The organism is Arthrobacter sp. NPDC058127 (genome assembly GCF_042884555.1).
Taxonomy (GTDB): domain Bacteria; phylum Actinomycetota; class Actinomycetes; order Actinomycetales; family Micrococcaceae; genus Arthrobacter.
Genome location: NZ_JBHVTT010000001.1, coordinates 1 through 111,636, shown reverse-complemented (window position 1 = coordinate 111,636; position 111,636 = coordinate 1). Strand labels below are relative to the sequence as shown.

Here is a 111,636-nt window from a genome sequence, read left to right as displayed (position 1 = left end):
GGCCACGGTCGTCGACAACTTCAACAACTCCCACACCGATGTCCAGGTCTGCTGGACCGTGGCCGGCCAGGGTGGTCCGGAGTACGCGAAGTTCCAAACAGCTATCCAGGCAGGCAAGGGAGCCCCTGACGTGATCATGCTCGAGGCTGACCAGCTGACGGGTTTTGAACTGCAGAACGCACTTGTCGACCTGAGCAAGTATGGCGCAGGAGACGTCAAGAAAAACTTCAGTGCCGGTTCCTGGAAAGACGTCTCGCAGGGCGATTCGGTCTACGCGATTCCGGTCGACGGCGGGCCCATGGCCATGATCTACCGCAAGGACGTGCTGGACAAGTACGGTATCAAGCCGCCGACGACATGGGCCGAGTACGAAACGGCCGCGCAGAAGGTCAAAGACGCCGGCGGCCCCGCATTCGGGGATCTTGGCAGCAATGTCCCTGCCGCCCTGACCGCCCTCATGGCCCAAAAGGGCGCCGTTCCCTTCACTTATGACCTGGCAGACCAGAAGAATATCTCCATCCACCTCGACAGCCAGCCGGCCAAGGACGTCCTGAACTACTGGGCAGGGCTCGTGAAGAAGGGCCTGGTTGCCACCCAGGACCAGTTCACCACCGACTACATCTCAGGAATGATCGGCGGCAAGTACGCCACGTACATCTCCGCTGCATGGGCTCCCGGCTACCTCACCGGGTCAGGGGTGGGCAAGGGCAACGAGAAGGGAACATTCGCTGCGGCGCCGCTCCCCCAATGGGATCCAAGCAACCCTGTCTCCGTTAACTGGGGAGGATCCACCTTTGCCGTCACCTCACAGGCCGGTGACCAGAAGCTCGCCGCCGAAGTCGCCAAGGGCCTCTACGCCGACGACGCCTCTCTGACGGATGGCTGGAAGACCCAGACAATCTTCCCGCTCAACCAGAATGTGCTGAAGTCGGACGCATTCACCAACAACGCCGTGGACTTCTTTGGCGGACAGACCGCAAACAAGGACATCTACATCCCGGCCGAAAATGCCTACAAGGGCTTCAATTACAGCCCGTTCAGCGTCTACTACTACGCGCAGCTGCAGGCCGAGACGGTCAAGATCAACGCCGGCAAAGTCAGCGGGGACGAAGCAGCCACCGAGCTGCAGGGCATCATGGTGAACTACGCGAAGAGCCAAGGGTTCACGGTCAACTGACAGGCCCTCCCGTTCCGCCGGCCCCGGGCGGGCGGAACGGGACGGAATCGATCAATAGAAAGTTGCAGGACAGCTCATGGCAGTTCACGGGTCAACGGTGACGTCGTTGCCACGCACTTCCACGCCGGACAAGGTGAATCCCCCGCCTCCGCCCGAACGCAGAATCCGCTCCCGCAGCGACAGAATGAATGCACGGCGGGCCAGGACCGGGTGGCTCTTCATCGCACCGTTCGGCGTAGTTTTCGTGGCGTTCCTTCTGGCTCCGCTTGCTTACGCCCTCTACCTCAGCCTGTTCACCAAGGGCCTGGCGACAGGTACGCGGTTCAGCGGTTTGGAGAACTATCTCCACGCTTTCTCGGATCCGCAGTTCCTCAAGGGCGTCTGGTTCGTGGTGCGCTTCTCCTTGGTCCTCATTCCGGTCCAGATGGCCGTCTCCCTGGCGGCCGCCCTCGTGCTCGACCACCTCACCACACGGCTCGCCAGGTTCTCCCGGCTCATGATCTTCCTGCCGTACGCAGTGCCCGCGGTGATCGGCGCCCTGATGTGGGGGTTTCTCTACAGTCCGACATTCGGTCCCCTGGAGCAGTTGTTCTCCCTGTTTCACGCGTCGGCGCCCTTCCTGCTCAGTCAGGACAACGTCTTCTATGGCTTGCTCAACGTTGTGACGTGGCAGTGGGCCGGCTATTACATGATCATCATTTACGCGGCATTGCAGGGAATTGATCCGACGCTCTACGAGGCCGCCAAGATTGACGGCGCCTCCGAAAGGCAAGTTGCTTTTCGCATCAAAATACCCCTGGTTTCTTCGGCACTGGTGCTCATTCTTATCTTTGCGCTGATCGGGACGCTGCAGTTCTTCTCCGAGCCGCAAATCCTCGGGCCGGTAGCCAATGGCAGCATCACTCCGGATTTCACCCCGAACATCTACGCGTTCAATTTGGCCTTCGGATACGCCCAGTTCAACTACGCCTCGGCCATATCCTTCTCCCTCGGCATCGTCGTCTTCATCGCGGTGTATGTCTTCATGTTCGCTACCCGTAAGAAAGGGAGCAACCTCTCATGAGCGCACTAACAACAAATCTCCCGGCCGCAACCCGGCTGTCGCGGCCCCGTCGCCGCAACGTGGTGGCTCATGTCTTTCTGGGCGTCCTGGTCCTGTATTTCCTGGCTCCCATTTGGTGGCTGTTCGTCGCCAGCACGAAAGACGCCCAAGGACTTTTCGCCGGCTCTTCCGGCGCTATGTGGTTCGACAAGAATTTCAACCTCATCGCGAACATCCAGGACCTTTTCGCCTACAACGGCGGGGAATACGTACAGTGGCTGGGCAATTCGCTACTCTACGCTGTCAGCGGCGGCTTGGGAGCGACCGCAATCTCGGTCCTGGCCGGTTACGGCTTCGCCAAGTACAAGTTCCGGGGACGGAACCTTACGTTCGCATTACTGCTCGGTGCCGTGATGGTCCCCATGACGGCGCTGGTCATCCCTACATTCATCCTGATGTCCAACCTCAAACTGACCGATACCGTGTGGGCGGTCATCCTGCCGTCGCTGCTTAGCCCCTTCGGTGTCTACCTGATGCGGGTATACACCGCAGAAGCGGTGCCTGATGAGTTGCTCGACGCGGCCAGAGTGGACGGAGCCGGTGAACTGCGCACGTTTTTCCAAGTCTCCTTGCCCCTGCTTCGGCCGGCGCTGGTGACTGTCCTGCTGCTTTCCGTCGTGGGGACGTGGAACAACTACTTCCTGCCCTTGGCCATGTTGTCCACTGAGAGGCTCTATCCGCTCACCGTGGGCATCGGGCTCTGGGAGCAGCTGGCTTCGTCCAACAACGGGGGTGGCCACTCACTCTGGAGCCTGATCGTGGTCGGTTCGTTCATTTCCATCATTCCCCTCGTGGTGGCATTCCTCACCCTGCAGAAGTACTGGCAGGGCGGCCTGTCACTCGGCAGCCTCAAATAGGCCCTCAAAGCACCCTTTCTCTCCCCGCTCCTCTCACTGAAAGCAGACAATGGTTTCCGCACGCCTTACCATCGACCCACAATTCGCAGTGGGCACCGTCAATCCCCGCCTCTTCGGTTCGTTTGTTGAACACCTTGGACGCTGTGTCTACGACGGCATCTACGAACCCGGACACCCCAGCGCCGACGCCGACGGCTTCCGCACCGATGTGATCGAGCTCGTCAAAGAACTCGGTGTCTCCACCATCCGCTACCCCGGCGGCAACTTCGTCTCCGGGTTCCGCTGGGAGGACAGCGTTGGACCCAAGGAACAGCGTCCTCGCCGCCTCGACCTCGCTTGGCACTCCACCGAAACCAACGAGATCGGCATGCACGAGTTCAGCACGTGGCTGGAGAAGGTGGGCAGCGAACTCATGCTAGCCGTCAACCTCGGCACCCGCGGCACGCTGGAAGCCTTGGAGCTGTTGGAGTACTCCAACATCCGCTCCGGGACGGAGCTGTCAGACCGCCGGGCCGCCCATGGCCGGGCGGAGCCTTTCGGCATCAAAATGTGGTGCCTCGGCAACGAAATGGACGGCCCGTGGCAGTTGGGCCATCGCTCCGCTGACGACTACGGCAAAATCGCATCGCAGACCGCGAAGGCAATGCGCCAGCTGGACCCTTCCGTTGAACTCGTGGTCTGTGGCTCATCCAGCGCCCACATGCCCACCTTCGGAGAGTGGGAGCGCATAGTACTGACCCACTCCTACGACGACGTCGATTACATTTCCTGCCACGCCTACTACGAAGAGAAGAACGGAGACCTGGATTCGTTCCTTGCCTCCGCGACCGACATGGACCACTTCATTGAATCCGTGGTGGCGACGGCGGACCACGTCAAGGCTGTCAATGGAAGCACTAAGACCATCAACATTTCCTTCGACGAATGGAATGTGTGGTATCTCGAACGGTTCCATAACGTGGACAAAATCGAAGGGATGGACAACTGGCCCAAGGCGCCACGGCTGCTTGAGGACACGTATTCCGTGGCCGACGCCGTCGTCTTCGGCAACCTGCTGATTTCACTGCTCAAGCACGCCGATCGTGTCACGTCCGCTTCCCTGGCGCAGCTTGTCAACGTGATCGCTCCCATCATGACCGAACCCGGCGGCCCGGCGTGGAAACAGACCACATTTTTCCCGTTCGCGTTGACATCCAAACTGGCCAAGGGAGTCGCCTTGGATGTGAGGCTGGAAGCGGATACGTACAGCACGGACGCCTACGGCACCGTCCCGCTCATCGACGCCGTCGCGACCTACGACGCGGACGCGGCTACGACGTCGGTCTTCCTGGTCAACCGATCACGGAGCGAGGAGGCAACCGTAACCATAGATCTTGTGGCCCTTGACAGCGCGATCGTTGTGGACGCGCAGACGCTCTCGGACGCGGACGTATACGCCAAGAACACGCTCGACGATCCGAACCGCGTAGGACTGCACCCGAACAAGACTGCCGTGGTGCGCAACGGCGTCGTCGAAATCACCCTGCCTCCCGTCTCTTGGACGGCGCTGCACCTCGGCTGACTTTGTTCAATTGGACAGAAGCCAAGCGACATCCCGGTCCGAAGACCGGGATGTCGCTTCTATTTGCATCACCGCGGACCGATCCTCTTTTGCCGGTCTCCGCCCGGTGGGACGATTTTGATATGAGCGAAAACGAAGACCAAAAGTTTGTATCCCCGGCTGCCGGCACTAACCTTCCCAGGGAAAAGGGCACCTTCGTTGACGAATACGAACACCCGACCACTCACCAGATGCGCATCATCGGCCAGCGACGGACCGAAGCGGAAGCCAAGCTTGAGCGGCAACAGCGTGAGGCGCGGGAGAAATTCCACGAATAAATCGAAGAAGCCCGGGCTAACGGCCATCGCCGATAGCCCGGGCTTCTCCTGTGTCACGCGAACCGTAAGCGGCCCCCGAGATCTACTCAGTCGATGACGCGGACATCGTAGCCGTCGCCACGCGTGATGAGTTGCCTGCCGTGGATCCCGTCGAAGCGCAGCCACATAACCGAAGAATCTGCCGTGGCATCTTCCACTTCAGCGATGCGGACACGCGTGCCGTCTCGGAACAGTTCGATGGTGTGCCCCACCAGCGGTGGCCAGTGGTTGATTTCCCCAAGCATGTGTTCAGCGACAAAGTTCACGGGTGATTCCGAAAGGAACCTGGCCGGAGAGTTCGGCCGTATAGTGACCAGGCTGATGACGCGTGATGAGTATCCCGCAGGTCCTTGATCGCATGGCGGTTTCCTGAAGGTCCTTCACCGCGGCCTCGAGCCGACCGTCGAGGGCGTGCCGGCTCTTCACTTGGATTTCGATGCATTCGGTGGCGTTGAACATTGGAGGGCCTTTCTATATGTGCTCAGTTCTTTCGACGATGCTGACTCGGCTGGGTTATGCCAGTGACCATCGGGCCTTGGTCGATTCGAGCGCTCCTGTGGTCACGCAGCGAATATGGTCCACTGTGCCTCGTGCACCGAGCCTGCTTCCAGCCGGGCCAGGTCCTGGCCGCTGTTGAAGGCATCCGGTGGGCAGGTCATGGGTTCCACGGCGAGCCCGAGCCGGTTAGGCAAGGGGGTGGGCTTGTCCGCGGTGTGGACCTGTAGCCAGGGGCTGTTCCGGTCCCACGACATGCCGACACCCGTTCCAGAGGGGTCGCGGACTACCATGCGGGCGGTCCCGTCGTCGTCGAACGCGATGTCCGTAAAGGCGTGATCGATTTCCGTCGCGCCGATGGTGCGCGGTGTGCGGAAGTCGAATTCGTGGCCGGCCACGGCGCGTGTGCCCAGGGGTAGCAGCCTGTCCGCGGTGACCTCCATGAAGGATTCGGCGGGAAGTTCGAGAGTCCAGTCGTCCAGCGGGGCGGGTCCTGCCAGCAAATAGGGGTGCGGGCACACACCGTAAGGCGCTGTCCGTTCACCGAGGTTTCGGGCCGTCACCGTGGTGTGCAGTCCGTCGCCATCCAGCCGATAGTCCACTTGCAGCGAGAGCCGGAATGGGTACCCGGCGCTGGCCGCAAGTTCGTAGCCCAGGCTGAGTGTATCGGCGCTGCCGGCTTGAAGGGTCCAGAGCTGGTCGAAGACGAGTCCGTGCAGTGCGGTCCGCCTCGCGGGCTCGTTGAGCGGAAGATGCAGGACGGCGCTGTCGTGGCGGTAGCTTCCATCCGCGATCCGGTTGGGCCAGGGCGCGGCAATGATTCCCCGGTAGTCCGGGATCGGTTCGCCGGAAGGGAACGGGACCACCAGGTCCCGACCCCGGAAAGTCAGCTGCCGCAGGGCACCGCTTCGCTGGACGATCGAGGCGGCGTAGTCCCCTGAGACCAGCCGGAATTCCTCGCCGTTCACAGTCCACCGGCGAGTTTGTAGTAGGCGGCGTTCCAGGCCAGTTCCTTCTTGAACTGCTTGATGGTGGTGCCTTCGTCGATGGTGAGCAGTTCGGTCCGGGCGATTTCGGCGAAGTCTTCAAACACGTCCATGCCCACTTGCGTGGAAAGGACGGTGTGGTGCGCGGCGCCTGCGGTGAGCCACGCGGCGGCGGAGGTGGCGAAGTCGGGCTTGGGCTCCCAGAGCGCACGGGCGACTGGCAGGTTCGGCAGCGGTTCGTCGAGGGCGACGACGTCGACGGCGTTCGCCACGAGGCGGAAGCGGTCGCGCATGTCCGAGAGCGCGACGACGACGCCCGGCCCGGCGTCGGTGTCGAAGACCATGCGGACGGGGTCTTCCTTGCCGCCGATGCCCAGCGGGTGGATTTCCACCCGCGGCTTGGTGGCAGTCAGGGAGGGGCAGACTTCGAGCATGTGCGCGCCGAGGATCTTCTCCTGTCCCGGGGTCAGGTGGTAGGTGTAGTCCTCCATGAGGGAAGCGCCGCCGGGCAGGCCGGCGCCCATGACCTTGGCGGCCCGGACCAGGATCGCGGTCTTCCAGTCGCCCTCGGCGCCGAAGCCGTAGCCGTCGGCCATCAGCCGCTGCACGGCCATCCCGGGAAGCTGGCGCAGCGCGCCCAGGTCCTCGAACGACGTCGTGAACGCGGCGGAGCCGTTCGCCTCCAGGAAGGACCGGAGACCGAGCTCGATGCGGGCGCTGTAGCGCAGCGACTCGTGCCGGGCACCGCCGGCTCGCAGTTCCGGTGTCACCTCGTAGAGGCGCTCGTATTCGGCGACGAGGGCGTCGACATCGGACTCCGGCGCGCCGTGGACGGCGTCGGCGAGTTCGTTGACGGACCAGGTGTTGACCGAGACGCCGAAGCGGAGCTCGGCTTCGGTCTTGTCCCCTTCGGTGACGGCGACGTTGCGCATGTTGTCACCGAAGCGGGTCAGCTTCAGGGTGCGCACGGCGGCCCAGCCGGCGGAAGCGCGCTGCCAGGCGCCCACCTGGCGGGTGACCTCGGGGTTGGAGACGTGCCCGACGACGGTCTTCCGCGGCACGCCGAGGCGGGACTGGATGTACCCGAATTCGCGGTCGCCGTGCGCTGCCTGGTTCAGGTTCATGAAGTCGAAGTCGATGTCGGCCCAGGGCAGGGCCACGTTCGCCTGGGTGTGCAGGTGCAGGAGGGGTTTGCGGAGCAGGTCCAGTCCCTGGATCCACATCTTGGCCGGGCTGAAGGTGTGCATCCAAGCGGTCACGCCGATCACGGAATCGTCCGCGTTCGCCTCGAGCGCGGTGCGGCGGATCGCGTCAGCATCCGTCAGCACGGGCTTCCCGACCAGCTTGACCGGAACAGCGGAAGACGCGTTCAGGGCGGCGGCGATCTCCTGGGACTGCGCAGCGACCTGCTTGAGGACGTCCTCGCCATAGAGGTGCTGGCTGCCGGTGAGGAACCAGACTTCGTAGTGTTCTAGGGAGGTGTTGTGGGCTATGGGCATGGGTTTCTCCTTGAAAGTTTGGGGGCGGGGCGCGTTAGCGGCCGTAGACGTTCTGGTAGCGGCTGTAGAGGGACTCGATCTGGCCGGCGTCGATGGGCAGCGGCTCGCCGAGCTGCCGGGAAATGTGGACCGTGCGGGCCACTTCCTCGCACATCACGGCGGCCTTGACGGCGGAGCGGGCGTCCTTGCCGATGGTGAACGGGCCGTGGTTCTGCATCAGGACGGCTGGTGAATGGGAGGCGCGGAGCGTGTCCACGATGCCGCGGCCGATCGAGTCGTCCCCGATCAGCGCGAACGGGCCCACCGGGATGGTGCCGCCGAATTCGTCGCCCATCATGGTCAGCACGCACGGGATCGGTTCCCCGCGCGCGGCCCAGGCCGTCGCGTAGGTGGAATGCGTGTGCACCACGCCGCCGACGTCGGGCATGTGCCGGTACACGTAGGCGTGCGCGGCAGTGTCTGACGACGGCGAGAGGTCCGGATTGCCCCACGCGACCGTGCCGCCGCTCCCGGTGTTGATACCGCAAACCGGTGTGCCGTCCAGGTCCGTGACCACCATGAGCTCCGGGGTCAGCGCATCGTAGGACACCCCTGACGGTTTGATAACCATCAAGTCATACCCCGGGACGCGGGCCGAGACATTGCCTGCAGTCCAGACGACAAGCTCGTAGCGGGTGAGTTCGGCGTGCAGCGCGCACACTTCGGCCCGGATCCGGGCAATTGTCTCCAGCAGGGCGCTCATGCCGAGGCCCCCGCGGGGATCGCGGCAAGCAGCGACGCGCTGTTCCGCTGGATCTTCTTGAGCCTGTGCATGACCTCGTTGGCTCCCCTGCCGAAGTAGTCGTGCAGGGTCCGGTATTCGAGGAACAGCTCCTCGTAGGCGGCTACGTTTTCAGGGATCGGCGTGTAGACGGCGCCCGGCTCGGATCCCATTGCGGCCGCGGCCTCCCGGATGTCCGGGTACTCCCCCGCGGCGACGGCGGCGTGGATCGCCGAACCCAACGCGGGACCCTGGGTGGAGCCGATCGTGGAAAGCGGCAGCCCCGTGATGTCGGCGTAGATCTGCATCAGGAGCTTGTTCTTCAGGAGCCCCCCGGCAACGATGAACTCCTTCACCGGCACTCCGGAGTCGCGGAAGGCGTCCACGATGGTGCGGGTGCCGAAGGCCGTGGCCTCCAGCAGGGCCCGGTAGATGTCCTCCGGGCGCGTTGCGAGGGTCTGGCCCACGATCACTCCGGACAGTTCGTGGTCCACCAGGACGGACCGGTTCCCCGAGTGCCAGTCCAGGGCGATGAGTCCGTGTTCACCGATCTCCTGGGTGGAGGCGAGTTCGGTGAGGTATTCGTGGATGCCCAGCCCTGCTGCTTCGGCGGCTGCATGGTATTCGGGCGGGACTCCGTACTTGGTGAACCAGCCGAAGATGTCGCCCACCCCGGACTGGCCGGCTTCGTAACCCCAAAGACCGTCCACGATCCCGCCGTCGACCACTCCGCACATGCCCGGCACCTCGCGAAGGACGTCGGCGTTCATGACGTGGCACGTGGAGGTGCCCATGATCGCGACGAGCTGTCCCGGCTGCACGGCCCGCGCCGCAGGCGCGGTGACGTGGGCGTCCACATTCCCGACCGCGACGGCGATGCCCTCGCGCAGGCCGGTCCAGGCGGCGGCTTCGGCCGTCAGGTAACCGGCCGCATCACCCAGGCGGCCGATGGTGTGTTCGAGCTTGCTGGACACGAAGTCCGTGAACGCCGGGTTCAGGGCCCCGAGGAATTCCCCGGACGGGTAGGCGCCGTCCTGGTAGATGCCCTTGTACCCCGCGGTGCACGCATTCCGCACATAGTTTCCGCACAGCTGCCAGACGATCCAGTCAGCGGCTTCCACCCAGTGGTCGATCGCCGCATACGCTTCCGGGTCCTCCTCCAGGAGTTGGAGGCCTTTGGCGAACTCCCACTCAGATGAAATGAGCCCGCCGTAGCGCGGCAACCACGATTCGCCCCGCTCGGCGGCCAGCGCGTTGATGCGGTCCGCCTGGCCCTGGGCCGCGTGGTGGCGCCACAACTTCACATACGCATGCGGCCGGTTGGCGAAGCCGGGTAGCTCGTTCAGCGGAGTGCCGTCGGCCTTCACCGGCACCATCGTGCATGCCGTGAAGTCCGTGGCAATCCCGACGACGGAGGCAGGATCGATCCCCGCTTCGCGTACCGCGGCCGGAACCGCGTGACGCAACACGTCGCGGTAGTCTTGCGGCACCTGCAGCGCCCATTCGCCCGGAAGGCGGACAGCTGGTCCGGCAGGCGCGCCCGCCAGATCGGCCGGCAAGGCCTCCGTGATGACGGCATGCGGGTACTCAAACACGCCGCTTCCCAGTTCTTTGCCGTCCCTGACCCGCACCACCACGGCCCTGCCCGAAAGCGTGCCGTAGTCCACGCCGATGACGTAATGTTCGTTGCCGTCCGCTGTGACGTCCATGAAGTCCTCCAATAACCAGTCCGCAGCCTTGCGGACAGAATCAATTGTGAGCGCTAACAATGTATCCGTCAAGCCGTCCAGCCCACATGAACAGAAAGCGATCAGGCGGGGGCGGACGTGCTTTGGCGCACTACCAACTCGGGCTCCACCACGGTGGTGCCGACGCTTTCCCCGTTCTCGATGCCGCTCAGCATGAGATCCATGCAGCGCCGGCCGAGTTCCTCGAAGTCCTGGCGCACCGTGGTCAACGGTGGCGTGAAATAGCCCGATTCGGGCTGGTCATCGAAACCCACCACCGAAACATCCTCGGGCACCCGGACACCGGCCTCGTTGAACGCACGCAGCAGGCCCAATGCCATCTGGTCATTTCCCACGAAAAGTGCGGTGGCAGTCCTTTCATCGGCAAGCTTCTTGCCGATGTCATAGCCGCTGCCGGCACTCCAGTCCCCCACCACCAGCAGGTCGTCCTCAAGGCCCGCGGCCTGCAACGCCGCGCTCCACCCTTCGGACCGGGCCACGCCGTCGATCCAGTCCTGAGGGCCGGCCACGTGCCCGATCCGGCGATGCCCTTGATCCACCAGATGCCTGACGGCCAATTCCGCGCCCCGCCTTTGGTCCACCATGGCACCGCCGACGGAGGCGCCGCCCAGCGACCCCACGGCCACCACGGGAACCCCGGGGTTCACTTCCGCCAACGCGAGCAGGGTTTCCGAATGCGGCACGATCACCACGATCCCGTCCACGGACTGATCCAGGAAATGCCGGACCGCATCAAGGATCGACTCGCGATTGACCGTCCTCAAGGCTGCGATGCTGACGAAATAGCCGGCATCCCTCGCCGCTTGTTCCACGCCGAGCAAGGTGTTCGCCGGGCCGTATTGTGCCAGCTCGCTCGCCAGGACGCCGATGGTCTGGGAACGGCGGGTCACGAGGCTCCGCGCGGCCGTGTTGCGCCGGTAGCCCAGCTCGGCGATCGCCGCCTCGACGCGCTCCCGGGTGCCTTTACTGACGTTGGGGTGATCGTTGATCACCCGGGAGACGGTCTGGTGCGAGACTCCCGCCAGTTCCGCTACGTCTTCAAGCCGTGGCAAGCGCCCGCTGGTATTTGTCATGGGGCTATTGTGCTCGACATGGAGGCCATGCGGCGAACGGGACCCGCTGTGACTCGCAGGCTGGGCTGCCGGTCAGTACAGGACCACAGGCGTGCCGGGGATAGACTCGATCCAAGCCCAACAACCACCATTTGAGGAGCCCCATGCGCGCCACCATCATCCACGGTCCAGGCGACATCCGTGTTGAAGACCGTAACTACCCCACGGTCCAGCTGCCCACCGACGTCGTTGTCAAAGTCACGGCCTCCTGCGTCTGCGGATCCGACCTGTGGCCGTACCGCGGTGTCAAGGCCACCCACAAGCCTTCGGCCATCGGACATGAATTCATCGGTACCGTGGAGAGCGTCGGCAACGACGTCACCACCCTGGCGCCCGGCGATTTCGTGATCGCTCCGTTCGTGGTCAGCTGCGGAAAATGCCCGCAGTGCCTCGCTGGCGTCACAGTGGCCTGCGACCACTTGGCAGGCTGGGGCGGCAAGGATGACAGCGGTCACGCGATCGACGGCGGCCAGGGCCAGGCCGTCCGGGTACCCCTCGCCGAGTCTACGCTCGTCAAAGTTCCCGGCGTCACGGAGCCCGACGACGCCCTCCGCGCGAGCTTGCTGACGCTCTCCGATGTGATGGCCACCGGCCACCACGCCGCCATCGCGGCGAAGGTCGGCCCCGGCAGGACGGTCGTCGTCGTAGGCGACGGCGCAGTAGGGCTCTGCGGCGTGCTCGCAGCAAAGCGGCTCGGAGCCGAACGAATCATCGCGATGTCCCGGCACGCCGACCGCCAGGCGATTGCCCTCGAGTTCGGCGCAACGGACATCGTCGCAGAACGCGGCGAGGACGGCGTAGCCAAGGTCCGCGAGTTGCTGGGCGGCGTTTTGGCCGACTCCGTGCTGGAGTGCGTCGGGACCAAGGAATCCATGGAACAGGCACTACACAGTGTCCGCCCGGGCGGCGCCCTCGGCTTTGTCGGTGTCCCGACAGGCGGAGCCGAAGCCCCGTTGCGCTACTTGTTCGACACGAACATCTCGATTGCCGGCGGAATGGCGCCTGCGCGCACGTACATCCCCGAACTGCTCGCGGACGTGCTCGACGACAAGATCAATCCGGGCAGGGTCTTCGACACCGTGATGCCGCTCGAGGAAGCCCCCGAGGCCTACCGCGCCATGGACGAACGGCGCTCCATCAAGGTCCTGCTCACTCCCTGAGGCCGTGGTCAGAACCCGTGGCTTCTTGCGGGATGGGTGGACTGTGGCGGGCCCGCGGGAACGGCGAGAGAATCCATATAGGAGGGCTGGCCTGAACCCAAAGGAGTGAACAGTCGTGCGTGCGTGGTGGGTCCGGGAACCAGCTCCGATTGAATCCGGGCCACTTGTTTGGGGCGAACGCCCCGATCCTCAACCAGGAGTGCGTGAGCTCCTGGTCAGAGTCCGGACCTGTGGTGTCTGCCGCACGGATCTGCATCTGGCAGAGGGCGACCTCGCCCCTCGGAGGCCGAATGTTGTCCCCGGCCACGAGGCAGTAGGAGTAGTCAGCGAGACGGGCGAAGGGTGCGTGCGGTTCCGGCGCGGTGACAGGGTCGGAGTGGCATGGCTGGGTGGAACCTGCGGGAGCTGCGGATTTTGCCGCCGCGGCGACGAGAACCTTTGCCTCTCCCCCGTCTTCACGGGTTGGGACAGGGACGGTGGCTATGCCGAACAACTCACGGTGTCCGAGGATTTTGCCTATGCCATCCCGCCCCGGTTTTCGGACGAACAGGCGGCCCCTCTTTTGTGCTCCGGCATCATCGGGTACCGGGCGCTCAAACGGGCCGCTGTTCCGGAGGGTGGCCGGCTGGGCATCTATGGTTTCGGAGGATCCGCCCATCTCACGGCGCAGATGGCGCGCCACCAAGGAGCGCAGGTCTACGTGATGACCCGTTCGGAGTCGGCCCGTGCACTGGCGCGCGAGCTGGGCGCCGTGTTTGTCGGCGACGCGTATGATTCCCCGCCCAGCCCCCTCGACTCGGCGATACTTTTTGCCCCGGTCGGGGACCTCGTCCCTGTCGCCCTCAAGGCATTGGACCGGGGCGGTACCCTCGCCATTGCCGGCATCCACCTGAGTGACATACCGCCCTTGAACTATTCTGCCGATCTCTTCTATGAGCGGCAGCTCCGCAGTGTCACCGCCAACACCCGGGCAGACGGCGAAGAGTTCTGGTCCCTGGCCGCGGAAATTCCGCTGGCTCCCACCACGACGGTGTATCCGTTGGCCCAGGCCGATCGGGCGCTCCGGGATTTGGCCGGTAGCCGTGTTACCGGAGCTGCCGTCCTGAAGGTCTGAACTGCGGATGTCCCCCATCACAGACGGGCAGGCCGGAGCAAAAAACGGCGATCGGCGGGTCCGATGACGGCCCGCCGGTCGGTATTCCGCTGTTCAGCGTTTCAACACATCGCGTTCAACACTTCAGTGCGAAGGGCTGACCATGTGATGCCGATGTTCCTCGGTGCTGGGCTTGATCGCCATCGCGGTGACGACGAGTGCCACCAGGCCAGCGATCCACGATGTCCAGGCGACTCCGGCTTGCATGGAGTACGAGCCTAGCCACGGAGAAAGGAACAGCAAGGCACCGAAGGCCGCCTGCACCCACTCCATGACCGGCGTTCCGGGCATGGCCAGATTGATGACACCACTAACGATCAGCAAAGCGCCGAATACGACCATCAAGGCAGCCGACGAGCCGGCGGCCGTGGTCCAGATGACCGATAAAGCAGCATAGAGACCGGCGACAACCGTGACCCAATCCTGCCATCGCGTCCATTTCTTCATTGAACCCACCTCTGTGATGTGGACTGCATTCCGGGGCACCGAGCAAGTACTCCGGTATTGGTGTAACAAAATCCGCACGCAGCTACTTCCCGACATACGCGTGCTGTAATGGACCGCCGTCGTCGAATCCTGCGGCGTATGAAGCCTTGCTAAGAGCAGACTTCCGGTCTACAACGTAGTCATAGAGCAACATCGACGAACGCGCCCGGCGTCGCCGGGACGTCCGTCCGGAGAGGACCCCGTGATATCGAGTCGCTGGTCGTAACGTCGCAGTCAGCCCAGTGCTGACTCATCGACGTCCGTTGGTGCGAACCGCCGTGGCCTCCGGCGTGGACCTGCGTCCGCCGCCAACGCCCAGGTTCCGGCCCGACCCCGCCAGGTCGCCTGCAGTCGCAACCAACAGAAGGAAAGAAATGTTAAACATGAAGGTCCCGGCACGAGGCGCCGGAACCGCCTTCATTGCAACCCTCGCTATCACGGCACTCGCCGCATGCTCGAGCACGGGCACATCGTCGTCGCCGTCGAGCGCCGCGAGTTCCGGAGGAGCGGTACCGCAGATATCTGCGGATGCGTTCACGGCGGATTTCTCGGCGATGAAACAGCTCACGTCACTCGCTTCACAAGGAAAGGGCATGGTGGGCGTGCTGCTGCCGGACACCACCACTTCGGCGCGATACGTCACGTTCGATGCCCCGTACCTCAAGAAGGCATTCGAAGCCGCTGGACTCGATTCCTCCAAGTTCAAGATCGACAATGCGCAGGGCAGCGCAAGCACGATGCAGACGCAGGCCGAGGCTGATATCACGGCCGGCGCATCCGTGCTGCTTGTCGACGCCCTCGACTCCGGTTCGGGCGCAGCCATCGAGGCGGCCGCCAGCGCGCGCGGCGTCAAAGTGATCGACTATGACCGGCTCGTCAAAGGCGGGGCAAAGGATCGCACCTATGTCAGCTTCGACAACGTCAAGGTTGGTCAGTTGATCGGCCAAGGCGAGGTCACGTGCATCGCAGACTGGAAAGTCACCAAACCAAACATCCTGGTCATGGATGGTGACCCGACCGACAACAACGCGAAACTGTTCGCAGAAGGCTACCACGGCGTACTCAAGCCGCACTTCGACAATGGCGAATACGTCAACGTAGGAGAGCCGGCGGGCACCTGGACGCCGTCGGTAGCGCAGACGACGTTCGCCCAGCAGTACACCGCCCACCCGAACATCAACGCAGTGGTCACGCCTAACGACGACAACGCCAACGCCGTGATCGCCTACCTGCAGAGCAAGCAAATTCCCGCCAAGACCTTCCCGACGACGGGCCAGGATGCGTCCTTGTCCGGCCTGCAGAACATCCTGAAGGGGTACCAGTGCGGAACGGTGTACAAGCCGATCTACTTTGAGGCCCAGGCGGCCGCCGCGGCAGCTCTCTACCTGCGGGCGGGCGTGACCGTTCCGTCAACGTTGGTAAACGGCAAGACCACAGACGACACCGCGAAGGCCGACGTCGCATCGGTCCTGCTGACCCCGCTGTGGGTGACCACGAAGAACATGGCGGACACGGTCGTCAAGGACGGTGCCGTGACGAGTTCTTCGCTGTGCATCTCACAGGTGAAGGACGCGTGCACCGCGGCAGGTATCCAGTAGTCCGAACGATGAGTGAGTTGGCAACCCCGGACCCCGCCGACGTCGGGCCCCTGCTTCGGCTGGAGGGCATCGACAAGAACTTCGGGCCGGTGCAGGCACTGGTCGACATCACCCTTGAGGTGCCGATCGGCAAGGTGACTGCGCTTGCCGGCGACAACGGCGCGGGCAAATCGGTATTGATCAAATGCGTCGCCGGCATTCACACCCCCGACGACGGGCAGCTGTTTTGGGAAAACCAGCCCGTACGGTTGAACTCGCCGCACGAAGCCGCGGCGCTCGGCATCGAGACCGTCTACCAGGACCTGGCACTGTGCGACAACCTCGACATCGTGCAGAACCTGTTCCTCGGCCGCGAACGCATGCGCCGTTTTCTCCTCGACGAGGAGAGCATGGAGATCGCGGCCCGGGAGACGCTCGCGAGCCTGGCCGTGACCACCGTGCGTTCCATCCGGCAGCCCGTCGCCTCACTGTCCGGCGGGCAACGCCAGTCCGTGGCGATCGCGAAGTCGGTGCTGTGGAACTCGAAGCTCGTCATCATGGACGAGCCCACCGCGGCCCTCGGCGTCGCCCAGACGGAGGTCGTCCTTCATCTGATCCGCCAGCTCGCCGACCGTGGCGTTGCCGTCATCGTCGTCTCGCACAACATGAACGACGTGTTCGAGGTCGCAGACCGCATCGCCGTGCTCAGGCTCGGGCAGCTCGTGGCAATCAGACCCGTCACGGAAATGGACCGGCAGATAGTGGTCGACCTGATGACCACAGGGTTCTCCGATCGGGCAAAGCCGGAACTCGCACCGCCGCCGTCGAAGCGCCCGCTCACCGCCGGCAAAGGGCCCCTCCCCTCCGCGGCAGCCGTGCTCCAGGACGAACCGACCACGGCAGCCGCCAAGCGGAAGGCCGCATTGGCGTTGAACCCGGACATCACCGCGACTTCGCTCCCCGAATATTTCCGCGCGGCGTTCGCGCGGGTCCGGGGCGGCGAGAGCGGAGTGCTGCCGGTTCTCGCGGGCCTGTTGCTGATCTCGGTACTGTTCCAATCGCTGAACCCGAACTTCCTGACTCCCGGCAACATGGTGAACCTGCTTATCCAGGGTTCGGTTTTCATGCTGTTGGCGATGGGACAGGTCTTCGTGCTCCTGCTCGGCGAGATCGATCTGTCCATCGGCTACGTCGGCGGGGTGGGCGGCGTCATCATGGCCGAACTCGTCCAGGAGTCGACCGGTTGGCCATGGTGGGCGGCGATCGCCGTCGGCCTGCTGAGCTGTGCCGGGATCGGACTGCTCCACGGGACGATCATCACCCGGCTCGGACTGCCGTCGTTCGTCGTAACTCTTGGCGGCCAGCTCGGCTGGCTTGGCGTGATGCTCATCATCCTCGGCAGCGGCGGCGTGGTGCCTATCAACGACACCGTCATCAACAACATCGCGAGCGGCAACCTCAGCCCCGTCACCAGCTGGATCCTCATGCTCGTCGTCGTCGGAGCGTTCAGCACATGGACGTGGCTGCGGGACGCCCGCCGGCGCAATACCGGACTCGTCGCGCCGCCCGCCAGCGTGAGCGCGCTGAAGATCGCGGCGGTGCTCGCCGCCGGTGTGGCCATCGTCTGGCTCTGCAATACGGACCGGGGAACCCTGGTTGAAATCAGCGGCGTGCCGTGGGTGCTTCTCGTGGTGCTCGGAGTCCTCGCCGTCTGGACGTTGCTGCTCGGGCGTACCCGGTTCGGCCGCTATGTCTACGCCATTGGCGGCAACGCCGAGGCCGCACGGCGGGGAGGCGTAAACCTTGCGCGCATCCGCACTCTCGCCTTCATTCTCGCTTCCTTCACCGCAGGAATCGGCGGAATCGTCTACGCGTCACGGCTCCGTTCCGTCTCGACGTCGTACGACGGCGGCACGCTGGTGCTTTACGCCGTGGCGGCCGCGGTAATCGGCGGGACCAGCCTCTTCGGCGGGCGCGGCAAGGTGCTGCACGGGGTCCTGGGCGGGCTGGTGATCGCTACGATCGATAACGGCATGGGCCTGCAGGGCTACAGCGCACCGGCCAAGTACGTTGTCACGGCGCTGGTTCTCGTCGCGGCCGTGACGATCGACGCCGTCGCACGCCGCGGGCGCTCCCGGACCTAAGGAGGCAACTATGCCCGCGGTTGTGGCAGGCCTAGACGCGGATAATCAGCTGGCTTAACGTTCAAGAGTGGCTGGCTTTCCGGAGGGACGGCCCCATTGGCCATCCCTGCGGCCGGCTCACGCAAGTCCGAGCGAGGAGGAAAGATGCAAAAGGTTGAAGAAGCGATTGACGTGGCCGTTCCCGTCCATACGGCTTACAAGCAGTGGACGCAGTTTGAGTCGTTTCCCCGGTTCATGCCCGGTGTGGAATCCGTAACCCAGCTGAGCGACACCACCAACCATTGGGTCACCAAGGTAGGGGGTGTGGAGCGGGAATTCGATACGGAAATAGTCGACCAGGAACCCGATGATCGGATTGCTTGGCGCAGTATTGACGGCAAGTCGCACGCCGGCATCATCAGGTTTTCGCCGCTGGACGCCGACCACACGCACGTGAAGGTACATTTCGAATGGGCGCCCGAAACCGTCATGGAGAAGGCCGGAGCCGCGCTTCAAGTTGACGCGATGCAGGTGAAGGCGGACCTGAAGAAATTCAAGGAGTTCATAGAGTCGCACGGAAACGAAACCTGAGGGTGGCGCCGCGAGGTGGAGAAGTAGATGACTGAGTCTGGACCAGTGCTTGTGGTCGGCGGAACCGGGATGCTCGGCAGCCAGGTAGTGTCCAGGCTGCTGGCAGGCGGAAAACAGGTCCGCGCCTTGGTGCGGCCCGGTTCGGATGCTGGCCGCCTGGAAGAAGCAGGGGCGACGATCGCACGTGGCGACATGATGGACCCGGAATCGCTTGCGAGAGCCATGGACGGCGTCGACGCTGTGATCACCTCAGCGGCGGGATACACCCATCACCGGGAAGGCGACACCCCTCTCACCGACACGGTGGGCAACATCAACCTCGTCGATGCGGCCAGCCGCACCGGTATTCGCCGATTCGTTCTCACCAGCATCCTCACGTGCGATCAGACTCCGGATGTTCCGCACTTCTGGCACAAGAAACTGACCGAGGATCGCCTGGAAGAACTCGGGGTCCCGTTCGTGGCTCTGCGTCCGGGCGCCTTCCTCGAGCAGATCGCCCGCTTCGGCGACCCTTTCAGCGAGGGGCGGCTCATATGGTTCGGGTCGTCAAGCGTTCCCCTGACGTACATTCTTGCCAGTGACCTCGCCGGATACCTTGCGGCGGCAGTCGACGCGAGCGGCGTCGAGGGGCAGCGCATCGACATCGGTTGGGACCGGCCGGTAACCATGCAGGACATCGCCGATATTTCTGCCCGAATGCTCGGCCGGCAGATCGAGCTCGTCCTCAACCCGATCAACCAGATGGGGGCGGACTTTGAGGCGATGATGGAGTGGTTCCGGACCGGACGCTATGTCGCCGACACCTCACGGCAACGCGAGGTCTTCGGGCCGCCGCCAACCGCCGAGGACGCCGTCGCACGCCTGCTCACCAGCCTCGGACACAGGCTTGACTGAGACAGGTCCGACGGCGGCCTGACGGGGCAGTCTGTCTACTCGCCTTAGCCTACGGCGGGCAGCGCGTCGGGAATGCGGGGCTTGGCGTTGCCCGCGAAGGTGAACTTGGCGTCGTCGCCCTCGCCGTCCACATCGACCACCACGATGTCGCCCGGGTGCAGCTCGCCGAAGAGGATCTTCTCGGAGAGCTGGTCCTCGATCTCGCGCTGGATGGTGCGGCGCAGCGGCCGGGCGCCCATGGCCGGGTTGTAGCCGCGGGTGGCCAAAAGGACCTTGGCGGCGTCGGTAAGCTCGATGCCCATGTCCTTGTCGGCCAGATGCTGTTCCAAGCGACCGATCATCAGGTCCACGATCTCGATGATCTCTTCCTGCGTGAGCTGCGGGAAGACAATGACGTCGTCAACGCGGTTGAGGAACTCGGGGCGGAATTGCTGCTTGAGTTCCTCTGTGACACGAGCCCGCATCCGGTTGTAGCCGGTGGTGGTGTCCGTGCCGGACTGGAAGCCGGTGGCCACGCTCTTGGAGATATCGCGGGTGCCCAGGTTGGTGGTCATGATGATCACCGTGTTCTTGAAGTCCACCACCCGGCCATGGCTATCCGTCAGGCGGCCGTCCTCGAGGATCTGCAGCAGCGAGTTGAACAAGTCGGAGTGCGCCTTCTCCACTTCGTCGAACAGAACCACGGAGAACGGACGACGGCGGACCTTCTCGGTCAGCTGCCCGCCCTCGTCGTAGCCGACGTAGCCCGGAGGGGCACCGAAGAGACGCGAAACGGAATGCTTTTCCGAGTACTCGGACATGTCCAGCGTGATGAGGGCCTCTTCATCAGCGAAGAGGAACTCGGCCAGCGCCTTGGCGAGCTCGGTCTTGCCGACGCCGGTAGGGCCGGCGAAGATGAACGAGCCACCCGGACGCCTTGGGTCCTTCAGGCCAGCACGTGTGCGGCGGATGGCACGTGACACCGAGTTAATCGCCTCATTCTGCCCAATGACGCGCTTGTGGAGTTCCTCCTCCATCTTGAGGAGGCGGCTGGATTCTTCCTCGGTGAGTTTGAAGACCGGGATGCCGGTGGAGTTCGCGAGAACCTCGGCGATCAGCTCCTCGTCCACCTCGGAATTGCCTTCCGTGCCGCCGGACTTCCATTTCAGCTCCTTTTCCCTGCGTTCGGCGACGAGTTTCTGCTCCTTCATGCGCAGCGACGCGGCGCCCTCGAAGTCCTGGGCGTCGATCGCCGATTCCTTCTCCATCTTCACCTCGGCAATGCGTGCATCCATCGCTTTCAGCTCCGGCGGACGGGTCATGCGGCGGATGCGCAGCCGTGCACCCGCCTCGTCGATCAGGTCAATCGCCTTGTCCGGCAGGAAGCGGTCCGAAACGTAACGTTCGGAGAGGCTCGCCGCGGCCGCCAGCGCGCCGTCGGTGATGGTCACCCGGTGGTGCGCCTCATAACGGTCCCGCAGGCCCTTGAGGATCTCGACGGTGTGGGCCACGGAGGGTTCCTGGACCTGGATCGGCTGGAAGCGGCGCTCCAACGCGGCATCCTTCTCGATGTGCTTGCGGTACTCATCCAAAGTGGTGGCCCCAATGGTCTGGAGCTCACCGCGCGCCAGCAACGGCTTGAGGATGGACGCAGCATCGATGGCACCCTCTGCAGCGCCGGCGCCCACGAGCGTGTGGATCTCGTCGATGAAGAGGATGATGTCCCCGCGTGTCCTGATTTCCTTGAGGACCTTCTTCAGTCGCTCTTCAAAGTCACCACGGTAACGGGAACCGGCAACCACGGACCCCAAATCGAGCGTGTAGAGCTGCTTGTCCTTCAGGCTCTCCGGCACGTTCCCGCGGACAATCGCCTGGGCGAGGCCTTCGACGACGGCGGTCTTTCCGACGCCGGGCTCGCCGATCAGCACGGGGTTGTTCTTGGTGCGGCGGGAGAGGACCTGCATAACGCGTTCCATCTCCAGCTCGCGGCCGATCACAGGATCGAGCTTGTTTTCCCGCGCGGCCTGGGTCAGGTTGCGACCGAACTGGTCCAGCACCACCGAACCGGCAGGAGCCACCTCGGCCTGGCTCGGTCCGGAAACCGTCCCAGTGGGGTCTTTCCCCTCGTAGCCGGAAAGCAAATGGATGACCTGCTGGCGGACGCGGCCGAGGTCGGCGCCAAGCTTGACAAGCACCTGCGCAGCAACGCCTTCACCCTCGCGGATGAGGCCGAGCAGGATGTGCTCAGTACCGATGTAGTTGTGGCCGAGCTGCAGGGCTTCCCGGAGTGCGAGTTCAAGTACCTTCTTGGCGCGCGGGGTGAACGGGATATGGCCGGATGGGGCTTGCCGTCCCTGGCCGATGATCTCCTGCACCTGCTCGCGAACGCCATCGAGCGAAATGTTCATCGACTCCAACGCCTTGGCGGCAACCCCCTCGCCCTCCTGGATCAGACCCAAAAGGATGTGCTCGGTACCGATGTAGTTATGGTTGAGCATGCGTGCCTCTTCTTGGGCAAGCACAACAACGCGACGGGCACGGTCCGTAAATCTCTCAAACATTTCGCCACACTCCTGGCAGCCGCCTACCTTGATGCTACGTCGCCGAGGGCCTTCTTGGGGGATCGCCGGAGGCAGAATTTTTGATACCGGGCCGGCGGGCTGCATGGATCTTCTGCACAGACGGTCCAGACCGTGAAGAATGAAAGCAACCACTAAGTAGAGGGAATACCATGAGCACCCTGAAGCAACGCCTGCATGCCGACGTCGTAGTCCACATGAAGGACCGCAACAAGACCGCACTCACGACGGTCCGCAACGTCCTGGGCGAAATCGAGACGCGTGAGAAGTCCGGCAAGGCACCCGTTGACCTGGACGACACCCAGGTGACCGCCCTGCTGCAGAAGGAAGCCGCTAAGCGCAGGGACACGGCCCGCATTTACACGGAGGCCGGCGAGGCCGGGCGCGCCGCGGCGGAAGTCGCCGAAGCCGAAGTCATCGAGGCGTACCTGCCCAGAATGTTGACGCCCGCCGAAGTCGAGGACATCGTTGACGAGGCAATCGCCGAATTGAAGGCCAATGGACAGGAACTCACGCTCAGGCAGATGGGCGCCGTGATGAAACCCGTCACAGCAAAGGTTGCCGGCCGTTTCGACGGTAAGGCCGTCAGCGAGATCGTCCGGACCCGACTCGCATAGAATCACCGGCACGCAGGGAGGAGCAGCCATGGCAGCCATCATCCTGGGATGGAATCCACGGCTTTGGAACGACTGGAACTACGAGGCTGTGCTCGAGCAGGTCGCCGAAACAGGCCAATTCCTGGAGGCGTGGAACGTCGGGCAGCACCGGAAGATCCAGCCAGGCAACCAAGCATGGCTTCTCCTGCAAGGCGAGGGTCCACACGGACGCGGGCTGATAGGACACGGCATCGTCATGTCCGAAAGCTATGAGGCGCCACAACGCTCCGGGCCGAAGAGTACTGCGTGGTACGTAAGCGTTGCCTTCGATGCCCTACTCCCCCTCGGCGGCCAGATACCGTCGAGCGTCCTCTGCAGCGAGGTGCCGGACGTGGCCTGGGACACCTTCCGCGGTTCCGGACGATTCATTCCGACAGAGTCAGGACCGGGCCTTCAACGCGTGTGGCGGGAGCACGGACCGGCGGCCTCCGAGCCGGGCCAGATCGTCCCAGGGACCTACCCGGAAGGAGCAGTCAGCAGGATTGAAACGAACCGCTACGAACGGGACCCCGAGGCCCGTCGGATCTGCCTGGCTTTCCATGGAACGTCTTGTGCCGTGTGCACCTTCTCCTTCGAAGTAAGCTACGGGGACATCGGCAAAGACTTCATCCATGTCCACCACGTGGTTCCCGTTTCACAGCTTGGCAGCGGCTACCGGCTGGACCCCATAGCGGACCTCGTGCCGCTGTGTGCCAACTGCCACGCCATGGCACACCGGGGCGTGGGCACCCCTCGCACCGTGGCCGAGTTGCGGCGGGCGATCGCCGCCGCCGGACACTTGCCCGGCCAGGTTGTAGACGACAGATCATTGGCCGCCCAGGACGCCGCGCACCGGATCCTTGAGCAGCGGTAAACGTGGTTCCGCCCTGGTGCACTAGCCAGCCAAGGCTCTTCCCCGTATTTTGGTTAACTACACCGTGTGGCGAGCACCACGCACTGTGAGTCAGATGATCCATTTGCCGGACTAAAACCACTGGGCGCAACGCCGCGCCCAGGACCCGGCGAGACCTACCGGGCGTCACGTGCCGCCCGCTGTTCAGGAGGATACGCATGGCCGGGATGTTTGAACTCTTCATCGACGAGGACACGAGCTTCAGATTCAGGCTCAAAGCGCCGGACGGAACGGTGGTAGCCGTCTCCAAGTCCTTTCCCGACAAGCGCGCCGCGGTGAGCGGCATCAGTGACGTACGCGAATATGCAGGAATGGGCCTGATCACCGATCTATGCCCCGAAGTCCCCGTTCGCGGAACATCACCCACGCCACCGGTTCCCGCCGTACGGCAAACCAGTCCTGCCCCAATGCCGCAGCTTCCCGTCCCGCCGCGGCACCATAGTCCTCTTCCACCACGCGAAAGAACCGGCCGCCCCTGGCACACCCCCGCCCTGGTCGACCATCCTGCACCGGTTTAGACGAGGCGTGAAGCCATTGCCCGCGCCGCGAGGACACGCAGCAGTGGCCGTGCGTTCCTGATTGCGTCGTCCCTGTCCTCGGTTAGATCCCTGATGCATTCAGCCGCACAGATCCCGTTGAGGTGGAGGCGTGATCTTGTTTCGGCCTGAATGATGCCACTGAGGGCAAGGACGGGAATGCCCCGACGCATTGCGGCCCGGGCTACCGCAATTGGCGCTTTTCCTTCCAAGGATTGATCGTCGAGTGAACCTTCTCCAACGATCACCAGATCGGAACCGCTCATGGCGGTATCGAGGCCGATGAGTTCCCCGATGAGCTCGATGCCCGGCGCGATCCGGCCAACACCCGCTGCAAGGAAGCCGACTGCGAATCCGCCCGCGGCACCCACACCTGGCGTGGCTGAGGCGTCAACGCCGAACGCGCCGAAGAAGAGGCCATTCCATCTCTCAAGGCGGCGTTCGAGGCGTTCAATGGTCACCGGGTCCGCGCCCTTCTGGGGACCGAAAAGGTGTGCCGCCCCTCGTTCGCCGACAAGGGGGACGCAGACATCTGTGGCGATGACCACTTCGGCGCCAGCCAGTCGTGGGTCGAGAGTGGATCCGTCAATAGCGGTCCCGCACACGGCGTCACTGCTGTGTGTGATCACGGTCCCGCTTGGATCGAGAACCGTCAGGCCAAGAGCCGAAAGCGCCCCCACGCCCGCATCGGTGCTGGCAACGCCCCCGGCAGCGACGATGATCTTGCGGAATCCGGAGTCGAGGGCGTCGAGAATCAATTGACCGACGCCATACGTTGAGGCATCTTCGGCTGTTGCTGCAGATGGTTGTGGAATGAGCTGCAGTCCGGCGGCCTGGGCCATCTCGATGACCGCCGTGTCCTTGAGAGAGGCCCAGGCCGCTTCCACTGGTTCGCCAAGCGGGCCGCTGACGGTGAGATGGTGGAGGTCTGCCCCTGCGGCAACAAGTGCATCGATCGTCCCCTCACCGCCGTCCGCGACAGGAAGGAGGGTGATCTCACTGTCAGGAGCGGCATCAAGCACGCCTGCGGCAATAGCATCGGCGGCTTGCCCGGCGGTGAGGGACCCCTTGAATTTGTCGGGAGCGACGAGAATTCGCAGCGGCCGGGAAGAAAGCCGCGCATCGTGTGTGGTGGTCAATAGGTGGCCCTTCCGCCGGATAGGTCATAAACGAAGCCGGTCGTGTACGAAGCGTTGGGCGAGATGATGTACTCGATCAGCGCGGCGGCCTCCTCCGCTGTGCCCAGCCGATGCATGGGGATCCGTTCGAGGTCTTGCGGAGTAGGCGGGTGCCCGCTCACCAAGGGGGTGTCGATTTTGCCCGGTGCGATTGCGTTGACGGTGACTCCGGTCGTCGCATATTCCCGTGCCAAGGCCTTCACCAGACCTGTGATTCCTGCCTTGCTGGCGGAATAGCCGGTCATCCCGGCCACGCCCTCCTTTCCCGCGGTGGACGAAAAGTGGATGAGCCGGCCGAATCCGTTCGCCGCCATACCTGGAAGCACCGCTTTTGATAGTGCGAACGCACCAACAAGGTTCACGCGGAGAAGCCTGTCGAACTCTTCGAGGGTTTCTTCGACGGAGGGTTGAACTTTCCCGAGGATTCCTGCGGTGTTGATGAGTACATCCAGGCCTCCGGCCAAGGAGATAGCTTGCTCGACAGCCTCTTCAACTGATTGGGGTTCGGAAACATCGATGGGAAGCTGAGAGTATGGCGTTCGAGCTGCCGGCCATTGGGAGGTCGGGAGGTCGGCGCCGATGACTCTGCCAACTTTCGTACTGAGCAGTTCCGCGGTTGCATGGCCGATTCCGGACGCGGCGCCTACGATCAGACAGCGGAGATCGGAGAATGAAGGAGTTGCGGCGGGCATCTGAGCGGACGCATCAGCCACGGCGCGGGCGGGGTTGCTGTATTGGGCCATTGGCTACAGTCCTTGTGCTCGGAAGTACGCCGTCGCCCGTGCTGCCGAAAGGTCGGGCTCAGGGAACAGGCCGATGCCGTTGGCCGCATCGAAGAGGTCCGCGAGGTGGAGGATCGAGCGGCCGGATTCGAGCCCGGCGACCATCCTGAAGTGGCTTTGCCATCCGGTGAGGTAACTGAGCCAGACGACGCCCACTTTGTAGTACTGTGTCGGGGTTTCGAAAATGAGCCGGCTGAGAGGGACCGTGGGTTCCAGGATGTCGCGGAATCCCACGACGTCTCCTTTGTCGAGTTTGGCGAAAGCCGCAGACGCGAACCGGGGCACTGCGGCGAAGGCGCCCAGGAGCGCGTCGCTGTGGCCTTGTTCGTCCCCGGCGATGAGATCGGCGTAGTTGAAGTCATCGCCGGTGAACAGGCGGACGCCGGCGGGAAGCCGCCGACGGAAGCTGATCTCATGGTCCTTGTCGAGCAGCGAGATCTTGATCCCTGCGACCTTTTCCCTTTTCGCACGGCTGAGCGCCAAGACTGTTTCCGAGGCATCGGCGATGGTAGGGGCGCCCCAGTAGCCCTCCAGCGAGGGGTCGAACATCGAGCCCAGCCAGTGCAGGATCACGGGCCGCGTGGCCGCATCCAGTACCTTGCCGTAGACGTTGAAGTAGTCGTCGGCCCCGCTCGCGGTGCGGGCCAGATGACGGCTTGCCATCATGACGACACTGCCCCCGACTGCCTCGATTTCGCCCAGCTGCTCGATGTAGGCGTCGGTGATTTCTTCGAGTGAATGAGGTGCGGCGTCCAGTTGGTCGGTGGCGATTCCGACGACGACCGAGCCGCCAACGCTTTTGGCTTCGGCGAGTGTGCGCCGTGCGAGTTCGAGCGCTACTGCCGGTCCGAGCCCCATTCCGCGCTGGGCGGTATCCATGCTCTCCGCGACACCAAGTCCAAGGTTCCAGAGGGAATGCCGGAGCTGGAGAGTGGCATCCCAGTCGATGGCGGCCGGAGATCCCGCGCCGGACCGTAGCGGGTCGGCGACGACGTGCCCGGCCGCGTAAGCAACACGTGATGTGGGCGGCGCAGTCAGTGTTTCCAGCGTGGCCGGCTGGGCTAGTTCCAGGGTCCGATGCCGGCCGGAGGCGGCGGGTAGCTGAATGGTGGTCAGGGTCTTCATGCTGGTTGACGCTCCGATTCGTTGAGGGGTTCGCCGACATAGCGGTTGAAGCTGGAGACGGTGCGCTTGATGATCGTCTCGAGGGGTAGCTTCCAGATGTCTTCGTTGAAAATTTCGACTTCGATGGGTCCGCTGTAGCCGGCGTGGCGGATCGAAGCGGTGAGGGCTGCTAGATCGATTTCGCCGTCCCCTGGAAAGAGGCGGCCGTTCATGTTCTCCGGGACAGGAAGGGGCAGTGCGAAGTCGCTGACTTGGTAGCCCGCGATCCGCGGACCCGCGGCCAGCACATCGTCATGGAAGCGGCTGTCCCAGGACGTGGCGTAGGCATCTATGAGTAGCCCGACAGTGTCGGCGGGGAAGTCGGCGGTGACCTGCAGCGCCTGGGCGATGGTTGTCACAATGCTCCGCGTGCCGACGAACAGTGGATGCAGAGGTTCGAGCGCGAGTCTCACGCCGGCGTCGCGGGCGTACGGCTCCACTTCCTCGATGGCGGCCCGGAGCCGGACTTCAGCGTGCTGAATGCTGCGGTCGTGTGCCGGGAGACCGCCGGCGATAAGCGTCAGCATTGGACTGCCGACCTCGCGGGACAGCTCCAAGGCCCGCTTGACTCCTTCGAGCGCCGCCCGTAGATCGGCGCCTTCTTTGTCCGCGAGGAATCCAGCCCTGCAAACGGAGCTGACCGACAAGCCTGTGTCGGCGAGCAACCGCCGGGTGCGGGCGATTCCGATCTCCTCCACCGGTTCGATCCACAAACCGATGTGCCGGATGCCCGCTTGCATTGCCGCTTCGGCTGTCTCAGTCAATGGATAGGGGCGGGTGGTGGCCTGGTTCAGGCTAAGTTCCACCGTTTCGCTGCGGACGTGCGTCATCGGGATTTCCCCGCTTCGGCCAATGAGTGCGACAGATGGGTGAAGTGGCGCGATTCCACAGACGCGGAGCGGATTTGAACCGGTAGCCCTGTACGAGCCGATTCATAGACGGCGGCGACGATTTGGAGCGACTTCATGGCTTCACGTCCGGTGACGGCTGGTTGCCGTCCGGAGCGAATGGCATCGACGAAGTCGGCCACTTGGACTCTGTGCAAGGGCAGGAGCCGTGCGTTGACTTCCGCCACAGGGATATCGCCGCTCAAACCATCCGGGAATACCGTCCCGGCCCGTTCCTCGCCGGGTATTGCCCACAGGTCGTTCACCGCGTCGGAGCCTTCCGGGTATTCCGTGACCTGCACCGTCGCACCGTTGCTTCCAGTGACGACGATGCGCGTGCCAAGGTTCGGGCTGGCGGCGACCGTAGCGCTGAGTGTCGCTATGGCTCCGGAGGCAAAGGTGATGAGCGCAGCCGCGGTGTCTTCGACTTCGATGGTGTCGCCGAGGACGAAGGAACCGGCCTTGGCGCTGACCTCCACGGGGTCCCCCATGAACCACTGAAGGAGGTCGATGTTGTGGATTGCCTGGGTCATGAGCACTCCGCCGCCGTCCGCAGCCCAGGTGCCGCGCCAAGCGGCCGCGTCGTAGTAGTCGATGCCGCGGTGCAGGAGTACTTGGCAGTGTCCAAGCATCGGTGTGCCGAGGCGACCGTCGTCGATGGCTGTCCGGAGGGCCCGGGCGCCGGGCCAAAAGCGGCGCTGGAACACCACCCCCAGGGTGATGCCGCCCTCTTCGGCGGCGCTGACCATTCGTTCAGCGGCGCCGGTGTCGGTGGCAATTGGCTTTTCGCATAGAACGTGCACTCCCGCGGACGCGGCTTCGGCCACGACGGCCTCGTGCGTCGGGTGCGGTGTGCAGACGCTGATGGCGTCGATTCCCAGCGCTATAAGTTCCCTCACCGAGGGGACAGCGTGCGCGATGCCACGTTCGGCCGCGAACATTTGTGCGCGTTCGACGGCGACATCGCAGACTCCGACGATTTCGACGTCGGGCAACGCGGAGTAGGACTGGAAGTGGTTGTCGGCGATGTTGCCGCAGCCGACGATTCCTACGCGGAAGGGGTGGTTCATTGCTACTCTCCTGAGGGATTCGACGTGGAAGGACGCACGCGGGCGGTGGAAATCGGGGCTCCCAGTTGTTCCAGGGGCACTTTGAAGGTTTCCTTTGCGGTGAGGGCGCTGGCTGCGGCCATGAGGGCGATGACGGCGGAGATGGTGGCGACCGGCATCCAGTCGCCCGGGTGGCCGGCCGTCAGCGCGGTGTAAATGGTCGGCGCGAACCCGGCTGCGATGAGGCCGATCTGCAAGCCGAGGGCCATGCCGGTCTGGCGGACCTTCAGGTTGAACATTTCCGCGAAGAACGACGGGTAGGTGGCGTTGATGGCCGCGTAGGCGAAGGAAACCGAAAGGAATCCCGCCACGAAGAGCAGTGGCGCGTTGCCGGATTGGATGGAGGCGAAGTACGCGAAGATCATGGCCGCGGATCCGATGTTGCCTGCTATGAATACCGGTTTCCGCCCGATGCGGTCAGAGAGGGCAGCGAACAAAGGCTGGGTCACGAGGGCGCACACGTGGCTGACGATGAGGACCCACAGCATGGTGCTGCTCGGGACAGCATAGACAGACGTCGCCAATGAGAGCGCAAAGACCTTGATGACGGTGTCAATCGCGAACGCAAGCGAGCAGAAGGTGACCCGGACGATGGCACCCCAATGCGAGCGGAACACTTCGACCACCGGTACCTTCACCAAGGCGTGCTCCTCCTTGGCTTCAAGGAATGCTTCCGGCTCGGTGAGCTTCGCACGGATGATGAGACCGGCGACTGTGACGAGGGCGCTGAGGAGGAACGGAATGCGCCAGCCCCAACTGAGCAGCTGGTCTTTGGGTAGTGCGGAGATCGGTACGAAGATGAGGGTGGCCAGGACGAAGCCTCCGACGATCCCGTTGGGGGCCCAACTCGTGAAGAAGCCCCGGCGCCCTTCCGGCGATACCTCGATGGTGAGTACTGTGGCCGCGGCAGTCTCGCCGCCGACGGAAATGCCTTGGAGGATGCGAAGAGTCACCAGGAGGACTGCCGCCCAAACTCCGATCTGGGAGTATCCGGGTAGGCAACCAACGAGGAACGTGCATGTTCCCATGAGGATGAGAATGAAGACGAGGACCTTCTTGCGTCCGATCCGGTCCCCGAAGTGTCCCAGCAGAATCGCGCCGATCGGCCGGGCCACGTAGGAAACGGCGAAAGTGGCCAGGGCTGCCAGAGTCGCAACGCCGCCCGCTTCCGGGAAGAAGACTTTGCCGAAGACGAGGGCGGCAGCCAAGGCGTAAATGTAGTTGTCGTAATATTCCAGCGTGCCGCCGGCCATGCTTGCGATGGCAGCGCGCGTGGGGCTGTTCTTGACCCGCGGCGGGTGGGCCGCCGTGGTGTGTAGGGATGTGTTCACTGACTTCTCCTTCATTGCAGATTCAGTTGCCTGATACCCCTTGGGGACTCCGGCTAGGGGATGATGAGGGTCTTGCCACGGCCGAGGCGGCCTTGTGCAAATGCTTCGATCGCTGCCGGGGCGTCGTTGAGGCCCTGGACAATGTCGTTGGGGATTGCTGCCAGGCCATGGCGGGCGACCAAGGCAGCCGCCGTCGAGAGGTCTTCCGAGGTGTAGCAGAAGGTTCCGGTGAGGGTGAGTTCCCGCCGGACGAGGTCTTCCGTTGGTGGAAGGGCCCCTCCTTTGGCGAGTCCCGCCACGCAGATCGTCGAGCCCGGTTCCAGCAGCTCCATCACGGCACTGACGCTGGTGCCGCTTCCCACGGTGTCAATGGCGACATCCCAGCGCTCCGCGGCTCCTTCCCCCGGGGCAAGGGCGATGACCCCGTGATCCGTGATCGTCGCGCGGCGAACGGCGTCGGGTTCGATGACGGTGACGCTTTTCGCGCCAAGGCTGCGGGCCTGGAGTGCGGACGCCATGCCGATCGCCCCGCCGCCGACGATCACCAGGCGCGCGCCGGGTGAGACATTCGCGCGGGCGCAAGCGCGCACTCCGACGGCGATGGGCTCAATAAGCGCGAGGGCCCGTGGATCTGCGGCCCCCGGGACAGCGACGGTGTTGACGGCGGCAACCGTCACGTAGCTTTGCAGACCGCCGTCGACGTCGAGGCCCATGAGTTCGCGCCGGCGGCACAGTCCACGCGAACCTGTTGCGCATTCCCGGCATTCGCCACAGACGCGGTTGGGATCGACTGCCACTTGCTGGCCGACGGTCCGGATCGTCACGTTCGGGCCGACCTCCACAACGGTGCCCCCGAATTCGTGCCCGAGTATGGTTCCGATCCGGACGCGGTTGTTATCCCCGCGCCATATCGCAGCGTCCGTGCCGCACACACCAACGCTCTCGACGCGAATCACGATCTCGTCCGGACCCGGCGGAGTCGGCGCGGGCCGTGGCTCAACGACGAGCCGTTCCGCGCCCGTCCAGGCAACCCGGCGGGCCAACGTCGGGGCGCTCATGGCGCAGAAACCAGTTCGTCGGCCCCGTGACCGCGCACAATGTGGGCAACGGCGGCGTCTGCGGCGCGTCGGCCGAAAACGAATCCGAAGACGATGCCACCGACGTACCGGAGGTCCTGGGCTCCCCCGGCGTCGGCCCCGGCAGCGAACAGTCCGGGGATGGGAAGGTTGTCCCGGTCCAGGACCCGGCTATCACCGTCCACACGCAGTCCGCCGAACGGAATCGTGATGCATGGCTGCACCTCGATTGCCCTGAAGGGACCCTTCTTGAGCGCACTCGGGTTCGCAGGCAGCGGGGCGTCGAGCGCCACGGACTCGCCGTCGGAGGCTCGCTGGTAGCTTTCCAAGGTGGCGGCCAGGGCGGCGCGATCGACACCCCAACTGGCAACGACCTCGACGAGTTCCTCCAGGGTGTCCGTTTCCGCGGTCCGGGCGCCGAGCTTCTTCGCTTCGCCATGACGGTCAAGCGCCATGCCGCTGGGATACGGGACAGCGAGGGCGCGATTCTGCTGGACCTGGTCATCCCAGATCAGGACGCCGCGCTGCCCCGGCTCCCGGACAAGGAATTGGTTGGAGACTTCGTCGCCGAGCGACTCATCGGTGAATCGCAGGCCGCGCCTGTTGACCAAAACGCCGTAGGCGGAGAAATACAAGGTAAGGCGGAGGAACACCTCTGGCGAGACCGGCAGCGGACTCGGCAGGGTGTGGCCGTAGAAGCCGGACAGATGGCGGCTCGCCGCTCCCCCGGCCGCGGTTCCGAGGCGAAATCCATCACCGACTGAGTGCGGGTTGCTGCGAACAGCTATGTCGTCGGCACCGTTGCCAATGAACTTCTGCTTGAGCTCGGGGTCGCCCTGGAACCCACCTGTTGCAAGTACTGTTGCCGCACCAAGTGCGCTCTTTTCTTCTCCCTCGTGGGTGAACGTCACGCCTGCAACCTTGCCGCCGTCGATGATGAGTTCGACGTCGCTGACTCCGGTGAGAAGACCGCCGCCGCTGGCATTGATTTTCGCGGTCCACTTGGCGAACAGGTCAAGGATGTCAACCTTGCAGGCGCGACCCCATTCGAGGTGATCGCGCCATTCTTCGCTGACGCTGACACCGGCGGCACGCACATCCTTCACGGCCTGCTCGTAACCTTCCACCACCAATGGCCCCAGGACCGGATCGCCGTCGGGCTGGATGCGGCGAAGGACATCAACATTCGGTGCCGTCCAGAGAATGCCCGCTGAAAGCGCGGCAGACCCTCCCGCAGCCGCGCCCTTCTCAAGCAGGAGAACGCGTCCCCCAAGGTCCACTGCGCGGTTTGCGGTTGCCAAACCTGCCGCCCCCGCCCCGACGACGATCAGGTCAAAAGGCTCCGTAATGTCTGTCATTTGTCTCTCCTTTGAGTTTGTCTACTGCGGATAACGTTTACCGTTGGTGGCAATATTCGTGCTCTAGCAATGGATAACGTTTTCCGTTACGCTAGTTCCACCCGGACCTCCTGTCAAGAGGGGCGCCGGAAGACATTGGGAATCGTCAGCTTCGGTTGCGGTTAGGCTGGAGCGTCGATCACATCAAAGGAGTCTGGCCATGGCCACGTTGCGCGAGATAGCCGAACTGGCGTCCGTCTCGGTAGCCACCGCTTCACGCGTGCTCAACGGCTCGGCGGAGAAGCACCCGGTGTCCCAGGATGTGCGGGCCAGTGTGCGGGCTGCAGCGGACACTCTGGGCTACACGCCGAGCGCCACGGCCCAGGCGCTGAAGCAACAGCGCAGCAAAATCATCGGCGTCATTGCCAGCGACATCCTCGATCCATACTTCGCAGAGATGACCCGCGGGATCGAGATCGAAGCGGCCAAGTTCGGATATGTCACCATTTTGGCCAATGCCAACCGCGACCCGGAGCAAGAGCGGACAAAATTCCGCGTCCTGCGTGAACATCAAGTCTCCGGGATCGTGTTTTGCGGCAGCGACATCGAGGGCTCACCCGGAACCGCGCAGCTCGCACGCGAAGTGAACCTCGCCGTAAGGGCCGGTACGCGGGTAGTGGCGCTCGCTCCCCGGGGGTTTGATTCCACGAAGATCGTCATCGACAACGCCGCGACGGCGTACGAACTTACCCAATACATGCTTTCGCTTGGGCACCGAAAAATTGCCTTCATCGGAGGAATCCCCGGACTCTCCGCAGCCGAGCAGCGAATTGTCGGCTACCGCGATGCAATGTTCGAAGCGCAGGCCCCCGCACAAGTCCTCGGCTTGACCGGCATGAGCCAGGAATCGGGAAAGCGCGCCGCCGAGGAACTGACCGCATCGACGCAACTTCCGGACGCGATCGTCTGCACCAACGATGAAGTGGCCGTCGGCGTTCTCGCGCATCTTTGGACCGCAGGGTACAAGATCCCCGAAGACGTGTCCGTCGCCGGCATAGGTGGTACGCGTGGTGGTGCAGTCTTCGGCCTCACGACAATGACGCTCCCCCTGGTGGAGCTCGGCGGACTTGCCGCCCGTTACATCGCCACGGCAGGTGGCTCATCAGACGTGCCGGCTCCCCCGAGCTTTGAGCTGCATATCGGATCCACCTCTGCCCCGCGCGGACAATCCGACTAAACGGGCGTCCGCTGAAGGGCATCCCGCCGCGGCGCCCCTTGTCCCGGCCCCGCGCCGCCGGGTGTAATGGACGCACGACGGCGACTCCCGCCGTCGTGCGCTGAAGGAGCCGCAATGTTCACCAGCCCGTACGCTGATGTCGAGATCCCCGAAGTCACGATCTATGAGTATCTATTCGGTGGGCTGGGCGGCGAGGACCTTGACCGGACCGCACTCGTGGACGGCACGTCCGGCGTGGAAATGAGCTACCGGCAACTCGTCAGCCGAATCGACGCCACCGCAGGCTGGCTCGCGAGCCACGGGGCCGGCCCAGGGACCACCGTGGGCCTCTTCTGCCCCAACGTGCCGGCGTTCGCGGTCCTCTTCCACGGGGTCCTCCGCGCGGGCGCCGTCGTCACCACGATCAACGCGCTGTATACCGCCGATGAAGTCGGCAGCCAGCTCAGCGACGCCGGCGCCTCCTGGCTCTTCACCGTCTCGCCCTTCCTGGAGCGCGCGGAGGCCGCCGCCCAGGCCGCCGGCATTCCGGCGGAGCGCCTCGTGGTGCTCGACGGCGGCGGCCTCGTCTCGGCCGCGGGCCATCCCTCGCTCGCGGACATCATCGACGCCGGCCTTCCCGCGCCGACGCTGAGCGTCGATCCGCATGCCGCCGCCGTCGTGCCCTACTCCTCGGGCACGAGCGGCACGCCGAAGGGTGTCCTGTTGAGCCAGTACAACCTCGTGGCGAACGTCGCGCAATCCAGTGCCTTCTTCCGCGTGACTCCCGACGACGTGCTGCTTGCCGTCTTGCCCTTCTTCCATATCTACGGCCTGACCGTGCTGCTCAATCTCGCCCTCGGCGAGCGGGCCCGGCTCGTCACGATGCCGAAGTTCGACCTCGCCGAGTTCCTCCGGATCACGCAGGACCATCGCTGTACCTACCTCTTCATCGCGCCGCCCATCGCCGTCGCACTGGCGAAGCATCCGCTGGTGGACCAATACGACCTCTCGTCCGTCCGCGCCGTGCTTTCGGGAGCAGCGCCCCTTGACGGCGAACTGGGGCACGCTGTTGCGAACCGCCTCGGGTGCACGATGCTCCAGGGCTATGGAATGACCGAGCTGAGCCCCGTATCCCACGCCATCCCGCGCGACGGCGCCGAGCATGTCCCGCTCGACTCAGTGGGCTACACCGTGCCGAACACAGAGTGCAAGCTCCTCGACCCCGCCACGGACGAAGAAATCGAAGTCCCGGCCGAAGGACCGAGCGCTCCCGGTCAGCTCCTTGTCCGCGGCCCGCAGGTCATGCTCGGCTACCTGAACCGGCCCGACGCAACAGCGGCGACTATCGATCCGGATGGCTTCCTCCGCACCGGTGACATAGCGACCGTCACGGCTGACGGCGTCGTGACGATCGTCGACCGGCTCAAGGAGCTGATCAAGTACAAGGGCTACCAGATTGCGCCCGCCGAGCTCGAAGCGCTCCTGCTCACCCACCCGCGGATTGCGGACGCCGCGGTCATTGGCACCCACGCGGACGACGGCGAAGAGGTGCCGAAGGCGTTCGTCGTCCGGCAGGCGGGGGCCGAGCTCGGGGACGGGGAGGTCATGGAGTTCGTCGCCGGGCGGGTGGCTCCGTTCAAGCGCGTGCGATCGGTGGAGTTCGTCGAGGTGATTCCCAAGTCGGCGTCAGGAAAGATCCTTCGGCGGGAGCTGCGCGCTAAGGGTTAGGGACAGCCCGCGCCGGCACTCTCCGTGGCTATGCTTGGCCCTGCGAAGCCGGCGGCACGCGCAGGCTTCCATACCTCTCCATTCGGTGCCACCGCAGGTGCACGCCGGCCAAGGCCGTGACTACCGACTGGATGACGACGAGATACATGAGCTGCCGATAGACGAACTGCTGAAGCGGAAGGGTCCACAGTGGACGAAGCGACTCATTGTCGAGCCGGAACGCATAGGCCGCCATAAGGAATTGCACCAGGAGGAAGACAAGCCAGAGCGCGGCGATCCGGACCGGATCAAGGAAGACCAGGCCGTAGATGGCGAAGACGTCCACTACTGGAGCGAACAGCGGCAGCAGCACCTGGAGGACGAGCAGATAGCCGAGCCCGCGCCGGCCGAGCTTTCCAGCCTGCCCGCCCTGCACCACCGCGCCCCGGTGCTTCCACATGGCCTGAAGCGTGCCATAGCACCAGCGGTATCGCTGTTTCCAAAGCGCGCCAAGGCTCGCGGGAGCTTCGGTCCAGGCCCTCGCATCGTCCTGGTACACGACCCGCCAGCCATCGCGGCACAGTGCCATGGTCAGGTCCGTGTCTTCAGCAAGCGTGTCGTCGCTGACTCCGCCAACCCGGAACAGGGCATCGCGGCGGAAGGCACCAATAGCCCCGGGAACGGTCGGCATGCACTCGGCGATGTCGAACAACCTGCGGTCCAGGTTGAAGCCGACGACGTATTCGATGTGCTGCCAGGCTCCGAGGATCCCTCCACGGTTGGCAACCTTGGTGTTCCCTGAAATTGCGCCCACTCGAGGGTCGGCGAAGGGCTGAATGAGGGCGTGAACCGTTTCCGGTTCGAAGACGGTATCACCGTCGACCATCACCACGAGATCGTGGCCGGCAGCTGCAAGCCCGGCATTCAACGCGGAGGGTTTGCCGCCGTTCGCTTTCCGGATCAACGTAACACCCGGCAAGCCGAGCTTTTCGACGATGTCCGCGGTGTCATCGGTCGACCCGTCGTCAACCACAATGATCTCCACCGGATGGCTTGATTCGGCGATAGACCGGACTGCGGCTTCGATGCCGGCGGCCTCGTTGTACGCGGGGACGATGACGCTGACCGGCTCCGTGACCTCGGGCCGGACCGGCACGTCCACCCGGCGTCGGCTGCGGCCGGTCGCAAGGGACCGGCGCGCCGCTTTCCGGTGGCGCGCTGCGCACACCACCACGAGCACGGCCCGGACCACTGTCACGACTCCGGCCGCAACGAGCGCCCAGGAGATGGCGGCGATGAAGAAATCGCTGAGCCGTATTCCCCACACCAACGCGTTTCCGCTGATCTGCTCTCCCACCGAGGCATCGCGCATGCTTGCGATCCCGACGGCGTCGCCCGCCGTCGTGACCCTGAAGCCTTGATCCGCGACCTTGGTGAGGACGGAGTCGAGCGCCGTGACCGTCTGCTCCCTGTCTCCGCCGCCGTCGTGCATGAGGAGCACCTGGCCCTGCGGGCCTGAAGGGGTGAGGTTCTTCTCGATGGCGGCGACTCCGGGCCGCTGCCAGTCCTCACTGTCCTGGGTGGAGAGCACCGTGAGATAACCCCGGTCCGCAGCGGTGCGCATCGCCGCCCACGTCCCGTCCCGGACGGCGTCGTTCTCGGAGCTGTACGGCGGACGCAGGAGCGTCGAGGCACGGCCCGTGATGCCGGCAATCACTTGCTGGTCGCCCTGGACCTCAAGCTGCTGGCGCCAAGCCGGGGCGCTCCCAAGGTCCGCATGTGTCAACGTGTGCACCCCGATCTCGTTGCCGTCTGCAAGGATGCGGCGTACGAGGTCGGGATTGTCGATGGCAGCTGAACCCACCACGAAAAACGTGGCATGGACATGGTGCTTGCGGAGGACGTCAAGGATCCGGGGAGTCCAGACCGGGTCCGGACCGTCGTCGAACGTCAGCGCGAGCGTGCGGTCCGGCGGACCGACGGTACGAACGTAGCCGCCGCCGCGGGAATCAACCACCGGCCCACCGTGCGAGACCGCGTCCGGGACGGTACTCGCGGAGCCACCCCCGGGCACCGAGTCATCGGCGATCCCGGCGAGGTGATGCATGTACCCCTGCACGACGAGTGCGACACCCAGTGCCAACAGGACGGCCAGAAGGATGAACCAGTGCGCCCTGACACTGACCGGAGCAGTGCGCTTGCTCAGGCGGCGCGCACTCACGGGTGCGTCGGCGTGGACGGTCGCGTAGCCTGGCCCGGAGCTGTCCCGCTCCTGCCCGGACCCGTCGGCGACGAGCCCGGCGCAGAGGACGCAACCGGCGCAAACGAGGCAGCATGTTGCGCGGCCGCACCGTTGATCGGTCGTGCCACAGCAGCGGGCGAAGGAGAAGTCACCGGAACACCGAAAGCGGCCGGCGTCGAAGGCGCAGGCAATCGGCCCCCGCCGGTCGGGAGCCCGTCCGCGTTGGAAGGCGGAGTCGATGGGGATGACGGAAGACCACGGGCTGCCGGAGTGGCCGGTGGCGCCAAGGGCTTCACTGCGGCCGGCAGGGGCAGGAACGGCGCCGCAACATTGGGCCCTCCCATGAACGCAACCAGCAGGAGGACGACATAGCCTCCTGCGAGCACAAGGGCTCCGAGCCCAATAAGCTTGAGCCTCTGCAGGCGCCGGCCTGAGGCGTCGACGAAGACAGGCCCACGCGGCGACGCGGATCCAGGCTGATCGGACGTTTCATTAAAAGCTGCCATCGGGCACCAACCTTAGAGGATTCGCATCCCGTAGCCCAAAAAGCGTCTTGTGCGACGATCCCCCGGGTTCAAGGTTCAAAACGGCTAGCGCTTCGCCAGCGTTCGCAGGAGTTTCAGGGCCACGGAGATCGACGCGAGGTCTACTTGCCCGGGTTTGGTGACCTCCACAAAGGTGTCCTTGATCCTTCCCAGCTGCTCCTGGCGTCCACTCTCCCACTCCACGATGCGGTCCACGGCAGAGGCGCCGGAGGCCCCGCTCGCCCGGGTCGTCCGCATGACGGAAATGGTGATGTCGACGACGGCGGAATAGGCGTCGTCGCGCAGGGCTGCACGAGCCAGGGCTTCCCACCGGCTTTGCCGCGGCAGGTCAGTGATGCGCAGCAACAGCGTTCCCACACCGATCCAATGAATGACCGTGTGGTACATGTCGGCGATGGTGGTGAGGGGTTCATCCACTTGCTCCGCCACCAGCGAGATGTCCAGGAGGGAGAAGCTCTCGAGCAAATCGGAGGCGCGCCGCCCCAGATCACCCGGCATCCCGACGTCGTTCCAATGCGCCAGCCGTTGCTCGGCGCGGTCAAGGTCCGAGCCGCGCAGAAATTCCGTGGTCCGGGTCCGTAGCAGGTCCAGGGTCGGCCCGATCCTCCTCAGGGCTTCCGCGATGGCTTGGTCCCGATGATCGTGTGTCACGTACCACCGGGTTGCCCGGTCGAGGAGCCTGCGCAGTGGAAGGGCCACCGCAGCGGCGTGTTCGCTGGGAAACCCGGGAGGCAGGCTTGCGATCCTGTCCACGAACCGCTGCAGCTCATAAGCCTCGCGGACCACCACGAAAGCCCTGGCCACGGCCGCCGCAGTTGCCGTAGTCTCCTCGATGGCTCGGAAGGCGAACGTGATCCCTCCAAGGTTGATCATGTCGTTGGCCACCACCGTGCAGATGATCTGCCGACGCAGCGGGTGGGAGTCCAGTTCAGCATCAAAGCGCTCGGACAACTGGCGTGGAAAGTAGCCACGGAGGACCCGCTTGAACCAGGGATCGTCGGCGAGGTCGCTGGCGGTCAGCTCCCTCGCCAGCTCGATCTTCGCGTAGGCGGCTAGCACCGACAGCTCCGGCGAGGTCAGTCCAGTGCCTGCCCGCAGCCTGTCTTGGAGTTGTTCCGTGCTCGGCAGGGCCTCCAGGCCGCGGTCCAAGTCCGCCGCGTCCTCCAGCCAGTCCATGATCCGTTCAAAACCAGGACTCAGCTCCGGCGCCAAGTGCCGGTCGTTGAAAAGGAGGACGTTCTGGTCCGTGTTGTTTGCCAGGACCAGGCGGCTCACTTCATCGGTCAGGGAATGCAGGAAGCCCGCACGTTCCCCAGACCCCGTTTTCCCTGCCGCAATCATCCGGTCAACGAAGATCTTGATGTTGACCTCGTGGTCCGAACAGTCCACGCCGGCCGAATTGTCTATCGCATCGGTGTTGAGGAGGACACCGGCGAGTGCCGCCTCAATCCGGCCGCGCTGCGTGAACCCCAGGTTCCCGCCCTCGGCCACGATCCGGGTCCTCAGCTCGTTGCCGTTGACCCTGATGGCGTCGTTGGCTTTGTCGCCGACGTCGGTGTGGTCCTCGGTGGAGGCTTTGACGTATGTTCCGATTCCCCCGTTGTAGAGCAGGTCCACGGGCGCCCGGAGAATGGCCTGCATCAGCGCGTGGGGAGGCAGCGAAGCCGTCCCCGGCTCCAGGCCGAGGGCAGTCCGGACCTGCTCCGTGATCCCGATGGCTTTGGCCCGGCGGGAATGGACACCCCCGCCTTCGCTGATCAGCGAAGGATCGTAGTCGGCCCAGGACGAACGGGGAAGACCGAAGAGACGCCTGCGTTCTTCGAAGGACGTTGCCGCGTCAGGACTCGGATCAAGAAAGATGTCCCGATGGTCGAAAGCCGCCACCAGACGGATGTGCGGCGAGAGCAGCATCGCGTTTCCGAACACGTCCCCGCTCATGTCTCCGATGCCGGCCACAGTGAAGTCTTCGCTCTGTGAATCCATGCCGAGCTCGCTGAAATGGTGTTTCGCGGATTCCCATGCACCGCGGGCCGTGATGCCCATCTGCTTGTGGTCATATCCCACGGATCCCCCGGACGCGAACGCGTCGCCGAGCCAAAAGCCGTACTCCCGGGCCACGGAATTGGCTGAGTCTGAAAATGACGCTGTTCCCTTGTCAGCTGCAACCACCAAGTAATAGTCATCGCCGTCATGGCGCACCACGCCGGCCGGGGGCACCACCGACTCTCCCCTGGATGAGGCGAGCAGATTGTCAGTGATGTCCAGCATGCCCTTGACGAAGATCCGATAGCACTCCAGGCCCTCAGCGAGCCATGCCTCCCGGTCCATTGCCGGGTCGGGCAGCCGCTTGGGATAGAAACCTCCTTTTGCTCCTGTGGGCACAATGACGGAGTTCTTCACGTTTTGTGCCTTGACCAGTCCCAGGACCTCGGTCCGGAAATCCTCGCTTCGGTCAGACCACCGCAAACCCCCGCGCGCCAGGGTTCCGAAGCGCAGGTGAACGCCTTCCACCCGCGGCGAGTACACCCAGATCTCGTACTTCGGGCGCGGAAACGGGGCACCTGCAATCGCGGCGGGATTGAGTTTGAAGCTCAAGTGGGCCTTGTCCAGGAAGTAGTTGGTCCGCGTTGTGGCTTCGACGAGGTTCATGAACGTGCGCAGCAGCCGGTCCGCGTCGAGGACCGGGACGTCGTCGATCGCGGCCAGCAACTCCTTTTTGGCATCAGCAATGTTCCTGCCGCGGTCAGGCTCGTCCAGTCCCGGATCGAACTTCGCTTGGAACAGGGCAAGGAGCGCGCGTGTTGCCCGGACGTTGCTGATCAGCGTGTCCGCGATGAATCCGTACGAGTTGGTGGTCCCCAGCTGCTGGAGGTATTTCGCGTAACTTCTCAGGATTGCGGCCTGCCGCCACGCAAGCCGTTCCCGGATGACGAGTGCGTCGATCCGGTCGGATTCGATGTCCCCCCGCATTGCCGCCGTGAAGGCATCCGCGAGCAGTCCGCTGGTTCCCTCGGGGTCAACGCCGCCAGGAAACTTCACGCCGAGGTCGTAAAGAAACAGCTCCTGGCCACCCCGCCGAAGCTCGAAAGGCCGCTGGTCCAGCACTTCGAGCCCGAAGTTGTGCAGGAAGGGCAGGATCTGAGTCAGGCTCCTGGGCCTTGTCAGGTAGAGGCGGATCCGGGCGTCCTCGACGAGCGTGCCCGGCGCACCCTTCCTGGCGTACACCGTGAGCAGCGGATCCCCGTATGGCCTGCCCCCTGCTCCGTCCAGGTCGAAGGTCTCGAAGTTGACGATGTCCCCGAGCGCGGCCTCCGCCTCGTAAACGGCGCGATAACCGGCGGGAAAGGCGTCGGACCAGAGCCCGGCGAGCCTTGCGGCCTCCGCCGCCGGGAAGCGGTCCCGGACCGCGTCGTCGAGCCCGTCCGACCATGAGCGGGTAGCGGCTATCAGGCGCCGCTCGAGTTGGGAAGGGTCGACGACGGCGGCCCTGGACGCCGCGGCGTCGGGCGTGGCACCTACATGGATCCGGAAGAACACCCGGGCCATGGGCGACTCGGTCAGACGGACCTCGAAATCGACTGCGTCCGCCTTGAACGCGCGCCTGAGTTCTTCCTCCATCAACAGCCGGACAGCGGTGCTGTAACGGTGGCGCGGGAAGAAGACGAGTGCGGACACGAACCGTCCATGGCTGTCAGGTCGAAGGAACACGCGGATCCGCTGCAGCACCTCGGCACGAAGAATTTCGCCCGCCAGGCGCGCGAGCTCATCCGCTTCAACGTGGAACAGTTCGTCCCGCGGAAAAGTCTCCAGGATAGCCATCAGGTCCCTGGTTTGGTGCGATCGGGGCGTAAACCCCAGTCTTTCGCTGACTGCCTGGACTTTCTCGCGGATTACCGGAATCCGGCGGACCGATTGGTGCGTGGCGCCGGGCGTGAACAACCCCACAAAGCGTCGTTCGCCGGTGGTCCGGCCGGCCGCATCGAACATTTGCAGGCGAACTTCGTCGAGGTACGAGCGCCTCAGGACGGTGGATCGCACCTCCGAGGTGGAGAGGGCGAGTGCCCGTGACCCTGGGATACCGGGTGCGCGTGGCCCAGCGCTTCCGGAGGCGTCCCCCTGTATCCGCCGCAGCAGACCCAGCCCGGCGCCTTGCCGTTCGACGAGCATGTCCTGGCCGCCCGCCGTCGTGAGTTCGCCTTCGGTGTACCCGAGAAACAGGAAGTTTCCGTCGTCGAGCCAGAGGAGCAGTTCCCTGAGCTGTTTCGGTGGCGGCGCCACATCGCGCGGGAACCCGTCCACCGAGGCGACGGCTTCGGCGAGCTTGCCACGGATGGCGGATCCGTCGCGGGTGGCAACCCGGACATCATCCAGCACTCTCTGCAGGTTATCCGTCAGTCGCCTCACGGCAGCCGCATCGGGCAGCCTGCCGATCTCCGCGGCAATCCAGACCTCGGTTTCCCCGGCCTCCGGAGGGGTTTCGCCCTCCATGGACGTTTCAAGGCGGACTTCCAGTAGCTCGTGGGACACCGGGTCGCGAAGCACCCTAAAGCTGGGATGAACCAGCAGATTGATGGACGTGTCGTCGCGGGTGAGCTCCGCCGTGACGGAGTGGACCAGATACGGGATGTCGTCCGTCACGACTGCGACGATGCTGGCATCCAATTCGGTCAAGATCCCGACGGCGGCTTGCCCGGGCGCGCGCGACGACGCCACTTTCAGATGGTGCGCGGCCCGCGCACGGAGTGTCTCGGGACTGTAGCTTCGCAGATCCTCCGGGGGCACCTGGGCAAAGTATTCGGCCACGAAAGCTTCGCTGGGCTCAAGGGAAGCTACTGACTTCGCCTGCTCCGCCGGCACCGATTCGCGTGTCATGTCACCGCGCCTCCACTGCGGGTGCCACTCGCAAACTGGGGTTGACGATCCAGCCCTCCGCGCCTCCCTTCATCATGGCTGGCCGTAATGACCCCGTCCAGATGCTCGAACAAAGTATCGGGACATGACGCGGGCGCGGGCCGCACGGCCCGCGCCCTGCTGTCGGCGTCGGAGGACTAGTGCTTCCTGAAGGCGCCTTTGATCTTTTCGCCTGCCAGCTTCAGATCGGCCCTGACCTGACGGGACTTGCCCTCAGCCTTCAGCCGGTCATTGCCGGTGGCCTCGCCGGCCGCTTCCGTGGCCTTGCCGTGGAATTTCCCGGCAGCGTGATGGATCCTCTCACCCCAACCCATGATGGCTCTCCTTAGTCGGCGGCCCGCGGCAGGACACCGCGCGGCCGCACTTAAATTGTAGGGACGGAAGCGCGGCAAAGACACGTCCCGGCAGGGAAGCCTTGCCACTCAGGAAGCACGGATTAGGGTCCCGTACCATGGGGCGGATGGTGTTCATACGGCTATACCGCGAAGGCAAACTCGAACGCGACGATGTCCGGGCCCACGAAATCGAAGCCCTGGCCCGCCAGGATGACGTGGTGCTGTGGATCGACTACACGGACCCGACGGCGGATGACCTGCTCGGCGTCGAAACCGTGTACGGGCTCCACCGCCTCGCCGTCGAGGACGCCGTCCACGACTTCCAGCGGCCCAAACTGGACCGGTACCCGAACCACCTGTTCCTCTCGGCGTACCAAGCGGCGTTGCAGCCAGGCACCGGCGAACTGGCCGTCGTCGAAATCTCGGCGTTCGTGACCCACAACGCCCTCGTGACAGTGCACGGGACAGGGTTCGACACCGACAAGCTGACGGCGCACTGGGACGCGGAAACCGACCTCGCCCAACACGGCGTGCCTTTCCTCTTCTGGGGCCTGCTGGACATGATCGTCGACGGGCACTTCGACGCCGTCCAGGAACTCGATGGCTACATCGACGCCCTCGAGGAGTCGCTCTTCGATGACCACTCCCCCGACCATGACCTGCAGCGGAAGACCTTCGAACTCCGCAAGAACCTCGTCCGGCTCCGCCGCGTCGTCCTGCCCATGCGTGAAGTCCTCAACACCCTCCTCCGGCGGGAGGACCTGGTCGGCTGCAGCCCGGCGATGCAGCCCTTCCTGCAGGACGTCTACGACCACGTGCTGCGTGCCACGGAATGGACGGAATCCCTCCGCGATCTGGTCACCACCATCCTGGAAACCCACATCAGCATCCAGGGGAACCAGATGAACCTCGTCATGAAGAAGGTGACCAGCTGGGCCGCGATTATCGCCGTCCCCACTGCCGTGACCGGTTTTTTCGGTCAGAACGTGCCCTTCTTCGGCTTCCAGAGCGATTACGGCCTCTGGCTATCCAGCGCACTCATGGCCGGCGGTTCAATATTCCTGTACTTGGCATTCAAGAAGCGGGACTGGATCTAGCCAGGGGTCCTCCCAAGGCAGAATGGAAGGCATGCCCCTTACTACCTTCGCCCTCGTCCGCCACGGTCAGACAGACTGGAATGCCCAGCGCCGGCTGCAGGGATCCACCGACATTCCGCTGAACGACGTCGGCCGTGGGCAAGCGCGTGACGCCGTCGCCGTCCTGTCCGGTCACGAGTGGGACGTCGTCGTTTCCTCACCGTTGAGCCGGGCCGCGGAAACCGCCGAGCTGATCGCTGCAGGGTTGGGGCTGAGCGTGGACCGGCACGTGCCGGAGCTCACCGAGCGACGCTTTGGACCTGCCGAAGGCCTTCATGCAGGACCTGAATTGGACGCGCTGCGCATCCCCGGTGGTTTCCGCGGCGCGGAAACCGAGGACGAGGCAGCCTCCCGTGGGCTAGCCGCACTGGAAGCGCTGGCGGACGAGTTCAGCGGCCGCCGCGTCCTGGTTGTCGCCCACGGAACACTCCTCCGCGTGAGCCTCGGCCGCGCGGTTGGCCGCACTTTGCAAAGCATCGACAACGCCGTGCTCAACCTTGCCCACCACCATCCCGTTGACGGCTGGCAGCTCGAATACTTCAACGGTGAACGCGTCATGGCTACCGTTCCCGGCTGAGAGCAACGAGCCCAAGGCATACCCACCGGCAAGGCGGCGTGGGAGACTGTTCAGCACGGACAGGAACTCTTTTCGAAGGGGATGGTCGCCGTGACGGTAACTGGTCTCAACGCCGTCGACCACATCGTCGTCTTGATGCTTGAAAACCGATCATTCGATCACATGCTCGGATACCTCTATGCCGATTCCGGCAATGTTTCCCCTGCGGGGGACCAGTTCGAGGGCCTGACCGGCACGGAGTCCTGCCCAGGCTCCGATGGCAGTCCGGTTGGAGTCTATCGGCTGACTCCCTCGACCCCCGACCTCTACTTCATGCCGGGCGCCGACCCTGGAGAAGGGTACCGGGCAACGAACGCCCAGCTCTTTGGCAGCGCCGGCGCGCCGAAAGCGGGGGCTGTTCCTTCCATGACCGGTTTTTTAGGCAACTACGCCGGCGCCATCAAGGACAACCTCGCCAAGGGCTGGCACGTGGTGCCGGGCACAACCGAGCACATGATCATGGGCTGCTTCACCCCGCAGACACTGCCTGTGTTGTCGGCGATGGCGAAGGGATTCGCCGTCTGTGACGCCTGGTTCGCGTCGGCTCCCACGATGACGATGCCTAACCGGGCCTTCGCCTGCGCCGGCACCAGCCAGGGCAACTTGGATGACAAGGCCAAGCGGTTCACCGTGCCGAGTATCTTCGGGCACCTCGGCAACCATGGCATCCCGTGGACGATCTATGGCGAAACCAGGTCACCCCTGACCAAACTCGACTTCGACGACACGCGGCACGCTCCGGCGTCGAACATTGGCCTGTTCACGGACTTCCAAGCCGACGCGGCGGCCGGGCGGCTCCCCGCATACGCCTTCCTCGAACCGTCCTGGTCCTCGACAGGCAACAGCGAGCACCCCAACTACAACGTCGCGCTCGGAGAGCAGTTCCTGCTGGACGCCTATCGCGCCGTGCGCGATGGTCCGGCCTGGGACTCCACCCTGCTCATCGTCACGTATGACGAACACGGCGGCTGCTACGACCACGTCGCCCCGCCGTGGGGCGCAACGCCACCGGACGATACCCCCGGGGAATTCGGTTTCGATTTCACCCGGTTCGGAGTGCGGGTGCCAACGGTACTGATGAGTCCGCTCATCCCCGCTGGTACCGTCTTTAGGGCCCCTGGACCTGTCCCGCTCGATCACACGAGCGTCCTTGCGACCATCGAACATCGTTGGAATCTGCCGGCCCTCACCCGACGCGATGCCGCGGCACCCGACGTCGGCGGGGCCTTGAGCCTCGCCGTCCCTCGCACCGACGACCCCCTCGCGGACGTTCAGGCACCTAGTCCACCGCCGACCATGCGGGCACTCGCAGAACAACCGTCCCACCTGCAACAACTGCACGACGAGCTTCTCGCGCAACCGTAGGACCGAGCTTTGGCTGTGTGAGTCCTATTCAGGCCACGGTTCCGTCGGCGGCGTCGATGGCGGCGGGCGCCGTGTCGCCTCGCCCGGTCCACGTCTTGATGGCAGTCCAAGCAACGGCGGCGGTCGGTACGGCCAGTAGGGCACCGATAATGCCTGCGAGCATCGTGCCGATGGCCAAAGCCAGCAAAATGGCCAGTCCATGAATGCTCAGGACCTTGCCCATCAAAACGGGTTGGAGGAAATGGTGCTCAAGCTGGTTGGCCGCTACGAGGACAGCGAGGACGATGAGGGACGTCACCGGACCGTTAGAGATCAGGGCGACACCCACAGCCAGGGTACCTGCCGCAGTGGAACCAATGATCGGAATGAAGCCGCCGATAAACACAAAAACACCCAGGGGCAGGGCAAGCGGGACACCGAGGATGGCCAGGACTGTCCCGATGATCACGCCGTTCACTGCTGCGATCAGAGCCGTGCCGCGGACATAGCCTCCCAAAACGGTGGCGCTTCTTTCCGCCGTGAGATGCGCCTTCCCGCGGTGAGCCGCCGGAAGGAATCCGAAGAGGAAAGTCCTGATCTTTTCGCCGTCCTTGAGGAAGAAGAACAAGATCACGACCATAAGAACCAAGCCGGCCAGGATTTCACCGACGGTACGGGCCCCGGTGAGCGCTTCCGCACCGAAGCTACTGCTCGTGAAGAAACGCTGGATGGAATCGGCCACGGAGCGGATCTGCTCGTCGCTGACCCTGAAAGGTCCGTTGTTCAGGAATTGGTGCAATTGGTCGATGCCGGCAGTGAATTTCACGGCAAGCTCCTTGGATTGCGCCCTGATAAGGAAGACGATTCCGGTGATAACTCCGCCGAAGACTGCGAGGATCCCCACGAACGATGCTGCGACGGCGAGGGCCCGGGGCCACCGGCGGGCTGTCAGCCAACGCACTAGAGGCGAGATCGCAGAGGCAAGAATGAGCGCGATCGTGACCGGGATCATGACGAGCGGCACAGTGGTCATCGCCCACACAATCACCGAGACCAGGGTGATGACCAGGAGCATCTGCGCTGAACGGATCCCGGCCCGGCCAAGGCCGTCGGACCAGATCGCCGACATCGTGGGTTTGTTCGGCGAATTGTTGCTTTCAGTCATTGGATTCCTCCATTGGCCCAGTGGATTTCACGTCGGGGTCACGACGTCCTCCAGCATTGCCCTGTCGAAGAATCGAATCTCTCCTGTTGCCTGGAAAAACACGGGAACTACCGACGTGTTCGCGTCCTTCGACGTTTCATAGATCTCCGGCGCGCTGCCGTGTTTTCGCGCAATGGTTCCAACCATCTCGGTGCCACGAACCCGGACGGTTCGATACTTGTAGCTCATGTGGACCCCTATCGTCAGTCAAGGCAAACGCTACTCCTGTGAGGCACAGTCGGCAGCTGAGCCGCGACCAACTGCGTTGGGCTGGATTATCCTTCGTCGCAGAGCAAGTGGTACCAGCTGTCGGCCAGCACCTCAAGCGCGTGGTCGCGGTTTGGCTCGAGCTTGCGGCGAGTCCAGAGCGTCGCGACGTAGTCCAGCTGGGTGAAGGCGAGTGTTCCGCGGATGTGGTGCGTTTCCTCAGGGAAGCGGCCAGCCTGTTGCATGCCGCGGACGATGTCGGAGATGACTTCCTCGTGCCATCCCTCCACCAACGTCCGCACTTCGCGATCGACCGCGGCGGCCTCGTCGAGCACATCGAGGTACGGACGGAAGACCGGCCAGAGCGCAGCGCGCGACTCTAGCCACGCAAGGATTCCCGGCAGTTTGCCCTCCCGCACCACGTCGACGAGCTCGACGGCGGTCGACGCCCTGTCGGGACCATCCGCGCGGTCGAGCACGGCGTTGACACGCGCCATGAAGTCCCTCATCAGGTCACTGCGCGAGGGGTAGTAGGCGTAAAAGGTCACCCTGGTGGTGCCGGCAGCGGCGGCGATCTCGTCGATCGTGGTGGCGGCGTAGCCCTTCTCGGTGAAGAGTTCGAGCGCCCGTTCGACGATCATGTCGCGGGTCAGCTGCTTCTGGGCTTCTCGCAACGACGACATGGGTCAATCCTAACCGTGGTGTTCGGCAATTGTGCGGAGGAGTCGCAAAGGATGCGCGTCGCCCAGTGGCCTGACATGCCGTAAAGATGGGCACGCGTCCTCGTGGATGGCCGTGTATGTGAGCGAGGGTCCGGGTTTATGGCCGTGTATGTGAGCGAGGGTCCGGGTGGATGGCCGTATACGTGAGCCAGGGTCCGGGTGGATGTGCCGGCGCTGCTCGGTCAGTGCCCGACGGCGGCAGTCCCTTTGCGCCGTCGTCCTGCCATTGCGCCTGCCCTCCCCGGACGCTCGCTCACTTTTGGGGGGTTTCCGGCCGACGCTCGCTCACAAGATCTGAGCGAGGGTCCTGGGATTTGGCCGTGTATGTGAGCGGGCGTCCGGGTGGATGTGCCGGCGCTGCTCGGTCAGTGCCCGACGGCGGCAGTCCCCTTGTGCCGTCGTCCTGCCATGGCGCCTGCCCTCCCCGGACGCTCGCTCACTTTTGGGGTGTTTCCGGCCGACGCCCGCTCAGATGATCTGAGCGAGGGTCCTGGGATTTGGCCGTATATGTGAGCGAGGGTCCGGGTTTATGGGCCGGCGTCGGCCAGCCGCCGCAATTTCGGGACCGGAATCCGGTAGTTGATCGCCGCCGCGGTCCCGGAGCCGTCCTTGTCCTCCCAGCGCAAGAGCATCGAGTCGCTGTCCTCCCCCGGCTCGCAGTAGTCCGGTGCGCCGACCACGGGCGTGAATCCGACCGACTTGAGCGACAGGCCGAAAGCCTCGGTCCAGAAGTACGGCTGGAAAGTGAACTCGGGCGCCGAGTCACCCTTGAGCAGCCCGACGGCGGCCACCTTCGCCTGGTCGATGGCGCTCGTCCAGAGGGGCACCCGCCTCACCCCGCGACTGCTCGGGAAGAACGCGACGTCGCCGGCGGCGACGATATCCGGCCGAAGCCGGCCGCGGGAGTCGACCCGCAGCGCCCCATCGACGAGGAGCCGGGTTTCAGCCAACCAGTCCGTGTTCGGTTCGTCGCCGACGGCGGTGACCACCAGATCCGCCTCAAGCTCGGTGCCGTCGGCCAAGACAACCTGCGTCCCGGCGTCGGACTCCACTAGGCGGGCTTTCCCCCCGACAACCACTCGTAGGCCCTGCCGGATGGCGGCGGAGGTGAACATGTCCGCGAGGTGGCCGCCGAGCTGGCGCGAGAGGGGCTTGGCGTCGGAGACGAGCGTGACTTCGCAGCCAACGTGCAGGCAACCCGAGGCAACCTCCATTCCGAGCGGCCCGCCGCCGATCACAACCACCGAGGGACGCGATGCGAGGCGTTCCTTGAGCAGGATCGCATCCTCAATGGTGCGCAGTGTGAGCTCCCGGGAGGAGCCGTTCCTTTGCGCTCCCGCCGTGAGGTGCTTCGCCCGGGAACCGGAGGCGATGACGAGGCCGTCGTACGGCAGTTCATCGCCTCCGTCCAGATGAACCAGCCGGGCGTCGACGTCCAGTCCCGTGGCGCTGACGCCGAGCATCTCGCTCGCTTCGTGGCCCGGCTCGGGAAGTTGGTGCGCCTGGAGGGCGCCGGCGCTGCTCCCGCCAACCCCGCTCCCGCTAACCCCGCTCCCCCTAACATCGTGCAGCAGCGCCTTCGACAGGGCGGGACGGCTGTACGGTTGGTGGCGCTCGGCGCCGACCACCGTCAACTCGCCGTCGAAGCCCGCCGAACGCAGCGTGTCGCAGGCGGTGAGCCCGGCGATCCCGTTGCCAACCACCACAATCCTGCGCAAGGTCATGCCGCAGCCAATCGGAGCGCCGCTACCGGGCAAACCCTGACCGCCGCCTGGGCGGCATCAAGCCCGGCCCCATCCACATCCGGCACATCGATGACCAATTCGCCGTCGTCATTCAGGTGCATCAGCGCGGGCGCGGCTTCTTCGCACAGGCCGTGGCCTTCGCAGCGGGGACGGTCCAGTTCGATCCTCATGCCGCCACCACCTTTTCAACCTGGAGCACCTCGAAGCTCCGCGTAATATTGCTCGGCTCGCGGACCTCATCGGAGAGGGTCAGGGTCTTCACCCTGCGGGCAAGTGCTTCGATGATCGCATGCGCCTCGAGTTTCGCGAGCCCCTGGCCGGCGCAGCCGTGCGGTCCGTAACCGAAGGAAAGGTGGTCCACAGGATTGCGTTTCACATCGAAGGTGTCGGGATTCGCGTAGTGGCGCGGGTCCCGGTTGCCGGCACCGAAGAGGATGCCGACCTGGGCACCTGAGGGAATCGTAACTCCTTCGATTTCCACATCGCGGGTTGCTTCGCGTCCCCAGATGTGGACCGGTGCCCAGTAGCGCAGCACTTCGGCGAACGCGGCGGGAACCAGTTCGGGGTTCTCCCGGACCAGCTCGAACTGGTCGGGGTGGCGGCCGAACAGCGCGACGATGTTGCCGATGGAGGCAATGGTCGTGTCGACGCCGGCTCCGAGGTACTGGTGGATGATGTGGCCCGCGGAACCGTTAGGGATGTCGCCGCGGGTCTCGGCGTCGAAGATGCCACGGCCGATGGAGCCGGGAGTGAGGTCGTCCGCGGTGACGGAGGAGCACCAGCCGTACAGCTCGCCGGCGATCGGGAAGCTCTCCTGGGTGCGCTGGTTCAGCGGGCCGATCACTTGCATCGCGGCCTGGCCCCAGCGCAGCATGTTGTCCTTGACGTGACCGCTGAAGCCGATCAGGTCGGCGACGATTTCGATCGGGAAGGCCCGGGCCAGGGCATCGATGGCCTCGAAGCTGCCACTGGTGGCCAGTTCCGCGACAAGCTTGTCGGCCTTTTCGTCGATGACGACTTTGAGGCCGCGAAGGGCCCGGGGGGTGAGGTTCTGTGACAGCGTGGCGCGGAGCTGCGTGTGGATCGGCGGGTCGGAGGCAAGGGAGGTGCCCTGCAGTGCCTCGTTGACCATCGGGTTGAATCCGATGCTGGTGGACGAGAATGCCTCCGGATCGCCGAGCGCATTGCGGATGCCGTCGTATCGCGTCAGGACGTACAGCTCGTTCTTCGGAAGGTGGACCACGGAAGCCTGCTCGCGGAGCGCGGCATATGTGGGGTAGGGGTCAACGAGGATGTCGTCATCCCAGATGTCGATGTCTGACTCGATGGGTGCAGTCACAGTGTTCTCCTTGCGGATAGTAGGGGTGGAGGCGTCCGTCAGTCGATGACGGCGGCCTCGGTGCTTGCTTCGGTGGTCTCCGCAACCGTGTCTGCGGTAGGTGCCGAGGACCGTGCGGAGATGAACAAGGTGAGAACGGCGGAGAGGGTCGCCGCGATGCCCGCGGAGAGGTAGACGGTTTGGAAGCCCTGGCCGAGGGAGGTCCCGGCGACCCCCTGGATGTGCGGCTTGGCGGCGGTGAGGGCCTTGACCATGCCGTCGACGGCCTGGGCGGGTGCGCCGCCTGCCGCTGCCTGGCCGGAGAATTGGGCGACGACGCCGTCCCAGCCTGAGAGGAAGCCCAGCGGCGGCACATGGGCCAGTCCGGCCACGGCATCTGCGGGCAAGCCGGCCGCGCCGAGGATCCCGGCGAGGGGACCCGCGAAGACTGTGGCTCCAATGGCGAAGGCGATGGCCGAGCCGATGACGGGGCCGAGGGCGAAGCCGAGGTCGCGCAGGAGGTTCGTCGTGGCTGACGCCATGCCGATTTGCTGGGCCGGGACGGTGTTGATGGCCACGGCGGTAACGGAGCCGACCGTGAGGGCGAATCCGATACCCAGTACGAGCAGCGGTGGAATGAACGCCGTCCACGGGGTGCCGCCGAAGGTCTCCGGAGTGCCGAGGGTGAAGGTCGAGAGCCAGAAACCGGAAACGGCCATGAAAGCGAAGCCCGCTGTGAGGACCCAGCGCGGAGCGACGTGGTGGATGAGCCACCCGACAACCGGGATGAAGGCGAATGCCGGGCCCTGGATGAAGACGAATAGAACTCCGACCTTCCAGGTCTCGGCCAGGGCCAGCCCGCTGACGGCGACGCTCGTGCTGAAGCAGATCGCGAGGAAAGCGAACATCCCTGTGACCGCCACAATCCCGGTGATCGAGTAGGAGCTGTTCTTGAACAGCGAGAGGTGGATCAGTGGCTCCGCGGTGCGTGACTCGATGACGACGAAAGCAAACAGCAGGACTCCGCCGGCGATGTAGCTTGCGATAACCTGCGCGCTGCCGAAGCCGGCGTCGACCGCCGTCACCGTGGCGTAAAGGACGGCAATGAGGCCGACGGCGAGAGTGAGCTGGCCGGGCATGTCCACTTTGCGCCCCTCGGCGGCTGCGGAATCTTTCGCCCGGACCGCGATGAGAAGAACGACGACGGCAACAGCGGCCGCAATCAAATAGGCCGCACGCCAGCCACTGAAGGCGTTCGGGGCGCCTGGGCCACCGCCGGGCACCGTGAAGAACTGCGCAGTGAACCCGGCAAGCATCGGGGAAATCACCGCGCCCAGTGACAGGAACCCTGCCCAGGTGGCGATGACCTTCGCCCGGGCGCGGTGGTCGGGGGTGATCGCCGCGATCATGGAAAGCGAAATGGGAAAGAGTATGCCCGCCCCTATGCCGCCGATGGCCTGCGCGACGATCATCACGCCGGTGGAGGGCGCCATCGCGGCCATGACCGAGCCGATGATGCTGACGGCAGCGCCGACATAGAGCAGCTTCCTGCGCCCGAACATATCGCCCAGGAGTCCCCAGCTGAGCTCGAACACCACAATGCCCATCAGGAACATGCCCGCGATCCAGGTCAGGCCGGCGCCCGAGGTATGGAATTCCACGGCAAAGGTGCCGCTGAGGGCCCCTGGCAACGCGTTGGTGATCTGCGCGAGGGTGACAGCGCTGTAGGCGGCCACGAAAGTGGCCCGTACAGAGCCGCGGCTCGCTACCGAAATGGTCTGACTCATCGATGAAACTCCCTTGTTTCTGTTCGATCTGGTTCATGGGGACTGTATGAGACAGTGTGGAGTTAATTCTTACAGTCTGTCAAGGAAGATTCATAAGTATAAATTTCTTGACAGCATGTAAAGGAAAGTGTGATGCTGGCTGCATCGCAACGGAGCGACGGCACGGTCACACTCCGCGGCGTCCCTGCATTCAACATCCGATCTTCAAGGGAGAAGACCCCCGTGAGTCACACCACCCCCACCGGCACCGCCGACGTGATGGATGCCCCCGCCGGGCAAACCGTCAACACGGTCCTGGGCCCCGTACCTGCTTCTGAACTGGGCGTTGTTGCGGTCCATGAAGCCTTGTTGTCGGTGCTCCCGGGCGCCCAGTACGCTCCCGACATCTCGATGGACCGGGCGGAGATCTTCGAGGCCCTGGCTGCGAAACTCACGGAGTTCCGCGGGCACGGCGGGCAAACGATCGTCGACAGCACCGGCATGTTCCACGGCCGTGACCTCAAACTCTACGAGGCACTCTCCCGCTCCACCGGCGTCCACATCGTGGCGTCCACGGGCCTGGGCCCGGAGGAAGAACTCGGCGGGTACTTCCTGACCCCCCAGACCAACCCGCCCACTCCCTGGCCGGCCGAAAAGTTCGCTGACCTCTTCGGCAGGGAGGTCACTGAGGGAATGGTGGTCCCCCGGCTCGAGCGCCGCGCCGCCGCAGGCATCGTGGCTGCCATCGCCGACCGTGCCGGGATGACCCCCACCGAGGAAAGCCTGTTCCGCGGCTCCGCCCGCGCCGCTAGGGACACAGGTATTCCGGTCTCCATCCGCTTCGGCGCCGACGCCTTGCACGACTTGGACATCGTCCTGGATGAACAGATCGGGGCCGAGCGGGTGCTTGTCGGTGACCTGGACCGCAAGGACGCCGCCGGAACGGCCATTGAGGTGGCCCGCCGCGGAGCATTCGTCGGCATCGACCACGTGGGCTTGAACGACCATCCGGGCTACCTCAGCGACCAGGAACGCACTGCACTGGTACTCGAACTCGTCAGCGCCGGCCACGCCGACAAGATCATCCTCTCGGGCAACTCAATCGGAGTGGCCAAGGGCCTCCCGGAGTACGAACTGCCGTACAGCCACGTGGTGGCCACGTTCGTGCCCCACCTCAAGACCCAGGGCCTGAGCGACGAAGACGCCCAACGCATCCTCGTGGACAATCCGCGCAATCTCCTGACCGTGCGCTAAGCACCCGCCCACCCGCAACAAGCTTGAGAACCCCTGAGGTGAACGAATGACCAAGGTCAATACAGTGCTGGGAACCATTCCGGCCGAAGAACTGGAAATCGTGGCGGTCCACGAACACATCGGCTACGGCATGCCCGGGTCCGAACTCGACACCAAATGGTGGAAGACCCCGGAACAGGCCTATGAAGAAACCGTGCCGAAGCTGCGGAAGTTCCGCGAATACGGCGGCGGCACGTTAGTGGACGCCACGGGTATTTGCAACGGCCGCGACGTCGACTACTACAAGTCCCTGTCCCGGAAGACCGGGGTGCACATTGTGGCCTGCACCGGGTTCGTCGGCGGCGACACCGCCCTGCCGCATTTCTCCCGCGCCACCGTGGACTACCTCGCGAAAGTGTTCATCCACGAGATCACCGTGGGGATCGGAAACACCGGCGCCAAAGCCGGCGTCATCAAGGTAGGCGTGAGCCGCGGTGGCCGGATGACAGAGCTGGACAAACGCATCTACCGGGCAGCGGCCCGCGCCGCCGTCGTCACCGGCGCACCGATCCTGACGCACCTGGCCATCGATCCCGAGCCGGCGGTTTCCATCTTCAACGAAGAGGGCCTCTCCCTCGACCGTGTGCTCTTCGGCCACGCCGACGACGGACTGAACGCTCCGATCACCCCGCACGACTGGATCTATGCACAGGGCGGACGCATCGGCTTCGATACCTTCGGCTACGACCTCGAGCTTCCGGATCCCCCGTTCTGGGGCCGCAAGCGCGCCGAACGCATGCAGCACTTCGTGAACCTCGTGAAAAAGGGCTACGCGGACAAGCTCCTCGTTTCGGCAGACGCGAATTGCAGCCCGCTGGGCTGGCCGGGCGTCAAGGGCCACACCATCAACTACATCTTCGAGGACATGATTCCCGACATGAGCGCGGCGGGAATCGACGACGCCACCCTCAAACTCCTCCTCGAAGACAACCCGGCCGATTTCCTGTCGCTGGACGCCTGACGTCGGGCAGGCACCCCAAGCTACCGCTTCTCCAGCCTTGGCGTCGGCCAAGGAAGAGTCCAGAAAGTGATCCAAGCAATGAAATCTAAAGACATCAAGAACCTCAATATCTCCATCATCGGCGCAGGGTATGGGGGCGCAGCTGCGGCCAAGGCGCTCAGCCTGCTCGGTGCGAACGTCAACGTGTACGAGCAAGCGTCGCAGATGCGGGAGGTCGGCGCCGGCATTGGATTGCGTCCCGCCACCATGGACCGTTTCAGCAAGTGGGGGATCTTCGATGCGATCGCCAAGGTCAGTTCGCCGAGCGACTACTTCGAAATCCTCACGGCCAGCGGTGAACCGATCTTGAAGGACACGTGGCCGGAGTTCGGCGGACAGGCCCACACGTACCTCATCCACCGGGGCGACTTCATCGAGGCCTTGCTCGGCGTGCTCCCGAAGGGAATGGTGCACCTGGGCCACAAGCTCGAGAAGATCGAGGAAATGGACGGCCGTTCCGTGCTGAGCTTCACGAACGGCAATACCGTCGAGGCAGACCTCGTGGTGGGTGCCGACGGTATCAAATCCGTGGTCCGTGAGCAGCTCTTCAGCGACAAAGGCCCCGTGTTCTCCGGAGAACACGCCTACCGTGTGGTCATTTCCGCCGACGACGCCCACGGCCTGGTGGTTGACGACAACCTACGGATGTACATCGGCAAGGGCACCAAGGTCTACCTGTTGCCGCTTCGCCACCGGAACCAGGTGTCCTTCGACATCACTGCCCTGAACCCGGACGGTACCTGGGCGCCGAAGGTGTGCAAGGAAAGCCTCCTGGAAACCGTCAGCGGATTCGACGAGCGCATCGTGAACATCACGAGGGGTCTCGACATGAACGCGGTCAACGTCCGCGCCGTCTACGACATCGACCCGGTCGACTCGTGGCACACCGACTCCGTGGTGCTTGTGGGCGATGCGGCGCACTCCATGTTGCACCACCAGGGACAAGGCGCAAACTCGGCCATTGAGGACGCAGGTGCACTCGCCGACGCGCTCACCCAGGCCGCCACGGTCAAGGAGGCGCTGGCCCTGTTCCAGGCAACCCGCAAGCCGGTGACGGACGAGCTGCAGCGCATCTCCCGCCAAGGCTGGAGCGAGAAAGAGGTCAACGATGTCTTCCCCGGTCAGAAGCCCACGTCCCAGAAGCCCACGTCCCAAAAGCCCACGAGCGCAACCGCAGCAGCAGAAGCGAGGGCCTGAACGCCATGGCCATCCATCCGGAAATCGCCAAAATCCTGGCCACCTTGCCAGCACCCGATGGTTCGCCCTTGGACGCTCGAGCCATGCGTGCCGGCGAAGCAGCCCAGGTCCCGCCGCTGGCGGACCGGCTACCGCTGTACTCGGTCGAAGACGCCACGGCTGTCACGTCGTCGGGCGAGGTGCCGGTGCGGATCTACACGCCGATGAAGGCCGACTCCTACGGCCTGCTGGTGTACTTCCACGGCGGCGCCTTCTTCTTGGGCAGCCTGGACACCCACGACCACGTGGCACGGGCACTGGCAAAGGAAACCGGCCACAAGGTCATCTCGGTGGGCTACCGCTTGGCTCCCGAGGCCGCATTCCCTGCAGGGCTTGACGACTGCTACGGCGTGGTCCGCTGGGCGGCCGGGAAGGGCGGAAACCTGAAGTGGCACGGGAAGAACCTCGCCATCGCCGGTGATAGCTCTGGAGGCAACTTCGTTGCCGCCGTCGCCGCGAAAGCCCTCGACGACGGGTTCAAGCGGATCACCCACCAGGTCCTGTTCTACCCGTCGCTGGACCTGGATTTCGACGTCGAGCGTTACCCCTCACTGCGCGAAAACGCCGAAGGGTACGGGCTGGAGACGGCGGGCCTCAAACCCTTCAACTCGTTCTACCTTGAGAACGGGGCCGACCCTGCAGACCCCCGTGTCTCCCCCATCAAGCGGGAAGATCTCGCCGGGCTGCCGGCAGCGCTGGTCATCACCGCCGAGCACGATCCCCTCCGGGACGAGGGCGAACTCTATGGCCGGCGCTTGGCGGAGGCCGGCGTCGAGACAAAAGTGACCCGCTACCCCGGCGCCAACCACGGTTTTGTCCAGCACTTCTCCTGGATCCCGGAGCTCTACCGGGCATTCGAGGAGACGGGCGAATTCCTGAACGCGAGGACCGGCCAATGACGAAGCCGCTTGCTGTACATCCCCTCGTCTCGCCGTGGGGCCGCTTCGGCCTCTACAGCTTCTTCATCGACGCCGCCGAACCGGCCATCGTCGACACGGGGATCGCATCCTCCCCCGCCGAAGGCATGGTGCCGGCACTGGAGGCAATCGGACGCCGGATCGAAGACGTCCGCTGGATCCTGCTGACCCATGGACACATCGACCACATTGGCGGCGCCTACGCCCTGTGGGAGCTCACCGGACGGCGCGCCCAAGTGGTCATTCATGAGGCCGACGCACCGTTCTTGCGCTCGCGCCGGGCCCATGTGGACGAATACCTTTCCGGGCGGGCGCAGTATCTGCAGGATCCCGACGGCGAGGCGAAGCTCACCGCGGCCACGAATGCCGTGATCTCGGGCGAGATGGAGCCGACGCTGCTGGTGCGGGGAGGCGAGAGCATCTCGCTGGGCGGCGGCGCCACGGTTTCGGTCCATTCGATTCCGGGCCACACCCCTGGGTCTGTGGCATACGTCCTCGACGGGCAGAATGGGGTGTTCGTCGGCGACGCGGTCCAAATCCACGGCGCGGCAAACGGCTTTCCGGGGTTCTTGGACCCGGTCGCCTACCGCTCGAGCCTTGAGTACCTGCGGGATGAGGTCCGTCCACGGCACATGTACCTGGGGCACCCGTACCGCCGCACGGACGGCACGCCCTACGGCGTGGAGCTCGACGCCGGACAGGCAAGGGAAGCGCTCCAAGGGAGCCTGGACGTCGAGGCCCGTGTCAGCAATGCGGCCGGCGGTTGCCTGGCCTCCGGCTTGCAGGACACAGACTCGCCCTACTCCCCTTTCACCCGCGTGGCCGAGGACCTTGGATACGACGGGGACCCCACGCTGGAGCCTTCCCCGTTCTTCACCACCCTCCACGGGTACCGCACGTCGCTGGACCATTTGATCGAAGACGAGGAGTAAACACTCATGGATGACTTTCAGTTGCTGGATGCAAGCGGGCAGGCTATTGCCGTCCGCAAGGACCTCCGGGTTCCGATGCGCGACGGAGTCGAGCTTGCAGCGGACGCCTACCACGGCCCCGAAAACAAGCCGCGCCCGGCATTGGTGGCACTCAGTCCGTACGGCAAGGAGCTGCAGGCCCTTGCCCTCACCACTCCCCCCCAGCGGCGCCCCAGCCCCATGTGGGACGGCTGCATCGAGGCCGGGGACATCGCCAGGATCGTCAAGGAAGACTACGTCCATGTCATCGGCGACCTCCGAGGCTCGGGCTTCTCGGGCGGCGAGCACATCGGCAACTACAACGCCGGAGGAGTGTCGCTAGGCCAGGACGCCTACGACTTCATCGAATGGGTTGCCGCGCAGCCATGGTGCGACGGGAACGTCGGCATGGTGGGCATCTCCTACTTCGGTTCGATGCAGGTGCTGGCCGCCGCCGAGCGTCCGCCGCACCTCAAGGCGATCTTCGTCTCCGGCGGCCATTACGACTTCTATGAAACGACGTACCACGGCGGCATCATGTGGTTCATGCCGCGTGCCGCCCGCGAAGGACGCGGAGGGGACTCGGGCTGGGCGTTCACCGACAACGTGAAGTCCCGCATGATCGAGACGTACTCTTCGGAGGAACTCAAGAAGCTCGTCGCCGAGCGCCTCGAGGATCCGGACATCGCGGCCTGGCCGAACCTGGTCCATGTACTGAACTACCCCAAGAACCACGAGGCCTGGTTCGACATCGTCATGAACGAACTGGACGGTGAATGGTACGAAGAACGCAACCCCATCACGTTAGCCCCGAACATCGACATCCCGGTCTGGCTGCAGCTCGACCAGGGCCGCGGATGGACCCTTGACGGCACCATCGAGTTGTACAACGCACTCAAGGGCCCGAAAAAACTGACCATCGGCCCCTACCCGCCCATGCAATCACGCCCCTTCATCGAGGAGCACGACAAAATGTTCCGGTGGTACGACTACTGGATCAAAGGCATCGACAACGGCGTCATGGAGGAGCCGCCCGTCAGCGTCTTCGTGGAGGGCTCGCGCGAAGTGGTGACCGCCGGGCAGTGGCCGCCGAAGGACATCGAGTACAAGTCCCTCTACCTCCGGCCGCGCCACAAGCTGTCGGAAGAGCCGGAGCCGATGGGTGCCGAGTACGCCGCCCCGGACGGTTTCTACCAAGCCCCCTTGACGGTGACCGACAAGGTGGAGATCCTCTCGTGGAGCACCCAGCCGTTCGAGCAGGACACCGAACTGATCGGCGCAGGCGCCGCCCATATCTTCGCGGAAATCGACCAGGCCGACACAAACTTCATTATGCGCCTCTGGGACACCGCGCCGAACGGGCAACGCCAGCTGATCACCACCGGCTACCTCAAGGCCTCGCACCGCGAGCTGGATGACCGGACCACCGAGGGCAACCCCTACCACCCGCACACCCGGTCAGTGCCGGTGGAGCCCGGGACGATCGAGGAGTACGTACTGCGGCTCTACCCGTTCGCCAACACGTTCAAGCCGGGTCATCGCCTCACGGTTGAACTGTCCAACGACGAGCCACTGGCCGATGAGCACAACGCACTGCTCCCGCCGGACGCCTTCCACTTGCCGGTGGGCCGCCCCGTCACCCACAAGATCTACCGCGATGCCGCGCACAAGTCACGGCTCGTCCTGCCGTTCACGACCCTGAACGGCTGAGCAACCGGACTTCTTTCCCTCCTGGCCTTCACACGACCGCAGCCAACCGCCACGGGTTGTCGGACCGCCTGACTAAGCTTCGCGTCCCCGGACGCTCGCTCACTTTTAGGGTGTTTTCCACCGACGCTCGCTCACATGATGTGAGCGAGCGTCCCGGAATTTGACGACATATCAGAGCGAGCGTCGTGGGTGAAGGCCTCACCGGCGCGTCACCGCCCGACGGCGGGCAGTCCCCTTGCGCGGCCATCTTGCCTTGCGCACGCCCTCGCCGGACGCTCGCTCATTTTCAGGGTGTTTTCCACCGACGCTCGCTCACGTTTAGGGTGTTTTCCACCGACGCTCGCTCGCATGATGTGAGCGAACGTCGTGGAACTTGACCGTATATGTGAGCGAGCGTCCCGGTCGACGTCAGACAATCTGGCGCTCGACCCAGGGGCGGCGCCTAGGCCGACCAGGCAAAAGGAGCCGAGAAGGAGTTCTTCCCGGCGTTGTCCCAGGTCATCCCGAACACGTCCACGCGGGCCGTGCTGGCTGTGCCCGCCGCCAGGGTGTCGGCCGGGAACCCGATCCCGCTGATTTTCACCCCGAGTCCTGTGGCATCCATCGGAGACACAAAGTCCTCCACAGCCATGTCGACGGCGCTGCCGATTCGGACCTGGTGCATGCGCCCGTCCTCGGTGTAGGCCATTTCCAGGGACTCCATTCCCGCCATTTCACCGATCAACGGCGTGAGGCCCTCCATCGGTCCGCCGAGCTGTCCACCGAAGACGCCACCGAGCGCTTCCGCCTGCTCCGGCGAGGCGGCGGCATCCATCAGAACGCCGATCTTCCATCCCCCGTCACTCATGAGGGCGGGCGTATCGGCGACGACGCAGACCGTCAGGCCTCCGACGTCGACGCCGTTTACCTCACCCGTGTCCACATGAAAGGCCAGGGCCACGTTGCAGCGATCGTTATCCGCCGGTGCGGTCAGCCCTGAAGTCGAACAAGGGCAGACCATGTCGCAGTTGCAATTCTCAAAATACGTACCCTCGACGTGCCACGACATCTGGGGCTCCTTTCGGCGAGGCATCCCCAGAAAAAAGTCTCCTCGCGGGCCAGAACAGTGTCAACGCTCTCCGGATCGCTCACGGGTCCATGGGGCGCCTGGGAAATTCTTTTTGCCATTCAGAATGGCCGTGATCTTGCCCCCTTGGCCATGTTGACACCCACAATGACGCGGGCAAGACTGATCATAGGTCCGCGTCCTACGAGGTGCAGGATGTCTGGCCCTAAGGGGTGGACAATGCAGATTCCGGCTCCATTTGATTACGAGCGCGCGAGCGACGTCGCAAACGCGCTGACCCTCCTCGAACGCCACGGTCCCGAGTCGCGCATCATCGCCGGCGGACACAGCTTGCTGCCGATGATGAAGCTGCGCCTGGCGCGGCCGGAGTGGCTGATCGACATCAACGACCTCGCGGAACTGGAATTCATCCGTCGCGAAGGTGATCAGTTGCGAGTCGGCGCATTAACCCGCCACACAGCGCTCCTCGAGTCAGCCGACGTCGCAGAGCTCTTTCCGATTATCCGCGACGCCGAGCAGGTGATCGCGGACCCTGTGGTCCGCAACCGCGGCACGATCGGCGGCTCGCTCTGCCAAGCGGATCCGGCCGAAGACCTGTCTACCGTTTGCGATGTTCTGCGCGCCCAAGCCGTGATCCGCGGCCCCGATGGCGAACGGATCGTCGCGATGTCGGATTTCCACCGCGGCCCTTACGAAACCGCCGTTGCGCAGAACGAACTGTTGTACGAAGTCCGCTTCACGATCCGCCCTCGTTCGGGCAGCGCCTATGAAAAAGTGGAACGCCGGGTAGGTGACTGGGCAGTCGTCGCGGCCGGGGCCGCCGTCGGGCTCTCCGCAGAAGGCACGGTGGAAGAGGCAGCCATCGGGCTGACGGCGGTCGGGCTGGACGGCACTGTTCCAGAGGCCGAAGCCGTGCTCCGCGGACAGCAGCCGCGTGAAGACCTGTTCGTCGAGGCCGCCCGCATCGCAGCCGCCGCCTGCCACCCGGTGGACGACCAGCGTGGGCCGGTCGACTACAAACGGCACCTGGCCGATGAACTCACCCGCAGGGTCCTGCGCCGTGCTTGTGCGCGCGCCGCAGGTGCATAGGAAGGCTGAAAGCAATGCAGGTCAGCATGACGGTCAACGGGGACAAGGTGACCCGGGAGATCGAACCCCGGGTGTTGCTGGTCCATTTCATCCGCGAAAACCTTGGATTGACCGGCACGCACTGGGGATGCGACACGAGCAATTGCGGAACCTGCGTGGTCCTGATGGACGGACAACCGGTGAAATCGTGCACCGTGCTGGCAGCCATGGCCGACGGACACGACATCCGGACCGTTGAAGGACTGGCTGTCGGCGGCACGCTCGATCCGGTGCAGCAGGGGTTCATGGAGGAACACGGCTTGCAATGCGGATTCTGCACTCCGGGCATGATGCTCACGGCCAGGGCCCTGCTGGACCGCAACCCGCATCCCGACGACGCCGAGATCCGCCAAGCCATTTCCGGGCAGATTTGCCGGTGCACCGGTTATGCGACGATCGTCCGCTCGGTGCAATGGGCCGCAGCCCACCCGCTCGGTGCTCAGGCGGAAGGGGACGCCGCCGGTGCCGAGGAGTCCACTTCTGAAGAGGTGACGGCATGACCACCGTCCAGGAGCATGCACCCAACCCGGCGGCCGGAGACCCGGGCCGCCCGATCGGCTTCGGCCGTCTCCAGCGCAAGGAGGACCCGCGGTTCGTCCGCGGCAAGGGCAATTACCTCGACGACATCGTGCTGCCCGGCATGCTGCATGGAGCCATCCTGCGCGCACCCGTTGCGCATGCCCGGCTGGTTTCAATAGATACCACCGAGGCGTTGGCGCATCCCAAGGTCCTCGCCGTCATCACCGGCAAGGACCTGCAGGCCCTCAACCTCGCGTGGGCGCCCACCCTGTCGGCGGACGTCCAGGCAGTCCTTGTCACGGACAAGGTCCGCTTCCAAGGCCAGGAGGTCGCTTTCGTCGTCGCCGAGGACCGCTACGCCGCCCGGGACGCCCTGGAGCTGATCGACGTCGAATACGATATGTTGCCACCGGTGATTGATGCCCGCCGCGCCCTCGATCCCGGCGCGCCGGTCATCCGTGACGATATCGAGGGCCGGACCGACAACCGGATCTTCGATTGGGAGATCGGCGATGCGGCCGAAACCGAGGCCGTGTTCGCGGCTGCCGACGTCGTCGTCGCCCAGGAGGTCGTGTATCCGCGCGTGCACCCGGCACCCATGGAAACCTGCGGCGCTGTCGCGGACTTCGATCCGGTCGACGGCAGGCTGACGCTCTACGAGACGACACAGGCCCCGCATGCCCACCGGACTCTGTACGCGATAGTCGCCGGCATCCCGGAGCACAAGATCCGGATCGTCTCCCCCGATATCGGCGGAGGCTTCGGCAACAAGGTGGGCATCTATCCCGGCTACGTCCTCGCCGTCGTCGGCTCGATTGTCACCGGCAAGCCGGTGAAATGGGTGGAGGACCGCTCGGAAAACCTGATGTCGACGTCGTTCGCCCGCGATTACATCATGCAGGGCGAGATCGCGGCCACCAAGGACGGCAAGATCCTGGCAGTCCGGACCAGCGTGCTGGCAGACCACGGTGCCTTCAACGCGACTGCACAGCCCACCAAGACCCCGGCCGGCTTCTTCTCCATCTTCACCGGGAGCTATGACCTGAAGGCGGCCTACTGCAAGGTCACGGGCGTCTACACCAACAAGGCCCCCGGGGGCGTGGCATATGCCTGTTCCTTCCGCGTGACCGAAGCGGTTTACCTCGTGGAGCGCATGGTGGACATCCTGGCCAGGAAACTGGAGATGGATCCGGCAGAGCTTCGGCTGAAGAATTTCATCAAGCCGGAGCAATTCCCCTACGCCAACAAGACCGGCTGGGTCTACGACTCGGGCAACTACGAGCCTGCCATGCGGCTGTCGATGAAAATGGCCGGGTACGAGGATCTCCGGCGCGAGCAACTCGAAAAGCGGGAGCGCGGTGAGCTGATGGGCATCGGCGTCTCCTTCTTCACCGAGACTGTCGGCGCCGGGCCCCGCAAGCACTTCGACATCGTTGGGCTCGGCATGGCCGACGGCGCTGAACTCCGCGTCCATCCCACCGGCAAGGCCGTCGTCAGGATCTCGGTGCAAAGCCAGGGGCAGGGCCACGAAACCACGTTCGCGCAGATCGTGGCCGAGGAGCTCGGCATCCCGCCGGAGAGCATCGACGTTGTCCACGGCGACACTGACCAGACGCCCTTCGGCCTGGGCACGTACGGGAGCCGCTCGACGCCGGTCAGTGGTGGCGCGGTGGCGCTTGTGGCGCGGAAGGTCCGGGACAAGGCGAGGTTCATTGCCGCAGCGATGCTTGAGACGCGGCCCGAGGACCTCGAGTGGGAAAAGGGCCGCTGGTTCGTCAAGGGCGATCCAAGCGTCGGCAAGACGATCGCCGAGATCGCGTTCGGCGCCCACGGCACCGTGGCCCTGCCCGAGGGCATCGACGGCAACCTCGACGCGGAGGTGACTTATGACCCTCCCAACCTGACATTCCCGTTCGGCGCTTACATCTGCGTGGTGGACGTCGACGCCGGGACGGGCCACGTCAAGGTCCGGCGCTTCATCGCGGTGGACGATTGCGGGACCCGGATCAACCCGATGATCATCGAGGGCCAGGTCCACGGCGGGCTCACCGACGGCGTCGGGATGGCGCTCATGGAGATCATCGCGTTCGACGAAGAGGGAAACTGCCTCAGCGGCTCGTTCATGGATTACCTCATCCCGACGGCGATGGAAGTCCCGGATTGGGAGACCGGGTTTACCGTCACGCCCTCGCCGCACCACCCCATCGGCGCCAAAGGCATCGGCGAATCCGCCACGGTCGGGTCCCCGCCGGCCATCGTCAACGCCATCGTGGATGCTTTGACGCCCTATGGCGTGACGCACATGGATATGCCGTGCACGCCAGCGCGGGTGTGGGAAGCCATGCAGGGCCGGGCCAGGCCACCGGTGTGACATGCCCCTGCACGGAGAAGCCTTGGCGGCAAGGGCGCAGGAACTTGTGGAACGCCGGGAACCGTTTGTGCGCGCCACGGTAGTGCGCGCGCAGCACCCAACGAGCGCCCACGCCGGGGACACGGCCCTGGTGCTGGCCAACGGGGACATCGACGGGTTCCTGGGCGGCACGTGCGTCGAGGCTTCCGTGCGCGAATACGGCCTGCAGACCCTGTCCAAGCACGAACCGTTGTTGCTCCGTGTTGTCCCCGGCGAACCGTCCCGCACCCGCGAGGAGGGCGCCGTCGAGGTTTCAAACCCCTGCCTCAGCGGCGGCGCGGTGGAGATCTTCCTTGAGCCGCAGATGCCCGCTCCCCGGGTGGTGGTGGTCGGCGCGACGCCCGTTGCACAGGCGTTGGGGGCCTTGGGTGCCATCCTCGACCTGGACATGGAACTCAGCGACGGAACCGCCGCGGAGCCGCGGGCCGACGACGCCGCCCTCATCGTCGCGTCGCAGGGCCGGGACGAGGAGCCCGCGTTGGAGGCCGCACTCCGGCTAGGGGTGCCGTACGTCGCCCTGGTTGCCAGCCGCACGCGCGGCGCCGCCGTCCTGGCCTCACTCGACGTCGACGACGGCCAGCGTGCGCGCGTGCACAGCCCGGCCGGGCTGCTGCTGGGCGGCCGGACGCCTGCTGAGATTGCGCTGTCGATTCTGGCCGAGCTCGTGTCCGTGCGCCACCTCGGCGCGGCTGGAGAGACTACGGCGGCGGAGGCTGCGACGCCGGATCCGGTGCCGGCGAGCGCCAAACCCGCGAGCGCCGAACCCGCGAGCGCCGTGGACCCCGTCTGCGGCATGAGCGTCGCGGCTGTGGAGTCGACGCTGCATGCCGAGTATGGCGGAGCGACGTACTACTTCTGTTCCCCTGGATGCAGGAGGGCCTTCCTCGCCGATCCGGAACGCTATGCCACTGCGTCCTGAGTCCGGGGCTGCCGGGCCGGTGCGGGCGGGAGCGGAAGACGAGGTGCGGCGTCTTGTACCGGACGTTTCCTCCCTCATGTCCGCGCTCGACGACGGCGACTACCTCGCCGACGTCGGACTGGGGACCGCATTGTTCCTGTCTGTCCGCTTGCCGCAACCCATCCTGCTGGAGGGTGAGGCCGGCGTCGGGAAGACCGAGGCGGCGAAGGCGCTGGCGAGGGTGCTCGACACTCCCCTGTATCGCTTGCAGTGCTACGAGGGTATCGATGTGGGCGAGGCCCTGTACGAGTGGAACCATCAACGCCAGCTTCTTGGCATCCGCTTGGCGGAGGTCCGGGATGTCCGTGTGGAGGAGGCCGATCTCTTCGGGGAACAGTATTTGCTGCGCCGACCGCTGCTGAAGGCGATCGAGCATCCCGGCCCGCGTCCGGCGGTCCTGCTGCTGGATGAGATCGACCGGGCGGACGCGGAGTTCGAGGCCTTCACTTTCGAGCTGCTGGCCGAGGCCGCGGTGACGATCCCGGAGCTGGGCACTATCCGGGCGACGCATCCGCCCGTCGTCGTCCTCACCTCCAACCGGACCAGGGACCTGCATGACGCACTGACCCGGCGCTGCCTGTACCACTGGATTGACTACCCACGGCCCGAGCGCATCGCCGCGATCGTTCGCCGCAGGGTTCCCGCGAGCGCCGAGCCGCTAGCCCTGGATGCCGCGGCGGCTATCACGAGGCTGCGGTCCCTGGACATGGCCAAACCCCCGGGGATCGCGGAGGCAATCGACTGGGTGTCCGCGCTGACGGTGCTCGGCGTGGACCGGCTGGATCCGGCTGCGGTGAAACAGACCTGGGGTTCTGTCCTGAAGAATCGCGACGACTTGGACATTGCGTGGGCCCGGGGTCCGGCGTGGGTGGCCGGCGGCAATGACTGAACACGCGCTCGGGGATGGCCTGGCCGACGTCGATGCTGCGGCTTTGGCGGTCGCGTTCAGCACGGCCCTGCGCCGTGCAGGGCTGCCGAACTCCCCGGACCGCGCTGCCTGGCTGGCCCAGGCGCTCCGGATCGTTCCCCCTGCTTCCCGTGAGCCGTTGTACTGGACGTGCCGGGTGGCGCTCGTCTTCTCGCATGAACAACTGCCGGTATTCGATGCCGTCTTCTCAGCGGCATTTGACGGGACGGCCGCATTTGACGGAATGGCCGATCCGGCAGACACCCGCGGTGATGCCAACAGCCCACCGGCAATCGGCGCGACAGAGCACACCCGGGCAGCTCCGAGCGAACGACGACCGGCTCATGCTGCCGGCCAGCTCCCGGCGTCGCGGGCACCTGTCGCCCTCCCCGGCATAGAGAGCGACGGCGACGAATCCAACGCTCCCGGGTTCGAGGCTATCCTGGCCATGGCCTCCGCTGACGAGCACCTGCACGAGAAGTCCTTCGCCGAGCTCACCCCCGAAGAGACCGCCCGGGTGCGTCAGCTGGTGCGGCGCATCGTGCTCGCTACACCGGAGCGCCGAAGCCGCCGGACACGCCAGTGGGCGCACAGCGGCGCAAAGCTCGACCTCCGCCGCACCATCCGCGCGGCCCGGCGCACCGGCGGCGACGCAAGCACCTTGGTCTATGCCCGCCGTCGTCCCCGTCCGCGCCGCTTGGTGTTCCTATGCGATGTATCCGGCTCCATGGAACCGTACACGCAGGTCTTCCTGTCCCTGCTGCAGGGAGCGGTGGCGGGCGCCCAGGCCGAGGCGTTCGTGTTTTCCACCCGGCTGACCCGGCTGACCCGGCAGCTTTCGAACCGGAATGCACACGAAGCCCTCGCTCTTGGAGCCGCAGCCGCCCCGGACTGGGCAGGTGGCACACGGCTCGCGGAGAGCCTCCGGCACTTCATCGACGGTCATGGGCGCCGTGGGCTGGCCCGGGGCGCGGTCATTGTGGTGCTCTCCGACGGCTGGGCCCAGGATGCGCCGGAATTGGTGGGCGCCCAGATGGCGCGGTTGCGGCGCCTTGCGTACCGGATCGTCTGGGTCAATCCGAGGAAGGCCGGCACGGACTACCAACCGTTGGCAGGCGGTATGGCAGCCGCGCTGCCGTACTGTGACGCCTTCGTCAGCGGGCACAACTACGCGGCTTTGGCGGATGCCGCAACCGCCATTCGCGCGGAGCGGTCCCGCCCGGCGCGAATGGCGGGCAGTGCCACCGGACAGGACAGGGAGGAAGGGAATGACTGAAACAGCCATCGAGCTCATAGGTGTGACCAAGCGGTTCGGCTCCCTCACCGCCGTCGACGACCTCAGCCTGCAGGTGGAGCGTGGGGAGATTTTCGGCCTTCTCGGGCCCAATGGCTCAGGCAAAACGACCATCATCAACATGATCAGCGGCCTCAGCCGCCCGAGTTCCGGCGGGGTCAGGGTTCTAGGCATCGACCTGCTGAAGGATCCACGCGGGATCCGGCGTTCGCTCGGGACAGTACCGCAGGAGAACGCCCTGTACGAGGAGCTCACAGCGGAGGCCAACCTCCGGTTTCATGCCGATCTCTTCGACGTGCCTAAGCATGGTCTTGATAAGAAGATCACCTCGCTGCTCGAATTGGCGCAACTGGAGGAGCGCCGGAAGAGCCGCGTCGCCACGTTCTCCGGCGGCATGAAGCGAAGGCTGGCGTTGGTCCGGGCCATGCTCCACGAACCGGAGCTGCTCTATTTCGACGAACCGACCCTCGGAGTCGACGTGCAGAGCAGGCATGCCCTCTGGGACCGGATCCTCGAACTCAAGGAGCACGGCACCACGGTTCTCATCACCAGCAACTACCTCGAGGAAGCGAACGCCCTGTGCGATCGCCTGGCCATCATCGACCGCGGACGGCTGGTGGCGCTCGATTCGCCGTCCAAGCTGCGGCGCAGCTTTGGTGACACGGTCGTCGAAATGCGCACACATCCGGCGCCTGGGGAGGACATCGTTCGAAAGGTCCTTGCGCTCCCCGGCGTCGTCTCGGCAGTTACTTCCGACGGCTCGCTGAAGGTCACTGTGGAAGGCGGCTCCGATGTCACCGGCAGGGTGGTGACCGCCGTCGTCGGATCCACGAGCCTGGAGGAGATCCAGAGCCGCGAACCGAGCCTCGACGAGGTCTTCTTGAGCCTGACTGGCAAGGAGCTCCGGGAATGAGCATCCGCCATGACCTTCGTGTGATCCGGGCCGTCGCGGCGACGGACATCCGCCTCACCCTCCGGGAGCCGCTCTTCGCGATCATCGGCGTCCTCATCCCCATCAACTTTTTGCTGCTCTTCCTCCTCTTCGCGATCAGCGGCGGCCAGGCACCGATCGCGGTCGTGATGAATGACCGCGGACCGCTCGCGGAGCGCTTCGTCCAGGCCATGGACGGATCGCATTCGTTCATCATCCACACCGCGAGCCCGGCCGACGCAGAACGCGAGATCCGTTCCGGCAGCATTGTCGCCGTCGTCACCGTGCCACAAGAGTTCGACGCCGCACTCGCCGCCGGAGCGCGAATCGAGATTCCGGTGGAAGTCAACAACTTGAACGTCGACTTCACCAACGACATCCGGCGGGCAGTTCCTTTGTCCATCACGTCCTTCTACGCGGATGCCTTCCCCGACCAGGTGGTAGTGACCGCCCGCGAATCCGACGTCCAAGCCCAAGACACCGGCTACATTCCGTACCTCGCCGTGAGCATCATGGTTGCCGGCCTGATGCTCGCGTCCCAGCTGCAAGGAAGCGTCAATACCGCGCGGGACTACGAGCTCGGGACCATCAAGGAACTCGCTTTGGCGCCTGTGAGCCGTTTGACCATCGGGGTGGGCAAGGTGCTGGGCGCCGCAGTCCTCGCGGCGGCGTCCGCGCTGCTGTTACTCGCCGTCGTGGTCCTCTTTATCGGAGTCCGTCCGCTCCACCCCCTCGAAGTATTGGGCTTCGGACTCCTGATACTGGCGGCGTTCCTCGCCCTCGGCGTCCTCGTCGGGACACTCGTCCGTCGGAGGCAGCAGGCAATCCCCCTGTCCATCGCGGCCGTTCTTCCCCTGTTCTTCTTGAGCGGACCGTTCGGGCCGGCGAACTGGCTGGGCGCCATCCCCGGCGGGATCGCCGCGATATCTCCCCTCACGTATGCGATCGCCGCCTTCCAGCACGCCTTCCACGGCTACCAAACGGCTCCGCAAGGCCTGACCGTCGACGCGATCGTGCTGGCAGCCTTCACCTTGGTGGCCGTCGGGTTCGCGGCCTTCGTGTTCGGCCGGCGGGGGGCGAGGCACTGATGGCCGCCGGACGTGCCGTGCTCGCCATAGCGGCGAAAGACATCCTGACCTGGTTCCGCACGCCGTCGGCGATTCTGGCCAGCCTCCTGCCTCCCGTCGCATTCCTGCTGATCATCTTCGTGGTGGCCGGGGCGGTCGGACGGAACCCGGTCGCGCTGGTGGTCGAGGACAGCGGGCCGCAGGCGCAGCGACTCGTCTCGATCCTTGAGGACTCCGACGCGTTCCGCGTCCAGCGGGCGACTCCCGTTGAGGCCACCCATCTGCTGGACACGCTCCAAGTCGCGGCGGTCATCACCGTACCCGCCGCGTTCGACGACGACTACCGGGCACAGCGGCCCGACCCCGTCAGCGTGCAGATCAACAACCTGAACCTCGACTTCACCAACGATCTGCGCCGCTCAGTTCCGGCTGCCATTACCAACTTTTATGCGGGCCAGCCGGACACGCCGATCATGGTTGGCGTCGCCGAATCGGACCTGAGGCCGCACGACGTCGGCCTGGTCCAGTTCCAGCTCGTGCCGATCCTGGTGCTCCTGCTCACGATCATGGGGATCGTCAACGGCGGATTGGCCGCCGCCCGTGAGTTCGAAGACCTGACCATCAAGGCACTGTTGCTTTCGCCCATCGGCCGCGGCTCGCTCATCGCCGGAAAGATCCTGGCGTGCTGGGTGACAACAATGCTCGTGGCGGCGGTGGTGCTGCTCTTGTCGTTCGCTTTTGGGGTCCTCCGGCCTGCCGGCTGGTATTGGTTTCCGGCGCTGGCCGCGATCGGACTGATCGCGCTAGCGGCCGCTGGGTTGGGGACTGCCTTGGGAGGTGCGCTGCGGCGCTTCTCGGCAGTTGCCGGGGCCGGCATCAACCTGTCGATCTACCTGTTCTTCCTCAGCGGGGGAATCAGTGTTGCGGCGTTCTTGCCGGATTGGATCCAGGCCATAGCGCATTTCACACCAACTTTTTACGGCGTGGATGCCTTGGAGGCCGCGATCTTCTACCAATCGACCGACAACCTGGGCCGGGACCTCGGGGTGCTGGGGGTGACTGCCGCAGCCGGGCTCGTTTTGGGGACCGTGTCCCTTCGGCGGCGGCTCGTCGCGTACTAACCTCCGATGGCGCCTCCGTTCCCTTGACCTTTGGTACGAAGCTAAGGATGGAAGAGAAAATGCAATTCTTTTTACGGCCGACACCGGTAGAAGCCGTACCCCGGCTAGCCGCGGCCCTCGGCATCCCAGGAGACCGGTTGGTCTTCAAACGCGATGACCTGATGGGCCTTGCCGGCGGTGGCAACAAGGTGCGTAAGCTCGAAATCCTCATGGCGGACGCTGTAAAGCAGGGTGCGCGCGTCCTGGTGACCACTGGCGCTCAGCAAAGCAATCACGCGCGGCTCACGGCTGCCGCGGGAGCCCGCCTTGGAATGCACGTGATACTAGTGCTTGCTGGAGAACGCCCGGAGAAACTCACTGGCAACCTCCTGCTCGATTACATCTTGGGCGCTGAGCTTGTATTCGCCGGGACCTCGGACACCGAAGGCATCGCCGCTGAGTTGGCGGGTGCACGCGACGCGTTCCGGATACCTTTCGGCGGAACGAACGCGCTCAGCGCGGAGGCGTATCGGCAAGCGGGAATGGAGCTACTCGAGCAGGTGCCTGATCTGGGGAGCGTCACCGTGGCAGTAGGCTCCGGCGGGACGATGGCTGGCCTCGTCGCAGCGATTGGGGCGGAGCGCGTACTCGGTGTTGACTCCGGAGCTCTCAAAGATGCGCGAACCGCCGTCGCACGCCTCCTCGACGAGATGGGCTTTGCCAGCGGCGCGCTTCACATTGATGGGGAGCAGGTCGGCGCCGGATACGGATACCTCACCGAGGCGGCACGGGAAGCGATAGATCTGACCGCCCGGATGGAAGGCATTATCCTCGACCCGACATACACCGGGCGTGCTATGGCCGGCTTAATCAGCGCGGCACGCCACGATCGCCTACCAGAGGGCACGGCAGTATTTCTCCATACGGGCGGGCTGCCAGGTCTTTTCGGCCACGAGCAAATCCACTCCTAGGGGTGCGGAACGCTTCACGATTGCTTTTCAGTGCTTGGGGGCCAGTGGGTTTCGGTCGGGGGGATTCGCCACCCAGCCGCCGAGGCACCGTCGATCAACGTTCGGATCGCGCCCGCGACGATAGGCCGCGTGTCATCCGCGCGGTGCAGCAGATCCCATGCCCACAGCGGTACCGGGGACGTGACAGGCCGGCGGGTCAACGTGGGCGGCATCGGCGCCGCATGGCGCTTGGGCGACTGCAGCACCGGCCGCTTCAAACGAGCCACATGCTCGAAGAATGCCGGGCCGGTAATGCCACCGTCGTCGATGTGTGTGACGGACGCCCCGCTGGCCTTAGCGAAGGCCAACGCATAGCGGTTCCACGAGTCCCAGGACGCTTCGTCAACATCGACGAGAACCGTGAGCTCGGCTGCTGGCACGCTGTCGTGACGGGTCGCGTGGTGGGTGCCTGGCATGACCGCCTGCAGTCGCTCGTACTTTAGGAGCTCGGCCACCAGGTTCTGCCGCACGACGTCGGCGTTCTCAATCCACGCGATGGCGAGGTCGAGGCTGCCTTCGGCCACCCGTGCCGCTTGGGTATGGGATGGCAGGACCCACTCGTCGATACGGACCCGAAGGGTGGGCGTTGTCGCGATCCCTGGGGGAAGCCAACTGACATAGCCCAGCCGCAGCGGCAACTGTCGGTCGCCGTTGCGAGCCCGATCGAACGCTCGTGCGGCAGCGGCCAAGACCTCGCGGGCATCAGTCAGGAACTCGCTGCCGGCGGGCGTCAACTCGACATGCCTGCGATCGCGGATGAGCAGACTCGTCCCAAGCTCGCGCTCGAGGTTGATGATTTGCTGAGAGAGCGACGGCCCGGCAATGTGAAGCCGCTCCGCGGCTCGACCGAAATGCAGCTCCTCGGCGACAACGACGAAGTAGGTGAGCTGCCGCAGTTCCACGAGATCGATTGTACGCCGCGATGACCGGTGGGAGGCGGGGCCTACCAGTGTTCGGATACAAGTCGTGGACCGCGGCCGTGCACTCGGGTTGACTCAGAGAAGGGGCACCCGCCCGGAGACCAACAAACACAGAAAGCGACAGTTAGCCATGAGTGCAGGCATCCCGATGAAGCTCGAGGTCCAGGTCATCGCGGTATCGGACCCGGACCGATCCAAGAAGTTTTACGCACAACTGGGTTGGCGCCTCGACGAAGACGCCGCCCCCATGGAAGGGTTGCGCATTGTCCAGTTCACCCCGCCGGGCTCGGGAACCTCGGTCGACTTCGGCCTTGGTCTCAACCCGGCCAAGCCGGGCTCAGCCGTGAACACACTCGTCGTTTCCGACATTGAAGCTGCCCACCACGAACTCGTCGGGCGTGACATCGAGGTGACTGACATCTGGCACGGTCCCCCGTTCCCGGTTGAGGCGCGGCAGCCCGGCGTCGACCCCGAACGCACCAGTTACGGGTCCTTCTGCTCTTTCGAAGACCCCGACGGCAATCTGTGGATCGTCCAGGAAGTCACCGATCGCCTCCCGGGCCGCATCTAACTCGACCCGGAAAAGATGCCTCGCGGGACTAGATCACGCAACAAACTCGCGCAGATGGGCCACCTCCTGCGATTGTGGCGGCCGCCCACAGAGCCGGGCGAGTGGCGCACTCTCGGCCTCTGAAGCGCCGACACTGAAGCCGATCTCAAGGAAATCCTTGCCTCGCTCCCGTTGCACGTGTGGATGACCGCGGAGATCACGCCACTGAATCCACACCCGAACGATCCTGTGCCGGCGAAGGCCTGACCATCTACGAGCCATCCACGCCTAGACTCTGCTTCGACGTCCTCTGAATAGGCCGAAGATCAGCAACACGATGACGGCTCCCAGGATGGACAGCAGCCAGGTCCTGAGATCGAAGAAGTTTCCGAGTCCGCCCCCGAAGGCGAGGGAACCGATCCAACCACCAAGAAATGCCCCGACGACCCCCAGGAGAAGAGTAAGCAGCAAGCCGCCGCCCTGTCTTCCAGGAAGAATGGCCTTTGCGATGGCGCCCGCAATCAGGCCGAGAAGAAGAAAAGCAAGAATTCCCATGGCGCATCTCCTTTGCAAGCGAAGGCAGCGCCAGTGTGGCGCTTCGCCTCTGAGTTAATCAGCATGCTTACTGGCAGGCAAGGTCCCGCGCTTCCCTATCCCAGGGTGGAGAGGGCCGCTGGGGCACACTCAATCCTGACCTGGGTCTCGGCATCAACGGATTTCACTTCGCCGTCGATCTGATATGCCAGGGGCTTGACGGTGGTGAACGAGTAGCTACTCACGCTGGGCTGGTCCCCCAGGCCCTTCGTAGCGGCCCGCAGCGCCGTCAAGAGGACCCTCCACTTTGGCTTGTGGGCAAAGGCGATCACTTCGAATTTTCCGTCAGAGAGCTTGTCGTCGGCGTCGCTGAGCGTCGCGTACTTCGCCATCTCCGGAATATTGGCGAGCACGAGACTGTCGAAGCTGCGGCGCTTGCCGTCGGCCTGTTGTATCTCGAAGGGCTCGAACTTTGAGAAGGTGCGCATCACGGAGACCATTTCCTTCAGGGCTCCCTTGCCGCCCTTTTCCAAGTCCATAGCCACCACCGGCGTCAGCCCGAAGCCGACATAGGAGTGCGCGTACTCCCCGGGCAAGTCCGATCCCTTGCCCGTGTGCACCCGGAGCAAGTCAATGCTTCGCACCCTGCCCGCGGCGATTGCTTCTCCCAGCGGCTTGGTGCCGGTGGTCCGCCGGTGATCATTGGCATTCCCCGCCCCCAGCACCGCGCACACGGCCCTGGGATTGCCACCTTGCATCACGCCGTTGACAACCTCGTTGTAGCCGCCGTCACCACTGACTGACACAACCAGCACGTGCCCGCCACCGCTGACAGCGTCCCGTGCCAGCTCGACTGCATGGCCGGCGTGGCCGGTCGGCTGGAGCCTGATGTCCACCGGGTAGCTGAGAAGATCCTCCAGCTCGTTGTGGAGACCCTCGGCCAGCCTGCGTGCATCCCCCGTGCTGTTGGGATTGAAAATAATGACGATCGATTCAAAGGTCCGTGCAGAAGTCATTGCCGCTCCGATATTCGCTCGTGATGACTTCGGTAAGTGTACTTACAATCTTCTCCTGCACCCTAAGGGATCGGGACCCCGGCTACTTTGCTGAACGGAACAACCAGCAAGGCCCGGTAGACTTTCGTGCCATCCTCTCCCCCTTCCGGGGGTAACTGCGCGGGACGAGAAGCAAAGGCAGACCGATGGAAACTCCAACACCACCGACCCCGCCTCGGCGTCCGCAGCCCGGAAGACCTCCTTCAGCGGGCCGCCCCGATCCTGCCCGGGCCAGGGTCGTCAGCTACCCGTTGCCAGTCCCCTTGGAGCCGCAAGAGCCGGATCAGGCCCAGCCGCCGTTTCCCTCAGGCGGTAAGAATGCTAAGCGATCCAAGCGGAAGTGGCGGCGCAAGCTCCTCCTGGCGCTGATCACCCCGCTGGTTCTGGTCCAAATCATCGCCTTCATGTTCAGCATGGGCGTGACCCCGCCGCGCACCGCCTACATGCTGGAGGCGGGCGAGCCCAACGTCTACCAGTTCGTCTCGATCAACCACATGAGCCGCCACCTGCTGGCCGCGACCATCGCCCATGAAGACGAACAGCTCGGAACACGCAGCGGGGCCTTCGATCTTGGCGACCTCCAGGCGAGGGCACAAGCGTATTTCCAGGGAAAGCCCGACCCCAGCGGTTCCACCATCCCCCAGCAGCTGGTCAAGAACATCTTCCTCTGGGACGACCAGAACGCCGTCCGCAAGGGAATCGAAGCCGTCCTGGCGACCCAGTTCAGCTACACGTTGAGCCCCCAACGCACCTTGGAGCTCTACCTGAACTATGCCCAGTTCGGCCCCCATCTCTACGGCGTCTGCGCCGCCAGCTGGTACTACTTCGGAACGCCGCCGTGGAACATGTCCGATTACCAGTCGGCCCAGCTGATGGGCGTCCTTCCATTGCCGGATCTCGTCAAGCGGGACCCCAACGGAGGCATCTACCTCGGCGCAGGTGTCAACCCTGCCGTGTGGAACCTCGTGAACGGCGCCGCGAACGTCTGGGTCCCCCGGCAGCTCGTTGGCCTGGGCGGCTGGCAGGGGGCCGTTGCGACGGTCGGCATCACCGATACTGCCGACAGCCATGCCGACCAGCGCTCCGACAACGATGCGTGCTCGACCATGCCCCAAAGCGTGAAGGACCGGATCCAAAGCGAAGCAGGCTAGGGCCACCCGGACCGCGGCCGGCGTCGTATCCGCGAAATCCAGGACGGACGGCGGGGTCCGGGCTCAGCCGCGCGGTGCCGGCAAGTCCAGGTTCCAGTGGCGCGAGACCATCAGCAGCCAGTCGACGTCGTCTTCGTGGCCGGCGCCGCCGGGTCCTGGTGTGATGAAGAAACGGGAGACGACGCGCTGCGAGCCTTCAGCGTCTCCGTAGAGGACATCAACGGTGAAGCCTTCGCCGGCCGCTCCCGCTGTGGCGTTGCGGAAGTCGGCAGACTCCGGGTCCCGGATCGCGACCTGGCAGAATCCGGCGTCGTTGGCCGGCACGTAGATGTCCCGGGTCAGCCGGTGGAACTCCTCCACGGGCGCCAGCGGAGCCCTGGCGTCCGGTGGCAGGTGCCAGCCGTGCAGGACCGCCACTCCCGCACCGGCATTTCGGACAGACATCAACAGGTACACAGTGTTGTCGCTGATCTCGAGCGTGGCATGGCCACCGCGCACTACCATCCACTTGCCTTCCATGAACCGCACTTTCTGCGGGGCGTCAGACCAGTTCGAGGGCAGCAGGATAGGCCGCAATCCATTCAGGAGCGCGCGCTCCGCGAGCCGCGCCGACCGGTTCGCCGAGCGCGTCGAAATGAAGGTCGCGACGGCGAGAACAGTCGTGCCGAGAGCGGTGCCGAGATTGGAAATCAGAACCCAGTCGACCATAAGCCACATTCAACGCCTGTCCTGCCTCGTGGGCAATGGACCTCGGGCCCTGCAGTATGGCGTCGGACCCGGCGCCCGGAGTTACCGGCCGCCCTCGATCTTCCGGCTGCGCTGGTTCTCCGCCATCGGACCGTACGGATAGACGCCGACGCGCGGTTGGCTGGCCTCGGTGAGCCGCCCGGTTTCCTCGGGGCTGAGTTCCAGGTCGGCCGCGGCGAGGTTGTCCGCCAGCTGTTCCGTGGTGCGGGCGCCGAGGATCACGGAGGTCACGGCGGGCCGGTCCGCCAACCACGCGAGTGCAACCTGGGAGGCACTGACGCCATGATCCGCTGCGATCTTTTCCACCGTTCCGATGACGTCCCACGTGCGGGGATCATCGTTGCGGGCCTGCCACGCCTCCATCCCGCGTTCCGGGTTCTCACCCAGGCGGGTGGCACCCGTGGGCGGCACGTCGCGCTTGTACTTGCCGGAGAGCCAACCGCCACCCAGGGGAGACCACGGCAGCAGCCCGATTCCAGCGTCCAGGGAAGCCGGAACGATCTCCGATTCAATCTCACGGACCAGCAGGCTGTACTGCGGCTGCAGGGTCACCGGCGCGCTCCAGCCAAACGCCTTGGCAATGTGGACAGCTTTGGTCAACTGCCACCCCAGGAAGTTGGAAAACCCGTAGTAGCCGATCTTGCCGCTGCTGACGGAGTCGTGCAGGAAGCGCAGCGTCTCCTCCAAAGGCGTAATGGGGTCCCACGCGTGCATTTGGTACAGGTCGATCTGCTCCACTCCCAAGCGGCGCAGCGAATCGTCCAACGCCCGCGTGAGGTGGCGTCGGGAGGTGCCGACGTCGTTCGGAGCCGCGCCCATGGGGAAGCGGCCCTTCGTGGCCAGCACTACGCGGTCCCGCGCATCGGGCCGTTCGGCCAGCCAGCGGCCGATGATCTCCTCCGATACCCCCGCGCTGTAAACATCGGCGGTGTCAATGAAGTTGCCGCCGGCAGCAACGTAGCTGTCCAGGATGGCGCGGGACGTTTCCTCGGTGGACTCGGCCCCGAATGTCATGGTTCCCAGCGCGTAGTTCGAAACCACGGCGCCGCTGTTGCCCAAAGTGCGGTATTGCATGATGTTCCTCAATCCTCGGTGGGGGTAGTACGGTTCGGGTGGTAGCTGCGCCACGTGTATTCGGGGTCGAAGCCCAGCAATCGCCTGGCCTTGTCGATGGAGAGCATGGTCTCGTGCTCTCCCAATTCCTTGATCACCTTGACGCCGGGGAATACCTCCGCAGCCAGGCTGGCACTGGACCGGCTCATGACCGTATCCGCGTTTGCGATGATGAATGCTTCGAACCCGGGCTTGCCGTTTTCAAGGGCCCGCGCCACAGCCTGCGCGCCGTCGCGTCCATCGATGTAACCCCACAGGTTCCACTTGCGCAGCCTGGCGTCGGAGTCGAAGGACGGAAACTGTTCGTAATCCGACACGTCCATGACGTTGGAGAACCGCAGCCCCACGATGCTCAGCTCGGGGTCCCAACGCGTGAACTCGATGGCCATCTGCTCTTCCAAATGCTTCACCAGCGAGTAGGTGCTTTCCGGCCGGGCCGGGTACTCCTCATCCACGGGGATATAGGGAGGGTCGACGTCGAACGGCAGGCCCAGCACCGTCTCACTTGAGGCGTAGACAACCTTCTTGATGCCGGCCCGTCGGGCCGCTTGGAACACGTTGTACGTCGACAGCATATTGTTCTCGAACGTCGCGGCATCCGGGACGATTCCGGGTGCGGGAATGGCCCCCAGATGCACCACGGCATCGAAGCCGCTATGCCGGTCGTCCAGCCCCAGGAACACATCCAGCACCTGACCATAGTCACGCAGGTCAACGATCGCCAGACCCGGGCTCCTTTCGCCCGCACGGTCCAGGTTCAACACCTGGTGCCCGTCCCCGCTGAGCCGGCGCACCACATGCCGGCCCAGTTTTCCGCTTCCACCCGTCACTGCGATTCTCATCGGTACTCCCTCGATATAGATCGGCCGTTCCGAATCGACACTAGGGCAGAAACCGGCTCCGGCGCGTGGCCCTCCCGGTCCTAGGACAGCCAGACACCCGCTCCCACGTGAATGCATCGCCGAATGTATTTTGGCGACACGGCCAACTTTTTCGGCAATTCACCTTGTGTCCGGGCCGCCGATCATCCAAACTGGCTACAGATCCGCAGGAAGATGCTTCCGCCGATCAAGGCCGCCGGACTCTTCGGCCAGCCACCGCCCCATCACAGAATGCCGGGCAACCCCTCTCGAATCACCGCCTTCCGCCTCCCCGGGTGCCCCCGGCCCCGGAAGCCCGTGACCGCTGAGACCCCGGTACTTCCCGCCGAGAAAGAGACCACGATGATCAAGCGCCACTCGGACGTCGTCCTGGAAATCACCGCCCACGACCCTGACACCATCGAAAACGACCTGAACACCGCCGTCGAAATCGCCCGCGAACACGCCGTCAAGGACCGCCGTCACGGCATCCTCGTCACCCAGCACGGATACACGAGGTACACCGTCGCCATCAGCCGCGACGTTCCCTATGGGCAGACGCTCGAGCGGCGCGAATTGCCGGGGAGCTAACAGACGGGGACCGAACCGGGCTGCTGAGCTGGCCGGGCCAGCGCGCCCTTGGGCTGCTGAGCTTGCGGGCCTCATCCACCATGACGCGAATCAAAGCAGGTGGGAGGATGGGCGCATGGAACTGCACATTACCGGCGACCCCGCCGCCGACCAACTGCTCAGCGATGATGCGTTCGCGCTTCTCATCGGCATGCTGCTCGACCAACAGGTGACCATGGAGTCTGCGTTTGCCGGACCCGAAAAGATCCGCGCGCGCATCGGGTCCATGTCCCCTGCCGCAATAGCCGAATATGACACGGCAAGCTTCGTTGAGGTGTTCAAGGAGCGTCCGTCTGTCCACCGTTTCCCCGGCTCCATGGCCGGCCGCGTCCAGGATCTGGCCGCAGTCGTTCAGCGCGATTGGAATGGGGACGCAACTGCCATCTGGACCCGGGACGATCCCGACGGCCAGGAAGTGCTCCGTAGGTTGAAGGAATTGCCCGGCTTCGGAGAGCAAAAGGCAAAAATCTTCCTGGCACTGCTCGGCAAGCAGCGCGGACTCCAGGCACAAGGCTGGCGTGAGGCTGCCGGCGCCTACGGCCAGGAGAACGCATTTGTCTCTGTGGCCGACATCGTGGATCCGGAGTCGCTCAGAAAAGTGCGGGCGAACAAGCAAGCTGCCAAGGCCGCCATCAAGGCTGCGAAGGCATCCGGGAGCTGAGGAGCGCAGGGCGGGGCTTCGTTCCTGCCCATAACGTGAAACGCTTGCAGCATGGATCTCGAAGTGTCGCCCGGGCTCACGATTCCGGCGTCGGAACTCGGCTGGCGGTTCTCCCGCTCGTCAGGGCCAGGCGGTCAACATGTCAATACCTCGGACAGCCGCGTCGAACTGTCATGGAATGCCGCCGACTCCGCGGCGCTTTCCGACGACCAACGGCTGATGCTGTTCACGCGTCTTGGACCACGCCTCATCGCCGGGGTCATCACGGTGACCGCCTCCGAGCAGCGGTCCCAGTTACGCAATCGCGAGATCGCCTTGGCCAAACTCTCCCGCCTCGTAGCGGAGGCGCTTGCTCCCGAAGCCGCTGCCCGCCGGGCGAGCAAACCCACCCGGAGCTCGAAACGTCGGCACCGGGTCACAAAGGAGCACCGGTCGGCGACGAAACAACAACGAAAACGACCGTCCGCCGAGTAATACGGATTAGCGAATCCCGCTGTCAACAACCAGCGTGATGTGGACAGGAGTCTCCGAGATCACCACCGCCTCGGTAGCCGTCGACTCGTAACCGCCGACGTTGCTCGCTTTGATGACGTAATTGCCGTCAGGCAGCGTTAGATGGAAGGCGCCGGTGCCATCGGTCAGCGTCGAGCCCCGGACAGCTTCCCCGTCCAAGGCGACAACCGCCGCCCCTGGGACGGGGCGCGGCGGACACTCCTGACCGACACGTTCGACGGGACACACCGGGGCGGTCAGGACAAAGCCGGTGACAACGCCGGAATGCCCAGTGCCCGGACTGGCGCACCCGGACAACCACAGGACCACCGCCATCAGGGCTACGACGAATCGCTTCACTTCACTCACTCACGAACATGTGTCCAATCAGGGAGGCGGCTGACCCCATTTCAGAGGTAGCTGCAGATCCGTTCGGCGTCGCACGCTTCCGGGTCCGCGGCTGCGGCGATGGCGTGGTATTCAGCGACGGTGGTGCGCAGTGCGACGAGTTCGGCGATCTGCGCGTCGAGGTCGGCCAGCTGGCCGGCCAGAAGGTCGCGCACATGGGTGCAAGGCGCACGGCCTGCGTCGCGCAGAATCAGGATTTCGCGGATCTGTGCAAGGGCCAGTCCCGCGGCGCGCCCGCGACGAATGAAGTCGAGCCTGTTGATGGCTTCGCCTGTGTAATCGCGATATCCGTTGGCGGTGCGCTTCGCAGCCGGCAGCAGCCCGTGCTCTTCATAGAATCTCAAGGCCTTGCTCGTCATACCCGCCGCTTGGGCGGCTTCACCGATTCGCACCATGCACCTCGTCTTCCCCATTGAACTCCCACTGTAGGGGACGGCGCTCATGGGGTGAAGAAGAGTCAGCGTAAGTACTCAGCGAATTCCATTTCGAAGTACCGCATCGCGCCGACGCCGATCACGGAGATTCTTCGTTTGCCGTCCTTGAACAAGGACACCGACGGGACTGAGCTGATGCCGAAGGCACCCGCGGTTTCGGGATTCTCATCGACATTGATTTTTACAACCTCGATTTTGTCGGCGTATTCGACCGCGAGCTGTTCCAGGACGGGGGAAAGCCTAGAGCAAGGTCCAGACCAATCCGCCCAGAATTCGACGACGACGGGCTTGGCTGACTTCAGCACGTCGGCGTCGAAAGACGCGTCAGTGACCTCCTTGTTTTTTGCCATGCTTTTCCCCTTATTGAATGGCCCGGGCTACTCCCCCACCCCAGCGGTTAGCTGCCACACCGGCTGGAGGCCGCCCTGCGCTCCACCTTTGCACCTTCCCCTAGGGGAAAAGTCAAGGGGCGGACGATGACGGACTACGGCAGCCGGACTGGCGACTTGCTCGAAAAGCCATCAAGCTAGGTAGGGGGTAATGAGGGACGAACATACTCCCTCCGCACAGGAAGGCCCCGCAATTCCTAGCCCAAAACGTCCACTCAATCCATGGATCCGCACATACCTCAAGCGCAGCCACGCAGGCCGCTCAGATGCCAAAGGCCTCGGCGCTCTTAGACCCGTCGAGCCGGCCGCCAGGCGGGAGGGCAAGCCCCTCCTCGGCGAAGATCAGGTTTATGTCATGAAGTACGGGGAGGAGTACCACCCGGCGTGGTGCCACATCGTTTCCGACAAATGGAGCACCGCCCCCAGGGGGCTGCTTGTGACCCTTTTGGCCGACGTCGGGACGCGGGCCAGGTGCCAGGAGTGCGATCGATCGCTAAAGTCAGTGACGGAATCCTTTGCGAAGGAACACGAAAGAAGCCCCGGGCCCGACCGGCAGCCTGACACGGCAATCCCGTTGCGAGTAGTCGGGTTCTCCCATGGAATCCTGTTCTTGGCGGCGGGTCCGAAATATCAGGAAGTCCTCAAGCAGACCGCGGTGGAGCCTGCGACCCCACTGCTCGTTGATGGTCGCCGGCACGGAATGCTGCTGAGGGTGGACGCATCCCGCCAAGAGCCACTCCTGGTTATCCAGATGGATCCCCGCGCCAAGTTCCGGAATGGCTCTTATCAGGTGCGCTTGCGCCTTCCGTTGCAGCGCTCGGCCACCAAACCCTACGCCGTGGACTTAGTTGAACCGGCGGCGCGGGCCAGGCACGCCGCGCAACCCCCGGTCGCTGACGACGTGGGACGTTGAGCCCGCACCAGTGGGGTCACCTCCGGACAGCCGTGGAAACCTGCTCGGTGAGGAACTCCTCCCAGGTTCTGCGCCCGACGGCCCTGTCCTCGGACAGGTTGGCGCCCGCTCGGATTGCCTTGGCGGCATGCCCCGGCATATGAACGGGGACGAGTAGGCGCCGCAGACCGGCTGCGGCGAGATAGGAGCGGATGAGCTCACCCATCGGGTAGCAGACCGGACCGGCGAGATCGGGCACAAGGCCAGCGGGCTGAGCGAGAGCGAGCTCGACGAGCCGGTCCGCGACCTCGCCAGCGTCCACCGGTTGGAACCGGAAGCCCTTCGGCACCGGAATGACCGGAAGCTTGGCCATGGCCCGCACGGTCAAGAGCGACAACTCGAAGAACTGCGTGGCGCGGAGGGTACTGAACGGGATCCCGGACCCGGCCACGACCTCCTCCGCATCCCGTTTGGACGCGAAGTAGCCGAAAGCCGCACGGTCGAACCTACTCTTGACCGGGATCGTGTCGGCCCCCACGACCGAGATGAACACAAGGTGCGTCACGTCCGCTCGGGAAGCCGCGGCGACGAGGCGGCGCGCCTTGTCGCCGTCGCCCTTCTGGGTGCCCGCGCAATGCACCACGGTCCGGACACCGCTCAAGGCGGCTTCGATGCCGTCGCCGGTGTCGAGGTCACACTGCGCGAATTCGATGTCCTGCTCCGGTGGAGGGGCATGGCGTCCCGCCACGCGCACGGAGTAGCCCCCGCCCCGTAGGCGCGAAGCCACCAGCGGCCCTAGCGTGCCGGTTCCACCCGTCACCAAAATCGTCGAGTTCACGGCCGTTTCCCTTCGGATCGGCTCACGCCGGACCGCTGCCCGGCGGACCGCTGAGCACGGTGGGGACGTACTCGAGCAGTTGGAGCCGACCATCGAAGGTCCTGCTTTCCACCATCTCGAGCGAGACATCCGGATAGCCGTCGTAAATCCGCTCCCGACCGGTGCTGCCCGTGATCACCGGGAAAAGGACCACCCGGAACCTGTCCACGAGGCCAGCAGTCAGCAACGACCGGCACAGGCTCAGGCTCCCGAGAGTGCTCAGGGGCCCGGTCCGGGTCCGTTTCATCTCCGCCACGGCCTCGATCGCGTCCCCGGTGACCAGCTGCGAGTTCGGCCACGTCAAGGGAGCCTGCAGCGTGGAGGAGAAGACGACCTTTGGCACGGCGGCAAGGCCGGTCAGGGCGGCACCCTCATCCTCGGAGAATCCCGAGTCCTCGGCTGCGGCTTCCTCTGACATCCTGGACATAAGCCGGTAGGTCTTCGCCCCGAGAAGGAAGGTATAACCCTTCTCCCCCTCCTGCCCGAGCCACGCCAGGTATTCCGGAGCCTCCAGACCCCACCAGCCGGGCCATCCCTCGGCTGAGGCATACCCGTCCAAGGATATGATCAAGTCGACCATCAGGTTCGCTGATGACGCATCCGCCATTGTCTCGCCCATGCCCGTCTCCTCGAATATGATCGACGTCGGTTTCCCCCTGGGCCTCGGCCAAGGACAGCCGGGTCCCGTGGCGGCAATGCTAGCCCTGGAGCGAACAGAGGTTCAAGGGACCACTGTCCGGCCTTACGGCAGGTACTGAACAAGCCAATCCCTGGCGAGAATCGCCGCCGCCTCCAATGTTCCGGGTTCTTCGAAGAGATGGGTGGCCCCCGGGACAAGCTCGAGGCGGTTGGGGCAGCCCATCACGGCTTGCGCCCGGCGGTTGAGTTCGAGCACCCGGTGATCCGCACTCCCGACAATCAAGAGCGTCGGGGCCCGCACCATGGCAAGCCTCGCACCCGCCAGGTCCGGACGGCCTCCCCTCGAGACGACTGCGCTGATCTTCTCCCCGAGCTCGGCCGCCGCCCACAATGCGGCGCCGGCACCGGTACTCGCGCCGAAGTATCCCACGCTGCATGAGGCCGTGTCCGGCCTCCCGCTAAGCCATCCCGTTGCCGCGATCAACCTGCGCGCAAGCAGTTCGATGTTGAACACATTGGCACGATTGAGCTCCTCCCCTGGGCTGAGCAGGTCAAGCAGCAAGGTCCCCAGGCCAGCCCGCTGAAGCGTTGTGGCGACAAATCTATTTCTCGGGCTGTGGCGGCCGCTGCCGCTTCCATGAGCGAACACCACAACTCCGGCAGCTGATCCGGACAAATGAAAGTGTCCTTGAAGCCACAACCCGTCAGCGGGAATATGGACCTCCTCGTCAAGGCCGCGGTCTTCCACGGTTGAAGAGGCATTTTGCAGGCGCTTGGCAGCGGCGGCGAGCAGCCACACCACCTCGTCGTCGCCCGTCGGCGAGAAATCACGGTAGTGGTAGCCGACAGCCGTAAGCCGCGGCGGCGTGGCAAGGCACACCACGTCGTCCGGTTCCGTCAGTCCCGCGAGGACGTCGGACGAGGCGACAGGAACGGCCAGTACCACCTTGGCGGCCCCCAAGTTCCGTGCAATCCGGCATGCCACCCTGGCGGTTGACCCCGTAGCGATCCCGTCATCGACGACGACGGCGATGCGGCCTTTCAAGTCAACGCGGCCCCGGCCGGCGCGAAACCTGGCCACCCGGTCCTCGAGGATGGCCCGCTCCCGCCGCTCAACAGCCCGCAGTTCTTCCTGTTTGACCCTTGTGGCTGCGAGGACGCTCCGCTCGAGCGCATATGTGCCGTCCTCCCCGATGGCGCCCATCGCGAGTTCGGGCTGGGACGGGACTCCCAGCTTCCGCACAACGATCACGTCCAGCGGCGCATCCAAGGCCGCTGCAACCTCAAAGGCCACCGGAACCCCGCCGCGTGGCACCCCTAGGATGACTGCCTCCTGACCACGCAGATGCGCCAGCCGCAGCCCCAACTGCCGTCCTGCATCAGCCCTGTCCTGAAAAATCCCCATCGTCGCGACATTCCCATCAAAGCCGCCGCGCTCCACGTCCAGACCGGAAAGCAGCAAGCAATACACGCGGGGCGGCCTCCTGATCCAACTATCCCCCACGAATCCGGACCACGCGAGGCCTTTCCGTGAAGAACGGCTCAAGCGGCACTCCTTGGGGTTCGACGCCGGTTTTCGCGTCCGTCGGTTGACTGGCACCAGGCGGCGAAGCGGCCCATCCTGATACCAAAGGCCTGCGACGTTGGAGGTGGAGAATGCGGATAGCCCTCCTCGGAGATGTCATGCTCGGTCGGCTGGTCAACGACGAGCTCAAGGTGGCTGCTGCCGACTACCCTTGGGGCGATACCCTCCCGGTCCTCCGGCAGGCTGACATCCGATTCGCGAATCTGGAATGCGTTCTCGCGGACGACGGAACGCCTGCGGCCGGCAAGATGTACCACTTCCGCTCGGATGCAAGGAACGTGGAGAGCCTGCGCTCGGCGGGGATCGACGTGGTCTCGCTGGCCAACAACCATGTACTCGACTACGGAGTCGATGCGCTCTTGGAAATGCTGCCGACACTCGACGCGAACGGGATCCTGCATGCGGGGGCAGGGATCGACCTGGAATCTGCCCGCAGCCCGGCGGTCCGGCGGGCAGGACCCACTGCGGTCGGATTTATTGCCTTCACCGACAATGAACCGGGCTGGGAAGCAACCGCCCGAGCTCCAGGAACCTACTATGTCCCGGTCGACTCCGGTGACCGCCGGGTGAAGGATTTGCTGGACATGGTCCGTCGGACGAAAGACCACAGCCAGCTGCTGGTCGTTTCGGCACACTGGGGCGCCAATTGGGGGTCCAAGGTCCCGTCCGCGCACCAGAGCCTGGCCCGGGCGCTGATAGACGCGGGTTCCGACGTCGTGTTCGGCCATTCGGCCCACATATTCCGCGGCATCGAAATCTACAGGGGCCGGCCCATTGTCTACAGCGCCGGCGACTTTGTGGATGATTACGCGGTTGACCCGGATGAACGCAACGATCAGTCGTTCGTCTTCCTCCTGGAAACAGATGGAAACGTACCCAGCACGTTGCGCTTGCATCCGACGAACATCGCCCGCCTGCAAACCCGGCTGGCGAGCCGGAGCGCGGGGAAAATCGCCGAGCGGATGCAAAGGCTGAGCAGGCAGTTCGGCACCCGGAGCACGTGGATCGAGAGCGACCGAGTCTTGGAAATACCGATCGACGTGGTCCCATGATCGTGGATTGCTGCCGGCGTGGGAATCATGCCGGGTTCCCGTCCGTTCTTCCCCTTGATGACCTGCTTCGTAGGCAGGAACAGATACGACAGGAAGTTTGGGGACTGACCATGACGTTGAACGAAACCATAGCCCGGTTGCGGGCCGGACACCTCATGGTCCGCGACGCCCAGGAGTGGGACGAGCTTTCCATGGACCTAGGACGCGCTTACCGCAGCAACGACGACGAACTCATTGAACAACTGCAGCCACAGTTCCTGCAGTCATGGAGGACAGTCACAAGGTACGTCCTCCGCGACACCTTCGACGCAGCAGGTATAGCAGTCACCGACCCGAGCCATCCTTGGGGAATCGCAAGGCTCACCGCGAACGGAACGAGTTGCGAGCCACTCCTCTGCCACGCCGACGAAGCTAGCACCGATAGGGCAGAGGCCACCCACGGCGGAGTCCAACTTCTCAATTTCGCGGACGCAATGACCCATTATGCCGATTGCCTGACGCGCCTGTTCGACGAGCGGGACCCAGCGAATAGCTAGGTTTCGTACAAGCTCTTGCCTTCTCGCAGCGCGCGCCGAAAAATGGGGCCTGTGGGAATCATCGTGGTCGACTTGTTCAGTACCCTCGACGGTGTCTATCAGGCTCCAGGCGGGCCCGATGAAGATCGCGAGGGCGGCTTCGAGTTCGGCGGCTGGCAGGCACCATACTTCGACAAGGAGTCCGGCGAGGCGATAGGCGCGGGCATTGAACGCCTCGACGCGCTTCTGCTTGGGCGGAAGACGTACGACATCTTCGCTGGTTTCTGGCCCACCGCACCCGCCGCCGACCCGATCGCGGCCCGGTTCAACACCGTGCCGAAATATGTCGCATCACACACAATCACTGACCCCTCTTGGGCCGGGACGACGGTGCTGACGGATGTCGCAACCGAGGTCCGCGGGATCCGCGAGCGCCACGACGAGACCCACGTCATCGGCAGCGGCGGCCTCTTTCAGACCCTCCTCGCCGAGGACCTCGTCGACCGGCTGAATCTCTGGCTGTACCCGGTGACTTTCGGCGCAGGCAAGCGGATCTTCCGGGAGGGTACGGTTCCCGCCGCCTTCACGCTCGCCCAGCCACCTCAAGCCTTCCCGAAGGGCGCGATCTGGCTCGTCTATGAGCGCGCGGGCGATGTGGTCACAGGCGTCGACATCGAGGCGGAGCGCGCGCAGACATGACAGCTGGTGGCGTGTGAGCGGAATCCCGTGGGTGCTGCACGTTGATCTCGACCAGTTCATCGCAGCGGTCGAAGTGCTCCGACGGCCGGAACTTGCGGGCAAGCCGATCATTGTCGGCGGTCGGGGCGACCCCACGGAACGGGCCGTGGTGTCGACCGCGTCATACGAGGCCAGGGCGTTCGGTGTGGGTTCCGGAATGCCCTTGCGCATTGCAGCCCGGAAAGTGCCCGACGCCGTAATCCTGCCCGTCGATCACGAGGCTTACCTCGAGGCGTCTGAAATGGTGATGGCTACCCTGCGCTCGCAGCCAGGTGCCACCGTTCAGGTGCTGGGTTGGGATGAAGCCTTTGTCGGCGTCGAGGCGGAGGATCCGGAAGCCTACGCCCGGCAAGTGCAGGCGGCCGTCCTGGTGCGAACGCAACTGCATTGCAGCGTGGGCATCGGCGACACCTTGGTCCGGGCCAAGGTGGCCACTGGGTTCGGAAAGCCGGCCGGAGTCTTCCGCCTCACCGCAGGGAACTGGCTCGACGTCATGGGCAGCCGGCCCACCAAGGATCTGTGGGGCGTCGGCACCAGGGTGTCGGCCCGGCTAGCCAAACTCGGCATCAACACGGTCGCCGAACTTGCCGCCTCCAATCCCCAGGACCTGGTCCCGGAGTTCGGCCCCAGGATGGGTCCGTGGTACGCGCAGCTCGGACGAGGCGACGGCGCCAGCATTGTGGACGACACACCGTGGGTTGCCCGAGGACATAGCCGCGAGACCACCTTCCAGCAGGATCTGACGGACCCGACCCAAGTGGAGGACGCCGTGAGGGAGCTGGCAGCGCACGTCCTTGAGGATGTCGTGGCCGAAGGACGGCCCGTCATTGGGCTGACCCTGAAGGTCCGGTACGCGCCGTTCTTGACCACGACCCAGGGGAAGAAGATTCCGGAGACATTCGACCGGAACGAAATCCTCGCGCGGGCCTTGGACCTCGCAGCGGGAATCGAAGCGGGACGTCCGATCCGGCTCCTGGGCCTGCGGGCCGAAATGGCGATGCCCGACGATGCCCGAAAGGGACATACGCCCACGCGCGGCGGTTGGTGACGCCGTCGTTCCCTTTGGGCTTTGCCGTAGTGTCTGGACCCTGCCCGGCCGTTGCCCTATCGTTGGGGAACCGAGCACAGTCGGCTCGAGACTCCGCATCGGAGGTACATGATGGGCATCATCTCGTCTGGATTTCACGGAAGACGGCAGACCGGCAATCCAGCGTTGCCACCGGGCCAATACGAGACCGCCAGCTTCCCGGTCCTTACCGCCGGCCCCGCTCCCCGGATCCCGACTGACGAGTGGGAATTCTTCATCAGCACCGAGTCAGGGCAGCGTCACGCGTGGTCCTGGGACGCATTCATGGCATTGCCCCAGATGGACATCCATACGGATATCCACTGCGTGACCAGCTGGTCCAAGCTGGGCACCACGTGGCGCGGGGTGTCCCTGGACACTCTGTTTGAGGACGTGGAAACAAACTGCAGGTTCACGATGGCCCACTCCTACGGGGGATACACCACCAACGTCCCGCTCCCGGACCTTCTTGGCGGCAGGGCGTGGGTGGCTTGGGAATTCGACGGTGAGCCACTTGAACGTGCCCATGGCGGACCTGCCCGCCTCCTGGTCCCGCATTTGTACTTTTGGAAGAGCGCAAAGTGGATCAATGGCATCGAGTTGACGCAGGATGACGTTCCTGGTTTCTGGGAGTCCAACGGGTACCACATCCACGGCGATCCGTGGCGGGAGGAGCGCTACTCATGAGGTGCGCCGGATGAGCACGCTATGGCGAGTGGCCGACGTCGTCAGCAGCATGCCCGAAACGGAAACCGCGCGAACCATCGGCCTGCGGGTGAACGGCTTGAACGGCAACCTCGCCGGACAGCACATCGACATTCGCCTCACGGCCGACGACGGTTACACGGCCGTGCGCTCGTACTCCGTGTCCAGGGCAGACATGGACGAAACCTTGGAGATCACGGTTGACGAATTGGCCAACGGCGAAGTCTCCCCCTATCTGGTCAGGGAACTGGCGGTCGGAGACCAGTTGGAGATCCGAGGACCAGTCGGTGGCTGGTTCGTCTGGAAACCAACGGACACAAACCCCGTTCAGTTGATTGCCGGAGGATCCGGCATCGTACCGCTCATGTCCATGATCCGAGCACACCATGCATCGGAAAATCCGGCGCAGTTCCGGCTGCTGTATTCGCTCAAGTCACCCGAAGCAGGGTTTTATCGGGAAGAACTCCAAACCTTGGGCCAGGAATCCCGCAAGCTCACTATCGACTACGTGTACACACGCAAGGCGCCGGAGGGTTGGCCGAATACTCCGCAACGGCTCACGGCAGAAACCCTGCTGGCCAACATCCTGCCGACGGACGCCGTCCCGGACATCTTCATATGTGGCCAGACGGTCTTCGTGGAAACGGTCGCGGAATGGCTCGTGCAGGCGGGATATCCGGCTGCCTCGATCAAGACCGAACGCTTCGGCGGAACGGGAGGAACCCGGTGAGTGGCAACAACGGCTCCGATTCCCCGGGCACTAAAGATCCGGGCTTCGAGGATCAGGACATCGCCGGAATCCCAGGCAACGCAATACCGCATCTGGACGGAAACGCAGTGGCAGGACCGCTGTGGGAACTGTTCCGCTTCGATATCGTCGCAGCGATCGGACAGTGCAAGCACTGCGGCGCGGTCCGCGTCTTCGGGGAGACGAAGGTGTATGTGGACGCTCCGGGCATCGTTGTCCGCTGCGCGTCCTGCGAGGGCGTGCTGCTCCGCCTCGTGGAGACTCCCACGCGGTACTGGCTCGATGTAAGCGGACTCAGCTATCTACAGATCGACCGCGAGCGCTAAGGTAACATCCGACTGTCCCGGCAGCCCCGTTCCGGACACGTAAGGATTCCACCCGCGACGCCGGACGCCGGCGTTGGCATGATGGGGTCATGTCAACGCTGCCCGAACCCCACGCAGAACCCCCCTTGGAACCCCGTCCCCGGATCGGGATCATTGGCGGCACCGGCCTGTACAAGCTGCCCGGGGCCGTCGTGCTCGACACGCTGGACATCCCGACGCCGTTCGGGCCTCCCTCCAGTCCCGTGACGGTCGCCCGGCTCGCCGCACCGGACGGCCCCGGCGACGACGGCGGGCCGGTGGTCGCATTCTTGAGCCGGCACGGCCGGGGGCACAGCGTTGCCCCGCAGCAGATCAACTACCGCGCAAACCTCTGGGCCCTCAAGAGCCTCGGCGTGGAGGCTGTTGTGTCCTCCGCGGCCGTGGGCGGACTGATTTCCAGCCACGGAACCGGCACTTTTGCCGTACCGGACCAGGTCGTGGACAAAACCTGGGGCCGGGCGGACACGTTCTACGACGGCTCGCTGCCCACCGGGGTGCAGCACCTGCCCGCTGCCGAGCCCTACAGCGTCCCATTGCGCGCGGCACTCATCGCCGCCCTGGAGCGCCAAGGGGAAGACTTCGCCGCGTCGGGCACCGTGGCCGTCATCAATGGTCCGCGCTTCTCCACCAAGGCCGAGTCCGCGGCACTGGTTCAGTCCGGCGCGCATTTGATCAGCATGACCCAGTACCCGGAGCCGATGCTCGCGGCGGAGTTGAACATGCACTTCGCGGCGCTGGCCTTCATTACCGACGCCGACACGGGGCACGACGGCTCCGAGCCAGTGACGGCGGAACTGGTGCTGGGCCGCCTGGCAGCCGCGCAGCCACGGATCTTCGCGGTGTTGTCGGACGCAGTGCGGACAGTGTCCGCGGGGCTGACCGGCGCTGAGCCAGCGGACGACGACGGAATATGGCGGATGGCGCTCATGCCGGCTACGGCGGTGGCCACCGTGATGGGCGCCGCCAGCCCTGTCCGCCCCCGCGCGGGACGAAAAGTGCCGTGAGGATTCTGGTCACCGGCGGTGCCGGTTTCATAGGCAGCCATGTCGTCGAAGCCGCCGTGGCCCGCGGCTGGGAGGTCCGGGTCCTGGATTCATTGGATCCGGCAGTGCACCCGGTTCGGCCGCCTGGACTTCCCGGAGTGCCCCTGTTCGTGGGCGACGTCGGAGAACCGGCCGCGGTGGCAGAGGCGCTCGCGGGAGTCGACGTCGTCGTTCACCAGGGCGCCAAAGTGGGCCTTGGCGTGGACTTCTTCGACGCTCCGGACTACGTCCGAAACAATGACCTGGCCACGGCTGTGCTCCTGGCAGGCATGGCGGCCTCCGGCATCGGCAAGCTTGTCCTGGCTTCCTCCATGGTGGTCTACGGTGAAGGCGCCTACACCGATTCAGCAGGCAGGCCGGTGCGCCCCGGCCCGCGCCGGGTGGAGGATCTGGAGCACGGAATCTTTGACCCCCGCGACCCTGCCACCGGCGAGCTGCTGTTGCCCGCTCTGGTCAGCGAAGACGCGGCCATGGATCCGCGGAACGTCTATGCAGCCTCAAAATTGGCGCAGGAGAACCTCGCTTCCGCGTGGGCGCGCTCAACCGGAGGCTCCGCCATCGCCCTCCGGTACCACAACGTCTACGGTCCCCGGATGCCCAAAAACACCCCCTACGCGGGCGTGGCCAGCCTGTTCCGCTCTGCACTGGCCCGCAGGGAGGCAGTGCGAGTGTTCGAGGATGGCGGGCAGCGCCGGAGTTTCATCCATGTAGGAGATGCTGCTGAGGCAAATCTGTTGTCCATTGACGCATTGGCGGGAGGCCGGGTTGCCTCGGGCAGCCTGAGGGCATACAACATCGGCGCCTCCGAGGTCCACACCGTAGGGCAGGTGGCGGCGGTCCTGAGTTCTTTTGCCGGGGGCCCCCAGCCGGTGGTCACAGGCGAATTCCGGCTAGGCGACGTCCGACATATCACCGCCAGCTCGGCACGGGCCCGGGCCGAGCTGGGCTGGTTCCCGAGGCATGGTTTCGAGGACGGAATGCGGGAGTTCTCTACTGCACCGCTACGCGGGGATCAAAGCTAGGCTGCCGGCGGCCAAAAGTCCCGGTTCCGTAAGGATTTCCGCCTGTCGCACCGGGCCTGCGGATTCTACGGTCAAAGGGTGGAGAAAAAGCAAAGCGGTGCACGCGGTTCGCACGATCGAATCGGCGTTCCCAGCATCCCAAACGGACCGGAGGACGACGGCGGGGGTTCAGCCGCCGCGTTGGTAGACGTGGTGTTGCCATGCCTCAACGAGCGTTCGGCCCTTCCCAAGGTGCTGGGGGCCTTGCCACCCGGATATCGCGCGATCGTCGTGGACAACGGATCAACCGACGGCTCCGGTGCCCTGGCCGAGAGCCTGGGTGCCACTGTTGTCGACGAAGCGAGGCGCGGCTTTGGCGCGGCAGCACATGCCGGACTCCTGGTGGCCACGGCCGAGTTTGTGGCCTTTTGCGATTGCGATGGTTCGTTGGACCCTGCCCAACTGGCCCCGATGCTGGAGCTCGTGCGCACCGGCCGTGCCGATCTGGTGTTGGGTGCACGGCGTCCGGCCCGCGGTGCCTGGCCGATCCACGCCCGGCTGGCCAACATGGCCCTGAGCCGGCGGTTGCGCCGGCTAACGGGCATCCCCGTCACTGACCTTGGCCCCCTTAGGCTTGCTCGGCGCAGCGCACTCCTCGGCCTGGACCTGAGGGACCGGCGCAGCGGCTATCCGCTGGAGATGTTCCTCAAAGCGCACCGCGACGGCTGGCGTGTTGCCGAGGTTCCGGTCGACTATTCTCCGCGGCTGGGGAAGTCCAAAGTCACGGGGACGCTCCGCGGAACCGTCACTGCGCTCAAAGACATGGGGACCCAGTTGGCCGCCGCATCGCAGCGGACTCAGGCGACGAAGGGCGGCGGACCAGCGGCGGGTCCCCATGGAGCGACGCCGTGAATCTCACCATCGCCGTCATTGCCAAAGAATGCATCCCGGGCAGGGTCAAGACGCGACTCACTCCCCCGCTCACTCCGGAGGAGGCCGCAGCCCTGGCCCAGACAAGCCTGAGCCAGACGTTGGAAACAGTGCGGTCCCTTCCCGCGGCCCGGCGTTTGCTGGTGTTTGACGGCTCCCCGCGCCAAGGGGACGCTGCTGGTTTTGAAGTATTCGCCCAGAGTGCCGGAGGCCTTGACGAACGGCTGGCGGCTATCTGTTCGCTGACGGCCGGACCGCTGCTGATCCTGGGCATGGACACGCCCCAGCTATGCGGGGAACAGTTGGCCCCGCTCCTGGCAGACTGGGCAACTCCCGCTCCGGTGCCGCATCGCGGCGCGTGGTTCGGCCCGGCGTCGGACGGTGGCTTTTGGGCGTTGGGACTGTACCGACCCGACGGCGGTCTGCTCCGCGGAGTGGGCATGTCCACCCCGCAAACGGGAGCGCACCAATTGGCCCGGCTGGCCGGCGCCGGCCTGGACGTGGGGCTGCTGCCCGTCCTGAGGGATGTGGACTACTTTTCCGATGCCTTCGCTGCCTCCCGGGAGTGTGGCGGAACCCCGTTTGCCCTCGCAGTGGAGCGCCTGGCCACGGGGCGGCCAGCGGCCGGCGTGCCGGCTGAGGCCCCGTCCGCGGCCGCACCCAACCGAAGGGTTGCCTTGCGATGAGCATCCGGGCAGTCCCCAAGGGTCCCCGCGCCCGGGCGGACGGTTCTGCAGCGGGGATGGGCCCGCTAGCTTTGTTTGGCCAAGCTCTATTCGGACAGGGCGGGCACGAACCTTACGCCCGTAGCCTGCCCCTCGGCCAGGGGCGCCTGACGCTGCGTCCGGAATCTCCTTGGCACGAAACCATCGGGCGCGTCCACTTCAACATGCTCGGTTGGTCCGGCCCCGCCACGGCAGACGAACGCGAACTGCTTCGCACCCTGCGCGGGCCCGTTCTCGATGTGGGCTGCGGCCCAGGCCGGATGCTTGAGGCCGCCCGGGAACTGGGGCTGGCCTCCATGGGCATCGATTCGAGCCCAGCCGCGGTGGCGCTGGCCACCGACCGCGGCGGCGCGGCCATCCTCGGCTCCATCTTTGACCCCGTCCCGCACGAGCGGGGCTGGGGTTCGGCCCTGTTGCTGGATGGCAACATCGGCATCGGCGGAAACATCCGGATGCTGCTTGAGCGTGTTGCCTCACTGCTCGCGCCGGGCGGGCACGTACTGGCTGAGGCCGAAGCCCCGGACTTCCTCGATGTGGCCTACCTGGCTGTGCTGGAGGATTCAGACGGACGCGCCAGCGCGGCCTTTCCCTGGGCCCGCGCCGGGTCGAAAGCGCTCGCTTTCCACGCGGCGCGGGCGGGGCTGGATGCCGTGGCCACCCGGACCGTTCAGGACCGGGTCTTTCTGACCTTGGAACGGCGGCCGTAAAGTCCGACGGCGGCCACGACAACCGCCGCGGCCACTGCCAGAACCAGCCAAAAGACACCCAAGGCCAGCGTATAGTCGCCCTGCAGGACGGTGCCGTTGGCGCCACTGCCCTGACCCCCTGGCTGAAGCACCTGCTGGGCGCGGATCAGCGGGGCTGCCACCAGGGTCACCACCGCCCCCACCAAAAGGGCCCCGCGCACTATCTCCTGTTGAACTGGGCCCAGTCCATACGTCAGCCGCGACAAGCCGCCGCCGGCCAGCGTTGTTAGCGGGACCAGCACGCCGTCGTGCACCAATAACGCCACGGCAAGCCAGGCCGCCACACCGATCAGCTGCATAGGCGGCACGTTCGCCAGGAATCCGAAGACGGCATAGCCGAGGGCAGCCAGGCCCAGGGCGCCCAGGGCTGCCCGCACCCACCAGACAGTCCTGTGTTCACCGGGCGCCGACGGAGTCACCAAAGGGAGCCGCATCAGATCACCTCCACTTTGTGCACCCATTTGGTCTGCAGGACTCCGGGACGGCCGGGGGCGATGATCCGTGCCGGATAGCCATGGTCGAGGTCAAGTGGTTCGCCGTTGAGCTCGAGCGCCAGCAGCGTCTGCTCGTCCTGGCTGTACGCGGCAGGCATGAAGGAGCGACCGTAAACGCCGCCCTTCTCCATACTGGAAATCTGCAGCTCGGCATCCGTCGGTGCGCCCACCGTCGCCATCAGGTCCCTGATTCGGACACCGCGCCACTGGGCTCCTTGGCTCCAGCCCTCCACGCACGCGATGGGCAATCCATAGCTGTACTGCGGCAAGGCCGCCAGCTGCGCCAGAGTGAACGTCTTCTGCACCGATCCCGAGGACACGGTCAGCACCCAGTCAGGGGCCAGCGCGGAATCTGCCACACCCGCCTGGGCTGCGGTCCTGTTGATGGGTACGCCTTGCGGGCCCGAGTCCATTCGTCGCGGCGCAAAGAGGTTCAAGCCTGACAGCCAGGCGAACGACTGGCCCGCCGTCGCCAGTACGACGACGCCGGTCCCGGCGGTGATTGCCGCCAGGAACCCCCTGCGGCTCCCGCCGTGCCCGGTTCCGGGCTTCACGGCAGCCGGAGCGGTTTTGCCCGCCGGCACTCCCCTCTCCGTGTCCGCGGCGATAGCGGCCTCGTCCGATCGGCGGCTCCAATGGGCCAGGATGAGGGGCATCTTGACAGCGATATGAAGCGCCAAGGACCCGATGATGACCCAGGCCAGCCAATAGTGGACATCCCTGAAGGAAAACGGCCAGGGATACCACTGAAAAGTGTTGAGCAATCCGATGGTGACTTCCACCAGCGAAGAAGCCACAAAGAGCGCAATCGAGGCCCGTTCGAGTGCGTGCACCACGGACTTTAGCGGCGGCCAGCGCAAGAGTTCGGGATACACGGACCATAGCTTGGCGGCCAATAGAGGGACGGAAGCTATCCCGGTGGCGACGTGGATACCCTGCGTAGCCACGTAAAGCCACACGGGACGGGTAAGGAAAAGCATCCAATCTGGCGGATCCTGCAGAAGGTGGCTGAACAGCCCGGTCAAGAAGCAAACGGTAAAGGCAAGGCCGAGCCAACGGCCAAGCACTACTGTAAGCCGCCTGCTGCGCAAGGGCGAGGAGAACCGTCCGCTCACCGCTTCCATCCGCTGTTGGAGGAAAGTGGTCAATCTGTCCATACCTCGATCAGACCACCAAGACCCTCCCGTCGTCCCGGTCCAGACCTTACGAAAGGCAAACGGTGCCGCGGATCGATGGCCCACCAGCCTGCACGTAGTGCACGATCGAAGGGTGAGCGAACCAACAACCCGGCGCGCGTCCGGCATTTCGGCTGCGGCGGTGGCGCTGGCACTGGTGGCCCTGCTCGCCGGGGTCCTCTGGTGGACCGTCACCACCGATCCGTCTGCCGAGTGGGTGTCCCCCCTTGGCACGCTGGCCGCCTGGACGGTCTTCGTCCCGGCGGCACTGGCGGCGCGCCGGATCCCGGCACGGTACGCGGCCGCCGTGGTGCTCCTGGGCTCCCTTCTGGTGGGAGCAGCGGCCATCGCCGCACCGCCGGCCACCAGCAACGACTCTGCACGCTATGCGTGGGACGGCATCGTCCAGAAAGCCGGAATCTCCCCTTATGCCCACGTTCCGGCGGACGAGGCGCTGCGGCCGCTGCGGCCGGCCTGGTTATTCCAGGACCCCGGACCGGACGGAACCTGCCATGCCAATCCCTTCCTGACGGGCACGGAGACCACTACCAACATTCCAAGCGGCAGCGCCCTGTGCACGGCCATCAACAGGCCCGCCGTGCCCACCGTCTATCCGGCGGTGGCGGAGCTGTATTTCCTGGCCGTGCGGCTCATCCCCGGTTCCGAAGTGGGGTTTATCGCCTTTCAGCTGGCCGGGCTGCTGCTCAGCCTCGCCATAACGGCAGCGCTGTTGACGTTCCTGCGCCGCACCGGAAGGCCGCCACACCAAGCCGTGTGGTGGGCATGGTCCCCGCTGGTGGCCTTTGAAGCCATCAACGGTGCGCACGTGGATGCGTTGGGCACCGCTCTGGCCTTGGCCGCGGCGCTGCTGCTGGTGGGCGGGCGCACACTGGGCTCCGGAGTGGCCTTTGGCGCGGCGGTGGCCACCAAGCTCATTCCGGCCATCAGCGCCCCGGCCATGCTGTACCGGCGGCCGGTCCGCTTTGTGGCTGCGGCCGTGGCCACATTTGCCTTGACATACGTGCCATATCTCCTCGCCAGCGGTTGGGCTGTACTGGGCTATCTGCCCGAATACCTTCGCTCGGAGGGATACGACGGGCAGGACAGCCCGCGCTTCACCCTGTTGAAGCTGCTGCTCCCGGCCAGTTGGGCGGCCTCGGCCGCACTGGTGCTGCTGCTCGTCCTGGCCATTTACGTGTGGCGGACCACCGACGTCTCCCGGCCTTGGGACGGACAGGTGCTGATGGTCGGAGGAATGTTGCTGATCGTCTCGCCCAGCTACCCCTGGTACGCGCTGTTGCTGTTGCCGTTCGTGGTGCTGAGCGGCCGTTACGAGTTCACCAGCATCGCTCCCGTGCTGGCCCTGATGTATTTCACCGGGGCCGAACCCTACGGCCAGTTGACAGCGCGAGTGGGCCTGGGCGCCGTCGTCGTGCTTCTGGTGGTTGCCACGGTGTTGAGGCGACGGCTGCGAAGCACGGTGTGAAGTCCGAAACGCAGGGCTGCATCCCGATCAGAGTCCGGGCCGGTGAGATACCTGGTAGAGCGCCAGCATCCAGTCGTCTCCGCTGCGCTGTGCGGCGACACCGATGAGTACCGGCAGCGTCGACCGACCGTCGGCGAACCCGAATTCGACGCTGAGGTAGCCGTAGACGAAGTCGCTTGCGGGCCTCCTCGTTTCGAGGATTCGGTACTCTGCGGTCAGCCCGAGGGGCTGGGAGGCATAGTAGTCGGCAACCCCCTGGCGGCCGACAGTGTACGGGTGTAGGCCCTGGAAGACGGCGTCTTTGGTGAACAGCTCGGCGATGCCTTCGGGGTCGTGTGCGTCAATGGCGGCTTTCCAGGGGTCGAGGACGCCCCGCAGGATTTCCGCGTCGTCTGCTGTCATAGTCATGTGTTTACTCCTCTGGTGGGTGTGGTCAGTGGCCGGCGCTCATGCCGCCGTCGACATGCAGTATCTCGCCGGTGACGAACCCGGCGTGCTCAAGGAAGACGATCGCGTCGACGATGTCGGTCACTTCGCCCATGCGGCCTACCGGGTGCAGTGCTGCGAGGTCTGCATACGTCTCGGGCGAGTGCATGGGGGTCTTGATCGTGCCTGGGGCCACGGCATTGATCCGGATGCCACGGGTTGCGTATTCGATGGCGAGCGACTTTGTTGCTGACTGCAGGCCGCCCTTGGTCAGTGATGCCAGCACCGAGGGAACGCGGGAGTCGGCGTTGTCGACAAGGCTCGTGGTCACGTTGACGACGTGGCCCGCGCCGACGGTCAGCATCTGTTCGACGGCGCGCTGGGTGATGCGGAAGAATCCGTCTAGGTTTACACCGGTCACGGCCGCGTAGTCGTCTGCCGTGTAGTCCGTGAAGTCCTTGGCAATGAACACGCCGGCGTTGTTGATCAGCGTGTCGAGGCGCCCGAATCGCTCGACCGCTGTGGCGATGATGCGGTCGGCTGTTGCGGGGTCGGCGAGGTCTCCCTGCACGGTGACTACCTCGGGATCGTCGGACATCGGGATGGAGCGCGACGTGGCGATAACGGCCCAGCCGAGCTTGCGGTAGGCGGCGACGACGCTGGCGCCGATGCCCTGCGACGCGCCGGTGACGACGGCGACCTTAAGGGTTGGGCGGGTGGGCAGGGTGCGGGCGGAGGCGGGGGTGGGTTGCGTTGTGGTCATGTATCGAGTGTGATCCGGATCCGCCTGCTTCTGCCACGACCGCCGTCCTCCCTGCTGGTAGTCCGAGGCTCCCAGAACGGCTTAAGGAGTCGGGCGACGGTGCGGGTCGCCAGCGGGCAGCCAGACCTCGGGGCGATGCAGGTCGAGGTCGCCGGGATCCGCGGACAGGGCCTCGACGACGGCGTGCACGGCGGCCCGCGTCTCGTCGGAGCGCCACACCAGCGACCACGTCCAGTACACCTCCGGTGCCACGACCGGGCGCTCATGCAGGTCGGGCGGAATCGGGGCGATGATGTCCTTCGGCGATCGGAGTACGGGGCGGCCGCTGCGCCGTACGTGATCGAAAAACGCGGGGCCGGTGATGCCGCCGTCGGCGATGCGGAGGGTGTGCGCGCCGGTGTCGCGCGCGAACTGCCCGGCATAGAGGTTCCACGACGACCACGAGGCGGTGTCGTCGTCGAGCAATGCAACCACGTCCCGGGCCGCCACCTCGCCGACAGTGTCCCCGGCCGAGACCGCGTGGAGGCGATCGGCACCGAGGAGCGCGGCGCGAAGGCCGTGTTCCTCAAGGTCCGCGGCGCGAACCCAACACACCGCAAGGTCAAGGCTCCCCTCGGCGACCCGCTCCGCTTGGGTGTGCGACGGCGCGACCCACGGGTCCACGTGCACCTGCGCCACCGACGCCGTGCGCGCGGCGAGGTCGGCCGGGAGCCAGCTGACATACCCCAGGCGCACCGGCTCGGTCCCGGACAGGCGGGCCGCCCGCAGCTCGACGTTGTCGGCGCGAGCCAGGAGATCGCGTACGTCGGGGAGCAGGGCAGCTCCGGCCGGGGTGAGGGTCACCGATCGCCGGTCCCGGTCGAACAAACGAACGCCGAGATCCCGTTCTAGCGCCTTGATCTGCTGGGACAGGGACGGGCCGGCAATGAGCAGCCGGGATGCCGCCCGTCCGAAGTTCAGTTCTTCGGCGACTGCTACGAAATACCGCAGCTGGCGCAGCTCCATGGCCCGATTGTACGCCGCTAGGAGGCTCTGCCTATCACAAGCGAGGACGCCGGTCGTGGCGGCTGAATCGGGAGAGGCCGGACGATGAAGCGGGTAAGGGATGGCCTGCAGAAAAGGGCCGTCGGAGGAAAGAACGGAGCCAGATCATGCACGAGTTCCTAGTCGAGATCACGACGAGCGTTCCCGAGGGCACAAGCCCTGACGAGGTGGACCGTCGCCGCGCCGCCGAGGCGGCGCGCGCGCGGGAGCTGGCGGCCGCGGGTCGCCTGGTCCGGTTGTGGCGTCCTGTCGGCGAGCTGCGTAGCATCGGGATCTGGCGGGCGGCCGACGAGGCCGAGCTGCACGAGAAGGTTCTCGGCACGCTGCCGCTCCGTCCGTGGATGACCGTGACGGTGACCGCGCTCGAGTCCCACCCGAACGACCCCGGCCGCACGGCATCATGAATTCGATCGTGAGCGCCGCAGTGACTTCCCCCATGAGAGCTTGGTGCCACGTGGGGCAGGCCGCAGCAGCGCTGGCCGGGGGGATGGGCGTCGGACGGTTCGCGTACACGCCGATCCTGCCCGCCATGCATGCCCAAGCGGGTCTGTCGACGGTCGCAGGGGCGCAGCTGGCCACCGCGAACTACGTCGGCTACCTCGCGGGCGCGTTGGCCGGCATCGCTTTCCCCGCGGTATCTCGTTCGCGGGCCACGCTTCGGGGCTCCTTCGCCGTGTTGATCGCGAGCCTGGCGGCGATGCCGGCCACGGAGAGCGAGTTCGTGTGGATGGTCCTTCGCGGCCTGGCCGGCGTGACTAGCGCGTTGATCTTCGTGTTTGCGGTGAGCGCGCTCCTCAGCGGTTTGCGGGAAAGCCACGCCCACTTGGCGGGCTGGGGCTTTGGCGGAGTCGGCGCAGGAATCGCCGCGTCTGGGCTGCTGGTTCTAGTGCTCCTGCCAATCACCGACTGGCGGGCCGCGTGGTGGGCGTCTGCCGCGCTCACCGCGGTCCTTGCCGCGATCGGCTGGACCCTGCGCACGGCGCCCGGGGACCCCACGCCGGCCGTCGGGGCTAAGCTTCGCCCGGTTTGGCCGGGGGCGCCGGGGCGGTTTGCGGCACTGCTCATCTCGTACACCCTTGAGGGCGCCGGCTACATCGTCGCCGGGACGTTCCTCGTGGCCGCGATCGAACAAAAGGCCACAGGGGGGCTCGGAAGCAGCGCCTGGGTGCTGGCCGGAGCGGCCGCTGTGCCGGCGTCAGCACTGTGGATGCGGTTGGGGCGGCGATGGTCCCGCCTCCACCTGCTGCTGGCCGCCCTCGTCTTACAGGGGGTCGGCATCGCCCTCCCGGCCTTGACGGACGGCGTCGGCGCCGACCTCGCCTCGGCAGCCCTCTTCGGCGGAACGTTCGTCGGGATCAGTGCGCTCGCTCTTGCTGTCGGCAACGAGCTTCGCTTCCCGAGATCGGTCGGGCTGCTCACCGCGGGATACTCCGTTGGCCAGATCGTCGGGCCGCTGGTCGTGGCCCCGATTCTGCAGCAGGGATACGGCCCGGCGCTGCTCACGGCTGGGGCAATCGTTTTGGCCGCGGCCGTTACTGCTGCCGGCGTGGGGCGCGTGCCCGCTCGGCAGTTCTCCACGCCGGCCGTGCCCCTTTCCGAAAAATGAGGATTCCTCTCTGGCGGGGCCCATCGAGTCCCCGCCGCGATGTCGAGCGCGGGGAAACCAGTTGGCACATTATGCTCGGGATATGTCGCCGGATCGCTATCTTACTGAGCTTGCCAGCAGCGTGGACCGTCTAAGCGTCCTGGCACGCCAACCCGAGGACATCCTGGCTCGTCCTGTGCCGGCCTGTCCTGGCTGGACGCTCAAGGATCTCTTCGGGCATCTGGGGTCAATCGAACGTTGGGCCGCCGAAATAGTCCTTTCGGGGAAGTTTGTCGAGGAACCGGCACCACCCGCCACCGGCGCCGAAACGTGGTTCCGCGAAGGCACGGACGCATTTCTACGGACAATGGCGGCGCTCGATCCCGAAGAGCAGTGCTGGAACTTTGGCCCACCCCCGCGCAAAGCCGGTTTCTGGCGTCGGCGCCAGGCACATGAACACGCCGTCCACCTCATCGACGCGTGCCAAGCATCAGGGTTGGCGGTTCCCTCTTTGTCAGCAGATTTCATGCTCGACGGAATCGACGAGATCCTGACAATGTTCACCCCGCGACAGCTTCGGCTGGGTCGTATGGCCCAGCCGGAGGGGACAGTGACATTCCAGGTACCCGGGGCCGGCAGCTGGAGGTTCGGCCAAGGAGCCACCGAGGCCTCGATTACCTCCCCGCCGCGCGGGATGTACCTGGGTCTCTGGGGCCGCTCCAATCTCTTGGAAACAGCGATCATCGAAGGCGACAAAGCCCTCGCGATCCGCGTTCTCCAAGGCCCCCTCACCCCCTGAACAACCCCATCCGGGGGTCTGCGAACGCGCCGGAACAGGCAAGTCCCATCCGCTACCTCTGCGGCTACGAACCAGTGTCACAGAGCAAGAGGAGAGGTGACCATGAGTGTTCAGCAGAAAAGCGCCCCCACGCTGCGGCGGCATGTCGTTCCCACGGAGCTAGGGCGCTGCACAGTGCGTGTCCAGCAGGGTGCCCCGGGACGGTGGGGCGTGTCCGGCACCCCGGAGGTCTACCTCCACGGCGCCGCGGGATCCTGGACCACTTTCCAGGCCCTGCTTTCCGGGGCACCGACTTCCGGGGAACCGGCCAACGACCGGGTCCTGATTGATCTGCCGGGCTGGGGCGAATCCACGAACGGTGCCCGGCTGGAACGGTTCAGCCTCGTGGCGATGGCACGCGCCGTCACCGGAGTGCTGAAAGCGCTCGGCTACCAGCGGTGGAACCTGGTGGGCCACTCCATGGGAGGCTTCCTGGCCCTGCACATGGCTGCGGCATGGCCGGAGCAGACCGCCAGCGTAGCCGCCATTTCGGCCACCACATTCAGTGTGTCCGACGCGTGCAGGGCGCCGCTCCCCGGCCTTTACAGATTCCCGGCGTTCACCGGCATGCTGCTGGCCATGCGCACCATGGCGGCCCTCGGTCCGGCAGGGACGGCACTGGTGCGTACTGTCTCCGCCACACCCCTCATGGGACCACTGATGTCTCCGTTCTTCGCAGATCCGGCAGCCATTCCCCCGGTCGAGATCCGCGAGCTCGGCTACGATGCCCGGCCGGCCAGCTTCTCTGCTGCCGCAAGGGCAGCCGCGCACTACGATTTCGGCCAGTGGCACGGCATCCGCTGCCCGGTTCTGGCAATCCGCGGCGACAGCGATGTGTTCACGCCCGAGTCTGATCTGGCCCGCTTGGCAGTTATAGTCCCCCACGCCCGGCTGGCGACAATCCCGCGCTGCGGCCACTTCGCCCACATCGAGCAGCCCGATCACGTGCAACGGCTGCTCGGCGAACTGTGGTCCTGTTGAAGTGTCTCCTCTACTTCAGAAGGTGCACGACCGTCGTTTCAGTATCGGCCTGATCGGGTGTCGGATCTCCGTAGATCTCCCAGGAGTGCCCGGCAGACTCCCTGTGATTCGCCGCCATCCACTCGTCGATCGCGTTGTACGCCTCGTTCATACGGTCGTATGGCCCATGGTGGACTGCTACGGCAGCCTCGCCTCCGGGCGTTTCGGTCGCGTAGACCTCGCCCGCCGTTTCGAAGCTGCGCGTGATTTCGACGCCGAAGTCGCACAGAAGGGGTGCGTCGGGCGTGTTCGAGTGGTGGTAGACGAAGATATTGTGGCCGTCCGTCCACAGACCCGGCTGACTGCGAATGAAGTCCCAGACAAGGCCCACCGCAGGGCCCCATGCGGAACCGACGTCGCCTGGTGCGACCTCGCGCCGGACGGCGGCCAGCATGCGCGGGCGGACAGTCTGCACGTTGACGGGGACCGACATGCGCGAGTCGGCTAGTACTTGTCCGCAGAGTCGACCGATTCCCCGACGGTGATTTCAGGTGCCACACTGGGGTCGCCGCCGACTGAACCAATGAACGCCTGGATCTCGGGATCACCGAAGAATTTTTGGAACGCCTCCGTCGATTCCCATTCGTCGACCACGAGGACGAACCCGTCCCCGACTGCGAACTGATGGTGAATCGCCCCAGCCGCCCGGCCGCGCTCGCCCCATTGGCGATACTCGTCCGCGCGCTCCTCCAGCGACTTGGCGAAAACGCTCGTGTCACCGGAAACCTTGGTTGCAATGATGACAGACATAATGTGACCTCCTATGGCCTGGACTCAGCTAGTGGCAGCCAGCCACGCGACGATGCGCGTGAACGGTCCGACACGTGAAAGACCATACTCACTCCGCGTGGCAACCGCCCGAGTGGCCGCTACTTGTCATTAGCCGCGATCTGTCCACGGGTTCTCTAGTTACTGAACCGGATAGGATCTCCGGGTACCCAGCTTCCAGAACGTCCTGAAAGAACCGCACCGCATGACGCACCTTGACGCCGCCCTCCCGCTCCGCACCTTGCCGCAGATGCTCCTGGACGTTGCCGCCGTCGAGCGCAATATCGGCATCAAAGAGGCCTGGACACGGGAACGCGGCATGGTGCTGGCCCCGCACATCAAGACCACCATGACGGACGAGATTGTCCGCCGGCAGTTGCCCGGCTCCTGGGGCGTGACCGTGGCGACCACCGCGCAGGCCGCGCAGGCCATCGAGTGGGGTGCGACTAGGATCCTCATCGCGAACGAGGTGCTGTTCCGCGGCCACCTTGAGGAGTTGCGCGCCTGGCTGACAGCCTCGCCGGAGCTGGAGATCTACTGCCTGGCCGACTCGGCGGCGGGCGTCCAGGCCATGGCCGAGGTGTTCCAGGACTCGCCACGGCCGCTCAACGTACTGATCGACGTCGGGACCCCCGGCGGTCGCACCGGGATCCGCAGCGAGGCCGAAGCCGGGCCCCTGGCCGGGGAGATTCGTGCCGCCAGCGGGCTGCTGCTGGCCGGCGTCAGCGCCTACGAGGGTGTGGCACCGAACACCCGGACGGATGAAAACCTGGCCGGGATCGATTCGCATTGCCGCCTGGCCCGCGACATTTTCGATGAACTGCGCCCCACTTTCGAAGTGGAAGTGCCGGTCTTCAGCAACGGCGGCTCCGCGTTCCAGGACCGGGCAGCCGCGTTCCTGCCGCACAGCACCTCCGTCAACGTGCTTCGTTCAGGCTGCTACGTGGTTCACGACCATGGCACCTACCAGAGCGTCTCGCCGGTCCCCGGTCTCACCGCCGCGGCGGTGGTGCGGGCGCTGGTCATCTCCGCCCCGGAAGCCGGGCGCGTGGTCCTGAACGCGGGCAAGCGGGAGTTGGCGTACGACGCCGGCCTGCCGGTGATCGTCTCCCGGTTCCGTAACGGGGCCCTCCTGGCGGCCGGCGAACGAGCCACGCTGACGCGCCTCTTCGACCACCACGCCATCGTGGACGACGCCGAAGGCCTGCAGGTCGGCGACGTTGTGGACCTGGGCATCTCCCACCCCTGCTCGCTGTTTGACCGCTGGCGCGAGGTAGTTGCAGTCAGCGATGACGCCGTCGAGACCTGGCGGCCAAGCTTCTAAGCCGTGCGCGACGTCCCGAGCTGGCTTCTACCACTCACGTACGATGGTGGGATGGCCAACGATCAAGCCGAGGAGCGTGGGCGGTCATACCGGAAAGCCCCCGAACGACGAGCCCAGATTCTCTTGCGAGCTATAGAACTGTTCGCCGAACAGGGAGTCGGCTCCTCGTTGCGGGCGATTGGAGCTGCGATCGGCGTTTCGCATGCCGCGCTGCGATACTACTTTGCATCGCGCGATGAGCTCTTGGTCGCGGTTTACCGAGAACACGAAGGCATGGTTCACGAGCCGTCCGGCACGGCCGACGTCTCAGCCGTGGCCGTGATGGAAAAAAGCGCCGAACGAAACCGCACAATTCCTGGTCTGGTTGAGCTGTACGCGACGCTGACCACTGATGCGCTTCAGGAGCGCCATCACCCGGTCACACGGGACTTCATCGACGAGCGTTTTCGCCGGGTTCGGGCCGATCTAGCCGAAAGGGTCCGGGCCGGTCAGCGATCCGGATCCATAGCCGCGGACATCGATGCCGATGATGCCGCCGCGCTGGTCGCCGCCGCCTCCGATGGCTTACAACTGCAATGGCTCATCAGCCCGGACGACGTGGACGTGCACCGCTCGTTGGCAATCCTGGAACGGCTGTTGCCGCCTGCCGGGCCGGCCTTGACGCATTAGCTCGCGGCAGACGGGCCTTGATGGGCCTGACCTGCACCTTCCATGTCCGAGTATTCACATGCCCGTTCGGGGTTTCCCTGTGCGCCCGTGTCCTATATTCTTACAATGGAAGAATTCGGGTTGATCGATCGACGGACCCGCGCACCCGGCCGCTTAGAAAGCACTGTGATCCCCGAATGACCGCACCGAAGGCTGTCGAAGACGCCGACCCCGTCCTTACTGGCTCGACGGCGGTGCGGAGGTCTCCGCTCCGGCTCGTCCTCGAAACTCCCCTTTACCGGGGGGCAACAGTTGCGATGTTCCTGTCAGGCCTCGGGTTCTCTGCGGCGGCACCCCAGATCGCCTCGTTCCTCGTCAATGAGCTCCACGCGTCCCTCACTGTTGCCGGGCTCTACTACCTGACTAGCCTCACAGCACCACTGGCGGGATACCTGGTTGGCGCACGCTCTGACCGGACGGGCCGTCGCCTTGGCCTGTTTCGCGCGTGCGCTGTCGCCGGCTTCCTGGGCTGGTCCGGAATCGCATTCTCCACCCAGCTGTGGATGCCGTTCGTCGTAAGTGCCCTCGTCCTCGGGTTTGCAGGTGCCGCCACATCGCAGGTGTTCGCAGCCCTTCACGACGAGATCAGTGCGCGCCCGAAGGCGGGAAATGATGGTGTGGTCGCCATAGTGCGTATGGCGCTGACCGGCGGCTGGGTGATCGGGCCGGCCGCGGGGTCGTTCCTGGCCGCAAATGCCGGCCCTCGGGCGATGCTTTTCGCGACCGCTTTATGCACTCTCGCCCAAATCGTGCCGTTCATGACGTTGAGGGCATCAGCACCTCGCCGCACTCGCGTCGGCCGGCGGGCGGAGAGCCTACCTGCACCCACCGCAAAGCCCGGGCTCCGACAGATGGCCCCCTTGCTCATGTTCACTGCGCTCTACATGTGCGTGTACGCCGGTGAGTCGATCAAGTACGCCTACCTTCCGATCTACATGAACGAACAGCTCCGACTGACGCCTGCGCTTGGCGGCGCGATTATCGGAGTCCAGCCACTCGTGGAACTCGTACTAATGCCCGTGGCTGTCCTTGTTGCCAGGAGGACCGGGATGATACGGCTGATGATCCTGGCAGCGGGATTCGGCGTCGCCGCGAACATCTGCTTCGGCGCGACCGGCACAGCCCTCGGACTCTTCGCGGGCCAGATCCTCATGGGAGGGGTTTGGGGAGTATTCGCGGCATTGGGCATCGTCGTGGCGCAGCGACTGCTGCCCGCAGCGGTGGCCACGGCTTCGGCGATCTTCATGAGCTCCGCCGCTGTAAGCTCGGCGATGGGTGGGCTCGCGGGCGGGCTCGGAGTCGCCACCATCGGACTCCCCCTCGTGTTCCTGCTGCCTGCGTTGTTCGCCGTCGTCGCTGCCGTCGGCCTGGCGTGCATGTCCAGATTCAGCAAGCACGGCCTCTAACTAGCGGTCTATGAATTCAATCAGCTGTCTTTCGCCCGTTCTATCTGCTTCCAGGATCGAGAGGCTGACAGACAATGCGTTTGCGGCGTCCACGCCATCGACAACTGGCCGCGCCCCCTCGCGTACCGCTGATCGGAAGCGTTCGAGCGTGATGTCGTACGTATGGCGACGGTCGGTAACTGAAATCTCTCTCGTGCCGGAGCCATCCGTGAGAGTGATCGAACCTTTCGGCTCAGGAGTCATGACGTCATGACCAAGGATGCTGCCCTGGTCACCATTGATCTGGATGTAGGAAGCCGTGAAGGGCATCGTGAACGAATCTTGGAAGTCGACCAAAATGTCATCGTGGTATCGGATGGACGCGCTGGAAGCGTCATCCACACCCGAAGCCCAATCACTTTGCGACAGGGTGGAAGCGATAACATCGAGCGGGCGACCGCCCAGTAGCGGATTGACGACTGAAGCGTTGTGACAGGACAGATCCATGACGACGCCGGCGCCTGGAGACTTTTCAAGCCGCCACCCGCGAAGGCGTTCGGGAAGGAGGGTCGAATGCCGGACGTTAACGCTCAATGGTCGCCCAATGGAGCCTGAAGCGACGAGCGCACGAATAGTTTGATGGGTCCCGGCCGCCGGGAGATGGTGGTTGACGGCCAGGACCACGTTGTGGACGCGGCAGGCCTCCACCATGGCTTGTGCCTCGTCGAGCGTCGTTGCGACGGGCTTCTCACACAGGACATGCTTTCCGGCCCTGGCCGCGGCGATTGTTTGTCGACAGTGATGCTGGTTTCGGCTGGAGATGTAGACGGCATCGATCGAATTATCCAAAAGAAGCTCGTCAAGGCTCTCATGATGCATTCCGATGCTGTTGCGTTGGGCGTATGCCTTGGCATGGCCGGTGTCGCCACTGACGACACTGGCCACCACGTCGCCGACGCGGCGAATTGCAGGGATCATTCGCGTGGCAGCTATGTCACTGGCACCCACAATCCCCCAGATAAGTGGTTTGGACATCATCCTGCCCGCCTATCGTGCCCGAGGGGCCGGGTTCCCGGCCGCACTTCTGTCGCGTAGGACATCCAGCTTGCCGACATAAGACAAGAAAAACAACGAAACACCGTTCTTGCTCCTCAGGAACTCTTTCAAGACGGATCCGGATCGGTCAGATGCCGAAGCCTGCCGATGGCCGTCCCAAGCGACAACCATCGACAGGCCCAACTGACTCGCATTTGTTGTCGTTATGGGGGCTCATAACGACATCTACTGCTAGGTAGTTGGGTGGGTGGTCAGTTGGAGGGGAAGTTGTAGGAGGCGCCGGAGGCGTGGGTGGGTTCGGGCCAGCGGGAGGTGATGACCTTGCCGCGGGTGTAGAAGG

Annotated in this window: 111 protein-coding genes and 1 pseudogene (1 of these 112 only partly in view); 63 read left to right on the top strand and 49 right to left on the bottom strand. The window is 64.9% G+C overall.

From position 1 onward, the window contains the following. Window positions 1–1,177: the 3' portion of an ABC transporter substrate-binding protein gene (locus ACFVTG_RS00560; RefSeq protein ID WP_390277189.1), read on the top strand. 176 nt of this gene lie to the left of the window's left edge; the window shows 1,177 of its 1,353 coding nt (coding positions 177–1,353); its start codon lies off the left edge, out of view; the stop codon is at window positions 1,175–1,177. An 84-nt stretch (window positions 1,178–1,261) separates the two neighbouring features. On the opposite strand, the gene ACFVTG_RS00555 is transcribed toward ACFVTG_RS00560, so the two are convergent. Further along, window positions 1,262–1,399 (bottom strand): hypothetical protein, encoded by a 138-nt coding sequence (locus ACFVTG_RS00555; protein ID WP_390277187.1) that lies wholly within the window; start codon window positions 1,397–1,399, stop codon window positions 1,262–1,264. A gap of 22 nt (window positions 1,400–1,421) precedes the next feature. On the opposite strand from ACFVTG_RS00555, the gene ACFVTG_RS00550 reads away from it, so the two are divergent. From ACFVTG_RS00550 to ACFVTG_RS00535, 4 genes are all read left to right on the top strand, one after another. Further along, window positions 1,422–2,240, top strand: a complete 819-nt coding sequence (locus tag ACFVTG_RS00550) for a carbohydrate ABC transporter permease (protein ID WP_390277185.1) — start codon at window positions 1,422–1,424, stop codon at window positions 2,238–2,240. Next, on the top strand, window positions 2,237–3,136 hold the full coding sequence (locus ACFVTG_RS00545; RefSeq protein ID WP_390277183.1) for a carbohydrate ABC transporter permease: 900 nt from the start codon (window positions 2,237–2,239) through the stop codon (window positions 3,134–3,136). Before ACFVTG_RS00550 ends, ACFVTG_RS00545 begins: the two co-directional genes overlap by 4 nt. A gap of 49 nt (window positions 3,137–3,185) precedes the next feature. After that, complete coding sequence (locus ACFVTG_RS00540; protein ID WP_390277181.1) at window positions 3,186–4,697, top strand: alpha-N-arabinofuranosidase; 1,512 nt, start codon at window positions 3,186–3,188, stop codon at window positions 4,695–4,697. 122 nt (window positions 4,698–4,819) lie between these two features. Next, entirely contained in the window at window positions 4,820–5,014 is a 195-nt protein-coding gene (locus tag ACFVTG_RS00535; protein WP_390277178.1) for a hypothetical protein, read from the top strand. Window positions 5,015–5,100: 86 nt separating this feature from the next. Here the strand turns inward: ACFVTG_RS00535 and ACFVTG_RS00530 are convergent, their stop codons facing one another. The 7 genes from ACFVTG_RS00530 to ACFVTG_RS00500 form a co-directional block, all read right to left on the bottom strand. Next, window positions 5,101–5,319 carry a hypothetical protein gene (locus tag ACFVTG_RS00530; RefSeq protein WP_390277176.1) on the bottom strand — a complete coding sequence of 73 codons (219 nt, stop codon included), beginning with the start codon at window positions 5,317–5,319 and terminating at the stop codon, window positions 5,101–5,103. Further along, window positions 5,303–5,512, bottom strand: a complete 210-nt coding sequence (locus ACFVTG_RS00525; RefSeq protein WP_390277175.1) for a hypothetical protein — start codon at window positions 5,510–5,512, stop codon at window positions 5,303–5,305. Before ACFVTG_RS00525 ends, ACFVTG_RS00530 begins: the two co-directional genes overlap by 17 nt. A gap of 101 nt (window positions 5,513–5,613) precedes the next feature. Continuing rightward, window positions 5,614–6,516, bottom strand: coding sequence for an aldose 1-epimerase family protein (locus tag ACFVTG_RS00520; protein ID WP_390277173.1), 903 nt, complete (start codon window positions 6,514–6,516; stop codon window positions 5,614–5,616). Next, on the bottom strand, window positions 6,513–8,033 hold the full coding sequence (gene araA, locus ACFVTG_RS00515; RefSeq protein ID WP_390277170.1) for an L-arabinose isomerase: 1,521 nt from the start codon (window positions 8,031–8,033) through the stop codon (window positions 6,513–6,515). The genes ACFVTG_RS00520 and araA overlap by 4 nt, the downstream gene beginning before the upstream one ends. 34 nt (window positions 8,034–8,067) lie before the next feature. After that, window positions 8,068–8,775 carry an L-ribulose-5-phosphate 4-epimerase gene (locus tag ACFVTG_RS00510; protein WP_390277167.1) on the bottom strand — a complete coding sequence of 236 codons (708 nt, stop codon included), beginning with the start codon at window positions 8,773–8,775 and terminating at the stop codon, window positions 8,068–8,070. After that, window positions 8,772–10,502: a ribulokinase gene (araB, locus tag ACFVTG_RS00505; RefSeq protein WP_390277165.1), complete on the bottom strand. Its 1,731-nt coding sequence runs from the start codon at window positions 10,500–10,502 to the stop codon at window positions 8,772–8,774. The genes ACFVTG_RS00510 and araB overlap by 4 nt, the downstream gene beginning before the upstream one ends. A 101-nt stretch (window positions 10,503–10,603) precedes the next feature. Further along, window positions 10,604–11,614, bottom strand: a complete 1,011-nt coding sequence (locus ACFVTG_RS00500) for a LacI family DNA-binding transcriptional regulator (RefSeq protein ID WP_390277163.1) — start codon at window positions 11,612–11,614, stop codon at window positions 10,604–10,606. Between the two features lie 143 nt (window positions 11,615–11,757). On the opposite strand from ACFVTG_RS00500, the gene ACFVTG_RS00495 reads away from it, so the two are divergent. Both ACFVTG_RS00495 and ACFVTG_RS00490 read left to right on the top strand, forming a co-directional pair. Then, a complete protein-coding gene (locus ACFVTG_RS00495) occupies window positions 11,758–12,813 on the top strand; it encodes a zinc-dependent alcohol dehydrogenase family protein (RefSeq protein ID WP_390277161.1) in 1,056 nt (351 codons plus the stop codon). A gap of 115 nt (window positions 12,814–12,928) precedes the next feature. After that, window positions 12,929–13,927, top strand: a complete 999-nt coding sequence (locus ACFVTG_RS00490; RefSeq protein WP_390277159.1) for a zinc-dependent alcohol dehydrogenase family protein — start codon at window positions 12,929–12,931, stop codon at window positions 13,925–13,927. Window positions 13,928–14,050: 123 nt separating this feature from the next. On the opposite strand, the gene ACFVTG_RS00485 is transcribed toward ACFVTG_RS00490, so the two are convergent. Beyond that, entirely contained in the window at window positions 14,051–14,413 is a 363-nt protein-coding gene (locus ACFVTG_RS00485; RefSeq protein WP_059389950.1) for an SPW repeat protein, read from the bottom strand. Between the two features lie 413 nt (window positions 14,414–14,826). Here ACFVTG_RS00485 and ACFVTG_RS00480 point away from each other — a divergent pair, with 413 nt between their 5' ends. The 4 genes from ACFVTG_RS00480 (at window position 14,827) to ACFVTG_RS00465 (ending at window position 19,637) form a co-directional block, all read left to right on the top strand. Then, window positions 14,827–16,050 (top strand): sugar ABC transporter substrate-binding protein, encoded by a 1,224-nt coding sequence (locus ACFVTG_RS00480; RefSeq protein ID WP_390277157.1) that lies wholly within the window; start codon window positions 14,827–14,829, stop codon window positions 16,048–16,050. 8 nt (window positions 16,051–16,058) lie between these two features. Then, window positions 16,059–18,173 carry an ATP-binding cassette domain-containing protein gene (locus ACFVTG_RS00475; protein WP_390277155.1) on the top strand — a complete coding sequence of 705 codons (2,115 nt, stop codon included), beginning with the start codon at window positions 16,059–16,061 and terminating at the stop codon, window positions 18,171–18,173. A 144-nt stretch (window positions 18,174–18,317) separates the two neighbouring features. Then, window positions 18,318–18,743 (top strand): SRPBCC family protein, encoded by a 426-nt coding sequence (locus tag ACFVTG_RS00470; protein WP_390277153.1) that lies wholly within the window; start codon window positions 18,318–18,320, stop codon window positions 18,741–18,743. Between the two features lie 27 nt (window positions 18,744–18,770). Then, window positions 18,771–19,637: an SDR family oxidoreductase gene (locus tag ACFVTG_RS00465; RefSeq protein WP_390277151.1), complete on the top strand. Its 867-nt coding sequence runs from the start codon at window positions 18,771–18,773 to the stop codon at window positions 19,635–19,637. Between the two features lie 44 nt (window positions 19,638–19,681). Here ACFVTG_RS00465 and ACFVTG_RS00460 read toward each other — a convergent pair whose 3' ends face one another. Continuing rightward, window positions 19,682–22,177, bottom strand: coding sequence for an ATP-dependent Clp protease ATP-binding subunit (locus tag ACFVTG_RS00460; RefSeq protein WP_390277149.1), 2,496 nt, complete (start codon window positions 22,175–22,177; stop codon window positions 19,682–19,684). Between the two features lie 170 nt (window positions 22,178–22,347). On the opposite strand from ACFVTG_RS00460, the gene ACFVTG_RS00455 reads away from it, so the two are divergent. The 3 genes from ACFVTG_RS00455 (at window position 22,348) to ACFVTG_RS00445 (ending at window position 24,261) form a co-directional block, all read left to right on the top strand. After that, window positions 22,348–22,812 carry a GatB/YqeY domain-containing protein gene (locus ACFVTG_RS00455; RefSeq protein ID WP_390277147.1) on the top strand — a complete coding sequence of 155 codons (465 nt, stop codon included), beginning with the start codon at window positions 22,348–22,350 and terminating at the stop codon, window positions 22,810–22,812. A gap of 28 nt (window positions 22,813–22,840) precedes the next feature. Further along, window positions 22,841–23,704: an HNH endonuclease gene (locus ACFVTG_RS00450; RefSeq protein WP_390277145.1), complete on the top strand. Its 864-nt coding sequence runs from the start codon at window positions 22,841–22,843 to the stop codon at window positions 23,702–23,704. Window positions 23,705–23,901: 197 nt separating this feature from the next. Then, window positions 23,902–24,261 carry a DUF1508 domain-containing protein gene (locus tag ACFVTG_RS00445; RefSeq protein ID WP_284752287.1) on the top strand — a complete coding sequence of 120 codons (360 nt, stop codon included), beginning with the start codon at window positions 23,902–23,904 and terminating at the stop codon, window positions 24,259–24,261. Here the strand turns inward: ACFVTG_RS00445 and ACFVTG_RS00440 are convergent. From ACFVTG_RS00440 to ACFVTG_RS00405, 8 genes are read right to left on the bottom strand one after another with little or no spacing between them, the layout of a single operon-like run. Beyond that, window positions 24,258–25,418 (bottom strand): glycerate kinase, encoded by a 1,161-nt coding sequence (locus ACFVTG_RS00440; protein WP_390277143.1) that lies wholly within the window; start codon window positions 25,416–25,418, stop codon window positions 24,258–24,260. The two genes, ACFVTG_RS00445 and ACFVTG_RS00440, sit on opposite strands and share 4 nt — an antisense overlap. Continuing rightward, window positions 25,415–26,200, bottom strand: coding sequence for an SDR family NAD(P)-dependent oxidoreductase (locus ACFVTG_RS00435; protein ID WP_390277141.1), 786 nt, complete (start codon window positions 26,198–26,200; stop codon window positions 25,415–25,417). Before ACFVTG_RS00435 ends, ACFVTG_RS00440 begins: the two co-directional genes overlap by 4 nt. 3 nt (window positions 26,201–26,203) lie before the next feature. Then, on the bottom strand, window positions 26,204–27,364 hold the full coding sequence (locus ACFVTG_RS00430) for a dihydrodipicolinate synthase family protein (protein ID WP_390277138.1): 1,161 nt from the start codon (window positions 27,362–27,364) through the stop codon (window positions 26,204–26,206). Then, window positions 27,361–28,233 (bottom strand): sugar phosphate isomerase/epimerase family protein, encoded by an 873-nt coding sequence (locus tag ACFVTG_RS00425; protein ID WP_390277136.1) that lies wholly within the window; start codon window positions 28,231–28,233, stop codon window positions 27,361–27,363. Before ACFVTG_RS00425 ends, ACFVTG_RS00430 begins: the two co-directional genes overlap by 4 nt. Continuing rightward, complete coding sequence (locus tag ACFVTG_RS00420) at window positions 28,230–29,360, bottom strand: Gfo/Idh/MocA family protein (RefSeq protein WP_306959959.1); 1,131 nt, start codon at window positions 29,358–29,360, stop codon at window positions 28,230–28,232. Before ACFVTG_RS00420 ends, ACFVTG_RS00425 begins: the two co-directional genes overlap by 4 nt. A gap of 2 nt (window positions 29,361–29,362) precedes the next feature. Continuing rightward, window positions 29,363–30,730 carry an MFS transporter gene (locus ACFVTG_RS00415; protein WP_390277134.1) on the bottom strand — a complete coding sequence of 456 codons (1,368 nt, stop codon included), beginning with the start codon at window positions 30,728–30,730 and terminating at the stop codon, window positions 29,363–29,365. Window positions 30,731–30,783: 53 nt separating this feature from the next. Beyond that, complete coding sequence (locus ACFVTG_RS00410; RefSeq protein WP_390277132.1) at window positions 30,784–31,788, bottom strand: zinc-binding dehydrogenase; 1,005 nt, start codon at window positions 31,786–31,788, stop codon at window positions 30,784–30,786. After that, complete coding sequence (locus tag ACFVTG_RS00405) at window positions 31,785–33,164, bottom strand: FAD-binding protein (protein ID WP_284752295.1); 1,380 nt, start codon at window positions 33,162–33,164, stop codon at window positions 31,785–31,787. Before ACFVTG_RS00405 ends, ACFVTG_RS00410 begins: the two co-directional genes overlap by 4 nt. Before the next feature lie 199 nt (window positions 33,165–33,363). Between ACFVTG_RS00405 and ACFVTG_RS00400 the strand changes: the two genes are divergently transcribed. Together ACFVTG_RS00400 and ACFVTG_RS00395 are read left to right on the top strand one after the other, a co-directional pair. After that, window positions 33,364–34,380, top strand: coding sequence for a LacI family DNA-binding transcriptional regulator (locus ACFVTG_RS00400; protein ID WP_284752296.1), 1,017 nt, complete (start codon window positions 33,364–33,366; stop codon window positions 34,378–34,380). Between the two features lie 114 nt (window positions 34,381–34,494). Beyond that, window positions 34,495–36,087, top strand: a complete 1,593-nt coding sequence (locus tag ACFVTG_RS00395; RefSeq protein WP_390277128.1) for an AMP-binding protein — start codon at window positions 34,495–34,497, stop codon at window positions 36,085–36,087. Between the two features lie 28 nt (window positions 36,088–36,115). On the opposite strand, the gene ACFVTG_RS00390 is transcribed toward ACFVTG_RS00395, so the two are convergent. Beyond that, complete coding sequence (locus ACFVTG_RS00390; RefSeq protein ID WP_390277126.1) at window positions 36,116–38,287, bottom strand: bifunctional polysaccharide deacetylase/glycosyltransferase family 2 protein; 2,172 nt, start codon at window positions 38,285–38,287, stop codon at window positions 36,116–36,118. 12 nt (window positions 38,288–38,299) lie between these two features. On the opposite strand from ACFVTG_RS00390, the gene ACFVTG_RS00385 reads away from it, so the two are divergent. Then, complete coding sequence (locus ACFVTG_RS00385; RefSeq protein WP_284752299.1) at window positions 38,300–38,680, top strand: hypothetical protein; 381 nt, start codon at window positions 38,300–38,302, stop codon at window positions 38,678–38,680. Between the two features lie 218 nt (window positions 38,681–38,898). Here ACFVTG_RS00385 and ACFVTG_RS00380 read toward each other — a convergent pair whose 3' ends face one another. Both ACFVTG_RS00380 and ACFVTG_RS00375 read right to left on the bottom strand, forming a co-directional pair. Next, window positions 38,899–43,725, bottom strand: coding sequence for an NAD-glutamate dehydrogenase (locus ACFVTG_RS00380; RefSeq protein ID WP_390277123.1), 4,827 nt, complete (start codon window positions 43,723–43,725; stop codon window positions 38,899–38,901). Window positions 43,726–43,901: 176 nt separating this feature from the next. Continuing rightward, entirely contained in the window at window positions 43,902–44,078 is a 177-nt protein-coding gene (locus tag ACFVTG_RS00375) for a CsbD family protein (RefSeq protein ID WP_059389945.1), read from the bottom strand. A 146-nt stretch (window positions 44,079–44,224) separates the two neighbouring features. On the opposite strand from ACFVTG_RS00375, the gene ACFVTG_RS00370 reads away from it, so the two are divergent. The 3 genes from ACFVTG_RS00370 to ACFVTG_RS00360 all read left to right on the top strand — a co-directional run bounded on the left by ACFVTG_RS00370 (window position 44,225) and on the right by ACFVTG_RS00360 (window position 47,216). Beyond that, window positions 44,225–45,196: a magnesium transporter CorA family protein gene (locus ACFVTG_RS00370; protein ID WP_390277120.1), complete on the top strand. Its 972-nt coding sequence runs from the start codon at window positions 44,225–44,227 to the stop codon at window positions 45,194–45,196. A 31-nt stretch (window positions 45,197–45,227) separates the two neighbouring features. After that, entirely contained in the window at window positions 45,228–45,812 is a 585-nt protein-coding gene (locus ACFVTG_RS00365; RefSeq protein ID WP_390277118.1) for a histidine phosphatase family protein, read from the top strand. Between the two features lie 90 nt (window positions 45,813–45,902). Further along, window positions 45,903–47,216 (top strand): alkaline phosphatase family protein, encoded by a 1,314-nt coding sequence (locus tag ACFVTG_RS00360; protein ID WP_390277115.1) that lies wholly within the window; start codon window positions 45,903–45,905, stop codon window positions 47,214–47,216. A gap of 28 nt (window positions 47,217–47,244) precedes the next feature. Here ACFVTG_RS00360 and ACFVTG_RS00355 read toward each other — a convergent pair whose 3' ends face one another. From ACFVTG_RS00355 to ACFVTG_RS00325, 7 genes are all read right to left on the bottom strand, one after another. Next, window positions 47,245–48,360 (bottom strand): AI-2E family transporter, encoded by a 1,116-nt coding sequence (locus ACFVTG_RS00355; RefSeq protein ID WP_390277113.1) that lies wholly within the window; start codon window positions 48,358–48,360, stop codon window positions 47,245–47,247. Between the two features lie 27 nt (window positions 48,361–48,387). Beyond that, window positions 48,388–48,588: a hypothetical protein gene (locus ACFVTG_RS00350; protein ID WP_284752305.1), complete on the bottom strand. Its 201-nt coding sequence runs from the start codon at window positions 48,586–48,588 to the stop codon at window positions 48,388–48,390. Window positions 48,589–48,674: 86 nt separating this feature from the next. Continuing rightward, entirely contained in the window at window positions 48,675–49,289 is a 615-nt protein-coding gene (locus tag ACFVTG_RS00345) for a TetR/AcrR family transcriptional regulator (protein ID WP_390277111.1), read from the bottom strand. Window positions 49,290–49,855: 566 nt separating this feature from the next. Next, entirely contained in the window at window positions 49,856–51,052 is a 1,197-nt protein-coding gene (locus tag ACFVTG_RS00340) for an NAD(P)/FAD-dependent oxidoreductase (RefSeq protein WP_390277109.1), read from the bottom strand. Then, the gene (locus tag ACFVTG_RS00335; RefSeq protein ID WP_284752308.1) at window positions 51,049–51,243 is read right to left on the bottom strand and encodes a ferredoxin; all 195 of its coding nucleotides are present in this window, start codon (window positions 51,241–51,243) and stop codon (window positions 51,049–51,051) included. Before ACFVTG_RS00335 ends, ACFVTG_RS00340 begins: the two co-directional genes overlap by 4 nt. After that, window positions 51,240–52,412: a cytochrome P450 gene (locus tag ACFVTG_RS00330; protein WP_390277106.1), complete on the bottom strand. Its 1,173-nt coding sequence runs from the start codon at window positions 52,410–52,412 to the stop codon at window positions 51,240–51,242. Before ACFVTG_RS00330 ends, ACFVTG_RS00335 begins: the two co-directional genes overlap by 4 nt. Window positions 52,413–52,450: 38 nt before the next feature. Further along, entirely contained in the window at window positions 52,451–54,178 is a 1,728-nt protein-coding gene (locus ACFVTG_RS00325; protein WP_390277104.1) for an MFS transporter, read from the bottom strand. Between the two features lie 222 nt (window positions 54,179–54,400). On the opposite strand from ACFVTG_RS00325, the gene ACFVTG_RS00320 reads away from it, so the two are divergent. The 6 genes from ACFVTG_RS00320 (at window position 54,401) to ACFVTG_RS00295 (ending at window position 61,263) form a co-directional block, all read left to right on the top strand. Then, complete coding sequence (locus tag ACFVTG_RS00320) at window positions 54,401–55,411, top strand: phosphotriesterase (protein WP_390277101.1); 1,011 nt, start codon at window positions 54,401–54,403, stop codon at window positions 55,409–55,411. 46 nt (window positions 55,412–55,457) lie between these two features. Then, window positions 55,458–56,411: a phosphotriesterase gene (locus ACFVTG_RS00315; RefSeq protein ID WP_390277098.1), complete on the top strand. Its 954-nt coding sequence runs from the start codon at window positions 55,458–55,460 to the stop codon at window positions 56,409–56,411. Between the two features lie 78 nt (window positions 56,412–56,489). Further along, entirely contained in the window at window positions 56,490–57,647 is a 1,158-nt protein-coding gene (locus ACFVTG_RS00310; protein WP_390277096.1) for an FAD-dependent oxidoreductase, read from the top strand. Window positions 57,648–57,652: 5 nt separating this feature from the next. Next, window positions 57,653–58,585, top strand: coding sequence for an alpha/beta hydrolase (locus tag ACFVTG_RS00305; RefSeq protein WP_390277094.1), 933 nt, complete (start codon window positions 57,653–57,655; stop codon window positions 58,583–58,585). Beyond that, window positions 58,582–59,535 (top strand): MBL fold metallo-hydrolase, encoded by a 954-nt coding sequence (locus ACFVTG_RS00300; RefSeq protein ID WP_390277091.1) that lies wholly within the window; start codon window positions 58,582–58,584, stop codon window positions 59,533–59,535. Before ACFVTG_RS00305 ends, ACFVTG_RS00300 begins: the two co-directional genes overlap by 4 nt. A 6-nt stretch (window positions 59,536–59,541) precedes the next feature. Next, entirely contained in the window at window positions 59,542–61,263 is a 1,722-nt protein-coding gene (locus ACFVTG_RS00295) for a CocE/NonD family hydrolase (protein ID WP_390277089.1), read from the top strand. A gap of 442 nt (window positions 61,264–61,705) precedes the next feature. On the opposite strand, the gene ACFVTG_RS00290 is transcribed toward ACFVTG_RS00295, so the two are convergent. Then, window positions 61,706–62,311 carry a DUF1326 domain-containing protein gene (locus ACFVTG_RS00290; RefSeq protein WP_284752317.1) on the bottom strand — a complete coding sequence of 202 codons (606 nt, stop codon included), beginning with the start codon at window positions 62,309–62,311 and terminating at the stop codon, window positions 61,706–61,708. A 237-nt stretch (window positions 62,312–62,548) separates the two neighbouring features. Between ACFVTG_RS00290 and ACFVTG_RS00285 the strand changes: the two genes are divergently transcribed. From ACFVTG_RS00285 to ACFVTG_RS00240, 10 genes are read left to right on the top strand one after another with little or no spacing between them, the layout of a single operon-like run. Further along, on the top strand, window positions 62,549–63,418 hold the full coding sequence (locus ACFVTG_RS00285; RefSeq protein ID WP_390277087.1) for an FAD binding domain-containing protein: 870 nt from the start codon (window positions 62,549–62,551) through the stop codon (window positions 63,416–63,418). Between the two features lie 14 nt (window positions 63,419–63,432). Continuing rightward, complete coding sequence (locus ACFVTG_RS00280; RefSeq protein ID WP_284752319.1) at window positions 63,433–63,957, top strand: (2Fe-2S)-binding protein; 525 nt, start codon at window positions 63,433–63,435, stop codon at window positions 63,955–63,957. Next, window positions 63,954–66,347, top strand: coding sequence for an aerobic carbon-monoxide dehydrogenase large subunit (locus ACFVTG_RS00275; RefSeq protein ID WP_390277085.1), 2,394 nt, complete (start codon window positions 63,954–63,956; stop codon window positions 66,345–66,347). The genes ACFVTG_RS00280 and ACFVTG_RS00275 overlap by 4 nt, the downstream gene beginning before the upstream one ends. Window position 66,348: 1 nt before the next feature. Continuing rightward, window positions 66,349–67,305 (top strand): XdhC family protein, encoded by a 957-nt coding sequence (locus ACFVTG_RS00270; RefSeq protein ID WP_390277082.1) that lies wholly within the window; start codon window positions 66,349–66,351, stop codon window positions 67,303–67,305. Then, entirely contained in the window at window positions 67,289–68,233 is a 945-nt protein-coding gene (locus tag ACFVTG_RS00265; RefSeq protein ID WP_284752322.1) for a MoxR family ATPase, read from the top strand. The genes ACFVTG_RS00270 and ACFVTG_RS00265 overlap by 17 nt, the downstream gene beginning before the upstream one ends. Next, entirely contained in the window at window positions 68,226–69,527 is a 1,302-nt protein-coding gene (locus tag ACFVTG_RS00260; RefSeq protein ID WP_390277080.1) for a VWA domain-containing protein, read from the top strand. The genes ACFVTG_RS00265 and ACFVTG_RS00260 overlap by 8 nt, the downstream gene beginning before the upstream one ends. Further along, the gene (locus ACFVTG_RS00255; RefSeq protein WP_390277078.1) at window positions 69,520–70,458 is read left to right on the top strand and encodes an ATP-binding cassette domain-containing protein; all 939 of its coding nucleotides are present in this window, start codon (window positions 69,520–69,522) and stop codon (window positions 70,456–70,458) included. The genes ACFVTG_RS00260 and ACFVTG_RS00255 overlap by 8 nt, the downstream gene beginning before the upstream one ends. After that, the gene (locus tag ACFVTG_RS00250; RefSeq protein WP_390277075.1) at window positions 70,455–71,564 is read left to right on the top strand and encodes an ABC transporter permease; all 1,110 of its coding nucleotides are present in this window, start codon (window positions 70,455–70,457) and stop codon (window positions 71,562–71,564) included. The genes ACFVTG_RS00255 and ACFVTG_RS00250 overlap by 4 nt, the downstream gene beginning before the upstream one ends. Continuing rightward, complete coding sequence (locus ACFVTG_RS00245; protein WP_390277073.1) at window positions 71,564–72,664, top strand: ABC transporter permease; 1,101 nt, start codon at window positions 71,564–71,566, stop codon at window positions 72,662–72,664. Before ACFVTG_RS00250 ends, ACFVTG_RS00245 begins: the two co-directional genes overlap by 1 nt. A 59-nt stretch (window positions 72,665–72,723) precedes the next feature. After that, window positions 72,724–73,614, top strand: a complete 891-nt coding sequence (locus tag ACFVTG_RS00240) for a pyridoxal-phosphate dependent enzyme (RefSeq protein ID WP_390277071.1) — start codon at window positions 72,724–72,726, stop codon at window positions 73,612–73,614. Between the two features lie 14 nt (window positions 73,615–73,628). Here the strand turns inward: ACFVTG_RS00240 and ACFVTG_RS00235 are convergent, their stop codons facing one another. Further along, on the bottom strand, window positions 73,629–74,555 hold the full coding sequence (locus tag ACFVTG_RS00235) for a LysR family transcriptional regulator (protein WP_390277069.1): 927 nt from the start codon (window positions 74,553–74,555) through the stop codon (window positions 73,629–73,631). Between the two features lie 148 nt (window positions 74,556–74,703). Between ACFVTG_RS00235 and ACFVTG_RS00230 the strand changes: the two genes are divergently transcribed. Next, window positions 74,704–75,144, top strand: coding sequence for a VOC family protein (locus ACFVTG_RS00230; protein ID WP_284752328.1), 441 nt, complete (start codon window positions 74,704–74,706; stop codon window positions 75,142–75,144). Between the two features lie 138 nt (window positions 75,145–75,282). Beyond that, window positions 75,283–75,390: pseudogene (locus ACFVTG_RS00225) on the top strand (muconolactone Delta-isomerase family protein); the annotation flags it as partial. A 21-nt stretch (window positions 75,391–75,411) separates the two neighbouring features. Here ACFVTG_RS00225 and ACFVTG_RS00220 read toward each other — a convergent pair. Together ACFVTG_RS00220 and ACFVTG_RS00215 are read right to left on the bottom strand one after the other, a co-directional pair. Further along, window positions 75,412–75,678, bottom strand: coding sequence for a GlsB/YeaQ/YmgE family stress response membrane protein (locus ACFVTG_RS00220; RefSeq protein ID WP_284752329.1), 267 nt, complete (start codon window positions 75,676–75,678; stop codon window positions 75,412–75,414). A gap of 95 nt (window positions 75,679–75,773) precedes the next feature. Next, window positions 75,774–76,673 carry a diacylglycerol/lipid kinase family protein gene (locus ACFVTG_RS00215; protein WP_390277067.1) on the bottom strand — a complete coding sequence of 300 codons (900 nt, stop codon included), beginning with the start codon at window positions 76,671–76,673 and terminating at the stop codon, window positions 75,774–75,776. Between the two features lie 185 nt (window positions 76,674–76,858). Here ACFVTG_RS00215 and ACFVTG_RS00210 point away from each other — a divergent pair, with 185 nt between their 5' ends. Then, entirely contained in the window at window positions 76,859–77,863 is a 1,005-nt protein-coding gene (locus ACFVTG_RS00210) for a transglycosylase domain-containing protein (RefSeq protein ID WP_390277065.1), read from the top strand. A gap of 63 nt (window positions 77,864–77,926) precedes the next feature. Here the strand turns inward: ACFVTG_RS00210 and ACFVTG_RS00205 are convergent, their stop codons facing one another. The 3 genes from ACFVTG_RS00205 to ACFVTG_RS00195 form a co-directional block, all read right to left on the bottom strand. Further along, complete coding sequence (locus tag ACFVTG_RS00205; RefSeq protein WP_284752332.1) at window positions 77,927–78,571, bottom strand: hypothetical protein; 645 nt, start codon at window positions 78,569–78,571, stop codon at window positions 77,927–77,929. An 81-nt stretch (window positions 78,572–78,652) separates the two neighbouring features. Further along, window positions 78,653–79,684 carry an aldo/keto reductase gene (locus tag ACFVTG_RS00200; protein ID WP_390277063.1) on the bottom strand — a complete coding sequence of 344 codons (1,032 nt, stop codon included), beginning with the start codon at window positions 79,682–79,684 and terminating at the stop codon, window positions 78,653–78,655. 8 nt (window positions 79,685–79,692) lie between these two features. Beyond that, window positions 79,693–80,565: an NAD-dependent epimerase/dehydratase family protein gene (locus tag ACFVTG_RS00195; RefSeq protein ID WP_390277061.1), complete on the bottom strand. Its 873-nt coding sequence runs from the start codon at window positions 80,563–80,565 to the stop codon at window positions 79,693–79,695. Window positions 80,566–80,901: 336 nt separating this feature from the next. Between ACFVTG_RS00195 and ACFVTG_RS00190 the strand changes: the two genes are divergently transcribed. The 3 genes from ACFVTG_RS00190 to arfB all read left to right on the top strand — a co-directional run bounded on the left by ACFVTG_RS00190 (window position 80,902) and on the right by arfB (window position 82,348). Then, on the top strand, window positions 80,902–81,174 hold the full coding sequence (locus tag ACFVTG_RS00190; RefSeq protein WP_284752335.1) for a hypothetical protein: 273 nt from the start codon (window positions 80,902–80,904) through the stop codon (window positions 81,172–81,174). Between the two features lie 115 nt (window positions 81,175–81,289). Further along, complete coding sequence (locus tag ACFVTG_RS00185) at window positions 81,290–81,874, top strand: HhH-GPD-type base excision DNA repair protein (protein ID WP_390277059.1); 585 nt, start codon at window positions 81,290–81,292, stop codon at window positions 81,872–81,874. 51 nt (window positions 81,875–81,925) lie between these two features. Then, a complete protein-coding gene (gene arfB / locus ACFVTG_RS00180) occupies window positions 81,926–82,348 on the top strand; it encodes an alternative ribosome rescue aminoacyl-tRNA hydrolase ArfB (RefSeq protein WP_390277057.1) in 423 nt (140 codons plus the stop codon). A gap of 6 nt (window positions 82,349–82,354) precedes the next feature. Here arfB and ACFVTG_RS00175 read toward each other — a convergent pair whose 3' ends face one another. The 3 genes from ACFVTG_RS00175 to trxA all read right to left on the bottom strand — a co-directional run bounded on the left by ACFVTG_RS00175 (window position 82,355) and on the right by trxA (window position 83,558). Beyond that, entirely contained in the window at window positions 82,355–82,735 is a 381-nt protein-coding gene (locus tag ACFVTG_RS00175; protein ID WP_390277055.1) for a carboxypeptidase-like regulatory domain-containing protein, read from the bottom strand. A gap of 41 nt (window positions 82,736–82,776) precedes the next feature. Further along, window positions 82,777–83,166, bottom strand: coding sequence for a heavy metal-responsive transcriptional regulator (locus ACFVTG_RS00170; RefSeq protein WP_284752371.1), 390 nt, complete (start codon window positions 83,164–83,166; stop codon window positions 82,777–82,779). A 65-nt stretch (window positions 83,167–83,231) separates the two neighbouring features. Beyond that, entirely contained in the window at window positions 83,232–83,558 is a 327-nt protein-coding gene (trxA, locus tag ACFVTG_RS00165) for a thioredoxin (RefSeq protein WP_390277053.1), read from the bottom strand. A 394-nt stretch (window positions 83,559–83,952) separates the two neighbouring features. Here trxA and ACFVTG_RS00160 point away from each other — a divergent pair, with 394 nt between their 5' ends. Beyond that, window positions 83,953–84,510, top strand: coding sequence for a hypothetical protein (locus ACFVTG_RS00160; protein ID WP_284752340.1), 558 nt, complete (start codon window positions 83,953–83,955; stop codon window positions 84,508–84,510). A gap of 16 nt (window positions 84,511–84,526) precedes the next feature. Here ACFVTG_RS00160 and ACFVTG_RS00155 read toward each other — a convergent pair whose 3' ends face one another. The 3 genes from ACFVTG_RS00155 to ACFVTG_RS00145 form a co-directional block, all read right to left on the bottom strand. Next, window positions 84,527–85,327 (bottom strand): SDR family oxidoreductase, encoded by an 801-nt coding sequence (locus ACFVTG_RS00155; protein ID WP_390277051.1) that lies wholly within the window; start codon window positions 85,325–85,327, stop codon window positions 84,527–84,529. A gap of 22 nt (window positions 85,328–85,349) precedes the next feature. Further along, window positions 85,350–85,985 carry a dihydrofolate reductase family protein gene (locus ACFVTG_RS00150; protein WP_284752342.1) on the bottom strand — a complete coding sequence of 212 codons (636 nt, stop codon included), beginning with the start codon at window positions 85,983–85,985 and terminating at the stop codon, window positions 85,350–85,352. Between the two features lie 123 nt (window positions 85,986–86,108). Then, window positions 86,109–87,551, bottom strand: coding sequence for a phosphoribosyltransferase family protein (locus tag ACFVTG_RS00145; protein WP_390277049.1), 1,443 nt, complete (start codon window positions 87,549–87,551; stop codon window positions 86,109–86,111). 110 nt (window positions 87,552–87,661) lie between these two features. Here ACFVTG_RS00145 and ACFVTG_RS00140 point away from each other — a divergent pair, with 110 nt between their 5' ends. The 12 genes from ACFVTG_RS00140 (at window position 87,662) to ACFVTG_RS00085 (ending at window position 97,185) form a co-directional block, all read left to right on the top strand. Further along, window positions 87,662–88,642: a CapA family protein gene (locus ACFVTG_RS00140; RefSeq protein WP_390277046.1), complete on the top strand. Its 981-nt coding sequence runs from the start codon at window positions 87,662–87,664 to the stop codon at window positions 88,640–88,642. 110 nt (window positions 88,643–88,752) lie between these two features. Beyond that, window positions 88,753–89,178 (top strand): hypothetical protein, encoded by a 426-nt coding sequence (locus ACFVTG_RS00135; protein ID WP_284752345.1) that lies wholly within the window; start codon window positions 88,753–88,755, stop codon window positions 89,176–89,178. A gap of 51 nt (window positions 89,179–89,229) precedes the next feature. Further along, the gene (locus tag ACFVTG_RS00130) at window positions 89,230–89,856 is read left to right on the top strand and encodes a dihydrofolate reductase family protein (RefSeq protein WP_390277044.1); all 627 of its coding nucleotides are present in this window, start codon (window positions 89,230–89,232) and stop codon (window positions 89,854–89,856) included. A 31-nt stretch (window positions 89,857–89,887) separates the two neighbouring features. Then, window positions 89,888–90,943, top strand: coding sequence for a DNA polymerase IV (locus tag ACFVTG_RS00125; protein ID WP_284752372.1), 1,056 nt, complete (start codon window positions 89,888–89,890; stop codon window positions 90,941–90,943). 111 nt (window positions 90,944–91,054) lie between these two features. Further along, complete coding sequence (locus ACFVTG_RS00120) at window positions 91,055–91,648, top strand: sulfite oxidase-like oxidoreductase (RefSeq protein ID WP_390277906.1); 594 nt, start codon at window positions 91,055–91,057, stop codon at window positions 91,646–91,648. A gap of 10 nt (window positions 91,649–91,658) precedes the next feature. Next, entirely contained in the window at window positions 91,659–92,396 is a 738-nt protein-coding gene (locus ACFVTG_RS00115; protein WP_390277042.1) for an FAD-binding oxidoreductase, read from the top strand. Then, on the top strand, window positions 92,393–92,740 hold the full coding sequence (locus ACFVTG_RS00110) for a DUF6510 family protein (RefSeq protein ID WP_284752348.1): 348 nt from the start codon (window positions 92,393–92,395) through the stop codon (window positions 92,738–92,740). Before ACFVTG_RS00115 ends, ACFVTG_RS00110 begins: the two co-directional genes overlap by 4 nt. A gap of 89 nt (window positions 92,741–92,829) precedes the next feature. Next, window positions 92,830–93,783: an MTAP family purine nucleoside phosphorylase gene (locus tag ACFVTG_RS00105; protein ID WP_390277038.1), complete on the top strand. Its 954-nt coding sequence runs from the start codon at window positions 92,830–92,832 to the stop codon at window positions 93,781–93,783. Beyond that, on the top strand, window positions 93,780–94,844 hold the full coding sequence (locus ACFVTG_RS00100; RefSeq protein WP_390277036.1) for an NAD-dependent epimerase/dehydratase family protein: 1,065 nt from the start codon (window positions 93,780–93,782) through the stop codon (window positions 94,842–94,844). Before ACFVTG_RS00105 ends, ACFVTG_RS00100 begins: the two co-directional genes overlap by 4 nt. 78 nt (window positions 94,845–94,922) lie before the next feature. After that, window positions 94,923–95,735: a glycosyltransferase family 2 protein gene (locus ACFVTG_RS00095; protein WP_390277034.1), complete on the top strand. Its 813-nt coding sequence runs from the start codon at window positions 94,923–94,925 to the stop codon at window positions 95,733–95,735. Further along, the gene (locus tag ACFVTG_RS00090; protein WP_390277032.1) at window positions 95,732–96,439 is read left to right on the top strand and encodes a DUF2064 domain-containing protein; all 708 of its coding nucleotides are present in this window, start codon (window positions 95,732–95,734) and stop codon (window positions 96,437–96,439) included. Before ACFVTG_RS00095 ends, ACFVTG_RS00090 begins: the two co-directional genes overlap by 4 nt. Next, complete coding sequence (locus ACFVTG_RS00085; RefSeq protein WP_390277030.1) at window positions 96,436–97,185, top strand: methyltransferase domain-containing protein; 750 nt, start codon at window positions 96,436–96,438, stop codon at window positions 97,183–97,185. Before ACFVTG_RS00090 ends, ACFVTG_RS00085 begins: the two co-directional genes overlap by 4 nt. On the opposite strand, the gene ACFVTG_RS00080 is transcribed toward ACFVTG_RS00085, so the two are convergent. Continuing rightward, window positions 97,146–97,658 (bottom strand): hypothetical protein, encoded by a 513-nt coding sequence (locus tag ACFVTG_RS00080; RefSeq protein WP_390277027.1) that lies wholly within the window; start codon window positions 97,656–97,658, stop codon window positions 97,146–97,148. The two genes, ACFVTG_RS00085 and ACFVTG_RS00080, sit on opposite strands and share 40 nt — an antisense overlap. After that, window positions 97,658–98,875 (bottom strand): molybdopterin-dependent oxidoreductase, encoded by a 1,218-nt coding sequence (locus tag ACFVTG_RS00075; RefSeq protein ID WP_390277024.1) that lies wholly within the window; start codon window positions 98,873–98,875, stop codon window positions 97,658–97,660. Before ACFVTG_RS00075 ends, ACFVTG_RS00080 begins: the two co-directional genes overlap by 1 nt. A gap of 112 nt (window positions 98,876–98,987) precedes the next feature. Between ACFVTG_RS00075 and ACFVTG_RS00070 the strand changes: the two genes are divergently transcribed. After that, entirely contained in the window at window positions 98,988–100,379 is a 1,392-nt protein-coding gene (locus ACFVTG_RS00070; protein ID WP_390277022.1) for a glycosyltransferase 87 family protein, read from the top strand. Window positions 100,380–100,406: 27 nt separating this feature from the next. On the opposite strand, the gene ACFVTG_RS00065 is transcribed toward ACFVTG_RS00070, so the two are convergent. The 3 genes from ACFVTG_RS00065 to ACFVTG_RS00055 all read right to left on the bottom strand — a co-directional run bounded on the left by ACFVTG_RS00065 (window position 100,407) and on the right by ACFVTG_RS00055 (window position 102,573). Further along, entirely contained in the window at window positions 100,407–100,787 is a 381-nt protein-coding gene (locus ACFVTG_RS00065; protein ID WP_390277020.1) for a YybH family protein, read from the bottom strand. A 25-nt stretch (window positions 100,788–100,812) separates the two neighbouring features. Beyond that, window positions 100,813–101,568 (bottom strand): SDR family NAD(P)-dependent oxidoreductase, encoded by a 756-nt coding sequence (locus tag ACFVTG_RS00060; RefSeq protein ID WP_390277018.1) that lies wholly within the window; start codon window positions 101,566–101,568, stop codon window positions 100,813–100,815. An 81-nt stretch (window positions 101,569–101,649) separates the two neighbouring features. Continuing rightward, the gene (locus ACFVTG_RS00055; protein WP_390277016.1) at window positions 101,650–102,573 is read right to left on the bottom strand and encodes a LysR family transcriptional regulator; all 924 of its coding nucleotides are present in this window, start codon (window positions 102,571–102,573) and stop codon (window positions 101,650–101,652) included. A 146-nt stretch (window positions 102,574–102,719) separates the two neighbouring features. Here ACFVTG_RS00055 and ACFVTG_RS00050 point away from each other — a divergent pair, with 146 nt between their 5' ends. The 4 genes from ACFVTG_RS00050 to ACFVTG_RS00035 all read left to right on the top strand — a co-directional run bounded on the left by ACFVTG_RS00050 (window position 102,720) and on the right by ACFVTG_RS00035 (window position 106,016). Beyond that, window positions 102,720–103,016, top strand: coding sequence for a muconolactone Delta-isomerase family protein (locus tag ACFVTG_RS00050; RefSeq protein WP_390277013.1), 297 nt, complete (start codon window positions 102,720–102,722; stop codon window positions 103,014–103,016). Window positions 103,017–103,024: 8 nt separating this feature from the next. Then, complete coding sequence (locus tag ACFVTG_RS00045) at window positions 103,025–104,218, top strand: YbfB/YjiJ family MFS transporter (RefSeq protein ID WP_390277010.1); 1,194 nt, start codon at window positions 103,025–103,027, stop codon at window positions 104,216–104,218. 121 nt (window positions 104,219–104,339) lie between these two features. After that, window positions 104,340–104,996, top strand: coding sequence for a maleylpyruvate isomerase family mycothiol-dependent enzyme (locus tag ACFVTG_RS00040; RefSeq protein WP_390277007.1), 657 nt, complete (start codon window positions 104,340–104,342; stop codon window positions 104,994–104,996). A 102-nt stretch (window positions 104,997–105,098) separates the two neighbouring features. Next, a complete protein-coding gene (locus ACFVTG_RS00035) occupies window positions 105,099–106,016 on the top strand; it encodes an alpha/beta fold hydrolase (protein WP_390277003.1) in 918 nt (305 codons plus the stop codon). Window positions 106,017–106,026: 10 nt separating this feature from the next. Here the strand turns inward: ACFVTG_RS00035 and ACFVTG_RS00030 are convergent, their stop codons facing one another. Together ACFVTG_RS00030 and ACFVTG_RS00025 are read right to left on the bottom strand one after the other, a co-directional pair. Next, window positions 106,027–106,488 carry a GyrI-like domain-containing protein gene (locus ACFVTG_RS00030; protein ID WP_390277001.1) on the bottom strand — a complete coding sequence of 154 codons (462 nt, stop codon included), beginning with the start codon at window positions 106,486–106,488 and terminating at the stop codon, window positions 106,027–106,029. Between the two features lie 11 nt (window positions 106,489–106,499). Beyond that, entirely contained in the window at window positions 106,500–106,805 is a 306-nt protein-coding gene (locus ACFVTG_RS00025) for a hypothetical protein (RefSeq protein ID WP_284752364.1), read from the bottom strand. 223 nt (window positions 106,806–107,028) lie between these two features. Between ACFVTG_RS00025 and ACFVTG_RS00020 the strand changes: the two genes are divergently transcribed. The 3 genes from ACFVTG_RS00020 (at window position 107,029) to ACFVTG_RS00010 (ending at window position 110,261) form a co-directional block, all read left to right on the top strand. Next, entirely contained in the window at window positions 107,029–108,147 is a 1,119-nt protein-coding gene (locus ACFVTG_RS00020; RefSeq protein WP_390276999.1) for an alanine racemase, read from the top strand. A gap of 51 nt (window positions 108,148–108,198) precedes the next feature. Next, the gene (locus ACFVTG_RS00015; RefSeq protein ID WP_390276997.1) at window positions 108,199–108,816 is read left to right on the top strand and encodes a TetR/AcrR family transcriptional regulator; all 618 of its coding nucleotides are present in this window, start codon (window positions 108,199–108,201) and stop codon (window positions 108,814–108,816) included. Window positions 108,817–108,992: 176 nt separating this feature from the next. Further along, a complete protein-coding gene (locus ACFVTG_RS00010) occupies window positions 108,993–110,261 on the top strand; it encodes an MFS transporter (protein WP_390276995.1) in 1,269 nt (422 codons plus the stop codon). Here ACFVTG_RS00010 and ACFVTG_RS00005 read toward each other — a convergent pair whose 3' ends face one another. Beyond that, the gene (locus ACFVTG_RS00005) at window positions 110,262–111,278 is read right to left on the bottom strand and encodes a Gfo/Idh/MocA family protein (RefSeq protein WP_390276993.1); all 1,017 of its coding nucleotides are present in this window, start codon (window positions 111,276–111,278) and stop codon (window positions 110,262–110,264) included. Window positions 111,279–111,636 lie beyond the last annotated feature (358 nt).

Excerpts from the sequence above, each read along its gene's own strand:
- ACFVTG_RS00555 (WP_390277187.1), bottom strand. The coding sequence starts at position 1,399 with ATGAAGAGCCACCCGGTCCTGGCCCGCCGTGCATTCATTCTGTCGCTG.
- ACFVTG_RS00545 (WP_390277183.1), top strand. The coding sequence starts at position 2,237 with ATGAGCGCACTAACAACAAATCTCCCGGCCGCAACCCGGCTGTCGCGG.
- ACFVTG_RS00540 (WP_390277181.1), top strand. The coding sequence starts at position 3,186 with ATGGTTTCCGCACGCCTTACCATCGACCCACAATTCGCAGTGGGCACC.
- ACFVTG_RS00535 (WP_390277178.1), top strand. The coding sequence starts at position 4,820 with ATGAGCGAAAACGAAGACCAAAAGTTTGTATCCCCGGCTGCCGGCACT.
- ACFVTG_RS00525 (WP_390277175.1), bottom strand. The coding sequence starts at position 5,512 with ATGTTCAACGCCACCGAATGCATCGAAATCCAAGTGAAGAGCCGGCAC.
- araA (WP_390277170.1), bottom strand. The coding sequence starts at position 8,033 with ATGCCCATAGCCCACAACACCTCCCTAGAACACTACGAAGTCTGGTTC.
- ACFVTG_RS00510 (WP_390277167.1), bottom strand. The coding sequence starts at position 8,775 with ATGAGCGCCCTGCTGGAGACAATTGCCCGGATCCGGGCCGAAGTGTGC.
- araB (WP_390277165.1), bottom strand. The coding sequence starts at position 10,502 with ATGGACGTCACAGCGGACGGCAACGAACATTACGTCATCGGCGTGGAC.
- ACFVTG_RS00500 (WP_390277163.1), bottom strand. The coding sequence starts at position 11,614 with ATGACAAATACCAGCGGGCGCTTGCCACGGCTTGAAGACGTAGCGGAA.
- ACFVTG_RS00495 (WP_390277161.1), top strand. The coding sequence starts at position 11,758 with ATGCGCGCCACCATCATCCACGGTCCAGGCGACATCCGTGTTGAAGAC.
- ACFVTG_RS00485 (WP_059389950.1), bottom strand. The coding sequence starts at position 14,413 with ATGAAGAAATGGACGCGATGGCAGGATTGGGTCACGGTTGTCGCCGGT.
- ACFVTG_RS00480 (WP_390277157.1), top strand. The coding sequence starts at position 14,827 with ATGTTAAACATGAAGGTCCCGGCACGAGGCGCCGGAACCGCCTTCATT.
- ACFVTG_RS00475 (WP_390277155.1), top strand. The coding sequence starts at position 16,059 with ATGAGTGAGTTGGCAACCCCGGACCCCGCCGACGTCGGGCCCCTGCTT.
- ACFVTG_RS00470 (WP_390277153.1), top strand. The coding sequence starts at position 18,318 with ATGCAAAAGGTTGAAGAAGCGATTGACGTGGCCGTTCCCGTCCATACG.
- ACFVTG_RS00465 (WP_390277151.1), top strand. The coding sequence starts at position 18,771 with ATGACTGAGTCTGGACCAGTGCTTGTGGTCGGCGGAACCGGGATGCTC.
- ACFVTG_RS00460 (WP_390277149.1), bottom strand. The coding sequence starts at position 22,177 with ATGTTTGAGAGATTTACGGACCGTGCCCGTCGCGTTGTTGTGCTTGCC.
- ACFVTG_RS00455 (WP_390277147.1), top strand. The coding sequence starts at position 22,348 with ATGAGCACCCTGAAGCAACGCCTGCATGCCGACGTCGTAGTCCACATG.
- ACFVTG_RS00450 (WP_390277145.1), top strand. The coding sequence starts at position 22,841 with ATGGCAGCCATCATCCTGGGATGGAATCCACGGCTTTGGAACGACTGG.
- ACFVTG_RS00445 (WP_284752287.1), top strand. The coding sequence starts at position 23,902 with ATGGCCGGGATGTTTGAACTCTTCATCGACGAGGACACGAGCTTCAGA.
- ACFVTG_RS00435 (WP_390277141.1), bottom strand. The coding sequence starts at position 26,200 with ATGGCCCAATACAGCAACCCCGCCCGCGCCGTGGCTGATGCGTCCGCT.
- ACFVTG_RS00430 (WP_390277138.1), bottom strand. The coding sequence starts at position 27,364 with ATGAAGACCCTGACCACCATTCAGCTACCCGCCGCCTCCGGCCGGCAT.
- ACFVTG_RS00425 (WP_390277136.1), bottom strand. The coding sequence starts at position 28,233 with ATGACGCACGTCCGCAGCGAAACGGTGGAACTTAGCCTGAACCAGGCC.
- ACFVTG_RS00420 (WP_306959959.1), bottom strand. The coding sequence starts at position 29,360 with ATGAACCACCCCTTCCGCGTAGGAATCGTCGGCTGCGGCAACATCGCC.
- ACFVTG_RS00410 (WP_390277132.1), bottom strand. The coding sequence starts at position 31,788 with ATGAGCGCCCCGACGTTGGCCCGCCGGGTTGCCTGGACGGGCGCGGAA.
- ACFVTG_RS00405 (WP_284752295.1), bottom strand. The coding sequence starts at position 33,164 with ATGACAGACATTACGGAGCCTTTTGACCTGATCGTCGTCGGGGCGGGG.
- ACFVTG_RS00400 (WP_284752296.1), top strand. The coding sequence starts at position 33,364 with ATGGCCACGTTGCGCGAGATAGCCGAACTGGCGTCCGTCTCGGTAGCC.
- ACFVTG_RS00395 (WP_390277128.1), top strand. The coding sequence starts at position 34,495 with ATGTTCACCAGCCCGTACGCTGATGTCGAGATCCCCGAAGTCACGATC.
- ACFVTG_RS00380 (WP_390277123.1), bottom strand. The coding sequence starts at position 43,725 with ATGACACGCGAATCGGTGCCGGCGGAGCAGGCGAAGTCAGTAGCTTCC.
- ACFVTG_RS00375 (WP_059389945.1), bottom strand. The coding sequence starts at position 44,078 with ATGGGTTGGGGTGAGAGGATCCATCACGCTGCCGGGAAATTCCACGGC.
- ACFVTG_RS00370 (WP_390277120.1), top strand. The coding sequence starts at position 44,225 with ATGGTGTTCATACGGCTATACCGCGAAGGCAAACTCGAACGCGACGAT.
- ACFVTG_RS00365 (WP_390277118.1), top strand. The coding sequence starts at position 45,228 with ATGCCCCTTACTACCTTCGCCCTCGTCCGCCACGGTCAGACAGACTGG.
- ACFVTG_RS00355 (WP_390277113.1), bottom strand. The coding sequence starts at position 48,360 with ATGACTGAAAGCAACAATTCGCCGAACAAACCCACGATGTCGGCGATC.
- ACFVTG_RS00350 (WP_284752305.1), bottom strand. The coding sequence starts at position 48,588 with ATGAGCTACAAGTATCGAACCGTCCGGGTTCGTGGCACCGAGATGGTT.
- ACFVTG_RS00345 (WP_390277111.1), bottom strand. The coding sequence starts at position 49,289 with ATGTCGTCGTTGCGAGAAGCCCAGAAGCAGCTGACCCGCGACATGATC.
- ACFVTG_RS00340 (WP_390277109.1), bottom strand. The coding sequence starts at position 51,052 with ATGACCTTGCGCAGGATTGTGGTGGTTGGCAACGGGATCGCCGGGCTC.
- ACFVTG_RS00335 (WP_284752308.1), bottom strand. The coding sequence starts at position 51,243 with ATGAGGATCGAACTGGACCGTCCCCGCTGCGAAGGCCACGGCCTGTGC.
- ACFVTG_RS00325 (WP_390277104.1), bottom strand. The coding sequence starts at position 54,178 with ATGAGTCAGACCATTTCGGTAGCGAGCCGCGGCTCTGTACGGGCCACT.
- ACFVTG_RS00315 (WP_390277098.1), top strand. The coding sequence starts at position 55,458 with ATGACCAAGGTCAATACAGTGCTGGGAACCATTCCGGCCGAAGAACTG.
- ACFVTG_RS00310 (WP_390277096.1), top strand. The coding sequence starts at position 56,490 with ATGAAATCTAAAGACATCAAGAACCTCAATATCTCCATCATCGGCGCA.
- ACFVTG_RS00305 (WP_390277094.1), top strand. The coding sequence starts at position 57,653 with ATGGCCATCCATCCGGAAATCGCCAAAATCCTGGCCACCTTGCCAGCA.
- ACFVTG_RS00300 (WP_390277091.1), top strand. The coding sequence starts at position 58,582 with ATGACGAAGCCGCTTGCTGTACATCCCCTCGTCTCGCCGTGGGGCCGC.
- ACFVTG_RS00295 (WP_390277089.1), top strand. The coding sequence starts at position 59,542 with ATGGATGACTTTCAGTTGCTGGATGCAAGCGGGCAGGCTATTGCCGTC.
- ACFVTG_RS00290 (WP_284752317.1), bottom strand. The coding sequence starts at position 62,311 with ATGTCGTGGCACGTCGAGGGTACGTATTTTGAGAATTGCAACTGCGAC.
- ACFVTG_RS00285 (WP_390277087.1), top strand. The coding sequence starts at position 62,549 with ATGCAGATTCCGGCTCCATTTGATTACGAGCGCGCGAGCGACGTCGCA.
- ACFVTG_RS00280 (WP_284752319.1), top strand. The coding sequence starts at position 63,433 with ATGCAGGTCAGCATGACGGTCAACGGGGACAAGGTGACCCGGGAGATC.
- ACFVTG_RS00275 (WP_390277085.1), top strand. The coding sequence starts at position 63,954 with ATGACCACCGTCCAGGAGCATGCACCCAACCCGGCGGCCGGAGACCCG.
- ACFVTG_RS00270 (WP_390277082.1), top strand. The coding sequence starts at position 66,349 with ATGCCCCTGCACGGAGAAGCCTTGGCGGCAAGGGCGCAGGAACTTGTG.
- ACFVTG_RS00265 (WP_284752322.1), top strand. The coding sequence starts at position 67,289 with ATGCCACTGCGTCCTGAGTCCGGGGCTGCCGGGCCGGTGCGGGCGGGA.
- ACFVTG_RS00260 (WP_390277080.1), top strand. The coding sequence starts at position 68,226 with ATGACTGAACACGCGCTCGGGGATGGCCTGGCCGACGTCGATGCTGCG.
- ACFVTG_RS00255 (WP_390277078.1), top strand. The coding sequence starts at position 69,520 with ATGACTGAAACAGCCATCGAGCTCATAGGTGTGACCAAGCGGTTCGGC.
- ACFVTG_RS00250 (WP_390277075.1), top strand. The coding sequence starts at position 70,455 with ATGAGCATCCGCCATGACCTTCGTGTGATCCGGGCCGTCGCGGCGACG.
- ACFVTG_RS00245 (WP_390277073.1), top strand. The coding sequence starts at position 71,564 with ATGGCCGCCGGACGTGCCGTGCTCGCCATAGCGGCGAAAGACATCCTG.
- ACFVTG_RS00240 (WP_390277071.1), top strand. The coding sequence starts at position 72,724 with ATGCAATTCTTTTTACGGCCGACACCGGTAGAAGCCGTACCCCGGCTA.
- ACFVTG_RS00230 (WP_284752328.1), top strand. The coding sequence starts at position 74,704 with ATGAGTGCAGGCATCCCGATGAAGCTCGAGGTCCAGGTCATCGCGGTA.
- ACFVTG_RS00220 (WP_284752329.1), bottom strand. The coding sequence starts at position 75,678 with ATGGGAATTCTTGCTTTTCTTCTTCTCGGCCTGATTGCGGGCGCCATC.
- ACFVTG_RS00215 (WP_390277067.1), bottom strand. The coding sequence starts at position 76,673 with ATGACTTCTGCACGGACCTTTGAATCGATCGTCATTATTTTCAATCCC.
- ACFVTG_RS00210 (WP_390277065.1), top strand. The coding sequence starts at position 76,859 with ATGGAAACTCCAACACCACCGACCCCGCCTCGGCGTCCGCAGCCCGGA.
- ACFVTG_RS00205 (WP_284752332.1), bottom strand. The coding sequence starts at position 78,571 with ATGGTCGACTGGGTTCTGATTTCCAATCTCGGCACCGCTCTCGGCACG.
- ACFVTG_RS00200 (WP_390277063.1), bottom strand. The coding sequence starts at position 79,684 with ATGCAATACCGCACTTTGGGCAACAGCGGCGCCGTGGTTTCGAACTAC.
- ACFVTG_RS00195 (WP_390277061.1), bottom strand. The coding sequence starts at position 80,565 with ATGAGAATCGCAGTGACGGGTGGAAGCGGAAAACTGGGCCGGCATGTG.
- ACFVTG_RS00185 (WP_390277059.1), top strand. The coding sequence starts at position 81,290 with ATGGAACTGCACATTACCGGCGACCCCGCCGCCGACCAACTGCTCAGC.
- arfB (WP_390277057.1), top strand. The coding sequence starts at position 81,926 with ATGGATCTCGAAGTGTCGCCCGGGCTCACGATTCCGGCGTCGGAACTC.
- trxA (WP_390277053.1), bottom strand. The coding sequence starts at position 83,558 with ATGGCAAAAAACAAGGAGGTCACTGACGCGTCTTTCGACGCCGACGTG.
- ACFVTG_RS00160 (WP_284752340.1), top strand. The coding sequence starts at position 83,953 with ATGAAGTACGGGGAGGAGTACCACCCGGCGTGGTGCCACATCGTTTCC.
- ACFVTG_RS00150 (WP_284752342.1), bottom strand. The coding sequence starts at position 85,985 with ATGGGCGAGACAATGGCGGATGCGTCATCAGCGAACCTGATGGTCGAC.
- ACFVTG_RS00140 (WP_390277046.1), top strand. The coding sequence starts at position 87,662 with ATGCGGATAGCCCTCCTCGGAGATGTCATGCTCGGTCGGCTGGTCAAC.
- ACFVTG_RS00135 (WP_284752345.1), top strand. The coding sequence starts at position 88,753 with ATGACGTTGAACGAAACCATAGCCCGGTTGCGGGCCGGACACCTCATG.
- ACFVTG_RS00120 (WP_390277906.1), top strand. The coding sequence starts at position 91,055 with ATGGGCATCATCTCGTCTGGATTTCACGGAAGACGGCAGACCGGCAAT.
- ACFVTG_RS00115 (WP_390277042.1), top strand. The coding sequence starts at position 91,659 with ATGAGCACGCTATGGCGAGTGGCCGACGTCGTCAGCAGCATGCCCGAA.
- ACFVTG_RS00105 (WP_390277038.1), top strand. The coding sequence starts at position 92,830 with ATGTCAACGCTGCCCGAACCCCACGCAGAACCCCCCTTGGAACCCCGT.
- ACFVTG_RS00085 (WP_390277030.1), top strand. The coding sequence starts at position 96,436 with ATGAGCATCCGGGCAGTCCCCAAGGGTCCCCGCGCCCGGGCGGACGGT.
- ACFVTG_RS00080 (WP_390277027.1), bottom strand. The coding sequence starts at position 97,658 with ATGCGGCTCCCTTTGGTGACTCCGTCGGCGCCCGGTGAACACAGGACT.
- ACFVTG_RS00075 (WP_390277024.1), bottom strand. The coding sequence starts at position 98,875 with ATGGACAGATTGACCACTTTCCTCCAACAGCGGATGGAAGCGGTGAGC.
- ACFVTG_RS00065 (WP_390277020.1), bottom strand. The coding sequence starts at position 100,787 with ATGACTATGACAGCAGACGACGCGGAAATCCTGCGGGGCGTCCTCGAC.
- ACFVTG_RS00060 (WP_390277018.1), bottom strand. The coding sequence starts at position 101,568 with ATGACCACAACGCAACCCACCCCCGCCTCCGCCCGCACCCTGCCCACC.
- ACFVTG_RS00055 (WP_390277016.1), bottom strand. The coding sequence starts at position 102,573 with ATGGAGCTGCGCCAGCTGCGGTATTTCGTAGCAGTCGCCGAAGAACTG.
- ACFVTG_RS00050 (WP_390277013.1), top strand. The coding sequence starts at position 102,720 with ATGCACGAGTTCCTAGTCGAGATCACGACGAGCGTTCCCGAGGGCACA.
- ACFVTG_RS00035 (WP_390277003.1), top strand. The coding sequence starts at position 105,099 with ATGAGTGTTCAGCAGAAAAGCGCCCCCACGCTGCGGCGGCATGTCGTT.
- ACFVTG_RS00030 (WP_390277001.1), bottom strand. The coding sequence starts at position 106,488 with ATGTCGGTCCCCGTCAACGTGCAGACTGTCCGCCCGCGCATGCTGGCC.
- ACFVTG_RS00025 (WP_284752364.1), bottom strand. The coding sequence starts at position 106,805 with ATGTCTGTCATCATTGCAACCAAGGTTTCCGGTGACACGAGCGTTTTC.
- ACFVTG_RS00020 (WP_390276999.1), top strand. The coding sequence starts at position 107,029 with ATGACGCACCTTGACGCCGCCCTCCCGCTCCGCACCTTGCCGCAGATG.
- ACFVTG_RS00015 (WP_390276997.1), top strand. The coding sequence starts at position 108,199 with ATGGCCAACGATCAAGCCGAGGAGCGTGGGCGGTCATACCGGAAAGCC.
- ACFVTG_RS00010 (WP_390276995.1), top strand. The coding sequence starts at position 108,993 with ATGACCGCACCGAAGGCTGTCGAAGACGCCGACCCCGTCCTTACTGGC.
- ACFVTG_RS00005 (WP_390276993.1), bottom strand. The coding sequence starts at position 111,278 with ATGATGTCCAAACCACTTATCTGGGGGATTGTGGGTGCCAGTGACATA.